120 protein-coding genes, 3 tRNA genes, 1 CRISPR repeat array and 1 riboswitch (1 of these 125 only partly in view) are annotated in these 114056 nt (G+C 46.2%); of the genes, 66 read left to right on the top strand and 57 right to left on the bottom strand.

Going from position 1 to position 114056, the window contains the following annotated elements:
* A complete protein-coding gene (locus tag T2812B_RS05710) occupies positions 1 to 576 on the bottom strand; it encodes a YigZ family protein (protein WP_008194594.1) in 576 nt (191 codons plus the stop codon).
* On the bottom strand, positions 555 to 1457 hold the full coding sequence (murB, locus tag T2812B_RS05705; RefSeq protein ID WP_008194592.1) for a UDP-N-acetylmuramate dehydrogenase: 903 nt from the start codon (positions 1455 to 1457) through the stop codon (positions 555 to 557). Before murB ends, T2812B_RS05710 begins: the two co-directional genes overlap by 22 nt.
* Before the next feature lie 52 nt (positions 1458 to 1509).
* Here murB and rlmN point away from each other — a divergent pair, with 52 nt between their 5' ends.
* The 4 genes from rlmN to rpe are packed head-to-tail and all read left to right on the top strand — an operon-like array spanning position 1510 to position 4698.
* Positions 1510 to 2541, top strand: a complete 1032-nt coding sequence (gene rlmN, locus T2812B_RS05700; RefSeq protein WP_004082231.1) for a 23S rRNA (adenine(2503)-C(2))-methyltransferase RlmN — start codon at positions 1510 to 1512, stop codon at positions 2539 to 2541.
* The gene (locus tag T2812B_RS05695) at positions 2538 to 3152 is read left to right on the top strand and encodes a PASTA domain-containing protein (protein WP_008194588.1); all 615 of its coding nucleotides are present in this window, start codon (positions 2538 to 2540) and stop codon (positions 3150 to 3152) included. Before rlmN ends, T2812B_RS05695 begins: the two co-directional genes overlap by 4 nt.
* On the top strand, positions 3149 to 4036 hold the full coding sequence (gene rsgA / locus T2812B_RS05690) for a ribosome small subunit-dependent GTPase A (RefSeq protein WP_081501968.1): 888 nt from the start codon (positions 3149 to 3151) through the stop codon (positions 4034 to 4036). Before T2812B_RS05695 ends, rsgA begins: the two co-directional genes overlap by 4 nt.
* A complete protein-coding gene (gene rpe / locus T2812B_RS05685; RefSeq protein ID WP_008194585.1) occupies positions 4036 to 4698 on the top strand; it encodes a ribulose-phosphate 3-epimerase in 663 nt (220 codons plus the stop codon). The genes rsgA and rpe overlap by 1 nt, the downstream gene beginning before the upstream one ends.
* On the opposite strand, the gene mutS is transcribed toward rpe, so the two are convergent.
* Both mutS and T2812B_RS05675 read right to left on the bottom strand, forming a co-directional pair.
* Complete coding sequence (gene mutS, locus T2812B_RS05680) at positions 4667 to 7048, bottom strand: DNA mismatch repair protein MutS (protein ID WP_008194583.1); 2382 nt, start codon at positions 7046 to 7048, stop codon at positions 4667 to 4669. The two genes, rpe and mutS, sit on opposite strands and share 32 nt — an antisense overlap.
* Positions 7045 to 7479, bottom strand: a complete 435-nt coding sequence (locus T2812B_RS05675) for a GNAT family N-acetyltransferase (protein WP_008194580.1) — start codon at positions 7477 to 7479, stop codon at positions 7045 to 7047. Before T2812B_RS05675 ends, mutS begins: the two co-directional genes overlap by 4 nt.
* 64 nt (positions 7480 to 7543) lie before the next feature.
* On the opposite strand from T2812B_RS05675, the gene T2812B_RS05670 reads away from it, so the two are divergent.
* The 3 genes from T2812B_RS05670 to T2812B_RS05660 are packed head-to-tail and all read left to right on the top strand — an operon-like array spanning position 7544 to position 10730.
* A complete protein-coding gene (locus T2812B_RS05670) occupies positions 7544 to 8722 on the top strand; it encodes a hypothetical protein (protein ID WP_008194578.1) in 1179 nt (392 codons plus the stop codon).
* A 3-nt stretch (positions 8723 to 8725) separates the two neighbouring features.
* Positions 8726 to 9592, top strand: coding sequence for a DMT family transporter (locus T2812B_RS05665; RefSeq protein ID WP_008194577.1), 867 nt, complete (start codon positions 8726 to 8728; stop codon positions 9590 to 9592).
* Positions 9570 to 10730, top strand: a complete 1161-nt coding sequence (locus T2812B_RS05660; protein ID WP_038050976.1) for an amidohydrolase — start codon at positions 9570 to 9572, stop codon at positions 10728 to 10730. Before T2812B_RS05665 ends, T2812B_RS05660 begins: the two co-directional genes overlap by 23 nt.
* Before the next feature lie 5 nt (positions 10731 to 10735).
* On the opposite strand, the gene fabG is transcribed toward T2812B_RS05660, so the two are convergent.
* Positions 10736 to 11476 (bottom strand): 3-oxoacyl-[acyl-carrier-protein] reductase, encoded by a 741-nt coding sequence (gene fabG / locus T2812B_RS05655; protein WP_008194573.1) that lies wholly within the window; start codon positions 11474 to 11476, stop codon positions 10736 to 10738.
* Between the two features lie 304 nt (positions 11477 to 11780).
* Between fabG and T2812B_RS05650 the strand changes: the two genes are divergently transcribed.
* The 18 genes from T2812B_RS05650 to T2812B_RS05565 all read left to right on the top strand — a co-directional run bounded on the left by T2812B_RS05650 (position 11781) and on the right by T2812B_RS05565 (position 28345).
* Positions 11781 to 11933 carry a V-type ATP synthase subunit D gene (locus T2812B_RS05650; protein ID WP_008194569.1) on the top strand — a complete coding sequence of 51 codons (153 nt, stop codon included), beginning with the start codon at positions 11781 to 11783 and terminating at the stop codon, positions 11931 to 11933.
* Complete coding sequence (locus tag T2812B_RS05645) at positions 11930 to 13051, top strand: alanyl-tRNA editing protein (protein ID WP_008194567.1); 1122 nt, start codon at positions 11930 to 11932, stop codon at positions 13049 to 13051. Before T2812B_RS05650 ends, T2812B_RS05645 begins: the two co-directional genes overlap by 4 nt.
* The gene (locus tag T2812B_RS05640; RefSeq protein ID WP_008194565.1) at positions 13042 to 13836 is read left to right on the top strand and encodes a Rossmann-like and DUF2520 domain-containing protein; all 795 of its coding nucleotides are present in this window, start codon (positions 13042 to 13044) and stop codon (positions 13834 to 13836) included. Before T2812B_RS05645 ends, T2812B_RS05640 begins: the two co-directional genes overlap by 10 nt.
* Positions 13802 to 14614 carry a 3-methyl-2-oxobutanoate hydroxymethyltransferase gene (gene panB, locus T2812B_RS05635; protein ID WP_008194563.1) on the top strand — a complete coding sequence of 271 codons (813 nt, stop codon included), beginning with the start codon at positions 13802 to 13804 and terminating at the stop codon, positions 14612 to 14614. Before T2812B_RS05640 ends, panB begins: the two co-directional genes overlap by 35 nt.
* Positions 14611 to 15822 (top strand): S-layer homology domain-containing protein, encoded by a 1212-nt coding sequence (locus T2812B_RS05630; protein ID WP_008194561.1) that lies wholly within the window; start codon positions 14611 to 14613, stop codon positions 15820 to 15822. The genes panB and T2812B_RS05630 overlap by 4 nt, the downstream gene beginning before the upstream one ends.
* Positions 15823 to 15919: 97 nt before the next feature.
* Positions 15920 to 16924 carry a Holliday junction branch migration DNA helicase RuvB gene (ruvB, locus tag T2812B_RS05625; RefSeq protein ID WP_008194559.1) on the top strand — a complete coding sequence of 335 codons (1005 nt, stop codon included), beginning with the start codon at positions 15920 to 15922 and terminating at the stop codon, positions 16922 to 16924.
* Between the two features lie 11 nt (positions 16925 to 16935).
* Entirely contained in the window at positions 16936 to 17625 is a 690-nt protein-coding gene (locus T2812B_RS05620) for a YggS family pyridoxal phosphate-dependent enzyme (RefSeq protein WP_008194556.1), read from the top strand.
* Entirely contained in the window at positions 17626 to 17922 is a 297-nt protein-coding gene (locus tag T2812B_RS05615; protein WP_008194555.1) for a YggT family protein, read from the top strand. It begins immediately after the preceding gene.
* Positions 17919 to 18695, top strand: a complete 777-nt coding sequence (locus tag T2812B_RS05610) for an NAD(+) kinase (protein ID WP_008194553.1) — start codon at positions 17919 to 17921, stop codon at positions 18693 to 18695. Before T2812B_RS05615 ends, T2812B_RS05610 begins: the two co-directional genes overlap by 4 nt.
* Positions 18692 to 19399 (top strand): phosphate signaling complex protein PhoU, encoded by a 708-nt coding sequence (gene phoU / locus T2812B_RS05605; protein WP_008194551.1) that lies wholly within the window; start codon positions 18692 to 18694, stop codon positions 19397 to 19399. The genes T2812B_RS05610 and phoU overlap by 4 nt, the downstream gene beginning before the upstream one ends.
* Positions 19383 to 22568: an LptF/LptG family permease gene (locus tag T2812B_RS05600; RefSeq protein WP_008194549.1), complete on the top strand. Its 3186-nt coding sequence runs from the start codon at positions 19383 to 19385 to the stop codon at positions 22566 to 22568. The genes phoU and T2812B_RS05600 overlap by 17 nt, the downstream gene beginning before the upstream one ends.
* Positions 22569 to 22579: 11 nt before the next feature.
* Complete coding sequence (gene dnaB / locus T2812B_RS05595; protein WP_008194547.1) at positions 22580 to 23935, top strand: replicative DNA helicase; 1356 nt, start codon at positions 22580 to 22582, stop codon at positions 23933 to 23935.
* A 37-nt stretch (positions 23936 to 23972) separates the two neighbouring features.
* Positions 23973 to 24809 carry a purine-nucleoside phosphorylase gene (locus tag T2812B_RS05590; protein WP_008194545.1) on the top strand — a complete coding sequence of 279 codons (837 nt, stop codon included), beginning with the start codon at positions 23973 to 23975 and terminating at the stop codon, positions 24807 to 24809.
* Between the two features lie 9 nt (positions 24810 to 24818).
* Entirely contained in the window at positions 24819 to 25556 is a 738-nt protein-coding gene (locus T2812B_RS05585; protein WP_008194543.1) for a ZIP family metal transporter, read from the top strand.
* Positions 25556 to 26467, top strand: coding sequence for a DNA double-strand break repair nuclease NurA (locus T2812B_RS05580; protein WP_038050973.1), 912 nt, complete (start codon positions 25556 to 25558; stop codon positions 26465 to 26467). The genes T2812B_RS05585 and T2812B_RS05580 overlap by 1 nt, the downstream gene beginning before the upstream one ends.
* A gap of 4 nt (positions 26468 to 26471) precedes the next feature.
* On the top strand, positions 26472 to 26894 hold the full coding sequence (locus T2812B_RS05575; RefSeq protein WP_008194539.1) for a Mini-ribonuclease 3: 423 nt from the start codon (positions 26472 to 26474) through the stop codon (positions 26892 to 26894).
* Complete coding sequence (gene rlmB, locus T2812B_RS05570; protein WP_008194537.1) at positions 26848 to 27576, top strand: 23S rRNA (guanosine(2251)-2'-O)-methyltransferase RlmB; 729 nt, start codon at positions 26848 to 26850, stop codon at positions 27574 to 27576. The genes T2812B_RS05575 and rlmB overlap by 47 nt, the downstream gene beginning before the upstream one ends.
* Complete coding sequence (locus T2812B_RS05565) at positions 27566 to 28345, top strand: HAD-IIA family hydrolase (protein ID WP_008194535.1); 780 nt, start codon at positions 27566 to 27568, stop codon at positions 28343 to 28345. The genes rlmB and T2812B_RS05565 overlap by 11 nt, the downstream gene beginning before the upstream one ends.
* Here the strand turns inward: T2812B_RS05565 and T2812B_RS05560 are convergent.
* From T2812B_RS05560 to T2812B_RS09820, 3 genes are all read right to left on the bottom strand, one after another.
* Entirely contained in the window at positions 28325 to 29149 is an 825-nt protein-coding gene (locus T2812B_RS05560; protein WP_008194533.1) for an aldo/keto reductase, read from the bottom strand. The two genes, T2812B_RS05565 and T2812B_RS05560, sit on opposite strands and share 21 nt — an antisense overlap.
* A gap of 85 nt (positions 29150 to 29234) precedes the next feature.
* Positions 29235 to 30020: a transposase gene (locus tag T2812B_RS09825; RefSeq protein ID WP_231556566.1), complete on the bottom strand. Its 786-nt coding sequence runs from the start codon at positions 30018 to 30020 to the stop codon at positions 29235 to 29237.
* On the bottom strand, positions 30007 to 30444 hold the full coding sequence (locus T2812B_RS09820) for a helix-turn-helix domain-containing protein (RefSeq protein WP_231556565.1): 438 nt from the start codon (positions 30442 to 30444) through the stop codon (positions 30007 to 30009). The genes T2812B_RS09825 and T2812B_RS09820 overlap by 14 nt, the downstream gene beginning before the upstream one ends.
* 204 nt (positions 30445 to 30648) lie before the next feature.
* On the opposite strand from T2812B_RS09820, the gene ltaE reads away from it, so the two are divergent.
* The 11 genes from ltaE to T2812B_RS05500 all read left to right on the top strand — a co-directional run bounded on the left by ltaE (position 30649) and on the right by T2812B_RS05500 (position 38967).
* Positions 30649 to 31680, top strand: coding sequence for a low-specificity L-threonine aldolase (ltaE, locus tag T2812B_RS05550; RefSeq protein WP_008194516.1), 1032 nt, complete (start codon positions 30649 to 30651; stop codon positions 31678 to 31680).
* Between the two features lie 78 nt (positions 31681 to 31758).
* A complete protein-coding gene (locus T2812B_RS05545; RefSeq protein ID WP_008194514.1) occupies positions 31759 to 32382 on the top strand; it encodes a hypothetical protein in 624 nt (207 codons plus the stop codon).
* Positions 32383 to 32542: 160 nt separating this feature from the next.
* Entirely contained in the window at positions 32543 to 33616 is a 1074-nt protein-coding gene (buk, locus tag T2812B_RS05540) for a butyrate kinase (RefSeq protein ID WP_008194512.1), read from the top strand.
* Positions 33613 to 34494: a phosphate acyltransferase gene (locus T2812B_RS05535; RefSeq protein ID WP_008194510.1), complete on the top strand. Its 882-nt coding sequence runs from the start codon at positions 33613 to 33615 to the stop codon at positions 34492 to 34494. Before buk (T2812B_RS05540) ends, T2812B_RS05535 begins: the two co-directional genes overlap by 4 nt.
* 4 nt (positions 34495 to 34498) lie before the next feature.
* Positions 34499 to 35626, top strand: a complete 1128-nt coding sequence (buk, locus tag T2812B_RS05530; protein ID WP_008194509.1) for a butyrate kinase — start codon at positions 34499 to 34501, stop codon at positions 35624 to 35626.
* Complete coding sequence (locus tag T2812B_RS05525; protein WP_038050964.1) at positions 35595 to 36251, top strand: hypothetical protein; 657 nt, start codon at positions 35595 to 35597, stop codon at positions 36249 to 36251. The genes buk (T2812B_RS05530) and T2812B_RS05525 overlap by 32 nt, the downstream gene beginning before the upstream one ends.
* Entirely contained in the window at positions 36248 to 36481 is a 234-nt protein-coding gene (locus tag T2812B_RS05520) for a ferredoxin family protein (RefSeq protein WP_008194505.1), read from the top strand. Before T2812B_RS05525 ends, T2812B_RS05520 begins: the two co-directional genes overlap by 4 nt.
* A 12-nt stretch (positions 36482 to 36493) precedes the next feature.
* A complete protein-coding gene (locus tag T2812B_RS05515) occupies positions 36494 to 37555 on the top strand; it encodes a 3-methyl-2-oxobutanoate dehydrogenase subunit VorB (RefSeq protein WP_008194503.1) in 1062 nt (353 codons plus the stop codon).
* Positions 37546 to 38289 (top strand): thiamine pyrophosphate-dependent enzyme, encoded by a 744-nt coding sequence (locus tag T2812B_RS05510; RefSeq protein ID WP_008194501.1) that lies wholly within the window; start codon positions 37546 to 37548, stop codon positions 38287 to 38289. Before T2812B_RS05515 ends, T2812B_RS05510 begins: the two co-directional genes overlap by 10 nt.
* A 1-nt stretch (position 38290) precedes the next feature.
* The gene (locus T2812B_RS05505) at positions 38291 to 38851 is read left to right on the top strand and encodes a 2-oxoacid:acceptor oxidoreductase family protein (protein ID WP_008194500.1); all 561 of its coding nucleotides are present in this window, start codon (positions 38291 to 38293) and stop codon (positions 38849 to 38851) included.
* Positions 38852 to 38889: 38 nt separating this feature from the next.
* A tRNA-Asp gene (locus tag T2812B_RS05500) sits at positions 38890 to 38967 on the top strand.
* 16 nt (positions 38968 to 38983) lie between these two features.
* Here the strand turns inward: T2812B_RS05500 and uvrB are convergent.
* The gene (gene uvrB, locus T2812B_RS05495; protein WP_008194498.1) at positions 38984 to 40978 is read right to left on the bottom strand and encodes an excinuclease ABC subunit UvrB; all 1995 of its coding nucleotides are present in this window, start codon (positions 40976 to 40978) and stop codon (positions 38984 to 38986) included.
* A gap of 116 nt (positions 40979 to 41094) precedes the next feature.
* Between uvrB and T2812B_RS05490 the strand changes: the two genes are divergently transcribed.
* The 14 genes from T2812B_RS05490 to T2812B_RS05425 all read left to right on the top strand — a co-directional run bounded on the left by T2812B_RS05490 (position 41095) and on the right by T2812B_RS05425 (position 56047).
* Entirely contained in the window at positions 41095 to 43002 is a 1908-nt protein-coding gene (locus tag T2812B_RS05490; RefSeq protein WP_008194496.1) for a transketolase, read from the top strand.
* 72 nt (positions 43003 to 43074) lie between these two features.
* Positions 43075 to 43632: an elongation factor P gene (efp, locus tag T2812B_RS05485; protein ID WP_008194492.1), complete on the top strand. Its 558-nt coding sequence runs from the start codon at positions 43075 to 43077 to the stop codon at positions 43630 to 43632.
* A gap of 14 nt (positions 43633 to 43646) precedes the next feature.
* The gene (locus tag T2812B_RS05480; protein ID WP_004082310.1) at positions 43647 to 44012 is read left to right on the top strand and encodes an Asp23/Gls24 family envelope stress response protein; all 366 of its coding nucleotides are present in this window, start codon (positions 43647 to 43649) and stop codon (positions 44010 to 44012) included.
* Positions 44013 to 44033: 21 nt separating this feature from the next.
* Positions 44034 to 44462 carry a transcription antitermination factor NusB gene (gene nusB / locus T2812B_RS05475; RefSeq protein WP_004082311.1) on the top strand — a complete coding sequence of 143 codons (429 nt, stop codon included), beginning with the start codon at positions 44034 to 44036 and terminating at the stop codon, positions 44460 to 44462.
* An 11-nt stretch (positions 44463 to 44473) separates the two neighbouring features.
* The gene (locus T2812B_RS05470) at positions 44474 to 46102 is read left to right on the top strand and encodes a formate--tetrahydrofolate ligase (RefSeq protein WP_008194486.1); all 1629 of its coding nucleotides are present in this window, start codon (positions 44474 to 44476) and stop codon (positions 46100 to 46102) included.
* Positions 46103 to 46115: 13 nt separating this feature from the next.
* Positions 46116 to 46931, top strand: a complete 816-nt coding sequence (locus tag T2812B_RS05465; protein WP_039454557.1) for a bifunctional 5,10-methylenetetrahydrofolate dehydrogenase/5,10-methenyltetrahydrofolate cyclohydrolase — start codon at positions 46116 to 46118, stop codon at positions 46929 to 46931.
* Positions 46928 to 48112 carry an exodeoxyribonuclease VII large subunit gene (gene xseA, locus T2812B_RS05460; RefSeq protein WP_008194464.1) on the top strand — a complete coding sequence of 395 codons (1185 nt, stop codon included), beginning with the start codon at positions 46928 to 46930 and terminating at the stop codon, positions 48110 to 48112. Before T2812B_RS05465 ends, xseA begins: the two co-directional genes overlap by 4 nt.
* Positions 48109 to 48336 (top strand): exodeoxyribonuclease VII small subunit, encoded by a 228-nt coding sequence (locus T2812B_RS05455; protein ID WP_008194462.1) that lies wholly within the window; start codon positions 48109 to 48111, stop codon positions 48334 to 48336. The genes xseA and T2812B_RS05455 overlap by 4 nt, the downstream gene beginning before the upstream one ends.
* Entirely contained in the window at positions 48299 to 50125 is a 1827-nt protein-coding gene (dxs, locus tag T2812B_RS05450; protein ID WP_039454554.1) for a 1-deoxy-D-xylulose-5-phosphate synthase, read from the top strand. Before T2812B_RS05455 ends, dxs begins: the two co-directional genes overlap by 38 nt.
* Positions 50122 to 50451, top strand: coding sequence for an Asp23/Gls24 family envelope stress response protein (locus T2812B_RS05445; protein WP_004082317.1), 330 nt, complete (start codon positions 50122 to 50124; stop codon positions 50449 to 50451). The genes dxs and T2812B_RS05445 overlap by 4 nt, the downstream gene beginning before the upstream one ends.
* A gap of 16 nt (positions 50452 to 50467) precedes the next feature.
* Positions 50468 to 52054 carry a DAK2 domain-containing protein gene (locus tag T2812B_RS05440; RefSeq protein WP_008194455.1) on the top strand — a complete coding sequence of 529 codons (1587 nt, stop codon included), beginning with the start codon at positions 50468 to 50470 and terminating at the stop codon, positions 52052 to 52054.
* Positions 52051 to 53667, top strand: a complete 1617-nt coding sequence (locus T2812B_RS05435; protein WP_008194452.1) for a tetratricopeptide repeat protein — start codon at positions 52051 to 52053, stop codon at positions 53665 to 53667. The genes T2812B_RS05440 and T2812B_RS05435 overlap by 4 nt, the downstream gene beginning before the upstream one ends.
* 2 nt (positions 53668 to 53669) lie before the next feature.
* Positions 53670 to 54875 carry a 2,3-bisphosphoglycerate-independent phosphoglycerate mutase gene (locus T2812B_RS05430; protein ID WP_008194451.1) on the top strand — a complete coding sequence of 402 codons (1206 nt, stop codon included), beginning with the start codon at positions 53670 to 53672 and terminating at the stop codon, positions 54873 to 54875.
* Positions 54872 to 56047, top strand: a complete 1176-nt coding sequence (locus T2812B_RS05425; protein WP_008194449.1) for a ComEC/Rec2 family competence protein — start codon at positions 54872 to 54874, stop codon at positions 56045 to 56047. The genes T2812B_RS05430 and T2812B_RS05425 overlap by 4 nt, the downstream gene beginning before the upstream one ends.
* On the opposite strand, the gene T2812B_RS05420 is transcribed toward T2812B_RS05425, so the two are convergent.
* The 4 genes from T2812B_RS05420 to T2812B_RS05405 form a co-directional block, all read right to left on the bottom strand.
* Positions 55962 to 56420 carry a Fur family transcriptional regulator gene (locus tag T2812B_RS05420; protein WP_008194447.1) on the bottom strand — a complete coding sequence of 153 codons (459 nt, stop codon included), beginning with the start codon at positions 56418 to 56420 and terminating at the stop codon, positions 55962 to 55964. The two genes, T2812B_RS05425 and T2812B_RS05420, sit on opposite strands and share 86 nt — an antisense overlap.
* A gap of 19 nt (positions 56421 to 56439) precedes the next feature.
* Entirely contained in the window at positions 56440 to 57474 is a 1035-nt protein-coding gene (gene nusA, locus T2812B_RS05415) for a transcription termination factor NusA (RefSeq protein WP_008194445.1), read from the bottom strand.
* A gap of 12 nt (positions 57475 to 57486) precedes the next feature.
* Positions 57487 to 57939 (bottom strand): ribosome maturation factor RimP, encoded by a 453-nt coding sequence (gene rimP, locus T2812B_RS05410; protein WP_008194443.1) that lies wholly within the window; start codon positions 57937 to 57939, stop codon positions 57487 to 57489.
* A gap of 61 nt (positions 57940 to 58000) precedes the next feature.
* A tRNA-Ser gene (locus tag T2812B_RS05405) sits at positions 58001 to 58091 on the bottom strand.
* A gap of 362 nt (positions 58092 to 58453) precedes the next feature.
* On the opposite strand from T2812B_RS05405, the gene T2812B_RS05400 reads away from it, so the two are divergent.
* From T2812B_RS05400 to T2812B_RS05375, 6 genes are read left to right on the top strand one after another with little or no spacing between them, the layout of a single operon-like run.
* On the top strand, positions 58454 to 59683 hold the full coding sequence (locus T2812B_RS05400; protein ID WP_008194441.1) for an argininosuccinate synthase: 1230 nt from the start codon (positions 58454 to 58456) through the stop codon (positions 59681 to 59683).
* Positions 59680 to 60876 (top strand): argininosuccinate lyase, encoded by a 1197-nt coding sequence (argH, locus tag T2812B_RS05395; RefSeq protein ID WP_004082327.1) that lies wholly within the window; start codon positions 59680 to 59682, stop codon positions 60874 to 60876. The genes T2812B_RS05400 and argH overlap by 4 nt, the downstream gene beginning before the upstream one ends.
* On the top strand, positions 60873 to 61892 hold the full coding sequence (gene argC / locus T2812B_RS05390) for an N-acetyl-gamma-glutamyl-phosphate reductase (RefSeq protein WP_004082328.1): 1020 nt from the start codon (positions 60873 to 60875) through the stop codon (positions 61890 to 61892). Before argH ends, argC begins: the two co-directional genes overlap by 4 nt.
* A 16-nt stretch (positions 61893 to 61908) precedes the next feature.
* Positions 61909 to 63102: a bifunctional glutamate N-acetyltransferase/amino-acid acetyltransferase ArgJ gene (gene argJ, locus T2812B_RS05385; protein ID WP_004082329.1), complete on the top strand. Its 1194-nt coding sequence runs from the start codon at positions 61909 to 61911 to the stop codon at positions 63100 to 63102.
* Positions 63099 to 63947 carry an acetylglutamate kinase gene (gene argB, locus T2812B_RS05380; RefSeq protein WP_004082330.1) on the top strand — a complete coding sequence of 283 codons (849 nt, stop codon included), beginning with the start codon at positions 63099 to 63101 and terminating at the stop codon, positions 63945 to 63947. The genes argJ and argB overlap by 4 nt, the downstream gene beginning before the upstream one ends.
* A 2-nt stretch (positions 63948 to 63949) precedes the next feature.
* Positions 63950 to 65107, top strand: a complete 1158-nt coding sequence (locus tag T2812B_RS05375) for an acetylornithine transaminase (RefSeq protein ID WP_004082331.1) — start codon at positions 63950 to 63952, stop codon at positions 65105 to 65107.
* A gap of 19 nt (positions 65108 to 65126) precedes the next feature.
* Here T2812B_RS05375 and T2812B_RS05370 read toward each other — a convergent pair whose 3' ends face one another.
* The gene (locus T2812B_RS05370; protein ID WP_004082332.1) at positions 65127 to 65306 is read right to left on the bottom strand and encodes a hypothetical protein; all 180 of its coding nucleotides are present in this window, start codon (positions 65304 to 65306) and stop codon (positions 65127 to 65129) included.
* Between the two features lie 86 nt (positions 65307 to 65392).
* The gene (locus tag T2812B_RS05365; protein WP_227738404.1) at positions 65393 to 66223 is read right to left on the bottom strand and encodes a DMT family transporter; all 831 of its coding nucleotides are present in this window, start codon (positions 66221 to 66223) and stop codon (positions 65393 to 65395) included.
* Positions 66224 to 66443: 220 nt separating this feature from the next.
* Here T2812B_RS05365 and T2812B_RS05360 point away from each other — a divergent pair.
* A tRNA-Glu gene (locus tag T2812B_RS05360) sits at positions 66444 to 66519 on the top strand.
* A gap of 48 nt (positions 66520 to 66567) precedes the next feature.
* Here the strand turns inward: T2812B_RS05360 and T2812B_RS05355 are convergent.
* The 18 genes from T2812B_RS05355 to T2812B_RS05275 all read right to left on the bottom strand — a co-directional run bounded on the left by T2812B_RS05355 (position 66568) and on the right by T2812B_RS05275 (position 82681).
* Complete coding sequence (locus tag T2812B_RS05355) at positions 66568 to 67113, bottom strand: YkgJ family cysteine cluster protein (RefSeq protein ID WP_012896304.1); 546 nt, start codon at positions 67111 to 67113, stop codon at positions 66568 to 66570.
* A gap of 77 nt (positions 67114 to 67190) precedes the next feature.
* A complete protein-coding gene (locus T2812B_RS05350; protein WP_008194432.1) occupies positions 67191 to 68042 on the bottom strand; it encodes a GGDEF domain-containing protein in 852 nt (283 codons plus the stop codon).
* Positions 68043 to 68162: 120 nt separating this feature from the next.
* Complete coding sequence (locus T2812B_RS05345) at positions 68163 to 68435, bottom strand: hypothetical protein (RefSeq protein WP_008194431.1); 273 nt, start codon at positions 68433 to 68435, stop codon at positions 68163 to 68165.
* Between the two features lie 16 nt (positions 68436 to 68451).
* Positions 68452 to 68877, bottom strand: a complete 426-nt coding sequence (locus tag T2812B_RS05340) for a hypothetical protein (protein ID WP_227738406.1) — start codon at positions 68875 to 68877, stop codon at positions 68452 to 68454.
* Between the two features lie 94 nt (positions 68878 to 68971).
* Complete coding sequence (gene cmr6, locus T2812B_RS05335) at positions 68972 to 69694, bottom strand: type III-B CRISPR module RAMP protein Cmr6 (protein WP_004082337.1); 723 nt, start codon at positions 69692 to 69694, stop codon at positions 68972 to 68974.
* Complete coding sequence (gene cmr5, locus T2812B_RS05330; protein ID WP_004082338.1) at positions 69681 to 70043, bottom strand: type III-B CRISPR module-associated protein Cmr5; 363 nt, start codon at positions 70041 to 70043, stop codon at positions 69681 to 69683. Before cmr5 ends, cmr6 begins: the two co-directional genes overlap by 14 nt.
* 5 nt (positions 70044 to 70048) lie before the next feature.
* A complete protein-coding gene (gene cmr4, locus T2812B_RS05325) occupies positions 70049 to 70915 on the bottom strand; it encodes a type III-B CRISPR module RAMP protein Cmr4 (RefSeq protein ID WP_004082339.1) in 867 nt (288 codons plus the stop codon).
* 14 nt (positions 70916 to 70929) lie between these two features.
* Entirely contained in the window at positions 70930 to 71922 is a 993-nt protein-coding gene (cmr3, locus tag T2812B_RS05320; protein WP_004082340.1) for a type III-B CRISPR module-associated protein Cmr3, read from the bottom strand.
* Positions 71919 to 74321, bottom strand: coding sequence for a type III-B CRISPR-associated protein Cas10/Cmr2 (cas10, locus tag T2812B_RS05315; RefSeq protein ID WP_004082341.1), 2403 nt, complete (start codon positions 74319 to 74321; stop codon positions 71919 to 71921). Before cas10 (T2812B_RS05315) ends, cmr3 begins: the two co-directional genes overlap by 4 nt.
* A gap of 2 nt (positions 74322 to 74323) precedes the next feature.
* Positions 74324 to 75652: a type III-B CRISPR module RAMP protein Cmr1 gene (cmr1, locus tag T2812B_RS05310; protein ID WP_004082342.1), complete on the bottom strand. Its 1329-nt coding sequence runs from the start codon at positions 75650 to 75652 to the stop codon at positions 74324 to 74326.
* Entirely contained in the window at positions 75636 to 75899 is a 264-nt protein-coding gene (gene cas2, locus T2812B_RS05305; RefSeq protein ID WP_004082343.1) for a CRISPR-associated endonuclease Cas2, read from the bottom strand. Before cas2 ends, cmr1 begins: the two co-directional genes overlap by 17 nt.
* Before the next feature lie 5 nt (positions 75900 to 75904).
* Positions 75905 to 76864: a type I-B CRISPR-associated endonuclease Cas1b gene (gene cas1b / locus T2812B_RS05300; protein WP_004082344.1), complete on the bottom strand. Its 960-nt coding sequence runs from the start codon at positions 76862 to 76864 to the stop codon at positions 75905 to 75907.
* 9 nt (positions 76865 to 76873) lie between these two features.
* The gene (cas4, locus tag T2812B_RS05295; protein ID WP_004082345.1) at positions 76874 to 77353 is read right to left on the bottom strand and encodes a CRISPR-associated protein Cas4; all 480 of its coding nucleotides are present in this window, start codon (positions 77351 to 77353) and stop codon (positions 76874 to 76876) included.
* Positions 77350 to 78810: a CRISPR-associated helicase Cas3' gene (gene cas3 / locus T2812B_RS05290; protein ID WP_231556564.1), complete on the bottom strand. Its 1461-nt coding sequence runs from the start codon at positions 78808 to 78810 to the stop codon at positions 77350 to 77352. The genes cas4 and cas3 overlap by 4 nt, the downstream gene beginning before the upstream one ends.
* A gap of 23 nt (positions 78811 to 78833) precedes the next feature.
* The gene (locus T2812B_RS09815; RefSeq protein WP_231556563.1) at positions 78834 to 79538 is read right to left on the bottom strand and encodes a CRISPR-associated endonuclease Cas3''; all 705 of its coding nucleotides are present in this window, start codon (positions 79536 to 79538) and stop codon (positions 78834 to 78836) included.
* On the bottom strand, positions 79502 to 80164 hold the full coding sequence (gene cas5b / locus T2812B_RS05285) for a type I-B CRISPR-associated protein Cas5b (RefSeq protein ID WP_004082347.1): 663 nt from the start codon (positions 80162 to 80164) through the stop codon (positions 79502 to 79504). The genes T2812B_RS09815 and cas5b overlap by 37 nt, the downstream gene beginning before the upstream one ends.
* Before the next feature lie 2 nt (positions 80165 to 80166).
* Positions 80167 to 81066: a type I-B CRISPR-associated protein Cas7/Csh2 gene (cas7b, locus tag T2812B_RS05280; protein ID WP_004082348.1), complete on the bottom strand. Its 900-nt coding sequence runs from the start codon at positions 81064 to 81066 to the stop codon at positions 80167 to 80169.
* A complete protein-coding gene (locus tag T2812B_RS05275) occupies positions 81041 to 82681 on the bottom strand; it encodes a TIGR02556 family CRISPR-associated protein (protein WP_004082349.1) in 1641 nt (546 codons plus the stop codon). Before T2812B_RS05275 ends, cas7b begins: the two co-directional genes overlap by 26 nt.
* A 134-nt stretch (positions 82682 to 82815) precedes the next feature.
* A CRISPR array of direct repeats spans positions 82816 to 83709; the repeat unit is 30 nt; unit sequence GTTTCCATACCTCTAAGGAATTATTGAAAC.
* Positions 83710 to 84343: 634 nt separating this feature from the next.
* On the opposite strand from T2812B_RS05275, the gene T2812B_RS05270 reads away from it, so the two are divergent.
* From T2812B_RS05270 to T2812B_RS05260, 3 genes are read left to right on the top strand one after another with little or no spacing between them, the layout of a single operon-like run.
* Positions 84344 to 84694 carry a J domain-containing protein gene (locus T2812B_RS05270; RefSeq protein ID WP_004082350.1) on the top strand — a complete coding sequence of 117 codons (351 nt, stop codon included), beginning with the start codon at positions 84344 to 84346 and terminating at the stop codon, positions 84692 to 84694.
* The gene (locus tag T2812B_RS05265) at positions 84691 to 85155 is read left to right on the top strand and encodes a hypothetical protein (protein ID WP_004082351.1); all 465 of its coding nucleotides are present in this window, start codon (positions 84691 to 84693) and stop codon (positions 85153 to 85155) included. The genes T2812B_RS05270 and T2812B_RS05265 overlap by 4 nt, the downstream gene beginning before the upstream one ends.
* Positions 85155 to 85946, top strand: a complete 792-nt coding sequence (locus tag T2812B_RS05260; protein ID WP_008194416.1) for a DUF5685 family protein — start codon at positions 85155 to 85157, stop codon at positions 85944 to 85946. The genes T2812B_RS05265 and T2812B_RS05260 overlap by 1 nt, the downstream gene beginning before the upstream one ends.
* 36 nt (positions 85947 to 85982) lie before the next feature.
* On the opposite strand, the gene T2812B_RS05255 is transcribed toward T2812B_RS05260, so the two are convergent.
* From T2812B_RS05255 to cas6, 9 genes are all read right to left on the bottom strand, one after another.
* Entirely contained in the window at positions 85983 to 86405 is a 423-nt protein-coding gene (locus T2812B_RS05255; protein WP_038050942.1) for a hypothetical protein, read from the bottom strand.
* A 104-nt stretch (positions 86406 to 86509) separates the two neighbouring features.
* Positions 86510 to 87085 carry a hypothetical protein gene (locus T2812B_RS05250; RefSeq protein WP_004082353.1) on the bottom strand — a complete coding sequence of 192 codons (576 nt, stop codon included), beginning with the start codon at positions 87083 to 87085 and terminating at the stop codon, positions 86510 to 86512.
* A complete protein-coding gene (gene csm5 / locus T2812B_RS05245) occupies positions 87058 to 88197 on the bottom strand; it encodes a type III-A CRISPR-associated RAMP protein Csm5 (RefSeq protein ID WP_004082354.1) in 1140 nt (379 codons plus the stop codon). The genes T2812B_RS05250 and csm5 overlap by 28 nt, the downstream gene beginning before the upstream one ends.
* Complete coding sequence (gene csm4, locus T2812B_RS05240; RefSeq protein ID WP_029683077.1) at positions 88194 to 89045, bottom strand: type III-A CRISPR-associated RAMP protein Csm4; 852 nt, start codon at positions 89043 to 89045, stop codon at positions 88194 to 88196. The genes csm5 and csm4 overlap by 4 nt, the downstream gene beginning before the upstream one ends.
* Positions 89046 to 89068: 23 nt before the next feature.
* The gene (gene csm3, locus T2812B_RS05235; protein WP_008194400.1) at positions 89069 to 89818 is read right to left on the bottom strand and encodes a type III-A CRISPR-associated RAMP protein Csm3; all 750 of its coding nucleotides are present in this window, start codon (positions 89816 to 89818) and stop codon (positions 89069 to 89071) included.
* 13 nt (positions 89819 to 89831) lie between these two features.
* Positions 89832 to 90254 (bottom strand): type III-A CRISPR-associated protein Csm2, encoded by a 423-nt coding sequence (csm2, locus tag T2812B_RS05230; protein WP_008194398.1) that lies wholly within the window; start codon positions 90252 to 90254, stop codon positions 89832 to 89834.
* A gap of 14 nt (positions 90255 to 90268) precedes the next feature.
* Positions 90269 to 92422, bottom strand: coding sequence for a type III-A CRISPR-associated protein Cas10/Csm1 (cas10, locus tag T2812B_RS05225; RefSeq protein ID WP_008194396.1), 2154 nt, complete (start codon positions 92420 to 92422; stop codon positions 90269 to 90271).
* 20 nt (positions 92423 to 92442) lie between these two features.
* Positions 92443 to 94056 carry a TM1812 family CRISPR-associated protein gene (locus tag T2812B_RS05220; RefSeq protein ID WP_008194394.1) on the bottom strand — a complete coding sequence of 538 codons (1614 nt, stop codon included), beginning with the start codon at positions 94054 to 94056 and terminating at the stop codon, positions 92443 to 92445.
* Positions 94057 to 94067: 11 nt separating this feature from the next.
* On the bottom strand, positions 94068 to 94817 hold the full coding sequence (gene cas6, locus T2812B_RS05215; protein ID WP_008194392.1) for a CRISPR-associated endoribonuclease Cas6: 750 nt from the start codon (positions 94815 to 94817) through the stop codon (positions 94068 to 94070).
* Positions 94818 to 95099: 282 nt separating this feature from the next.
* On the opposite strand from cas6, the gene T2812B_RS05210 reads away from it, so the two are divergent.
* A complete protein-coding gene (locus tag T2812B_RS05210; protein ID WP_008194389.1) occupies positions 95100 to 95519 on the top strand; it encodes a ferredoxin family protein in 420 nt (139 codons plus the stop codon).
* A 14-nt stretch (positions 95520 to 95533) separates the two neighbouring features.
* On the top strand, positions 95534 to 95908 hold the full coding sequence (locus tag T2812B_RS05205) for a NifB/NifX family molybdenum-iron cluster-binding protein (protein ID WP_008194387.1): 375 nt from the start codon (positions 95534 to 95536) through the stop codon (positions 95906 to 95908).
* A gap of 30 nt (positions 95909 to 95938) precedes the next feature.
* On the opposite strand, the gene T2812B_RS05200 is transcribed toward T2812B_RS05205, so the two are convergent.
* The 3 genes from T2812B_RS05200 to T2812B_RS05190 are packed head-to-tail and all read right to left on the bottom strand — an operon-like array spanning position 95939 to position 99587.
* Positions 95939 to 98536, bottom strand: a complete 2598-nt coding sequence (locus tag T2812B_RS05200) for a valine--tRNA ligase (protein WP_008194385.1) — start codon at positions 98534 to 98536, stop codon at positions 95939 to 95941.
* Positions 98537 to 98567: 31 nt separating this feature from the next.
* The gene (locus T2812B_RS05195; protein WP_008194383.1) at positions 98568 to 99068 is read right to left on the bottom strand and encodes a chromate transporter; all 501 of its coding nucleotides are present in this window, start codon (positions 99066 to 99068) and stop codon (positions 98568 to 98570) included.
* Positions 99069 to 99071: 3 nt separating this feature from the next.
* A complete protein-coding gene (locus tag T2812B_RS05190) occupies positions 99072 to 99587 on the bottom strand; it encodes a chromate transporter (protein ID WP_008194381.1) in 516 nt (171 codons plus the stop codon).
* A gap of 112 nt (positions 99588 to 99699) precedes the next feature.
* Here T2812B_RS05190 and guaA point away from each other — a divergent pair, with 112 nt between their 5' ends.
* From guaA to hflC, 4 genes are read left to right on the top strand one after another with little or no spacing between them, the layout of a single operon-like run.
* On the top strand, positions 99700 to 101205 hold the full coding sequence (gene guaA / locus T2812B_RS05185) for a glutamine-hydrolyzing GMP synthase (protein WP_008194380.1): 1506 nt from the start codon (positions 99700 to 99702) through the stop codon (positions 101203 to 101205).
* 4 nt (positions 101206 to 101209) lie between these two features.
* Positions 101210 to 101833 carry an N-glycosylase/DNA lyase gene (locus T2812B_RS05180; RefSeq protein WP_008194378.1) on the top strand — a complete coding sequence of 208 codons (624 nt, stop codon included), beginning with the start codon at positions 101210 to 101212 and terminating at the stop codon, positions 101831 to 101833.
* Positions 101834 to 101844: 11 nt separating this feature from the next.
* The gene (gene hflK / locus T2812B_RS05175) at positions 101845 to 102771 is read left to right on the top strand and encodes an FtsH protease activity modulator HflK (RefSeq protein WP_008194376.1); all 927 of its coding nucleotides are present in this window, start codon (positions 101845 to 101847) and stop codon (positions 102769 to 102771) included.
* Positions 102768 to 103619 carry a protease modulator HflC gene (hflC, locus tag T2812B_RS05170; RefSeq protein WP_008194373.1) on the top strand — a complete coding sequence of 284 codons (852 nt, stop codon included), beginning with the start codon at positions 102768 to 102770 and terminating at the stop codon, positions 103617 to 103619. Before hflK ends, hflC begins: the two co-directional genes overlap by 4 nt.
* A gap of 12 nt (positions 103620 to 103631) precedes the next feature.
* On the opposite strand, the gene T2812B_RS05165 is transcribed toward hflC, so the two are convergent.
* From T2812B_RS05165 to T2812B_RS05110, 12 genes are all read right to left on the bottom strand, one after another.
* Positions 103632 to 104447: a glycosyltransferase gene (locus T2812B_RS05165; RefSeq protein WP_081501958.1), complete on the bottom strand. Its 816-nt coding sequence runs from the start codon at positions 104445 to 104447 to the stop codon at positions 103632 to 103634.
* Positions 104416 to 104913 carry a 6,7-dimethyl-8-ribityllumazine synthase gene (gene ribH / locus T2812B_RS05160; protein ID WP_008194369.1) on the bottom strand — a complete coding sequence of 166 codons (498 nt, stop codon included), beginning with the start codon at positions 104911 to 104913 and terminating at the stop codon, positions 104416 to 104418. Before ribH ends, T2812B_RS05165 begins: the two co-directional genes overlap by 32 nt.
* The gene (locus T2812B_RS05155) at positions 104910 to 106076 is read right to left on the bottom strand and encodes a bifunctional 3,4-dihydroxy-2-butanone-4-phosphate synthase/GTP cyclohydrolase II (protein ID WP_008194367.1); all 1167 of its coding nucleotides are present in this window, start codon (positions 106074 to 106076) and stop codon (positions 104910 to 104912) included. Before T2812B_RS05155 ends, ribH begins: the two co-directional genes overlap by 4 nt.
* Positions 106051 to 106623, bottom strand: coding sequence for a riboflavin synthase (locus tag T2812B_RS05150; RefSeq protein ID WP_008194366.1), 573 nt, complete (start codon positions 106621 to 106623; stop codon positions 106051 to 106053). Before T2812B_RS05150 ends, T2812B_RS05155 begins: the two co-directional genes overlap by 26 nt.
* Positions 106608 to 107654: a bifunctional diaminohydroxyphosphoribosylaminopyrimidine deaminase/5-amino-6-(5-phosphoribosylamino)uracil reductase RibD gene (gene ribD, locus T2812B_RS05145; protein WP_008194364.1), complete on the bottom strand. Its 1047-nt coding sequence runs from the start codon at positions 107652 to 107654 to the stop codon at positions 106608 to 106610. Before ribD ends, T2812B_RS05150 begins: the two co-directional genes overlap by 16 nt.
* A 59-nt stretch (positions 107655 to 107713) precedes the next feature.
* Positions 107714 to 107835, bottom strand: a riboswitch (FMN riboswitch).
* A gap of 67 nt (positions 107836 to 107902) precedes the next feature.
* The gene (locus tag T2812B_RS05140; protein WP_231556562.1) at positions 107903 to 108157 is read right to left on the bottom strand and encodes a GGDEF domain-containing protein; all 255 of its coding nucleotides are present in this window, start codon (positions 108155 to 108157) and stop codon (positions 107903 to 107905) included.
* Between the two features lie 47 nt (positions 108158 to 108204).
* Positions 108205 to 109413, bottom strand: a complete 1209-nt coding sequence (locus tag T2812B_RS05135) for an RNA-guided endonuclease TnpB family protein (RefSeq protein WP_008194360.1) — start codon at positions 109411 to 109413, stop codon at positions 108205 to 108207.
* Complete coding sequence (tnpA, locus tag T2812B_RS05130) at positions 109398 to 109787, bottom strand: IS200/IS605 family transposase (RefSeq protein ID WP_008194358.1); 390 nt, start codon at positions 109785 to 109787, stop codon at positions 109398 to 109400. The genes T2812B_RS05135 and tnpA overlap by 16 nt, the downstream gene beginning before the upstream one ends.
* Before the next feature lie 34 nt (positions 109788 to 109821).
* On the bottom strand, positions 109822 to 110475 hold the full coding sequence (locus T2812B_RS05125; protein ID WP_231556561.1) for a cache domain-containing protein: 654 nt from the start codon (positions 110473 to 110475) through the stop codon (positions 109822 to 109824).
* Positions 110476 to 110557: 82 nt separating this feature from the next.
* Entirely contained in the window at positions 110558 to 112000 is a 1443-nt protein-coding gene (gene aglA / locus T2812B_RS05120) for an alpha-glucosidase AglA (protein ID WP_008194353.1), read from the bottom strand.
* Between the two features lie 134 nt (positions 112001 to 112134).
* Positions 112135 to 113556 (bottom strand): cyclomaltodextrinase, encoded by a 1422-nt coding sequence (gene aglB, locus T2812B_RS05115; RefSeq protein WP_008194351.1) that lies wholly within the window; start codon positions 113554 to 113556, stop codon positions 112135 to 112137.
* Positions 113553 to 114056 carry the 3' end of an ABC transporter permease subunit gene (locus tag T2812B_RS05110; RefSeq protein WP_038050932.1) on the bottom strand. 1998 nt of this gene lie beyond the right edge of the window, so the window shows 504 of its 2502 coding nt (coding positions 1999-2502); its start codon lies beyond the right edge, outside the window — the gene reads right to left on this strand; its stop codon occupies positions 113553 to 113555. The genes aglB and T2812B_RS05110 overlap by 4 nt, the downstream gene beginning before the upstream one ends.

Below are 114056 nucleotides of genomic sequence, written 5' to 3'. Positions count from 1 at the left end.
TTATATTAACACATCACGAATCGTTTTTATAACCAGGTTTTCAGGTACTTCAAGACCACGAAGCAGGATTTTTGCACCCCTCTCTGTGTAGTCCATCTCAACGAGCTCCAGCCCCATCATCTCCACAACTCTGAACACATTGTTCAGTTCCTGATAATCTACCTCCACTTCGAACTCTTTCATGAGCCTCAACTTTCTCAATTCTGCTCCCTTGACCGCCATCTCAGCGGCCGAAGAGTAAGCTTCTATGAGTCCACGAACACCCAGTTTCATACCACCAAAATATCTTGTGACAACGATCGCCGTGTTCATAAGATCGTATTTTTTTAGAACCCCGAGAATGGGTCTGCCCGCCGTTCCACCCGGCTCGCCATCGTCTGAACTGTGTTCAAGGATACCGTTTGGAGAGAAGATCCTGTAAGCCCAGCAGTTGTGAGTAGCATCCCTTTTCGAAACTTCCTTCAACTTCTCACGAAAGTCTTTTTCATCCTTTACTGGAAAGATCGTGGCATAGAACTCCGATCTTTTAACGTTGATTCTTTCTGTATGGGGTTTCACCACTGTCTTCCATTCCACCAGATTTCAACCTCCGTTTCCAGCTCCACACCGTATTTCTCCTTCACCTTTTTTCTCACAAAATCAATGAGTTTCATCACGTCATCAAAAGTAGCACTTCCTGCGTTCACAATGAATCCCGCATGTTTTTCCGATATCTGAGCCCCTCCAATTCTGTAACCTTTCAGACCCAGGGATTCTATGGCCTTTCCCACGTAGAAATCCTCTCTTGGCCTTTTGAAAACACTACCCGCACTCGGAAGGTCAAGGGGTTGTTTTTCCAGACGCCTCCTCATGTAATCGTCCATCTTCGCTTTTATGGTTTCCTTCTTTTCTTTTTTGAAACTCATCATCACACGTGTTATGATCAATTTCTCCCTTTTAAACGTACTGTCTCTGTAGCCGAAAAAAATCTCGTTCTTCGAAAGCCAGGTCTTTTTTCCATCTCTTAGAACCTCGACCGCTTCGACGAACTCTCCGATCTCTCCTCCGTACGCTCCCGCGTTCATATAGATGGCTCCCCCCACGCTCCCCGGTATCCCGTATGCGAACTCCAGTCCCCCGAGTTCCGCTTCCATCAAAAATAGACAGAGCCTCTTCAGGGGAGTTCCACTTTCTACCAGTACTTTTTCTCCCTTTATTTCAATTTGATTCAACCTTTCTGTTTTCAACACTGCGATATCCAGATCTTCATCTTGAACCAGAAGGTTCGTGCCGAGTCCCATTATTTGAAACGGAAGATCCTTCAGAACAGTGATGGCTCGTTCCAGAGAAAAAACATCGTTTGGAAGAACAAGATATTTCACTCTTCCACCTATTTTTATGCTGGTGTGACAGGAAAGTTTTTCGAACATTCGCACGTCACAGCCTGCTTTGTGAAGAGATCCAAAAATTTTGTCCAAAGATATCCCTCCTTAAACTCTATAGTATAATTTCAAACTGGGAGGTGTTGACTTGAAGAATCTACTCGATCTTTCTTACGAAGAACTGGTAACCGAGATCACTAACCTGGGTCTCGAGCGCTACAGGGCAGATCAGATTCTGGACTGGGTGTTCGATAAAAAGGTGAACAACTTCGACGAGATGACAAACCTTTCGAAAAAGCACCGTGCTCTTTTGAAAGAGCACTTCTCCATTTCTTTCTTGAAACTCCTCGACAAGAAGGTTTCCAGAATAGATGGTACCACCAAATTCCTCTGGGAACTCGAGGATGGAAACACAATAGAATCTGTGATGCTTTTCCATCCGGACAGAATAACGGCCTGCATTTCAACCCAGGTTGGATGTCCTGTGAAATGCATCTTCTGTGCCACAGGAATGAGCGGATTTGTCAGAAATCTGACCACAGGAGAAATCGTAGCACAGATCCTTTCCATGGAAAAAGAAGAGAAGAAAAAAATAGGAAACGTTGTGTACATGGGAATGGGAGAACCTCTTTTGAACTACGAAAACACGATAAAAAGCATAAGAATACTGAACCACAAAAAGATGGGAAACATAGGTATCAGGAGGATCACAATCTCAACAGTTGGAATCCCGGACAGAATAATTCAACTGGCTGAAGAAGGGCTCGATGTGAAGCTCGCTCTTTCACTCCACGCTCCAACGAACTTCAAGAGAGATCAGCTCGTTCCTTTGAACAAAAAGTACTCCATCGAAGAGATCCTGAATGCAGTGAAGATCTATCAGAGGAAGACAGGAAATCGTGTAACGATAGAGTACGTGCTCATAAGGGGTATAAACGATGAAATAAGCGACGCAAAGAAACTGGCCGAAATTTTGAGAAACATGAAGGTCTTCGTGAATCTGATCCCTGTTAATCCAACGGTGGAAGGCTTGAGAAGACCGTCGAGGGAACGGCTTTTGACCTTCAAGAGGATACTACTGGAAAACGGAATCGAAGCAGAAATCAGACGAGAAAAGGGTACCGACATCGAAGCGGCCTGTGGTCAGCTGAGGCTGAAGAGAATAAAATCAAGATCATGAGGGTGTTTCTCGGAATAATAATCGGCATCGTGGTTGGTGGCCTTTTCTTTTTGTTCACAATGAAGTTTTATCAGAGTCAGTACAGCACGGTACCGGACGTTGTCGGGCTTTCTGGAACAGAAGCGTGTGAAAGACTGAAAACGTCTGGTCTGTTTTGTGACAAGTCTTCTTCCGAAACGGTGGTGGACACTTATCCACGAGCCGGTTCAAGGGTGAAAAAGGGAAGAACGGTGAATCTCTACTACGAAAACCCCCAGAAAAAAATTGTGCCTCGTCTTTCACAGCTGAATTTCCCAGTCGCAGAAGAGATCCTGAAAAGGCTCGGGTGGAATTACGAAACCGTTTATTTTCCTTTTGGCACTGAAAAAGACAGGGTTCTCGCAACCTATCCGGAAGAGGGGCAGATCTACAATGGGAAATTAATTCTTCTTATTGATACAGGAGAAAAAGAAAGCTATTTTCTGGTAGAAAATTTTGTGGGCAAAAAAGTGGACGAACTGAAGGACGATCCCCGTGTTTTGCTACTTGGAACAGGTGATACGGTGGTGGCACAGTATCCCCCGGAAGGTTCTATAGCAACGAAAGTTATCCTCATCCTTGGGGAGGAATGAACTTGAGAAGAAGAGGAATAGTGGTGAGTTTTCACTCGAACATGGTCACGGTCGAAGACGAGGAAACTGGTGAAAGAATCCTCTGCAAACTGAGGGGGAAATTTCGCCTGCAGAATCTCAAGATATACGTTGGAGACAGGGTGGAGTACACACCGGACGGGACGGGCTCCGGTGTCATAGAGAACGTGCTACACAGGAAAAATCTACTCACCAAACCTCACGTTGCAAATGTGGACCAGGTGATTCTCGTGGTAACGGTGAAAATGCCGGAAACTTCGACCTACATAATCGATAAATTTCTTGTCCTCGCTGAAAAGAACGAACTGGAAACGGTGATGGTCATCAACAAGATGGACCTCTACGATGAAGACGATCTGAGGAAGGTAAGAGAGCTGGAAGAGATCTATTCTGGACTCTATCCAATCGTGAAAACCAGTGCGAAAACCGGAATGGGAATCGAAGAGCTCAAGGAATATCTGAAGGGAAAGATCAGCACGATGGCCGGACTCTCCGGAGTTGGAAAAAGTAGCTTGCTCAACGCCATAAATCCAGGCTTGAAGCTTCGTGTGAGCGAAGTTTCAGAGAAACTCCAGAGAGGAAGGCATACTACAACAACTGCCCAGCTCTTGAAATTCGATTTCGGAGGTTATGTGGTCGATACTCCAGGTTTCGCAAATCTGGAGATCAACGACATAGAACCCGAGGAACTGAAACACTACTTCAAGGAATTTGGAGACAAACAGTGTTTCTTCTCGGACTGTAACCACGTGGATGAACCGGAGTGTGGAGTGAAAGAAGCCGTGGAGAACGGAGAAATCGCAGAAAGTCGATACGAAAATTATGTGAAGATGTTTTACGAGCTTCTGGGAAGGAGGAAAAAGTAATGGTGAAAATAGCAGCTTCAATTCTCGCGTGTGACCTTGCAAGACTGGCCGATGAGGTGAAAAGGGTGGAAGAGCACGTGGATATGATACATTTCGATGTCATGGATGGTCATTTTGTTCCAAACATTTCCTTTGGACTTCCCGTTCTGAAAGCCCTCAGGAAAGAAACAAAACTTCCCATAAGTGTACACCTGATGATCACCAATCCCGAAGATTACATCGACCGCTTCATAGAAGAAGGAGCAGATATGGTCGCCATCCATTACGAATCGACCTTTCATCTCCACAGGTTGGTCCATCGTGTTAAAGACCTTGGAGCACGGGCCTTTGTGGCCATAAACCCGCATACCCCCATCAATCTTCTTTCAGAGATCATAACCGACGTCGACGGTGTACTTGTGATGAGCGTCAATCCCGGTTTCTCTGGTCAGAGGTTCGTAGCAAGGAGTCTTGAGAAAATAAGAAATCTGAGAAAGATGGTGAAGGAACTGGGACTGGAAACAGAAATCATGGTCGACGGCGGCGTGAACGAAGAGAACGCATCGATACTGGTTAAAAACGGTGCGACGATCCTTGTGATGGGATACGGTATCTTCAGAAACGACAATTACGTTGAACTGATAAAGAGCATCAAACAGGAAAGAGAGGAATTTGCTGACTGAATCTGTTCGATTTTCCGTTTTTCTTCGTGTTGTTTTTGAAATTCCTCTCCAGAATTTCATAAGCTCTGTTTATGACCCTCTCAGGAATACCCGCTATCTTTGCGACCTCTATTCCGTAACTTCTGTCTGCCACACCGTCCACCACCTTGTGGGTGAATATCACGTTTTTGCCTTCTTCTTTTACCAGAATGGTTTTGTTCTGAACCTGCGGAAAGTGTTTTTCGAGTTCGGTGAGTTCTGTGAAGTGAGTGGCAAACAGCACCTTACATCCTCTCTTTATGAGTTCCTCTGAGATTGCCCAGGCTATGCTGACGCCGTCCTGGGTACTCGTACCTCTTCCCACCTCGTCCAAGAGGACCAGACTCTTCTTTGTTGATTTCAGCAGGATGAGTGCCATCTCGTTCATCTCGACAAGGAACGTACTTCTACCACCAGCGAGGTCGTCTCTGGCACCCATTCGCGTGAAGATCCTGTCGAACACGGGAAGAACCGCCTTCTGCGCCGGTACAAACGATCCCATCTGCGCCATGAGGGATATGAGACCCACCTGTCTGATGAAAGTGGACTTCCCACTCATGTTGGGACCCGTTATTACCACAAATCTCTTCTCGTTGTCCATGTAAATATCGTTTTCAACAAAATTCTGTGTGAACCTTTCAACGACCGGGTGTCTTCCACCTTTGATCTCCAGTCTGTCTTCTGAAAAGACGGGTTTTGTGTAATTGTACAGAATGGCGTCGTATGCTAATGTCGAAAGCACATCTATCTTTGCCAGTTCCTCCGAGATCTTGAGGAGAACCTCCTTGTGCTTTTTCATCTCTTCGCACACGTTTTTGAAGAGTTCCTTTTCCAGCTCTTCTATTCTTTCTTTAGCGGCCATTATCTTTGTCTCGAACTCCTTCAATTCGGGTGTGATGAATCTTTCAGAATTGACGAGTGTTTGTTTTCTTTCGTAATCGTCGGGAATCTTATCCAGATTCGCCTTCGTCACCTCTATGTAGTAACCGAAAACCTGGTTGTATCCAACCCTCAGCTTTTGGATACCCGTTCTTTTTCTCTCTTTCTCCTCGAACTCTTTGAGCCTCTCTTCGGCATGTTCCAGAAGATCCCTGTATTCGTCGAGTTCAGGTGAGAATCCTCTCTTTATAACCTTTCCCTCGCCGGGGTTTCCCACCGGATCATCTTCAATGGCTTTTCGAAGCAGATCAACCAGTCCTTCCGGGAAAGCGAGTTTCTTGAACACACCGAAGGTTGAAAGAACTTCGTTCAGTTTCGGGATGATCTCCAGCGTCTCTCTGAGTGCCACTAAGTCTCTGGGAACGGATCTGTTGTATTCCACCCGAGAAACGATCCGCTCCACATCCCTCACGTTCGAAAGAAGGTTCCTCATCTCCTCCAGACTCACCCTGTCGTTCACCAGTCTTTCCACAGCCTCGAGCCTTTCTTCGATCTGTTTTCTGTCGACCAGAGGATGGAGAATCCACTTTTTCAAAAGGCGAGCCCCCATAGAAGTTTCCGTGTTGTTCAGCACATCGAAGAGGTTCTTTCCTCTGTCACCAGGGATCAAAGAAAGATTTTCCACCGTTGCGGAATCGAGTATCATGTAATCTCTCTGGGAGATGAGAAGAGGGGGTTTCAGATTCAACTCTTCCGTGATCATCGTGTACTTGACATACTTTATCAGTGCTGCAAGGGCCTTCAGCGCAAGGGGTGAAAGCTCGAAATGATGAATGTCCTTCAGATTGTAGGCTTTTTCCACTTCTTCCAGATCTGAGAAATACCACTCGCTTATGGACTCTGTGTAAACACCTGGAAAGCGTTCCCTCAAAGAAGATTTCAGGTGCTCTGGACAGATGATCTGGGAAATGGAGTAATTTTTCAGCAGGTCCATCGTTTCCTGTTCGTCTGAACTTTCATGAACCAGGACCTCACCTGTCGAGATATCACAGAAAACCGTACAGTACCGTCCTTTCTCTTCTGAGACAACGGCCATGTAGTTGTTCGTTTCGCTGAGAAACTCATCTTCTACGATGGATCCAGGAGTGACAACACGCGTGACTTCCCTTCTGATCAGTTTCTTCGACTTCGAAGGCTCCTCCATCTGATCACAAATTGCCACCTTGTAGCCCGCTTCGACGAGCTTTTTCAGGTAGGTGTTCAGCGCGTGGTACGGGATGCCCGCCATGGGAGCGTCCTGCCTTCTTGTGAGAACTATGTTCAGAACCTTCGAAACGATCTTCGCGTCTTCGAAAAACGCCTCGTAAAAATCTCCCAGTCGAAACAGCAGAATGGAATCTTTGTACTGTTCTTTTATTCTCAGGTACTGTTCCATGAGAGGGGTTAACTTCACCGTTTCACCACCTTCACCATCCTCACGTGCGGAATGTTCGCTTCGTAGAAGACCTCCCCTTCCGCCCTGTAACCGAGTCTCTCGTAGAACTCTCTCACCTGGATTTGAGCGTTCAAAACGATCTTTTGAACTCCTTTAGAGGAAAGCTCTCTTTCTATACTCTCCATGAGGAACCTTCCGTGGCCCTTCCTTCTTTCTTCTTTCAGAATCGCCACACGTTCTATCTTGAACGTTCCATCATCGATCTTTCTTATCCTTGCGGTTCCTATGAACTTTCCTTCCTTTTCGAGAAGCACGTGAACACTCTCAGGATCTTTCCCATCGAGTTCTTCTTCCTCGGGAACTCCCTGCTCTTCTATGAAAACCTTCCTTCTGATTTTCAAAGCTTCTCTCAGGAGTTCTTCGTCGTTCTCAAAAAAGATCACCTGCATCTCGAATCACCTCTCAGGATATTTTAACCCCGGGTGATAGAATTTTCAGGAGGGGGTGAAAATTATGAGAAGCTTGTTTTTTCTTTTATTCGCATCGACAACGATCTTTGCAGCACCCGTTCTCATTCTTTTTCAGGACAGCGCGGTTCTCATGGAAAGTTTATCCGTGAGCGGCACAGAAACCGTCTCCGTTCCTCAGGGCTGGAACGTGATGGATGTAATCGGAGCAAAAAGCTGGTACGTGGTTTCGGAAAAAGAACCTTCCTGGGAAGAAATTATAAAAGGAAAAACCGTCGAAGCGGTGGACGAACCTCCCTCTCAGTTCGAAGTGATAAGTACTTCTCCTCTCGTTTTGAAAAAAGACACGAAGTACTACATCTACAACTCCACGTTGAAAAAGTGGCTTGTCCTGGAATACGAAGAACCTCAGAGTGATCGGAAACTCGTGATGAACGGGCAGGGAAAGGTAACTTTGCTTCTGCGTTCCTCAGGAAGCTGGAACGTCAGGTACTATCTCTTCGAAGATACTCTCACGGGAAACGCCTTTCTATCGGTCTCTGGTGTGGAAAGCGCGGATGTTTTCTTAATTTCCAGGCCCGCTGAGGAAGCTTCCATTCGGAAAGTGATGTACCTCAGCGCTTCACCCTCAAGAGAAATGCCCGAAGAACACGAGTCCGAGGAAGTCAAGGTGTATCACCTCGGCAAAGTAAAAGATCTGGACAAATCTCCTGTTGTGAATCTCATAGAAACGAATTTGCCCAGCACTAACGAGTACTACTCATACTCTTTTGCAGTGAACGATTCAATTTTCAACTATCAGAAAACCACCTTCACGAGAAGTTTCAAGACTCCTGTGGATCTTCCGGGAGGCACGGTGAGCATATTCTCTAACATTTCCGGTGTGGATATAATGATCGGGGAAACGAGCATCCCCGACACTCCGAAAAACTCCCTTCTGGAGCTTCCCGTAACGGATTCCTGGGACGTTCGCGTGAGAGGAGAGATTCTGGACGAGAGGAACTACAAAGACACATACGAATACGAAAGGACCTGGAAAGTGACCGTTCAGAACCTGAACGAAACGGAATCGAAGGTGAGAATCAACGTCTACGGGAATATGATGAGACTGCTCAGATTTTCCATCAAACCGTTGAAAGAAACTTCGGACCAGATCGTTTTCGAATTGATCGTTCCGCCCAATTCAGAGAAAGAATTCGAATTCAAAGTGAGAAGCGGGTGGTGAAGATTGGTAAAGGCACTTTTCAGCTTACTCTTCGTTGCGTTCATCTGGGGATCGACATTTCCTATACAGAAGATCGTACTGGTGGGAGTCTCTCCCACCTTTTATATCGCCGTTAGATTCTTCATCGCAGCGCTTTTTTCTTATTTTCTGTTTGGAAAGGGAAACATCAAATACGGAGCGATCCTCGGAACACTCCTGGGAATTGCCTACACCACTCAAACGTGGGGACTCACGATCACCACCTCCACGAAGAGCGGTTTCATCACATCGATGTACATCGTTTTCGTTCCGGTCTTTGCGTATCTTCTGGAGAGAGAAATCCCCACGATATTCCAGATCGTTTCCTTTTTTGTCGCAAGCCTGGGGCTTTACATGATCTCCGGTGGAATCAAAGATTTCAACTTCGGGGACTTTCTCACCCTGATCTGTGCGGTGAGCTTTGCTTTGCATGTTGTTCTGATAACGATGTTTTCAAAACGAGTCAAAGAAGTGGATCTCCTCTTTCCACAGTTTCTGGTGGTGGGGATTTTGAACCTGATACTGAACTTTTTCTGGAAGAACTGGAACTTCACACTCCCGGCTTTTGGGAGTGCGGTATTCACCGCTCTTGCGGCCACCATTCTGGCCATCTACCTTCAGGCAAAGTACCAGAAAGCGCTTGGAAACAACGTGTCTGCGATTGTTTTCCTGGGAGAACCAGTTTTCGCAGCAGTTGTTTCTTATTTCATGCTGGGTGAAACGATGACAAGAGAACAGCTTTTAGGGGCAGCACTCCTTTTGATCTCCATGGTGTTTTCCAGTCTGGAACGTGTTAAAATAGTTCGTGATGCGAACCAAAAGGGGAGGGATGAGTGTGAAGATTCTCTTTAAAAACGCCACGGTCTTTCCCATAACTTCCAGACCCTTCAAAGGAGATGTGCTTGTCTCGAACGGAAAAGTGGAAAAGGTGGGAGAAAACATAGAAGATCCCGACGCGGAAATCGTTGATCTAACGGGAAAATTCCTGTTTCCCGGTTTCGTAGATGCGCACTCCCACATCGGACTCTTCGAGGAAGGAGTAGGGTACTACTACAGCGATGGAAACGAAGCCACGGATCCCGTCACACCGCATGTGAAAGCACTCGACGGTTTCAATCCGCAGGATCCGGCCATAGAACGAGCCCTTGCCGGTGGAGTCACGTCCGTGATGATCGTTCCTGGAAGCGCCAACCCGGTGGGTGGACAGGGAAGCGTGATAAAGTTCAGATCCATAATTGTGGAAGAGTGCGTTGTGAAGGATCCCGCAGGTTTGAAGATGGCGTTCGGAGAAAATCCAAAGAGGGTCTACGGTGAGAGGAAACAAACTCCTTCAACGAGAATGGGAACAGCGGGAGTGATCAGAGACTACTTCACTAAAGTGAAGAATTACATGAAGAAAAAGGAACTCGCCCAGAAAGAAGGGAAAGAATTCACCGAAACGGACTTGAAAATGGAAGTCGGTGAGATGGTCCTCAGAAAGAAGATTCCCGCCAGGATGCACGCCCACCGAGCGGACGACATTCTCACCGCCATCAGAATAGCGGAGGAGTTTGGTTTCAACCTCGTCATAGAACACGGAACGGAAGCTTACAAAATTTCTAAGGTGCTAGCGGAGAAGAAGATACCCGTCGTTGTGGGACCTCTCCTCACCTTCAGAACAAAGCTGGAACTGAAAGATTTGACGATGGAAACTATCGCAAAACTCTTGAAAGATGGGGTTCTTATAGCCTTGATGTGTGATCACCCGGTGATTCCTCTCGAGTTTGCAACCGTTCAGGCGGCAACTGCCATGAGGTACGGTGCGATGGAAGAAGATCTGCTGAAGATCCTGACGGTGAATCCTGCTAAGATCCTCGGACTCGAAGATAGAATCGGTTCCATCGAACCCGGAAAGGACGCGGATCTTGTGGTCTGGAGCGGACATCCGTTCGATATGAAATCCGTGGTGGAGAGGGTCTACATAGACGGAGTGGAAGTCTTCAGAAGATGAGGGCCTCAGATCACGAGGCCCCCATCTATTCCTATCACCTGTCCGGTGACGTAACTTGACTCGTCCGATGCGAGGAAGAGTATAACCTGCGCCACCTCTTCTGGTTTCCCAAACCTTCCCAGCGGTATTCTGGAAAGGGCCGCTTCACGTGCTTTTTCTGGAAGTTTTTCGGTCATGGGGGTTTCTATGAATCCGGGTGCCACAGCGTTCACTCTGATGTTTCTTCCAGCGAGTTCCTTCGCCCACGTCTTGGTCATCCCTATGACTCCCGCCTTCGACGCCGCGTAATTCGTCTGACCAGGATTTCCGTATATTCCAACGACAGAGGAGACGTTCACGATCGAACCGTTCCTCTGTTTGATCATGTATGGCACCACCATCTGAGTCACGTTGAAAACACCCTTCAGATTCACGTTTATTACCGCATCCCAGTCTTCTTCTTTCATCCTCACAAGAAGCGCATCCTTTGTTATTCCCGCGTTGTTCACCAGAACGTCGATTCGACCGTACTTTTGAACGACTTTTTCCACAACTTCCTTTATCTGATCCCTGTCGGTCACGTTCAGGACATAGGGATCGACCTTTCCTGGAAGTCCTTCTGCCTCTTTCACAAGAGAATCGAGATTTTCTTTCGAGATATCGCCAGCGATCACCGTTGCTCCTTCCTGTGCAAAAAGAAGCGTGGTGGCTTTCCCTATCCCGCTTCCAGCCCCTGTGATCAGACACACCTTCCCTTCAAGCCTCATGAACACACCTCCTTGCGTTTTTTTAAATTGTATCACGTGTTCTATTTAAGAAACCATTAAAGTTGCCCCGAAAGGGGTATAATCCTCTCATAAGGAGGTGGAACAACGCGCTCCTTTTTGATAGGAATAGCAATTACCATGATCGGACTGTCCGTTTTGAAAGTTCTGGATACTTACCTGTTCGTTTTACCGGAGAAAGATCTGGTGTGCTAGAGCAACCAGAAGATCTATCGCTTCTATCGTAGGTAAAAGGAACTTGCCAAGAACCGACAGACTGTATCTCAGATTGAGATGAAAATAGAAAGTGAAGAAAAGGGTCAATGCTCTGGAGAACGTGGTGATCCCCCAGCTCAAAGAAACGATAAAATACATTCAGGATACCCTCGAAGAACAAGAAAGAGAAGAGTTCTTCAAGATCGAGCGATTGAAAGAAAGGGTGCAGGTTGGAAAAAGATGACTGCGGGTAGAATAAGAATAGACGAGGTTATAAAAGATGGTGAGAAAATCATCGCCGTTTCGAGAACAAGCCCTTTCTATCCAGACGGAAAGGGTGGACAGCTCGGAGATAGAGGAAAGATCGGTCCTGCAAACGTTCTGAAGGTGAAGGAAAAGAATGGATACACCCTCCATTATCTGGATGCTCATCTCGAACCGGGTGAGTACGAGTACGAAATAGACCTTGCCAGGAGAAAAGACATCGCCTGTCAGCACACCGCTCAGCACATCCTCTCAGCCGCTTTTCTGAAGGTGGCCGATCTTGAAACGGTGAGTTTCCACATGGGAGAGAGGGTCTCCACCATAGATCTGAACGCTCCGTTCGTTCTCGAAGATGTCCTGGAAGAAGCTGAGGATCTGGCCAACGAAGTAGTGAGAAGCTGTGAGAGAGTTGAAATTCTCGAGATAGAAAAAGAAGAAGCAGAGAAAATGAACCTCAGAAAACTGCCCAATGTGGAAGGAAAAGTCAGAGTGGTAAAGATAGGAGATTTCGATGTCACCGCCTGCGGAGGGTTTCATGTAGAAAACACTGGAGAAATCGGTTTGATAAAGATCGTAGAAACAGAGAAGGTGAAGAAGGTACTAACAAGGATCTCTTTCGTTGCAGGCGATCGAGCTTTGAAAGATTACAGAGAAAAAGATAAACTCCTGAAGTCGCTCTCCAGAGTGCTGACCACATCCACAAAGGAACTCCTGAAGAGAGCAGAGAACCTTCTCGAAGAAGTCAAAGAAAAGAGTGCAAAGCTCGACAAACTGTCGGAAAAGTACGCCGAGATTCTCTCAAAAGTAGCAGAACCAGAAAAGATCGGAAAGTACTATCTGTATCACTTCTCTGGAACTCCAGAGGAAATGAAATACCTGCCCAAGTTCCTCGCAGATCGCAAAGACACAATCGTTCTCTTGGAGCATCCTGACCGGGTAGAGATCGTTTCGAACTGGATAGATTGCAGAAAGATCTTCGAGAAATTGAAAGACCAGTTGAACGTAGAGGGCGGATCGGGCCAGAAGAGGGCTGTGATAACAGCGAACTCCGCTTCGAGAATCGTTGAAAAATTGAGGGAGATATTGAAATGGTTCTGAACTTTGTGGGTACCGGAACCCTCACGAGGTTTTTTCTTGAGTGTTTGAAAGATCGGTATGAAATAGGATACATCCTGTCCCGCAGTATAGATAGGGCTCGAACCCTTGCTGAAGTTTACGGGGGAAAAGCCGCTACACTGGAAAAGCACCCTGAGTTGAACGGCGTGGTCTTTGTTATCGTCCCGGACAGACACATAGAAACGGTGGCGAACCACTTGAATCTCGGAGACGCTGTTTTGGTACATTGTTCTGGATTTCTCTCGTCGGAGATTTTCAAAAAGAGTGGAAGAGCATCGATTCACCCGAACTTTTCTTTTTCCAGCCTCGAGAAAGCCCTTGAAATGAAAGACCAGATCGTCTTTGGATTGGAAGGAGACGAAAGAGGACTTCCGATTGTGAAAAAAATCGCAGAAGAGATCTCCGGAAAGTATTTCGTGATCCCTTCGGAAAAAAAGAAAGCCTACCATCTCGCCGCGGTCATTGCTTCAAACTTTCCGGTGGCACTTGCCTATCTTTCAAAGAGGATATACACTCTTCTTGGTCTGGATGAACCGGAACTCCTCATTCACACCCTGATGAAAGGTGTGGTGGACAACATAAAGAAGATGGGAGTGGAACGTTCTCTGACAGGTCCTGTGAAAAGAGGAGACTGGCAGGTGGTAGAGGAAGAGCGCAGGGAGTACGAAAAGATCTTCGGAAACACCGTGCTCTACGATGAGATTGTGAAGCTGCTCAGGGAGGTGGCAGAAAGTGAACGTCGAGAAGCTCAAGAAGATGAAAGGTAAGGAAAAGATCGTGATGGTCACCGCGTACGATGCTCCCAGCGCCAGAATCGCGAGAGATGCCGGCATAGATGTCATTCTCGTTGGAGACTCCCTTGGAAACAACGTTCTCGGGTACGAAAACACGATTCCCGTAACTATGGAAGAAATGCTGATACACGTGGCAGCCGTGAAAAGGGGAGCCCCAGACGCTTTCATAGTGGCAGACATGCCTTTCCTTTCCTACCAGACTTCCGTGGAAAAAGCCGTGGAGAACGCTGGGAAGTTCTTGAAGGTCGGTGCGAATGCCGTGAAAATAGAGGGTGGAGAGGAATTCGGTGAACTCGTTCAAAAACTGGTCGAAAGCGGTATTCCGGTGATGGGCCACATAGGCCTCACACCTCAGTTCGTGAACCGTTTCGGTGGTTACAGAGTCCAAGGAAAGACGGAAAAAAACAGAGAATACCTCTTGAGAAGCGCCAGGGAGCTTGAAAAGAGGGGGGCTTTTGCTATCGTTCTGGAGCTCGTTGTTGAGGAAGTCGCTAAGGAGATCACCGAGAGCGTCTCCATTCCAACCATTGGCATCGGTTCAGGCCGCTTCTGTGATGGTCAGGTTCTCGTCTGGCACGACCTTCTCGGTCTGAATCCGGACTTTGCACCTCGCTTTTCCAAGAAATACGCGAATCTGTACGAAGTCATATTGAAAGCTCTGCAAGAGTTCAGAAGAGAGGTAAAAGAGGGTCTGTTCCCCACCGAAGAACATTCATTCACAGATAAACCTAAAGGAGGTGTGTCTTCATGAAGAAGCTTCTGGTGTTCGTTCTGATGCTTGGAGCATTCATCGGAATTTCACAACAGTTCAAAGACGTTCCCGTCAACCACTGGGCCTACGAAGCGGTAATGGAGATGTCGAAACTCGGTGTTCTCACTGGAATGCCGGATGGAACGTTCCAGGGTAACTCCTACCTCACCAGGTATCAGGCAGCGGTGGCGTTCTACAGACTCTACAACATACTCAAACAACCTTCCACAGACGTTTCCGGACTGATAAACAAAGTCTCTACTCTCGAGGATCTCGTCAGCACTGCCTTGATGAAGGTTCAGAACCTCTCTGACAATTTTGGGGGAGTAACGTCCGATCTTGAAACTCTCAAGAACGATGTGGCGAACTTGAAAGCCACTCTCGTTGACCTCAAAAACCTCAGAGTAGAAGTCATGAGTCAGGTTCAGAGTCAGTCAGATGAACTCCAGAGCCTGGACGCTAAAGTGAACGAGGCACTTTCGAAAATCGCCGCTCTCGAATCCAAACTTTCGGGGGACTTCGTGAACAAAGACTACGTCGACAGCAAGATCGCCCAGACCGTCTCGAAACTGAGCGATCTCGAAGGAAGGCTGTCCGCCGTTGAGACGAAAACGGCGAACCTTGAGGCACTCGTGAGAAATTCCGAAGCCTCTCTCAAAGATTACGTGGAAAAAACTCTCAAATCCTACACAGATACTCTCGATCAGAAACTCTCCGAACTCTCTGCCAGTGTCGAGAAAAACAACACCGCCCTGTCTGGAGAGATAGGAAACCTCAAGGTGCTCGTCTCCAAACTCCAGACTGACCTTGAAACCCAGCAGAAGACGGCAAAAGCTCTCGATGCTCGTGTGAGTGTTCTCGAAGGTCAGATCACGACCGTGAACAGCCGTGTTGAGAGTCTGGAAAAGAGAGTTTCTCAGGTGGAGTCGGCAGTTGACAAGGTGAACTCACTCGAAAGAAGCATGGGAGCAGTCACAGCAAGAGTCACCAAAGTCGAAGAAGAAGTTAAGAATCTCAATCAGAGTAACGCAGAACTCTCCCAGAAAGTTGACGAGGTCGTCTCTTCGAAACCATGGATGGAAGATGTAAACAGCGTGAGCGCCACCCTCAGCAAGAAGATCTCCGATGTTCAGACCATGGCCCTTGCGGGTGTCGCCATCGGAATCGTCGGTGTGATAATCGGTTTTGTGATGGGAAGCGGCAAATGATCTCCTTTTTCAGAGAAGAAAAGGGGGCGAAAGCCCCCTTTTTTGTTCGAGTGGTATAATTTTTTTCGAGAAAAAGGAAAACAGAAGAGGTGGAAAGGTGAGTGAATTTCTCACACCTGAAAGAACCGTTTACGACACCGGTGTACAGTTTCTAAGGCCCAAAAGCCTCGATGAATTCATTGGTCAAGAAAACGTGAAAAAGAAACTCTCCCTCGCTCTCGAAGCAGCGAAGATGAGGGGAGAAGTACTCGATCATGTCCTCCTCGCAGGACCACCGGGACTCGGAAAGACGACCCTTGCACATATAATCGCCAGCGAACTCCAGACGAACATCCACGTTACGAGCGGACCGGTTCTTGTGAAACAGGGAGATATGGCTGCTATCCTCACAAGTCTGGAACGGGGAGACGTTCTTTTCATAGACGAAATACACCGATTGAACAAAGCAGTGGAGGAGCTTCTTTACTCTGCCATCGAAGACTTCCAGATAGACATCATGATCGGAAAGGGTCCGAGTGCGAAGTCCATCAGGATAGACATCCAGCCTTTCACACTCGTTGGAGCCACGACGAGAAGTGGTCTTTTGAGTTCTCCTCTCAGAAGCAGGTTCGGTATCATCCTCGAACTGGACTTCTACACTGTGAGAGAGCTGAAAGAAATCATAAAAAGAGCGGCCAGCTTGATGGACGTTGAGATAGAAGACGCAGCAGCAGAGATGATCGCGAAAAGATCAAGAGGCACACCGAGGATTGCTATAAGACTCACGAAGAGAGTGAGGGACATGCTCACGGTGGTAAAGGCAGACAGAATCAATACCGATATCGTTTTGAAGACCATGGAAGTTCTGAACATAGACGACGAGGGACTGGATGAGTTCGACAGGAAGATTCTGAAGACGATCATAGAAATTTACAGGGGAGGACCCGTCGGATTGAACGCCCTCGCCGCTTCACTCGGTGTAGAAGCGGACACCCTGAGCGAAGTTTATGAACCTTACCTCCTCCAGGCAGGATTCCTCGCCAGAACTCCAAGAGGAAGGGTCGTCACTGAAAAGGCTTACAAACACCTGAAGTACGAAGTCCCGGAAAACCGTCTCTTCTGAGGTGATCTCCCGTGGGATTGAAAGAAAACCTCGAAAGGGTTCTCAACAGAATGAAAAACGCTGCTCTTCGAGCAAACAGGGATCCCTCCGAAGTGAGGCTCGTAGTCGCTTCAAAATACGCCAGCGTCCAGCAAATGGAAGAACTCGTGTTCCTTGGTATCAGAGAGTTCGGAGAAAACAGAGCGCAGGATCTTGTCAAAAAGAGCGAATATTTCAAGGGCAAACCCATCATCTGGCACTTCATTGGAAGAATACAGACGAACAAGGCGAAGTACATCGTACCGAGATGCGAACTGATCCACTCCGTCTGGAGGGAAGAAGAGCTGAAAGAAATAGAAAAAAGGGCAGAAAAACTTGGGAAAATCCAGAAGATCCTCCTTGAGGTGAACGTTTTCAAAGAAGAAACGAAGGCCGGACTTCTGGTCGAAGAAGTGGAAGGGTTCTTGAAGCTCTGTCAGGAATTCCCACATGTCGAAGTTCTCGGCTTTATGACCATGGCTCCCTACGTTGGAGATCCCGAAGAAGTTCGGTGGGGTTTCAGAACTCTCAGAGAGCTGAGGGACGAGCTCGCCAGCAGGTTCAGCGGAAACGTGAAACTCAAGGAGCTCTCCATGGGCATGAGCAACGATTTCGAAGTAGCGATAGAAGAAGGAGCAACCATGGTGAGGATTGGAAGCGCCATATTCGAAGGAGGGAAGTGAATGTTCGTGATAGCCAATCTGCTCAGATCGATCGCGGTGGTTCTGAGAACGTTCATATACGTGGAGATTGTGTCCATCGTTGTCTCTGCGATCTTCAGCTGGACTATGCCTTATTATTACCACCCTGCAAGAAGGTTCTTTGATGCTTTATCTTCGATCGTTTTGAATCCCATTCGACGCGTTGTGCCTCCAATAGGTTCTGTTGACATATCTCCTATGATTGCCATCTTCATTCTCATGTTCCTGGACGGTTTCCTCGTACAGACCCTCTTCGATCTGGCGGTGAGACTTTCATGAAAATCGCCATTCTTTACAGAGAAGAGCGGGAAAAAGAGGGAGAGTTCTTGAAAGAAAAGATTTCAAAAGAACACGAAGTAATCGAGTTCGGTGAAGCGAACGCTCCAGGAAGGGTTACGGCAGATTTGATAGTGGTGGTTGGAGGAGACGGAACCGTGCTCAAGGCAGCGAAAAAAGCGGCCGATGGAACACCAATGGTGGGCTTCAAGGCAGGCAGACTGGGGTTCCTCACATCCTACACCCTCGATGAGATAGATCGATTTCTTGAGGATCTCAGAAACTGGAACTTCCGGGAAGAAACAAGATGGTTCATACAGATCGAAAGTGAACTCGGAAACCATCTCGCCTTGAACGACGTCACCCTCGAACGTGACCTGAGTGGAAAGATGGTCGAAATAGAGGTTGAGGTGGAGCACCACTCCTCCATGTGGTTCTTTGCGGACGGTGTGGTGATTTCCACACCAACGGGTTCCACGGCTTATTCTCTTTCCATAGGAGGTCCCATAATATTCCCGGAATGCGAGGTGCTGGAGATCTCTCCCATTGCACCACAATTCTTTCTCACCCGAAGCGTTGTGATACCCTCGAATTTCAAAGTGGTTGTTGAATCCCAGAGAGATATAAACATGCTGGTGGATGGTGTCCTGACGGGAAAAACAAAACGAATCGAAGTAAGAAAATCCAGAAGATACGTTAGAATCCTGAGGCCTCCTGAGTACGATTACGTGACGGTGATAAGAGACAAACTCGGTTACGGGAGGCGTATCGAGTGAATAGACTCTTAAACGAAAAGGTGGAAGAATTCAAGAAAGGTGTTCTCAAAGCGGGATGGTTCATAGAAAAGATGTTCAGAAACTCCATATCCTCACTCGTTGAGAGAAACGAGTCCCTCGCCAGGGAAGTGATCGCAGATGAAGAGGTTGTCGATCAGATGGAAGTGGAGATTCAGGAAAAAGCAATGGAGGTGCTCGGCCTCTTTTCTCCCATAGGAAAGCCCCTTCTCACAGTAACAGCGGGTATAAGGGTGGCAGAGCTCATTGAAAATATAGCCGACAAATGCCATGACATCGCAAAGAACGTCCTTGAACTCATGGAAGAACCACCTTTGAAACCTCTCGAGGACATTCCAGCCATGGCGGACCAAACATCAGAGATGCTGAAGTTCGCTCTCAGGATGTTCGCCGATGTGAACGTAGAAAAGTCTTTCGAAGTTTGCAGGATGGATTCGAAAGTTGATGACCTGTACGAAAAGGTGCGCGAAGAACTCTTGCTCTACATGATGGAGTCACCCAAATATGTGAAAAGGGCCCTTCTCCTCTTAGAAATAGCCGGCAACATAGAGATCATAGCCGATTACGCCACCAACATCGTGGAAGTCTCCGTTTACATGGTTCAGGGAGAGGCCTACAAGTGTTACCACGACGAACTCCTTCTCTTCAAAAAGTCCGGAGGGGTGCTCTTTGAAAGTTCTGATTAAATATCTCTTGAAACTCTCTGTTGTCCCATTCCTGATCGGTCTTGGTGGTTTCATCGTCTTCGTCAGTCTTGAGATTCTCTACCAGCTCTCCGATCTGATAGTGAGGCACAGGGTGGGAATCGAAAAACTCTTTCTCATGCTGTACTACTACCTTCCTTACTTCGTCGCAATGGGTGTTCCCGTTGGAGTGCTCCTCGCCATCTTCTGGACGTTCTCACGACTCTCCGAAGAAAGAGAGCTCATGGCCATCCAGGTTCACGGAATCTCCCAAAAAAATCTGATCGTTCCCTTTCTGATTCTTGGAGCCTTTCTCTCCATAGCTGTCTTCTTTCTCAGCGATCAAATCGTTCCCGAGTACCAATCAAAAGCAGAAGAAGCAATGTCGAAGTACGTTCTGAAAAAACCCGAGGTTTTTGTCGTTGAAAACGTCATCTCAAAGATAGGAGACGACCAGTATTTTTACGTGGAAAAATACGACGAAAGAACGAGCACGATGTGGAACGTGGTTATTTTCAGATACGGGCGTGAAGAGACGATAGTCACCGCAAAAAGGGTGCAGAAAAAAGGTAACGACTGGTACCTCTTCGACGGAAATTATTACACCGTCGATAAAGATGGCTTCTTAAAACTCGACGTGCACTTTTCTGAGATGAAACTGGATATTACAGAGGACATAGAAAAACTCCTTCGTGTGGGAAAGACACCGAAAGAGATGACGGGAAAAGAACTCAAGGAAAAGATAGAATTCTTCAAAAAAGTGGGAGTGAAACCTTCTCCCTGGGTTGTAGAACTTCACAGCAGATACGCGAACTCTCTGACGCCGATAGTAATAGTGCTCGTTGGAGTGCCGCTCTCTCTTCTCTTTCAGCTGAGAAGCAAATCCTGGGGTGTGATCTTCACCTTCGTGCTCGTTGTCCTTTATCAGGGAAGCGGGGCATGGCTCAGCGCCATGGGAAAGGAAAATCTCCTCAATCCTGTACTCGCACCGTGGATTCCAAACATCGTGTTCACGATCGTTGGAACGCTCCTGTTTATCCTTCTCGACACCTTTTTTGCCTACAGAATCACGGAATTTCTCTCGAGACTGTTTTTCGTTGCCTTCATCTTCACCGTCTCTTCTCTTTTTTCATCACAGGTTGTCATAGTGTCCGATCGAATGGAGAAGTTTCCGGAGGAAATGGTCTTTCATGGAAGCGTTGAAATAGCGTACAAAGATATGACCGTCCAGGCGAGCGAAGCCACAATTCAGCTCACTGAAGAAGGAAAAGCGAAAAAACTCGAAGCTTCGGGTGGAGTGATATACAGAAAGGCCGACACGATCCTGATGGGTGAACATTTGATCTTCTATCTGGAAAATGAAAAAAGCGTTCTTACTCACATTCGGGGAAGCACTGTCCTCGAAATAGAAAAAGAAAAGAAAAAAATTTACCTGTCCGGTGAAGATCTCACCTCTGAAGGCTCGAGAACGATCGTGGACATGGGTTCCATCTCCACCTGCTCGGAAACTCCGCCCCATTACAAGCTCAAGGCCAGGTACATAGAAATAAAAGAGAACGACTACCTCCTGGCAAAGGATGTGGTTTTCTATCTTCTGGAGATACCGCTGTTTTATCAACCTATCTTTTTCACTTCACTATCCGATAAACCGCAACCGTTCTCCGTTGAAGTGGGTGTGGGAAATAACCCGCATCTGAAAACCTCCTACAACGTGTCTTACCCCTCTGGGCTCCTGTATTTCTCAACCAAAAGTGTACTGAGTGGAGGCCTATCTAAGGAACTCAACTGGAACCACAAGATGGGAAGCTGGTCCCTCAATCTAGACTACAAAGAATCGACATCCCACAGCGTTCTGGTGAAGATCTTCGACAGCAAAAATACCTTCCTTTTCTCACAGAAAAACGAAGAGAGAATCCATCAGTTCGAAAGAAAGGAGAAGATTCTGAACGGAAGCCTGAACGTGGTTCTCAGAAAAGAATCGGACGGCGAAGACAGTTACATACTCCCACGAGTAACTGTGAAAAAAGTGAGTGTCAAAACGAGTGCGGGAACTTTTTCTGTGGAGAGTTTCAATCACGAAACCCGCATAGAAGATCAAGAAAAGAGGGACTTCGGGTCGGTGAGCCTTTCTTTTCGTTCTGTTCCCTTTTTCCTTCTTCAGTCTGTGAGGGTTAACACCACCGGAAAGTACTTGTTTGAAAATCAAAACTTCGACGAACGAACGAGCTACCTCAAAACAGATTCTATATGGGATTTTCAGAATCTTTCCCTCGGGAAGTTTCTCGTACTGGATGATAAAATATACGCTGGCGTGTACAGATCAAATGAAGATGGTTACCGCGTTGGAAATCTGTTCACAACCACACTCAGAGTGCCTCTGGGGCCTTTCTCCTTCGAGAGTTACTACAAACTCTTCACGGTTTCAGGAGAAAACCTCAGAAAGTTTTCCCAGAATGAAGCAAAAAACGAGGTGGATCTGAAAGCATCATTCTCTTATGGGAATTTCAAATCTTCTCTGGAGACAACCTACGATTTCCTCGAAAAGGAGTTCTCGGATCCGTATCTCAAAACCTCTTACTCGTTCAAAACAGGAGAGATCACTCACACCGTGAACTCCACTACCCGGTTCGTTCTGGACGAGATCAGCAGAAGTTACACCAGTTGGAATTTCCAGCAGAGAATGGGAGCTTTTCTGAACAGATTCTACTTCACCTACTACTACAGAGAACCACACGTTAAGTACGTCGAGGATCAGATGAGGATATACGGAAAGAGCTTCCTTTTCATGGAAAACCCGCGAATAACCGCGTACACAAAACTGAACGTTGATCCCTTTGAACTGGACAAATTCTGGATACGTGGGACGTTTAAAAAAGGAGAGTCCACTCACTCTTTGAAAATGAGTTATTCCAGTGACAACCTGGAGTTTTCTTATCAGACAAAGAACGGTGATCCGGTGCTGGGAATATCCTTTTCATTGAAAGACTGGAATATGGAGAAGTTTTCTCTGTCCGTTGAAAAGGCTTTGCACTGTCTTGGAACGAAGATTTCAACTTCATTCGGCAAGAATTTCACTCTTGAGAGCTTCTCCATTCTTTTCTTCATAAGAGATTTCCCGAACAGCGGTATCGGTTTTGACACGGAAGAAGGAATGGGGCTCAACGTTTTTTGAGAGGTGAGAACATGCGTGTTCCTCCGCACAACTTAGAGGCCGAAGTTGCCGTGCTTGGAAGCATATTGATAGATCCGTCGGTAATAAACGATGTTCTTGAAATTCTGAGTCACGAAGATTTCTATCTGAAAAAACACCAGTACATTTTCAGAGCGATGGAAGAGCTTTACGACGAAGGAAAACCGGTGGACGTGGTTTCCGTCTGTGACAAGCTTCAAAGCATGGGAAAACTCGAGGAAGTTGGAGGAGATCTAGAAGTGGCCCAGCTCGCTGAGGCTGTGCCCAGTTCTGCACACGCACTTCACTACGCGGAGATCGTCAAGGAAAAATCCATTCTGAGGAAACTCATAGAAGTCTCCAGAAAAATCTCAGAAAGTGCCTACATGGAAGAAGATGTGGAGATCCTACTCGACAACGCAGAAAAGATGATCTTCGAGATCTCAGAGATGAAAACGACAAAATCCTACGATCATCTGAGAGGCATCATGCACCGGGTTTTTGAAAACCTAGAGAATTTCAGAGAAAGAGCCAACCTCATAGAACCCGGTGTGCTCGTAACGGGACTCCCAACGGGATTCAAGAGTCTGGACAAACAGACTACAGGGTTTCATAATTCCGATCTGGTGATAATAGCAGCGAGACCCTCCATGGGAAAAACCTCCTTCGCACTCTCAATAGCGAGAAACATGGCTGTCAATTTCGAAATCCCCGTTGGAATATTCAGTCTCGAGATGTCCAAGGAACAGCTCGCTCAAAGACTCCTCAGTATGGAGTCCGGTGTGGATCTTTACAGCATCAGAACGGGGTACCTGGATCAGGAGAAGTGGGAAAGACTCACAATAGCGGCTTCCAAGCTCTACAAAGCACCCATAGTGGTGGACGATGAATCACTCCTCGATCCACGATCGTTGAGGGCGAAAGCGAGAAGAATGAAAAAAGAATACGATGTAAAGGCCATTTTTGTCGATTACCTTCAGCTCATGCACCTGAAAGGAAGAAAAGAGAGCAGACAGCAGGAGATATCCGAGATCTCGAGATCTCTGAAGCTCCTCGCGAGGGAACTCGATATAGTGGTGATAGCGCTTTCACAGCTTTCAAGGGCCGTAGAACAGAGAGAAGACAAAAGACCGAGACTGAGTGACCTCAGAGAATCCGGTGCAATAGAACAGGACGCAGACACAGTCATCTTCATCTACAGGGAGGAATATTACAGGAGCAAAAAATCCAAAGAGGAAAGCAAGCTTCACGAACCCCACGAAGCTGAAATCATAATAGGTAAACAGAGAAACGGTCCCGTTGGAACGATCACCCTGATCTTCGACCCCAGAACGGTTACGTTCCATGAAGTCGATGTGGTGCATTCATGATAGAATTTTCTTGAAAAAGACCAGGGAGGTGTTCGACGTGGACATAAAGGCCTACAAAGAAAGAGTGGAAAAAGCGGATGAATATCTGAGAGGTCAGATCGATGAAACACCCGAAATAGCGATAATACTCGGTTCTGGTCTCTCTGTCATAGCGGATGAGGTGGAAAAGGAGGGAACCTCCAAGAAGATACCCTACAGCGAGATACCGGGATTTCCCATTTCCACAGCTCCGGGTCACAAGGGTGAGCTGATCTTCGGAAAACTCTTTGGAAAGAACGTCATGCTGATGAACGGAAGGTTTCACTACTACGAGGGGTATTCAATGAAGGAAGTCACATTCCCCATCAGGGTGATGCAGCTTCTCGGTGTGGAAATTCTGATCGTTACCAACGCCGCTGGTGGGCTGAACCCGGATTTCGAAGTGGGAAGACCCATGATCATAACCGATCACATCAACTTCATGGGCGACAATCCCCTCATAGGCCCCAACGTGGATGAATGGGGTCCCAGGTTTCCGGACATGTCGGAGCCCTACGACAAGGAACTCATAGAACTCGCCTACAACAGTGCCAGAGAACTGGGAATTCCCGTCTATCAGGGTGTCTATGTGGCCGTTACGGGTCCATGCTTCGAAACGCCCGCTGAGCTCAGGATGCTCAGAAAATTCGGAGCCGATGCAGTTGGAATGTCAACCGTTCCGGAAGTCATAGTGGCAAGGCACGGTCAGATAAGGGTCCTTGGAATCTCCGCCATCACCGACAGGGCCGTTCCTGAAGACCTCAAGCCGCTCACCGCAGAGGAGGTCCTGGAAGTCGCTGAAAAGACGGGAAGAAAGATCGCACAGATCATCTTCGAGGTCGTCAGAAAACTCTGAGGTGAAAGGATGGTTCTCAAGGGAATCCTCTACAGCACGATCGCGGGAATGGCAACCTCGCTCGGTGCGTTGCCGTTCCTTTTTTTAAAACCGCACCACACGAGTGACAAGGTGATCGACTCTTTCTTGGGGTTCGCCGCCGGTGTCATGCTGGCTGCGAGTGCTTTCAGCTTGGTCGCTCCCTCCCTCGAAATGGGAGGGATCGTCAGATTCCTGATAGGCTTCGTCCTGGGTGGTCTTTTCGTCAACCTCGCAGACAAACTCATCCCACACGAACATCTGCTCAAAGGTCACGAAGGACCTGACACCAAAAGACTGAAAGGTGTGTGGCTCTTCATCATTGCCATCACAATACACAACTTCCCTGAAGGAATGGCAGTGGGAATTTCCGCCTTCACACCTCAGGCCCTCGCAATCGCCATCGCAATTGGGGTTCAGAACATTCCCGAAGGTGCCGCCGTGATGGCCTCTCTGATACCCATGAAGTACAAAAAAGGCAAAGCCTTTTTGATAACTTTCCTCACAGGACTCGTTGAAGCGATAGGTGGTCTTCTCGGTGCGGGAATCGTTTCGATCTCCCAACGACTTCTTCCCTACATGATGGCCTTCGCTGCCGGTGCAATGATATACGTCGTCAGCGACGAAGTGATTCCAGAAACCCATTCGAAGGGGAACGAACTGCTTTCCACGTGGTGGATCATGGTGGGATTCCTGGTGATGGCTTCCCTCGACGTGGCACTGGGGTGATGCAGGTGCGTATCGAAAGAGCGGAAAGAATTGAAAGCGAACTGGAAGAACACGTAGGAGATCAGACTTTTGTGGAAGAATCGAGATTCCTGGAGGAAGACGAGCAGAGAGAGGGAGAAATTCTCGATCAGATCATCTTCGTCGATGGCAAAAGAAGAAGCTTTGTGCGGATAACAACAGACGAAGGGATCACCGGTATATTCGCGGAACTCTGTGTTGGGGCAGTCATCTGGGATAGAGAAGATGGTACAAAAACGCTCTTCTTTCCAGACAAACCACCAGTCAAAGAAAGAGTCCTTGGATTTTCCCAGAGCTTTCAGGAAGAAGGATACGAAGAAGTCGGAGGCATTCTCTTCAAAGTTGTAAAAGAAGGCAAAGACGCCATGCAATCGATAGATCTGTACATGAGGTCCTTGGAGATAGAAGAAGTGAGAAAGCACATGGACAAAAACATTCTCATCGTGAAGGATGGACCAGCTGCCCGGGAACTTCCGTTCGAGGAAAACGTGGGACCCATCGGTCTTGTGAAGAACATCGGTGTCACCGAGTTGAGCAAAGAGGACTTCAAGAAACTGCGCTTTCTCAAAAAGGGAGAGCGAAGCAAGATGTTCGTTTCATCGAGGGAAACACCTCTGAAAAAAGTGGGAGCGTACGTAAAACTGATCGATGGAGAAGGTATAAGGGGTCTTGTCAGGTTAGAAACCTACGTGAAAGACGATAATCAGATACCGTACATCAGAAAAGTGTTCGACGATCTGGCAAAGACGTTACCACATCTCACGGCAGACCTTCCCATTCCAAGACTTCCGGAAAATATTCTTCCGATACAGTTTCTGGAAGAGAACCTCTCGTACTATCTCACCGACAAGAACTACATGAACACGAGGCTGTTTGCCTACATCGGGAGATGAAAGAGTGGAAAAACTCTTCAGATTCGAAGCAGAACCGGAGAAACTACCACCGGCCGTTCTCGCGTACCTGGGGGATGCCGTTCTGGAGCTCATCTTCAGATCGAGATTCACAGGAGATTACAGAATGTCCGTCATACACGAGAGGGTCAAGGAACACACCTCGAAACATGGTCAGGCATGGATGCTGGAGAATATATGGAATCTCCTCGACGAAAAAGAGCAAGAAATAGTGAAAAGAGCGATGAATTCAAAGGCAGCGAAAAGACATGGGAACGACCCGGCTTACAGAAAGAGCACTGGCTTTGAAGCTTTGATCGGGTATCTCTTCTTGAAAAGAGACTTCGACAGAATTGAGGAACTGCTCCGGGTGGTGATGGATCTTGAGAGTCTACGGAAGAAAAATTCTGGAGGAAGCGCTCAGGAATAACGTTCCGATAAAGAAAGTATTCTTCCAAAAAATGAAAAATCCTGGCAGTTACTTTCTCTCCCTTGTGGAAGAAGTCGAAAAGAGAGGGATCAGGTACTCTTTCGAATCGGAAGAAAGGTTGAAGAACCTCTCGGGAACGAAGAAGCATCAGGGAGTTGTTTTCGATATAGAAGAGTACCGGTACAGTTCTGTGGAGGAAATTCTCGAAGCGAAGACACCGCCCCTGATAGTTCTTCTCGATCAGATTCAGGATCCACACAATCTCGGTGCGATTGTGAGAACGTCCGTGGGTGCGGGAGCGAACGGAATCATCATTCCAAAGGACAAGTCAGTGAAGGTAACAGAAACCGTCGTTAAGGTTTCGGCTGGAACGGTTTTCAGAGCCAGAATCGCCGTTGTGACCAATCTGGCAAGAACGATAGAAGAGTTGAAGGAAAAGGGTGTCTGGACTTACGCCTCAGATATAGACGGAACACCCATCTACGAGGAAGATTTCACCTTCCCCACCGCCTTCGTCTTTGGTAACGAAGGGGAAGGTATCAGGAGACTCGTGAGAGAAAAGTGCGACAGGGTGGTCACCATTCCGATGGAAAACGACATAGATTCTCTGAACGTTTCGGTGAGCGTGGGAGTGGTTCTTTTCGAAGCTGTGAGACAGAGGAGGATGAAAGATGCTGGATAAAATAGAACTCTTCATTTTAGATATGGACGGGACTTTCTATCTGGACGATTCGCTTCTTCCTGGATCTCTGGAATTTCTGGAGACTTTGAAAGAGAAAAACAAAAGATTCGTCTTTTTCACCAACAACTCCTCGCTCGGTCCACAGGACTACGTGAGGAAGCTGAGAAACATGGGAGTGAACGTGCCAGACGACGCCGTTGTAACCTCTGGAGAAATCACCGCGGAGCACATGCTGAAGCGGTTCGGAAGGTGCCGTATCTTTCTTCTGGGAACCCCACAGCTGAAGAAGGTCTTCGAATCTTACGGACACGTCATCGATGAGGAAAATCCGGATTTTGTGGTCCTGGGTTTCGATAAAACACTGACGTATGAGAGACTGAAAAAGGCCTGTATTTTACTTAGAAAGGGAAAATTCTACATAGCCACCCATCCGGACATCAACTGTCCCTCGAAAGAAGGACCCATCCCGGACGCAGGAAGCATCATGGTAGCGATAGAAGCCTCGACGGGAAGAAAGCCAGACCTGATCGCCGGGAAACCCAATCCGCTGGTTGTGGATGTGATATCCGAGAAGTTCGGTGTTTCAAAAGAAAGAATGGCAATGGTGGGAGACAGGCTGTACACGGATGTGAAACTGGGAAAGAACGCCGGGATAGTCTCCATTCTCGTTCTCACCGGTGAGACTACCCCGGAAGACCTCGAAAGGGCCGAAACAAAACCGGACTTCGTCTTCAAAAACCTTGGAGAATTAGCCAAGGCTGTCCAGTAGCTTCATTTCCTCTTCGGAAAGTTTGATCTCTGTTGCTTTCAGATTCTCCCTGAGATGTTCTACTCTTCCGGCCTTCGGAATGGCAACCACGTTTGGTTTTGCGAGAAGCCACGCGAGCATGATCTGATAGATAGTTGCTCCATGATTCTTCGCCACTTCTTCGAGTGTTCTCTTCGTTTTTTCTGAAAGAAGAGTTCTTCTCAGTGGAGAGTAGGCCACCAGGGTCACTCCGTTCTTCTGGCAGAACTCGAGAAGTCCATCTCTTTCTGGATCTCTGTCTTCTATGTTGTATTTGACCTGATCGCAGACTATGGGTTCTTGAGACTTGACGATGGCCTCCTCGAGGAGTCTTCTGTCGAAATTCGAAACTCCTATGTACCTGATGAGCCCCTGCCTGACGCCCTCTGCCATTGCGGAAAGGGTCTCTTCGAGGGGAATCTCTGGATTCGGCCAGTGGATCAGGTAAAGATCCACGTAGTCCGTGTCGAGTCGTTTCAGTGTGTTCTCGAGGGAGCGCAAAAGATCGTCTCTTCTCAGATGTGTCGGCCACACCTTGGACACTATGAAAAGATCCTCACGCCTGAAATCCTTTATCGCCCTGCCGATGAGTTCCTCTGTGTGCCCTCCACCGTAGTACTCCGCCGTGTCTATGTGTGTGTATCCCATTTTGATCGCTGTCTTCAAAAGCTCAACCATTTCTTCGTCTCTGGAGTAATCGGGCGTCTCAAAACCACCGATACCCCAGGTGCCCAGACCCAGAGCTGGAATCTTCTCTCCTGTTCTTCCAAGTTCTTTGTATATCATTCCGACCACCTCCTGAATTAGTCCGATATTATTATAACTCGAAATGGTGAACTACCATGACTTATAGAAGTCATGGCTTCCCGCTTCAACCCGTGGTGGCTCGTAGACCCCTTTCGGGTTCCGCCGCCAGAGCACGGTCCACGGGCATGAACTCGGACGGTTCCCGCCCTACTGAAAGCATCAAGCCGTACCTGACCAAATTCTTTGCAGCGTTCACGTCTCTATCGTGATGCGCTCCACATACAGGACACGTCCATTCTCTAACGCTCAGGTCTTTGACTTCTTTGTTTATGTACCCGCATTCACTGCACATCTGACTCGAGGGATAGTATCTGTTTGTTTTTATCACTTCGATCCCACAGCGCTTTGCCTTGTACTCGAGAAGTTCTAAGAATCTCCTCCACGACTGCATGTGGATGTGCCTGGCAAGTCTGTGGTTCTGAACCATACCTTTGATGTTGAGGTCTTCCACCACGATCTTTCCAGTTTGGCTTTCGCTGACAAGATCGTGGGTGATCTTGTGAAGCCAGTCGCTTTTTATGTTGACTATCTTCTCGTACAGCTTTGCAAGACGCAAACGTGCTTTCTCCCAGTTCTTTGAACCTCTCTGCTTCCTGGATAATCGTCTGTGAAGTCTTTTGATCTGTCTCTCGTATTTTGAAAGGTCTGGCATGCTGTATTTTCTTCCGTCGCTCAATGTGATCGTGTCCTTGATTCCAAGGTCTATTCCCAAAGCATCTGTTGACTTGTTCTCCACTTCAACGTCTTGGACTTCAAAGACTATCGCAGCGTAATATTTGTTCGTCGCTGTTTTGATGAACGTTGCTTGCTTTACCTTACCGTCTTCTGGTAACTTTCTATGCACCCGCACTTTTCATGCCTTCTTTGAACTTGGGAACGAATATACAGCCGTATTTTGGATTGTCTTCTTTGATATACAGCTGAATGTGCTGTGGAATACGAAAGGTTTGGCGGAAGAATTTCTTTTTCTTGAACTTTGGATAGCCAGCTTGCTTTTTGAAAAAAATCTTGAATGCACGTTCTAAATCTTTCAGCGACTGCTGGAGCGCTTGAGAGTTCACTTCGTTGAGCCATGAATATTTGTTTGTCTTTTTGAGTTTTACCAAAACAGATGCCCATTCGTTGTAGTATGTAGGACGTTCCATTACTCTGTAGATGATGTTGGCGTAGTTCAGAAAGAAGTTGTACACGAATCTGGTGTGACCGAAATGTTTGGCCAGTTTTTCTTCTTGTTCCTTCGTAGGGTAAATACGAAATTTGTAGGTTATGAGCATGCTTATCCTTCCCTTGAGATTACTCCTTAAAAACCTCTAAAGACGCTCCACCTACTGTCAAAAGGCAATCTTTTTCACTTCTCTATGATATATTAACACTTTGGCGCAAATTAAATTGCAAATTCATCTCCACCTTATAGAAGGTGGTGTCTTCTTTGCACTTTATTCGATAAAATTCAATCAAATCGCGTGGGAGGTGGCAGGATGATCGATCTCAGGTCTGACACTGTCACAAAACCAACAGAAGAGATGAGAAAAGCCATGGCACAGGCTGAGGTGGGAGACGACGTCTACGGAGAAGATCCAACTATCAACGAACTCGAAAGACTCGCCGCAGAGGTCTTTGGAAAGGAAGCGGCTCTCTTTGTACCCTCCGGCACCATGGGAAATCAAGTGAGCATAATGGCTCACACCCAGAGGGGCGATGAAGTGATACTGGAGGCAGACAGCCACATCTTCTGGTACGAGGTCGGAGCCATGGCGGTTCTCTCCGGAGTTATGCCCCATCCTGTGCCTGGAAAAAATGGAGCCATGGACCCCGATGATGTGAGAAAAGCAATAAGACCCAGAAACATACACTTCCCCAGAACTTCGCTCATCGCCATCGAAAACACACACAACCGTTCCGGTGGAAGAGTGGTCCCGCTTGAAAACATAAAAGAGATTTACACGATAGCCAAAGAACACGGCATAAACGTTCACATAGATGGTGCGAGGATCTTCAACGCCTCAATCGCTTCAGGTGTTCCCGTGAAGGAGTACGCCAGGTACGCCGATTCCGTGATGTTCTGTCTTTCAAAAGGTCTCTGCGCACCCGTCGGTTCGATAGTTGTAGGAGACAGAGACTTCATAGAAAGAGCGAGAAAGGCAAGAAAGATGCTCGGTGGAGGGATGAGACAGGCAGGTGTTCTCGCTGCCGCTGGAATAATCGCCTTGACAAAGATGGTAGATCGATTGAAAGAAGATCATGAGAACGCCAAATTTCTCGCCCTGAAGTTGAAAGAAATAGGGTACTCCGTGAATCCCGAAGATGTGGAAACCAACATGGTGATTCTGAGGACCAACAACCTGAAGGTGAACGCGCACGAGTTCATAGAAGCGCTCAGAAACAGCGGGGTACTCGCGAACGCCGTATCCGACACGGAGATCAGACTGGTAACCCACAAAGACGTTTCGAGAAACGACATAGAAGAGGCTCTGAACATCTTCGAAAAACTCTTCAGAAAATTCTCCTGAACCAGGAAAAAATTTCACGTTTTTTTCACGGTCGAAGCATTAAGATGAAGCTGGAGACTTTGAAGAGGAGGTGGAAGTATGAAAAGGTTTTTTGTGGTGATGCTCGTACTGACAGTGGCACTGGGTGTGTTCGCGGCGGGCTACAGAGGTTTCGCAGAACGGCCAGCTTTTGAAAGACAGCCCATGGGTTACGCTCAGCAGTTCCCGGGTTGCGGAGGAGGTCTCGGCTACGGTCCCAACGCTCCCATGTATGAAAGGCCTCAGATGAGAGCCGAAAGAGGTTTTGGCTACGGTCTCAAGCTCCAGATCAGAAACGAAGAACAGCTGAAACTCGCTCTCAAGACGAGGATTGCAGAAGCACTGAACAATCTGAATCTGAACGACGATCAGTTGAAAGAACTCTACAACGTCGCGAAAGAAACAAAAGAACAACTCGATTCTTTGAAAGAAAAGTTCATTCAGCTCCATGAGGAGTACTACAACGCTCTCGTAAAAAGAGACACAAAGACAGCGGAAGACCTGAAAGACCAGATAGACAACCTGAAAGATGAAGTGCAGGATATCTACAAAGATTTCGCTGACAAAGTTGACGACATCATCACCGTGGATCAGTACAGAAAATTCAGAGGCGACAAAAGAATGCTCTTTGTTCTCCTCACCGACGAAGGCTTTGAAGTGCTGGAAGAAATGGTTCAGGAATAACCCTCTTTCCCCACACCCCGGCGGGCCCGCAATGGGCCCGTTTTTCTTATTCTCCCAAAATGTTGACAAATTTTGATATTGATGTTTCTATATGGTAATATTCTTATGGAACATTTCATAAAACTTTGTGTAATCTTTTGTCAACATAAGAGGTGATCGGATGTACAGAATCCTCGTGATAAATCCAGGTTCCTCCTCCACAAAGGTAGCAGTTTTCGAAGATGAAAAAAAGATCGCTGAAAAGAACGTCTCCCACAGCGTTGAAGAGCTGAAGAAATTCAAAAGGTCTATAGATCAGGAACCTTTGAGAAGAAAAGCGGTGGAAGACTTCATAGACGAGGTCGGCTACAGGATAGAAGACTTCAGCGCGATCGCTGCCAGAGGTGGTGTACTCGAGCCGGTTCCGGGGGGAACTTATGTTGTAAATGAATACATGGTGGATTACCTCATCAATCGTTCTCCCGTTGATCATGTATCCAATCTGGCAGCCGTAATCGGCTACAAACTGGGAAAACCCCACGGGATACCCTGTTTTGTGGTAGATCCGGTTTCAGTGGATGAGATGTGTGATGAGGCGCGTTTCTCTGGCATCCCTGAAATCGAAAGAAAAAGCTATTCTCACGCTCTGAACATCAAAGCGGTATTGAGAAAGGTTTCCAGAGAGATGGGCAAAACACCAGAAGAAGTGAAGATCGTAGTGGCACATCTTGGAAGCGGAATCTCTGTTTGTGCCTGTAAAAACGGAAAGATAATAGACGTGAACAACGCCAACGACGAAGGACCCTTCAGTATAGAGCGAACGGGAGAGCTTCCCGTTGGAGACGTTGTGAAGACGGCCTACTCCAGTAAACACTCAGCCGCCGAACTGAAAGAAGAATTCACCAGAAAAGGAGGGCTCCTGGCGTACCTTGGAACAAAGAACCTCAAGAAAGCCCTCGATAGTATGGAAACCTCGAGGAAAGCGAAACTGGTCGTTGAAGCCATGGCCTATCAGATCGCTAAAGAAATCGGTGGAATGTGCGCTGTCCTTGGAGAAAAACCCGACGCCATAGTGATAACGGGTGGTATGGCCCACGAAATCAGATTCGTCCGGATGATCACAGATTACATCGAAAAGTTCGGAAAAGTAGAGGTGATTCCAGGAGAGCTGGAAATGGAAGCCCTCGCGCTCGGTGTTTTGAGGGTGCTCAGAGGAGAGGAAAAAGCGATGGACTATCGGAGTGTGGTCGAATGAAGAATCTTCTGGAGATGGTTGAACTGGTTCGGGGAAAAAGAATGAAGATCGCCGTTGGGGCAGCAGAGGATGAAGAGGTTTTGAAAGCCGTTGCAAGAGCTAAGGAGGAAGAAATCGTAGATCCGGTGCTCTTTGGAAAGAGAAAAGATATAGAGACACTCGTGGAACGAATGAACCTCGAACTGGAAGCAGAAATCGTTCACGTTGAGGATCCTTTCGAAGCGGTCAGGAAAGCTGTCGAAAGCGTATCAAGGAATGAAACGCAGATACTGATGAAAGGCAAAATCAAAACAGATGATCTGTTCTCCGTGTTTCTCAAGAAAGAGTACGGTCTCAGAACAGGTAGAACTCTTTCCGCTGTCAGCGTCCATGAAGTCCCTGGATACCACAAAATTCTGATCATCTCGGATGGTGGACTCGTCATCTCACCGGATCTTCGGCAGAGAATGGACATTGTGGAAAACTCGATCCTGGTCGCCCGAGCCCTCGGCATAGAGAAACCAAAGATCGCACTCCTGGGAACGGGTGATTTGAGAAATCCGTCAACTCTCGAGATTGCCGCACTGTCGAAAATCTTCCAGCAAAGGAACGACTGCATCGTTGACGGACCTTTAACACTCGATCTGGCTATCAGTGAAGAGTTGGCTTCGAAAGCAGGGAACAGTCCAGTAGCGGGAGATGCCGATATACTGATAGTTCCCAGCATAGAAGCAGGAAACATCCTCAGCAAATCGCTCATATACATGGCTCGCGGGAGAGCGGCGATCGTTGTTGTCGGTGGCAGAGTACCGGTTGTCCTCACCTCCAGGGCAGACGACGAGGAAACGAGATTCCTTTCCATCGCTTTGAGCGTACTGGTCGCACAGAAAAAGGGGTGATCGCGTGTTCAGAATCCTCACCATAAATCCCGGTTCTACATCCACAAAGTTGTCCATATTCGAAGACGAAAGAATGGTGAAGATGCAAAATTTCAGTCATTCGCCGGATGAACTCGGCAGATTCCAGAAAATCCTGGATCAGCTCGAATTCAGGGAAAAGATAGCGAGACAGTTCGTCGAAGAAACTGGATACAGTCTGAGTTCTTTTTCCGCTTTTGTCAGCCGAGGAGGACTCCTCGATCCCATACCCGGAGGAGTGTACCTGGTGGACGACCGGATGATAGAAACCCTGAAATCAGGAAAAAACGGAGAGCATGCTTCGAACCTGGGAGCGATCATAGCCCACAGATTCTCGTCTGAAACGGGTGTTCCAGCCTACGTGGTGGATCCCGTCGTTGTCGATGAAATGGAAGATGTTGCACGTGTCAGCGGACATCCAAACTATCAGAGAAAATCCATATTTCACGCTTTGAACCAGAAGGCCGTCGCAAAAGAAGTTGCCAGGATGATAAATAAAAGATACGAAGAGATGAACCTCGTTGTGGCTCACATGGGTGGAGGTATTTCAATCGCCGCACACAGAAAGGGAAGAGTGATCGACGTGAACAACGCTCTGGACGGGGACGGACCGTTCACACCGGAAAGAAGCGGAACGCTACCTCTGACACAGCTTGTTGACCTTTGCTTCAGCGGGAAATTCACTTACGAAGAGATGAAGAAGCGTATCGTGGGAAACGGCGGACTCGTGGCGTATCTTGGAACCAGCGATGCCAGAGAGGTGGTCAGAAGAATCAAACAGGGTGATGAGTGGGCGAAGAGGGTTTACAGAGCGATGGCCTATCAGATAGCCAAGTGGATAGGTAAGATGGCAGCCGTTTTGAAAGGTGAGGTTGATTTCATAGTTCTCACAGGTGGTCTGGCTCATGAAAAAGAGTTTCTGGTTCCATGGATCACCGAAAGGGTGAGTTTCATAGCACCGGTGCTTGTCTTTCCGGGAAGCAACGAGGAAAAAGCGCTTGCCCTTTCGGCACTGCGGATTCTGAGAGGTGAAGAAAAGCCAAAAAATTATTCTGAAGAATCTCGAAGGTGGAGAGAAAGGTATGATTCGTATCTTGATGGGATCTTACGGTAGCGGAAAAACAGAAATATCGATCAATCTGGCCTTAAAACTGAAGAGCTCGGGGAAGGACGTATCACTGGTCGATCTGGATGTGGTAACACCTTATTTCAGATTGAGAGACCTGAAGAAAGAGTTAGAAGAACTCGGAATCCACGTTGTGACAGTGGGAGACAACCTCAGATACAGCGACTTGCCGATCATACCAAAGAACACAGACTGGCTGTCCAGTGAAGAAGCCGTCATCGACACGGGAGGAGAAGACGGAGCAAAAGCGGTAGGAGCCCTAAGACATCTCATGAATGGAAAAAACACTCACACTTATTTTGTCGTAAATGCCTTCAGACCGTTCTGTGAACGTCCGGAAGATATCATCGAAAACTTGAAGAAGATATCCACTCTTTCCAAGATGAAGATCGATTTCCTGATAAACAATTCCAATCTTGGAGACATGACCACAGCGGAAGTTGTTCTTGAGGGAGAACGAATAGTTTCAGAAGTTTCCAGGAAAACAGGGATAAAGGTTCTTTTCACCGTGGTTCCAGAAGAGCTGATCGATCCTCCTGAGACTGAATATACTCTTTTCATCATCAGAAGGTTCATGAAAAGAAAACTGGGAATCGGGGGGATGAGAACATGAGAGGCTACATAACGATCGATTCAGAAAGGTGCAAGGGTTGCGGTCTGTGCATCTCCGTGTGCCCTGCAAAGGTGATCGAGTTCTCCCACAGATACAACTCGAAAGGCTATCACCCCGCGGTGTACAGGGGAGATGGCTGCATAGCCTGCGGGTTCTGTTATCTCACGTGTCCGGATGTTTGTATAACCGTGTTCAGAGAGGTTCAGAAGAAAGCCAACGTGAAGGTTTGAGGAGTGGTGCTTATGAAAAAACTCATGATGAAAGGAAACGAAGCGATAGCAGAATCTGCGATAAGAGCGGGTTGCAGATTGTACTTTGCTTATCCAATCACTCCCCAGAGCGAAATAGCAGAATACATGGCGAGAAGACTTCCTGAAGTAAGAGGTGTTTTCCTTCAGACCGAAAGTGAAATAGCAACGGTCAACATGGTTTATGGAGCCGCTTGCACCGGAAAACGTGTTATGACATCGACATCGTCTCCTGGTTTCAGCCTGATGCAGGAGGGGATCTCCTACATTGCAGGCGCAGAGCTTCCCTGCGTTTTCGTCGACGTGGTGCGTGGAGGTCCCGGACTTGGAAACATCCAGCCTTCTCAGGGTGATTATTTTCAAGCGGTGAAAGGAGGAGGCCACGGGGATTACAGATTGATCATTCTCGCACCATCAACGCTTCAGGAAGCCGTGGATCTGACCCAGCTGGCTTTTGATCTCGCTGACAGATACAGAAATCCCGTTCTCATACTGGCGGATGGAATGATCGGCCAGATGATGGAACCTGTTGAGCTGCCGGAGATGAGAGATTTGTCCACCCTTCCAGATCATTCGGATTGGGCACTTCGAGGTACCAGAAACAGAGAGCCGCACAGAATAGCCGCTTTCAACATAGATCCTGTCGGTCTTGAGAAAATGAACAAGCACTTACAGGAAAAGTACAAGATGATAGAAGCGTCAGAGCAGCGATGGGAAGAGTACAGAGTGGATGGTGCAGAGTATCTGATGGTTGGCTACGGTACAATGGGAAGAATCCTCAAGAGCGTTGTGGACTCTCTGAGAGAAGAAGGGATACCGGCTGGCCTGTTCAGACCTGTGACACTCTGGCCCTTCCCAAAAAGAAGGCTCAAAGAACTGGCCGAAAAAGTAAAACTCATCTTCGTTGTGGAGATGAGTTCCGGGCAGATGGTCGAAGACGTTCAGATTTCGGTGGAGGGAAAGGTACCGGTACACTTCTATGGACGCATGGGAGGAGTTGTTCCAACACCCGAAGAAATACTGTCTGCCTTCAAGGAGGTGAGAAAATGGAAGTGATATTCAAAAGACCGAGAGCCTTGAGCGATAGAGAATTCACTTACTGTCCAGGATGCCATCACGGAGTAATACACAGACTGATAGCAGAAGTGATAGATGAGCTGGACATTCAGGAAAAAACCATAATGGTTGCCCCTGTTGGCTGCTCTGTTTTCGCTTACGAGTTTTTCGATGTGGATGGGACGGTGGCTCCGCACGGTAGAGCACTCGCAGTGGCAACCGGTATAAAAAGAGCACTCCCGGACATGATAGTCTTCACCTATCAGGGGGATGGAGATCTCGCGGCCATCGGGATTGCGGAGACAATCCACGCGGCGAACCGCGGGGAAAAGCTGACAACGATATTTGTCAACAACGCGGTGTACGGTATGACGGGTGGACAGATGGCACCCACCACCCTTTTGGGGCAGAAAACCACCACGACCCCATACGGCAGAACCGCAGCGAACGACGGATATCCTCTTCACGTTTCCGAAGCTCTGAGTACGATCTATGGAGTCGCTTACCTTGAACGTACAACGGTGAGTACCACAAAGGATATTCTGAACACAAAAAAAGCCATAAAGAAAGCTTTCCTCGCACAGATAAAGGGATTGGGATTCGGAATGGTGGAAGTGCTCAGCACCTGTCCCACAAACTGGGGGATGAGTCCAGTGGAAGCTCAGAACTGGCTTCTGGAGAACATGGTAAAGGAATTTCCTCCGAAAGTTTTTGTTGACAAGGTGGGCGATTGATATGGCGTATCACGCGATAATAATAGCCGGCTTTGGTGGTCAGGGAATCATGCTCACAGGACAGATAATTGCCGCAGCTGCTGTTAAAGAAGGGAAAAACGCCACCTGGCTTCCTTCGTACGGTCCCGAAATGAGAGGAGGCACCGCCAACTGCACCGTGATCGTGGATGAAAAACCGATCACTTCCCCCGTTGTCGATCATCCCACGGAAGTGATAGCGATGAACTTTCCCTCCATGATGAAATTTGGAGCAAAACTCAGATCCGGTGGTCTGCTCTTGGTCAATTCTTCTGTTGTTGAACAGATCATAGACAGGGACGATATAGAAACGATCGAAATACCAGCGAACGAGATAGCGGAAGAAGCGGGAAACGTGAAAGCTGCAAACATGGTGATGCTCGGAGCCTTTCTGGAACTAACAAGAACAGTGAGCTTTGAAGCTGTAGAAGAAGTACTCAGAGAGCAACTTTCAAAAACCAAGGAAGATCTTCTCAAAATCGATCTGATCGCTATAAAAAAAGGCAGGGAGTTCATCGGTAGTTTGTACCACAAATCCTCTTGACAACCCGTGACTTTTCTGAGAAAATAGTATTCGGTTCAGGGGACGTGGTGCAGCCTGGTTAGCATGCCGGTCTGTCACACCGGTGGTCGCGGGTTCAAATCCCGTCGTCCCCGCCAGAAAGAAGAAAGGGGCTCAGAGCCCCTTTTTCTTTTTTATCTCTTCCCTGATTCTGAACAGCTCATCCCTCAAGGCCGCTGCATCTTCGTACCTGAGCTCACTTGCAGCCCGATACATTTCCTCTTCGAGAATGGCCATGTACTCCTCTGGAGAGAGCGTTTTCTTCATCTCAAAGATGTTTTTCACAGTGTCTCCGTACCTCTCAGGCTCTTCTTTTACCATGAACTGTTCGAACACTTCTATCTCCAGAGGCTTTATCACGGAACGTGGAGTGATACCGTGTTTTCTATTGTACTCGAGCTGAATTCTCCTTCTTCTGTTCGTTTCTTCGATGGCTCTCTTCATCGCGTTTGTTATCCTGTCGGCGTACATGATGACCTTCCCGTTGACGTTCCTTGCGGTTCTCCCTATGATCTGGATGAGCGTTGTTTCAGATCGAAGGAAGCCTTCCACGTCCGCGTCCATGATCGCTACCAGTGACACCTCGGGAAGATCGAGACCCTCCCTCAGAAGGTTCACACCAACGACCACGTCTACGTCTCCTCGCCTCAGTTTCTTCAGGACCTCAACCCTTTCTATGGCGTCCAGTTCGGAGTGAAGATAGAGCGATCTTATTCCAAGTTCCGTCAGATGTTCACTCAAAAGCTCTGCCGTTTTTTTGGTGAGCACCGTAACGAGGGCCCTCTCCCCTCTTTCTTTCACTTTCACGATCTCGTTCACAAGATCATCCACTTGCCCCGCGGTGGGACGTACCTCCACCTCCGGATCCACGAGTCCGGTGGGTCTAATGATCTGCTCAACAACCTGTTCAGAGATTGAGAGTTCGAAGTCTCCCGGCGTAGCGGAAACGAAGATGATCTGGCCTGTTTTTTTCAAAAATTCTTCGAAAGTCAGCGGTCTGTTGTCGTAAGCAGAAGGCAGACGAAAACCGTATTCAACCAGATTTTTCTTTCTGGATCTGTCTCCGTTGTACATGGCCCTGAGTTGAGGAACCGTGATGTGTGACTCGTCTATGAAAACGATGAAATCTTCATCGAAATAATCGAGAAGCGTGTACGGAGGCTCTCCCGGCTTTCTTCCATCGAAGTGTCTGGAGTAGTTCTCTATCCCCGGACAGTATCCCATGGTTTCCAGCAGCTCTATGTCGTTCAGAGTTCTCTGCTTCAAACGTTCGTACTCGAGGATCTTTCCCTGTTTTTTGAGCTCCGAGAGTCTTTCGTTAAGCTCCTCTTTTATTGATTCGACGGCTCTTTTGAGTTTCTCCTCCGTTGTGACAAATTCAACGGCAGGATAGATGATGATCTTGTCGAGACGCTCCAGTGTGGTGCGATTGAATCTATCTATCAACGTTATCGAGTCCACTTCGTCTCCGAAGAACTCGATCCTGATTCCCTCATCCTGATACGTCGGGTAGATCTCCACTGTGTCTCCTTTCAGCCTGAAACATCCAGAGAGAGACACATCCTCCGTTCTCTGATAACCTATCCTTGCCAGTCTTTCCGCGAGTTCCAGAACTTCTATTCTATCTCCAACGGCGAGATTTATGTTCATCCTGTCGAAATCGTTCGGGTCTCCCGTGGCGTAAATACACGAAACGCTCGCGACTACCACCACATCACGGCGAGTTCTCACAGATTTCAACGTGGACATTCTCATTCGCACGATCACATCGTTGATGTCAGCGTTCTTCTCTATGTAAAGATCCTTCGTTGGAATATAGGCCTCCGGTTGATAGTAATCGTAGTAACTTATGAAGAACTCCACTCGATTTTCCGGGAAGAACGTTTTGAACTCCTGATAAAGCTGGGCGGCAAGCGTCTTGTTCGGTGAGATCACAAGGGCGGGTCTGTTCACACGCGCTATCACGTTGGCCATGGTGAAAGTCTTTCCGCTCCCCGTAACACCGAGGAGCGTTTGAAATCTCATTCCCCTGTTCAAACCTTCTACAAGTTTTTCTATGGCCTGTGGCTGGTCACCCGTTGGCTCAAATTCACTCACCAGCTTGAACACAATTTTTTCCTCCTGGAAAACTTTTTAACATATCTATAATGGTAGAATCTCAAAGGACAGATACAACTATCTCTTGATCAATATTATGACCCAGTTGTGGGAGGTGAGGTTTAACGATGGAAAGGTTTCCCTATGAAAAACTTCCAGAAAGCGAACTCAAAGAGTTGAAAGAACTCGGAAGGCTCTGCCGTGGCGACATACTGAAAATGACCTACATAGCTAACTCAGGCCATCCTGGAGGATCCATGTCTTCGATCGATCTTTATCTTACCGTCTTCAAGTACGCAAAACTCAGACCCGTCGATGATCCTGCAAGAGACAGAATCGTGATCAGCCATGGACACACTTCTCCGGGTGTCTACGCAGCTATGGCTCGTTTGGGGTTTGTCGATCTCGATGAAGTCCTCGCAGGATTCAGACACCCCGCTTCCGTTTTTGAAGGACACGTGACCCGAGGTGTTGGGATCATCGACTGGACAACCGGAAACCTCGGTCAGGGTCTTTCAGCCGGACTCGGTTTTGCCCTCGCATCCAGGTTCACAGGAAAAGATTACCACGTCTTTGTTCTCATGAGTGACGCAGAACAGGCAAAAGGACAGGTGGCGGAGGCAAGAAGAGTGGCGAAAAAGTACGGTGTCACGAATCTCACAGTGATCATCGACTACAACGACGCCCAGATCAGTGGCCGTGCCAGAGACGTCATGCCCGTGAACATAAAGGAAAACTACTTAGCGGACGGCTGGAGGGTCATCGAGATCGATGGGCACGACTACGAACAGATCTATCTCGCACTGAAAGAAGCGGTAGAAGACGAACTGAATCCCGTTGCCATAATCGCCAAAACGGTCATGGGAAAAGGCGTATCTTTCATGGAAAACGAGGTGAAATACCACGGAAAGCCTTTGAACAGAGAAGAACTCGAAAAAGCCCTCGCGGAACTCGGAATTGAAAACGATGTTGATGTGTACATCGAAAAAAGAAAACAACTTCCAGTGGAAAAACACAAGAAAGTCTACAAAACTTACCCGATCAAGATCGACACGGGAGAGCCCATCACCTACACCTCACCCACTGACAACAGAAGCGCATTCGGAAAAGCTATTCTGGATCTGGTGAAGAAGAACGCGAACAATCCAGAAGCCACTCCCATCGTCGCTGTGGACTGCGACCTGAAGGGATCGGTCAAACTCGATCTGCTCGACAAAGAGTTCCCTGAGAGACTCTTGGAAGTGGGCGTTCAGGAACACAACGCTGCCGCTATGGCGGGGGCACTCTCCGCAGAGGGTGTGATCACGTTCTTCGCTGATTTTGGTGTTTTTGGAATTTCTGAAACCTACAACCAGCACAGGCTGAACGCCATCAATGGAACGAACCTCAAAGTCGTTGTCACACACTGCGGACTCAACGTGGGAGAGGACGGAAAAACTCACCACGGACTCGACTACGTTTCCGGGCCGATGAACTGGTACGGTTTCAAAGTGATCGTCCCTGGTGATCCCAACCAGACGGATAGAGTTGTCAGATACGCCGCGAAGGAATACGGGAACTTCGTAATCGCCATGGGAAGATCTAAGCTTCCCATCATCCTCGATGAAAACGGGAAACCTTTCTTCGGAGAGGGTTACACCTTCGAATATGGGAAGATCGATGTCGTTAGAAAAGGTGACGACGCGGTGATCATAACTTACGGTTCTACACTCTGTGAAGCCGTAAATGCCGCAGACGAACTCAAGAAAGAAGGAGTAAACGTAGCCGTTCTGAATGTCTCCTGTCCGGTGGATCTCGATATAGAGACCTTGAAGATGGTCGATGGAAAACCCGTTCTCGTTGTGGAGGATCACAACGTTTTCACAGGACTTGGAAGCTTCCTTGGAACCACCCTTCTTGAAAACGGCATCATCCCGAAGAAATACGTGAGAGTAGGTGTTCCAGAATTCGCCGTGTCCGGCAGTTATACGATGCTCTACAAACTCTACGGCCTGGATAAAGATGGAATAATTTCCAGACTCAGAGAGATGCTCTAAAAAATCGTTCATGATAAAATTCTACGAGGGGAGGAAATCCCCTCGTAGATTTTGTTGTGAGGAGGTGCTCAGATGATCGAAGTAGGTGATCTGAAGAAGGGTATGTTCATCATCTACGATGGAGAAATATACAGAGTCCTCGAGGCGAGCAAACACTTCATGGGAAGAGGAAGCGGACTCATCAGAACAAAACTCAAGAATGTAAAAACAGGATTCGTCAGGGAAGTGAATTTCCCAAGCGGTGAAAAGGTACAGGAAGCAGAGCTCTCTTTCAAAAAGGCCCAGTACCTTTACAGAGATGGAGATCACTATTATTTCATGACGCTCGATGATTATGAGCAACACGCCCTGAGCGAAGAGGAAATAGGTGATGCAAAATACTACCTGGTCGAAAATATGGAAGTGGATCTTGTGTTTCACGAAGGAACACCTATAGGAATCGAGCTTCCAACCACTGTCGAACTGACAGTGGTAGAGACAGAACCATCCTTTAAAGGCGACACCGTTTCCGGGGGAGGAAAACCAGCGGTCCTTGAAACTGGGCTGAAGATCACTGTGCCATACTTTATCGAAGTTGGTGATAAAATAAAAGTTGATACGAGAACAGGGGAGTACGTTGGAAGAGCATAAAAGGGGGGATCTTTATGGCGGAAGAATACAAGAACATCGAAATATCCGACGGAGTGATAAAAGAAATCGCAATCAGAAGCATCGAAGAGTTTTTGGGAGATGTGAGCTCAAAGGTTATCAAGAAGATCAGAAAGAGCCTCGATGTTACCAGAAACCCCGATGACAGCCTTGTGATCGAGTTCAAAATCGATGTGCCCTACGGCGAACCGATTCCGGAATACGTTTCCAAACTCACTGAAAAAGTCAAACACGACGTTGAAATGATGACATCCATGAAAGTGGAATCCATCAACGTCACGGTGGAGAACGTTTTTGAGAAAGAAGAGGAGCTGGAAGAAGAACCAGAAGAAATCAAGGAGGATGAAGAAAAGAAAGAATAAATCTGGAAAGGAGATCCAGACATGAAAACACCGAGGCGAAGAATGAGGCTTGCTGTCTTCAAAGCCCTGTTTCAGCATGAATTCAGAAGAGACGAAGATCTTGAACAAATTCTCGAGGAAATTCTGGACGAAACCTACGATAAAAAGGCAAAGGAAGACGCCCGGCGCTACATAAGAGGTATAAAAGAGAACCTTTCCATGATAGACGATCTCATTTCCCGATACCTAGAAAAGTGGTCTCTGAACCGATTATCCGTTGTGGACAGAAACGTTCTGAGACTCGCCACTTATGAACTTCTCTTCGAAAAGGACATCCCCATAGAAGTGACCATCGATGAAGCCATAGAAATAGCCAAGAGATACGGCACGGAAAACAGTGGAAAATTCGTCAACGGAATACTGGACAGAATCGCCAAAGAACACGCTCCAAAAGAAAAATTCGAACTTTGAAGGTGATAATTTTGAAACCGATCAAAGAGATCGCCGATCAGTTGGAATTGAAAGATGACATTCTCTATCCTTACGGCCACTACATAGCGAAGATCGACCACAGATTCTTGAAAAGCCTTGAAAATCATGAAGATGGGAAACTGATCCTCGTAACGGCAGTTACCCCCACCCCTGCAGGTGAAGGAAAAACTACCACCAGCATAGGACTTTCCATGTCTCTGAACAGAATCGGTAAGAAATCGATAGTTACTCTGAGAGAGCCTTCCCTCGGCCCCACCCTTGGATTGAAAGGCGGTGCAACAGGAGGTGGCAGGTCGAGGGTTCTTCCTTCTGATGAGATAAACCTTCATTTCACCGGAGATATGCACGCCGTGGCCTCCGCCCACAATCTGCTGGCGGCCGTTCTGGATTCGCACATAAAACACGGCAACGAACTCAAAATAGACATAACAAGAGTATTCTGGAAGCGAACCATGGACATGAACGACCGCGCTTTAAGAAACATAGTAGTCGGTCTTGGAGGCTCAGCGAACGGATTTCCAAGAGAGGACAGTTTCATCATCACGGCCGCTTCCGAAGTGATGGCCATTCTTGCTCTGTCCGAGAACATGAAGGACCTGAAAGAAAGACTTGGGAAAATAATCGTGGCGCTCGACGCTGACAGAAAAATCGTCAGGGTCTCTGATCTTGGAATCCAGGGTGCCATGGCCGTTCTTTTGAAAGATGCCATAAATCCCAACCTCGTTCAGACAACCGAAGGAACTCCAGCGCTCATACACTGCGGACCTTTCGCCAACATCGCGCACGGCACCAATTCCATCATAGCGACGAAGATGGCCATGAAGCTCTCCGAATACACGGTCACGGAGGCGGGTTTTGGAGCAGACCTCGGTGCTGAGAAATTCATCGACTTTGTTTCCCGTGTTGGTGGTTTTTATCCGAACGCAGCCGTTCTGGTGGCCACAGTGCGAGCTTTGAAGTACCATGGTGGTGCAAACCTCAAAAACATCCACGAGGAAAACCTGGAAGCCCTCAAAGAAGGATTCAAAAATCTCAGGGTACACGTGGAAAACCTGAGGAAATTCAATCTGCCCGTCGTGGTAGCGCTGAACAGATTCAGCACGGACACAGAAAAGGAAATAACCTACGTGGTGAAAGAGTGCGAAAAACTCGGTGTGAGGGTAGCAGTCAGTGAGGTTTTTGAAAAGGGCAGCGAAGGCGGTGTCGAACTCGCAAAAGCCGTAGCAGAAGCTGCGAAGGACGTAGAACCGGCTTACCTCTACGAGATGAACGATCCTGTGGAAAAGAAGATAGAGATTCTCGCAAAAGAAATCTACAGAGCGGGAAGAGTGGAGTTTTCCGATACTGCAAAAAATGCCCTCAAATTCATTAAAAAACACGGTTTTGATGAGCTTCCCGTGATCGTTGCCAAAACTCCAAAGTCCATTTCCCACGATCCGTCTCTCAGAGGTGCACCTGAAGGATACACATTCGTTGTCAGCGACCTCTTCGTTTCCGCCGGGGCAGGCTTTGTTGTTGCGCTTTCAGGAGACATAAATCTGATGCCTGGTCTTCCAAAAAAACCAAATGCTTTGAACATGGACGTAGACGACAGCGGTAACATAGTAGGTGTTTCGTGAAGGAGGTCACACCGTGTGGATCGACTGTAAGACAATAGCTCGAAGTATCGAGGAAAGAACGAAAGAGAGAGTAGAAAAGCTCGGTTTCACTCCCAAACTGGTCAGCGTTGCGTGTACAGACGATCCATCGGCCCTTTCTTATCTGAAATCTCAGAGAAAAAAAGCTGAGAAACTCGGAATAGCCTTTGAAATAATGAACGTTTCTCCAGAGGAGATAGTTTCCACGCTGAAGAAACTCGGATCGGATGAAAGTGTGAACGGAGTTTTCGTTGCAAGGCCTTTTCCTCTGGGGCTCGACGAGAAAGAAATCCTTTCCTCAGTTCCCGTTGAAAAAGACGTCGAAGGTGTGAATCCTGTAAACCTCGGACTTCTTCTTTACGACGAAGAGATCTTTCCTCCATGCACGGCCGAAGCCGCTGTGAGAATACTCGAAAGAGAAACAAACCTCTCTGGAAAAAGAGTCACCGTTGTTGGAAGAAGTGTCACCGTGGGAAAGCCGCTCGCTCTGATGCTCTTGAAGAAAGGAAGGGACGCGACCGTCACGGTTTGTCACTCCAGAACGGTGAACCTCGAAGAAATAACGAAAAACAGCGACATCGTGGTGGTAGCCGTCGGTAGAGCACACTTTTTGAAGAAGAACATGGTAAAAGAAGGAGCGATCGTGATAGACGTGGGGATAAATTACGTGGACGGAAAACTCCAGGGAGATGTCGATCCATCGGTTGAAGAAATCGCCAGAGTGACTCCCGTTCCAGGGGGTGTGGGACAGGTAACGACCGCACTCCTGTTCGAACACGTTGTTAGAGCGGCGGAGAGACAAAGGAAATGAAAGATTACACCTATTCCGTTACAGAGATAAACGAGTACATAAAGAACTTGATAGAAGGAGATCCTTATCTCACCAACGTGAGTGTTTACGGTGAGATCTCTGGTGTTCGCCCCAGGAAGGGGCATATTTTTTTCTCCTTAGTTGAGGAAAACGCCAGGCTGGAGTGTGTGATATTCGGCGGAGACAACATGGGAATTCGCCTTCAGGAGGGCAGAATGGCCCTTGTTGAGGGAAGTGTCAGCGTTTACATTCCTCATGGAACCTACAGATTCATCTGCTCGAACGTTCGATATCTGGATCAAGCTGGCATGTATCAGATAAAGTTCGAAACCACCCTGAAGAAGCTCCTTGAGGAAGGTCTCCTCTCCAGACCAAAGAAAACCGTTCCCAGATTCCCCAGGAAAATCGGTATCATCACCTCTCGAGACTCCGCCGCCCTGCAGGATGTGATAAGAACCGCCAGAGAAAGAAAGGCCCCAATCGAAATTTACGTCTTCCACACCTCCGTTCAAGGTGACTCTGCAAGAGAAGAGCTTATAAAAGCTTTGCGAAAAGCGAACGAATACGATCTCGATCTTGTTATGATTGTGAGAGGCGGTGGTTCCAAGGAGGACCTCTGGGTTTTCAACGAAGAAGACGTGATCCGTGAGATCCTCAGGCTTCGACATCCCGTTGTAACGGGGATAGGACACGAGATAGACCGTGTGATAGCGGATTTCGTGGCAGATGTATCGATGCACACCCCAACAGGAGCCGCCGAGTATGTGATACCGGATGCGAGTGAAATACACGAAGACCTTGATTCATTCTTCGAAAAGTTGATAACTTCCCTGTCAAACAGATTCGATATGGAAGAGAGAAGATTGGAAACTCTTTATTTTCGCCTCAGAATGATCGGCCGGAGAAAACTCGAGCTAAACGAATTTAAAATAGAAAGGGTCAAAGAATTGGCCACAAAGTTGAAAAAGAAACTCATGGATTATTTTGAACACAATCAAAAGAAACTCGACAGTCTCGGCAGAATGCTCGAAAGTTTGAACCCGTTGAGACCTCTCGAAAGAGGGTTCGTCCTGGTGAAAAAAGAAGGAGAGATCGTCAAAGAATCTTCCGATCTGAAACAAGGAGATGTAGTGTCGCTCGTTTTCAAGGATGGAACGAAGAAAGCGCAGGTGATAGGGTGAATTTCGAGGAAATGATGAAAGAACTGGAGGAAATCGTAAACAGACTGGAAAACGAGGATCTTCCTCTCGAAGAATCCATCAAACTCTTCGAACGCGGAGTGGAACTTTACAGAAAGTGCAAAGAGATTCTTCAGCAAAACAGACTGAAGATCATAGACGTGATGAAAGAGCTGGAAGGTGAGATAGATGCTTCTGGACGAGATCAAGAGAATGAGCTACGATGAGCTGAAAAAACTGGCAGAAGACATCCGAAAAAGGATCACAGAAGTTGTCTTGAAGAACGGGGGGCACCTCGCATCGAATCTCGGAACAATAGAATTGACACTTGCCCTCTACAGGGTCTTCGACCCGAGGGAAGATGCTATTATCTGGGACACTGGCCACCAGGCTTACACACACAAAATTCTCACCGGTCGTGACGATCTGTTTCACACGATAAGAACCTTCGGCGGTCTCAGCGGTTTTGTGACGAGAAGAGAATCTCCACTCGACTGGTTTGGAACGGGCCACGCCGGAACCTCCATAGCCGCGGGCCTTGGTTTCGAAAAAGCATTCGAGCTGCTCGGAGAGAAAAGGCACGTTGTGGTCGTCATCGGTGATGGTGCACTCACCTCCGGCATGGCACTCGAGGCACTGAACCAGCTGAAGAATATCAACTCGAAGATGAAGATCATACTGAACGACAACGGCATGTCCATCTCGCCAAACGTAGGTGGGCTCGCCTATCACCTCTCAAAATTGAGAACCAGTCCAATCTACCTGAAAGGAAAAAAAGTCCTGAAGAAGGTCCTCGAAAAAACAGAGATCGGATTCGAAGTCGAGGAAGAGATGAAGTATCTGAGAGACAGTCTCAAAGGAATGATACAGGGAACCAACTTCTTTGAATCCCTCGGTTTGAAATACTTCGGTCCCTTCGACGGTCACAACATAGAGCTACTGGAGAAAGTTTTCAAGCGGATCAGAGACTACGATTATTCATCGGTCGTCCACGTGGTAACCAAAAAAGGAAAAGGGTTCACCGCCGCGGAAGAAAATCCCACGAAGTACCACAGCGCTTCACCATCTGGAAAACCGAAAATGCTCTCCTACAGTGAGCTGCTGGGACACACCCTCTCAAGAGTAGCGAGAGAAGACAAAAAAATCGTCGCCATAACAGCTGCGATGGCCGACGGAACAGGACTTTCCATATTCCAGAAAGAACATCCCGATCGCTTCTTCGATCTCGGGATAACGGAACAGACCTGCGTAACCTTTGGAGCCGCTCTCGGTCTTCACGGAATGAAGCCTGTGGTCGCCATATACTCTACCTTCTTACAGAGAGCGTACGATCAGATTATTCACGATGTAGCTTTGCAGAACGCTCCCGTTCTCTTTGCGATTGACAGATCCGGTGTGGTGGGAGAAGACGGTCCCACCCATCACGGCCTGTTCGACATAAATTATCTGCTTCCTGTCCCGAACATGAAGATCATCTCTCCGTCTTCTCCTGAGGAGTTCGTGAATTCACTGTACACCCTTCTAAAGCACCTCGATGGCCCTGTTGCCATTCGATACCCCAAAGAATCCTTCTACGGTGAAGTCGAATCCCTCCTGGAGAACATGAAAGAGATCGACCTTGGCTGGAAGATATTGAAGAGAGGAAGGGAAGCCGCGATAATAGCGACCGGTACCATTTTGAACGAAGTTTTGAAGATACCGCTGGATGTAACTGTGGTTAATGCTCTCACGGTGAAACCGCTGGACACAGCTGTTCTGAAAGAAATCGCCAGGGATCACGATCTCATTATCACCGTTGAAGAGGCCATGAAAATCAGTGGTTTTGGATCTTTCGTTGCTCAGAGACTTCAGGAAATGGGATGGCAGGGAAAGATCGTTAATTTAGGTGTCGAAGATCTTTTCGTTCCTCATGGGGGTAGAAAAGAACTTCTCAGCATGCTGGGGCTGGATTCGGAGGGGCTCACCAAAACTGTGCTAACATATATTAAGGCCAGAAGTAGGGAGGGGAAAGTATGAGGATCATGCTGGAAAATGGGGAACTCGAAATTACACTCAACGCACTGAAAAAAATCGTGTACTTTGCGACTCTGGAGAGCTACGGAACGGTAGGGCTGGGAGATTCTCGTTCCTTCTTTGAGAGAATCTTTGGAGGGGACAGAGGCATTAAGATCGAAGAACTGGAAGATTCTTCCCTCAACGTTGATGTGTACATCGAGGTGGAATACGGAGTGAACATCAGAGAAGTCGCCAAGAACATTGCGGACAACGTTGCTCACAAGCTGAAAACCCTCGCTGGGTGCGAAAAACTGAACATAACAGTCCATGTGGTAGGTATCAGGTGAAACGGAGGTAGAGACCTTGAAAAAGATCACAGGCAGATTTCTCAAGATCATCATAAAGAAGGCAACTGAAAATCTATTAAAACACAGAGATGAAATAAACGCCCTGAACGTGTTTCCCGTTCCAGACGGAGACACGGGGTCCAACATGTGTTCCACCATGCTGGAGGCGTGCAAGTACATAGACAACGTTAAAAGCGATGATCTCGTTGAGGTGTGGAAAGCCGTAAAAGAAGGCGCACTGATGGGAGCCCGGGGAAACTCCGGGGTGATACTGTCCCAGATTCTGAGGGGAATGGCAGACGCTTCTCCTAGAGAGTACATCACACCAGCGGATTTCGTAAAAATGATCTCAAACGCCAGAAAAGTCGCTTACAGCGCCGTCATGAGACCCGTTGAAGGAACGATGTTAACGGTCGTGAGGGTTCTGGATGAACGGCTACAAGGCAAGAATTTTGAAACTTTCGAGGAACTCTTCGACTGGATTGTCGAAACAGCGAGAGACACTGTGAACAGAACTCCACACATGCTTCAAAAACTCAGAGAAGCCGGTGTAGTGGATGCCGGTGCAAAGGGCCTCTATTACATATTCGAAGGCATGAGGGACGCCGTAAAGGGAAACATACAGGTTAATCTGGAAGAGGTGGAACAGGCTTCCGTTGAAGAGCTCCAGAGAATGGCTTTTGAAGAGATAACGAACCGCTACTGCACGGAAGTGGCCGTCAGGAGGAACCAGGTGGTTGAAAAAAGCGAACTCGAAGCTTTCCTCAACGAGATCGGTGACTCTGTTGTCCTCGTCGAGCAGGATGACCTGATAAAACTGCACGTTCACACGAATCATCCGGGTCAAGTACTGGAAAAAGTCATCGAATTCGGAGAAATAGTAAAGGTGAAAATAGACAATATGAAGCTTCAACACGAACATGTGATTTCTACACAGCCCACAAAGGAAATCGGGGTTGTTGCTGTTTCGCCTGGAAAGGGTATCTCAGATATACTGAAGAGCCTCGGAGTGGACGTGATAGTACCCGGCGGTCAGACCATGAATCCCAGCTTTGCCGATCTGAAAGCAGCCGTGGAACAGACACACGCCAGGAATGTCTTTTTGTTCCCAAACAACGCAAACGTCCTTCTCACAGCAAAGCAAGTAGCGGAAGCTTTCGACGATAGAAGAGTGATCGTTGTTCCAACTTCCTTCGTTCAAGAGTGTGTGGCTGCCATGGTGGAGTACGATCCCGACGCGGAACCTGAAGAACTTCTAAAGAGATTTGAAGAAGCCATCTCCCAGTGTGTTCCCATCTCCGTTACAAGGGCAGTGAGAGATTCCAGGTACGGAAACAGACGAATAAGGAAAGGTGAGTATCTGCTGTTTGTCAGAAAGGAGCTCGTGTCCCACGGGTTCAGCCTCGTGAAGGTCTTGAAAGAAGCCCTGGAAAAGGAAAACGCACACGAAAAAGAGATACTGACGGTTTTTCTGGGAGACAACTACAGAAAACCAGAACTTGAAAAGATTCAAAAACTCATAGGAGAAGAATTCCCAAATCTCGATCTTGAAATCTACGAAGGAGGACAGCCTCACTATCCTTATTTGATGCTTCTACAATGAGAGGTGGAAATATAAAGGCAATCGTTTATCTCCCGCTGGATCCAGAAAAAGCGAAACAGAATAATCTTCCAGTGAAACTCCCTGTCCTCGCTGAAGATCTCCCGAAGGTACTGGAAGAAGATAGGATACCCCTCGATGTCATATTGAGGGGTCTGGAAGCCCAGTACGAGATCACAAAGGATGAATACTACAGATCCTATTATGTGTTCTTCCTCTACGAGAAATTCAAACAGCTCCTGCGCGAAGGAAAGCTCGACGAAGCCGAGAAAATTCTGGAAAAAGCCAAGGAAGTTCAGTACGACTACCGCTATCATTTCTACCGTGGACTTCTCCTGAAACACAGAGGAGAGCTTGGAGAAGCAGAAATCGAAATGAGGCTCGCCATTTCGATGAACGACCGTTTCGCACCAGCATATTTTGAACTTGCCGGTATACTCAAAGAGAAAAACGAGATCGAAGACAGTCTTCTCTTCTACGAAAAAGCCTACGAAGTCAACAAAGAGTTTCTCTTACCACTCCTCAAGAAAGGAGATCTCCTTCTGGAAGAAGGAAGGCTCGAAGAAGCGATCGAAGAATACAGGAGAATCCTCGAGAAAGACCCCAATTTTGTCGAAGTCTACGAAAGACTGGGAGTTATTTACAATCAGCTCCAACGATTCAAAGAAGCAGAGAAGTTCTTCAAAAAGGCTCTGGAAATAGAACGAAAAGATCATGTGGAGTACAATCTCTCTTACACTCTCATAAAACTCGGAAAACTCTTCGAAGCTCTCGAAATCCTAAAGAGACTTTATGAAAAAAACCCCGATGATCCCATGGTAGCCAACGAATACGGACTCCTTCTCAAGACACTCGGGCTGTACGAAGAAGCCCTCGAGGTCTTTGAGGATGCTTACCGCAGGCATAAAGAAGAGGAGATTCTGAAGTACAACTACGGAACGATCCTGCTTCACTTTGAGAAGGAGAAAGCCATATCCATCCTCTCGGAAATCTCTGGTGAGCTGAAAGATAGAGCCGAGTTTATGATCTCACTCGCAGAAAAAGATGTGATGATCCCCTCTTACGAGGAATTCGAATGGCTGAAAGATTACTTTTTCGAGGGCACCATCGATGTTGTTGCTCTTTCGGAAGAAATCGATTCAGAAGACGAGTATGCGAAAAGACGAATAGAGAGACTCAGAGAAGGGGAATTTCCGTTTTACGATACAACACTGGACTCTTCAGAAATGCTCGAAGTGATCCTCGGTATCATGTTCGAATCCCCCGATATCTTCAAAATGGAAGAAAACGCCGTGAAATTCGTCTCCGCGTTCTACGGTAGCTCTGTGATGATCGCCTCCACAATCGTTTTGACGAGAACTTTCCAGTATTTTCTCGCTGAAGAAGAACCTACCATGGAGGAACTTTTGAGAGAACTGGTCGCGGAGACCCAGGATGTGAACTGGAAATTTTCTCTGAGGCTCGCCAGATTCAGGCACGCAGACAGGTTTGATTTCAACAGACTCTCGGATCTTGTTATCGCGTTTCTACAATCCATAGAGCAGGGAACACCTGTATCAGATGACGAAAGGTTAAAATATCTACTGGAGAAACTGACTTTTCAGAAGGAGGGATAGAGATGTTCGATAAACAGGAGTTCGTATCGAAACTTGTCACAGAAGAAAAAGCAAAGATTGTTCTCCTCGTAATGGATGGTCTTGGGGACATTCCCGTGAACGGAAAAACACCTCTTCAGGCTGCGAACACTCCGAATTTGGATAACCTAGCAAAGGAAAGTGATCTCGGACAGACGATACCCGTTCTTCCCGGAATCACCCCGGGAAGCGGACCAGGACACCTTTCGCTCTTCGGATACGATCCCATAAAGTACCAGATTGGAAGAGGAATCCTCGAAGCTCTCGGTATAGGTGTTGAAGTGGGAGAAAAAGACGTCGTTGCAAGGGCGAATTTCGCCACCTGGGATGGAAAAGTGGTCCTCGACAGAAGAGCCGGAAGGCCTGCCACAGAAGAATCCGCCAAGGTGGTTCAGCTGCTCTCGGAAAAGATAAAGAAAATCGAAGACGTTGAGATCACTTTTTATCCTGGAAAAGAACACAGGTTCGTCGTGAAATTCACGGGGGAAGGACTCGGAGATAAAGTGACGGACGCAGATCCCCAAAAAGAAGGACATCCCATGGTTTGGGCTGAAGGTCTGGACGAACCTTCGAAAAAAACGGCAAGGATCGCCAACGAATTGATCAAAAAGATAGCGGAAGTTCTGAAAGACAACCCGAAGATAAACTTCGCCCTCATCAGAGGCTTCTCCAAATACCCGGATCTTCCGAAATTCCCTCAAGTTTACAAGATGAAAGCGGGAGCTATAGCAACATACCCGATGTACAGGGGACTTGCGAAACTCGTGGGAATGGAAATAATAGAAACGGGCCAAACTGTAGCAGATGAGATAAAAACGCTGAAGGAAAAATGGAACGACTACGACTTCTTCTACGTCCACGTGAAGAAAACCGACTCTTACGGTGAAGATGGAAAATTCGAAGAAAAGGTGAAGGTGATAGAAGAAGTCGATGCAATCATTCCAGAGATAGTTTCACTGAATCCCGACGTTCTTGTGATCACGGGTGATCACTCCACTCCCGTTCCGCTGAAAGCACACAGCTGGCATCCCGTACCTCTTCTCATCTGGTCCAAATATACAAGAAGAGGTCTCTCTCAGGCTTTCAACGAGTTCGAATGTGCGAGGGGCACACTCGGAACGATCCATGCGAGCGACGTCATGACCCTGGCGCTCGCGTACGCCGGAAGGCTGGAAAAATTCGGAGCATGATACTCGTTTTCTTCTCCCTGTGTCTCGGGGCGCTGATCGGCGCCCTTTTTCGTTTTCCGTGGTACGTGCTTTTTCTACTGGCAGCTATCTTCTGGAAAAGAAACAAAGATATCTCTGTGGTGATACTCTTCACTCTTCTGAGCGCTTCCCTCTACCAGATTGGAACCCTTCCCGCTGGAAACTACGAACTGGTAGGATATGCGGAAAGGGGAAGGTTGAAACAGGTGAAAGTGTTTCAAGAAAAGTGGAAGAGGATACACCCTGTGAGAATAGAAACCTCAGAAGAGGGATACGTCTACGCAATCGGATACTTCGATGGAAAGGCCTTCCATCCTTCGTACATAAAAAAGGTCGAAAAGCCTTCCCTCAAGACCCTGAAAGAGTCTTTCTCCGGAATGGCGAACGGAACAGTTCTTTCCGTACTTTTCGGAGAGAAAAACGGAGATATTTACAGAAGTGGTCTGGGACACTTCTTTGCAGTTTCAGGACTGCACGTGGGAATAGCTTTCTCACTCTACACAACGCTGTTGTCTTTCCTGACATGGAGAAGAACTTACCAGGAACTTGCCGCGCTTTTGTTACTTGTTCCCTACGTGATCGCAGTGGGCACGCCTTCTGTGATCAGGGCTTACCTGACTATTTTTCTATGGGTAGCGTTCAAAATCTTCGGTTTCAGGACGACTCCCCTTCATACAACGGCAACGGTGGGATCCTTTATGATGATCGTGGATCCCACCGTTGTTTTCACTCCCTCTTTCCTGTTGTCCTTCTTTGTCACCCTTTGCATACTGGAGTCAAAAAATATTTTTGAACTGACAGCGAGGGCTTATCTGTCAGCTCTACCGTTTCTCTGTCTTTTCTTTGGAGGAACCAACGTGTCAGCTCTGCTTCTCTCTATTCCAGTGTCCCTTCTCATGATACCAGTAACGTGGCTCGCTCACCTTTCGTTTCTTCTATTCCTCCTGGGACTCAAAACATCCGCTTTGATCACAGCAAAGATAACAAACATCGTCTCGCTTCCTCTGAACTGGTTCATAAAACTGGCGAATCTGTTCCCTGAAGTTCCTCTTCCACAGTATCTTTACTTCATTTTGATCTTTTTCCCTCTTCTTTTTCTTTCGCCTGACATTCGGGACATATTCCGTAAAATTTCAGGTCGTGCCATTTTATAACGTAACCTGTTTTTTCAGAAACGTCTGATATTATTTTATTCACCTGTTCTGAGTTTATCTCCACGATCCTCCCACACTTCTGACAAATCACGTGCTGATGCGATTCCCTGTTAGATCGATCGGCCAGCTCGTACCTGTAAAGTCCTTCTCCGAAATTCAGTTTTCTCAAAAATCCAAGCTCTACAAGAAGTTCCACCGACCTATAAACCGTGGCTTTGCTTATTCGAACGTTCCTGTTCAAAAGTTCTCGGTAAACTTCTTCTACTCCCAGATGCCTTCCTCGAGACTCCAGGAAGATCTTGAGAATCATTTCCCTCTGTGCCGTGATTCTGTATTTTCTCTTCTTCAATTCGTTTCGAAGTTCTTCGTACATCTGAGCACCTCCTTCTGCTTCACAGGTTCATGATCGGTTTTATGTCTATTTTCCATCCTGTGAGCTTTGCAGCGAGTCTCGCGTTCTGCCCTCCTTTTCCTATGGCGAGGGAAAGCTGTGTCGGAGGAACTAGAACGCGTGCTGCCTTGTTCTCTTTGTCGAGTATCTCCACTTCTATGACGGTAGCCGGCGCGAGGGCGTTCGCTATGAGCTGTTTGGGATCGTCCGACCACTTCAGAACGTCGAGTTTTTCACCCTTAAGCTCCTTCAGTATGGCGGCTATCCTTGATCCTCCTTCACCGATGCAGGCACCTATGGGATCCACGTTCGGATCGTTCGATGCAACTGCCACCTTTGTTCGAACACCGGGTTCTCTGGCGATAGCCTTTATTTCCACGATTCCATTCTCCACTTCCGGAATTTCGAGTTTCATCAAGCCAATTACGAACTCCGGTACTCTCCTGCTCACGAGTATCTTCGGCCCCTTGGTTGTTTTAACCACATCGATGATGTAGACCTTCACCAGATCACCGGCTTTAATTTCTTCATCAGGGATCCACTCTTTCTTTGGAAGCCTTGTCTCGAGTTTTCCTATTCTGATATCCGCCCACTCGCCCATGACTCTTATGACTTCAGCGGTTGTAACCGTTCCTTTGAGTTCGGAATACTTCTCGAACTGTTTCTCCTTCTCGAGTTCTCTGATTCTCTGGATGAGAACCTGCTTTGCTGTCTGCGCGGCTATTCTTCCAAAATTCTTAACGTTCAGTTCCTTCTTAACAATAGACCCTACTTCCGCGAGGGGATCGATCTTTTTCGCCTCATCGAGGGATATCTGTGTTGCAGGATCTTCCACTTCTTCCACAACTTCGAGGAGCTGATACACTTTTATGTTTCCCGTGTTCCTATCTATAACAACCTCCACGTTCTTGGAATTTCCAAAGTTCTTCCTGTAAGCACTCACCAGTGCTTTTTCAAGGATAGGAATGACCTCTTCTTTGGAAATTCCTTTTTCTTCCTCCAGCTGGTCGAGGGCTTCCAGCAAGCCTATGTTCATAATGCCACCTCCTTAAAATTCCACTTCCAGATTCGCTCTCTTCACATCATCGATGTTTATTTCGTATTTCTTCTTCCCGTCCGAGATCGTGATAGTTCCATCGACAAAGGATTCGATTCTGCCTACGAAGGTCTTTCCATCCTTTGTTACTATTTTCGCGAGCTTTCCGGTGAAACGAACGTAATCTCTCGGACCCCTCAACGGTCTGTCGAGTCCCGGCGAAGAGACTTCGAGTGTGTAGGAGTGTTCTATGAAGTCTTCACGATCGAGGAATCGTTCCATCTCCCTCGAAAAGAGCTCACAGTCCCTCACACTCACATAACCCACGGGATTGTCTATGATGATTCTGAGGACCCATCCTCTGCTCTCACGTCTGTATTGAACATCAAATATTTCCAGCCCTTGCTCTTCTGCTATCCTTTCCGCTTCTTTTCTTACCTTCTCGAGGATCATTTCTTCAAACATGCTCTCACCCACCCCGTATGATGAATGAAAAACCGGGACCTGAAAAGTCCCGGTCTTTCTCTGGCGGAGAGGGTGGGATTTGAACCCACGGGTGGCTTTTGGCCACCACACGCTCTCCAGGCGTGCGCCTTAGACCCCTCGGCCACCTCTCCTCTCCACACCAGAAAAATATTATACACTCAATCGTTTCCTTGTTCAAGTTTTCATTTTTCTTCCTTCTTTTTCATTCTGAAGTATCTCCATACTCCCACGGCGAAAACGAAAAGCGCAAAGATGGAGAGGATCTTTGTTATCATTGATTTCTCACCTCACATTTATTATTTTACTATCTCACGGAAAGGACTTTCAATATTGACGGAGATTGTCTTTTCCGTAATTGATATTCATAAACACGAAAATAATATGTGGATCGTATCCTTTACAAAACTGAAAATAACAGTGAAAAAACACTTCATACAAATTATTTCAAATAATCCTATAATTATGCTATCAAGAACAAAGAGGAGGGTTCATCATGAAAGAGAAAGTCGTTCTTGCATACAGTGGTGGTCTCGATACTTCCGTCATTTTGAAGTGGCTCTGCGAAAAGGGCTTCGACGTGATAGCTTACGTTGCAAACGTTGGACAGAAGGACGATTTCGTTGCAATAAAAGAAAAGGCCTTGAAAACAGGCGCTTCAAAAGTCTACGTGGAAGACCTCAGAAGGGAATTCGTCACAGATTACATATTCACCGCACTCCTTGGAAACGCCATGTACGAAGGAAGGTACCTTCTTGGAACCGCTATCGCAAGACCTCTTATAGCCAAAAGACAGGTGGAAATAGCCGAGAAAGAAGGAGCACAGTACGTTGCGCACGGTGCGACCGGGAAAGGAAACGACCAGGTGAGGTTCGAGCTCACCTACGCCGCTTTGAATCCAAATCTCAAAGTTATCTCACCCTGGAAAGACCCTGAATTTCTCGCCAAATTCAAGGGCAGAACAGATCTCATAAACTACGCTATGGAGAAAGGGATTCCAATCAAAGTCTCCAAAAAAAGACCCTACAGCGAAGACGAAAACCTCATGCACATTTCCCACGAAGCGGGCAAACTGGAGGATCCCGCACACATACCTGACGAAGACGTGTTCACATGGACAGTCTCCCCAAAGGACGCTCCGGATGAAGAAACCTTGCTCGAAATCCATTTCGAAAACGGCATTCCGGTGAAAGTTGTGAACCTCAAAGATGGAACAGAAAAGACAGATCCCCTCGAACTCTTCGAATATCTGAACGAAGTAGGTGCGAAAAATGGAGTGGGAAGACTCGACATGGTCGAAAACAGATTCATAGGTATAAAATCAAGAGGGGTGTACGAAACTCCGGGCGCGACGATCCTGTGGATCGCACACAGAGATCTCGAAGGAATCACCATGGACAAAGAAGTCATGCACCTGAGAGACATACTCGCTCCGAAGTTCGCGGAGCTCATATACAACGGTTTCTGGTTTTCTCCAGAAATGGAGTTCCTCCTCGCAGCGTTCAGAAAAGCACAGGAGAACGTGACCGGAAAGGTGACGGTATCCATATACAAAGGAAACGTCATGCCCGTTGCGAGGTATTCACCGTATTCACTGTACAATCCGGAACTTTCGAGCATGGACGTCGAAGGAGGATTCGATGCCACTGACTCGAAGGGCTTCATCAACATTCACGCCCTGAGGTTGAAGGTCCACCAGCTCGTGAAAAAGGGGTATCAGAGATGAGTGAAAAACTCTGGGAGAAAGGCTACAAAGTCAACGAAGAAGTAGAAAAATTCACTGTCGGAGACGATTACATAACGGACATGAAGATCATAGAATACGACATAAAGGCCTCCATAGTACACTCCAGGATGCTACACAAAATAGGCCTTCTGAGCGCGGAAGAACAAAAGAAAATAGAAGAAGCGCTCAGTGAACTCCTCAATCTTGTAAAAGAGGGAAAGTTCCAGATAAAACCGGAGGAGGAAGACTGCCACACCGCCATCGAGAACTTTCTCGTGAAAAAACTTGGAGAGATCGGAAAAAAGATCCACACCGCTCGCTCAAGGAACGATCAGGTCTTAACCGCGCTGAGACTCATGTACAAGGAAGAATTGAAAGAGATAGAAAACCTCATTAGAGAACTTCAAAAAAGCCTGGAAAGATTCATAGAAAAGTTCGGTGACGTGAAATTTCCAGGATACACCCACACCAGAAAAGCAATGCCAACCGATTTTGCAACGTGGGCAGGAGCGCTGAAAGACGCCCTCGAAGACGATCTGAAACTTCTCAAAACGGCTTACGAAATCGTAGATCAATCGCCTCTGGGGACGGGAGCTGGCTACGGTGTTCCCATCGACATAGACAGAGAGTTTACAGCGAAGGAACTCGGATTCTCGAAGGTCCAGTGGAATCCCATCTACACCCAGAACAGCAGGGGAAAGTTCGAATATCTGATTCTTCACACGCTCTCTCAGATATCTTACGATCTGAACCGGTTCGCCTCCGATATCATATTCTTTTCTCTTCCAGAGATAGGTTATCTCAAACTGCCAAAAGAGCTCTGCACGGGAAGTTCCATCATGCCACACAAGATAAATCCGGATCCACTGGAACTCGTAAGGGCCCATCACCACACGATAGTTTCGAAGATGCTGATGGCAGTCACTCTGCCGTCAAATCTCATCTTCGGTTACCACAGAGACTTCCAGCTTTTGAAGAAGCCGGTGATAGAGGCTTTCGAAGTTGTTAAGAATATCGTAAGAATAATGAAAATAATTTTTGACCATCTTGAAGTTGATAAAGAAAGATCTGAGTCTAGTATTACTGAGGAAGTACTGGCCACACACAGAGTCTATGAACTGGTGAAACAAGGAGTACCGTTCCGCGACGCTTACAGGATGGTAGCGGAAAAGTACGGGAGGGAAAAAGATTGATCAGAGCTGGAATAATAGGTGCGACAGGTTACACAGGACTGGAGCTCGTCAGACTTTTGAAAAACCACCCCGAAGCGAAGATAACCTATCTGTCCTCGAGGACCTACGCCGGAAAGAAACTTGAAGAAATCTTCCCTTCGACACTGGAGAACAGTATTCTCAGCGAGTTCGATCCAGAGAAGGTCTCAAAAAACTGCGATGTTCTTTTCACGGCGCTTCCAGCCGGTGCGAGTTACGATCTCGTCAGGGAGCTCAAAGGTGTGAAGATAATAGATCTTGGCGCGGATTTTCGTTTCGACGACCCGGGAGTGTACAGAGAGTGGTACGGAAAAGAGTTGTCGGGATACGAGAACATAAAAAGAGTTTACGGACTTCCAGAACTCCATCGTGAGGAGATAAAGAATGCTCAGGTGGTGGGAAATCCCGGATGTTATCCAACGAGCGTCATCCTCGCTCTCGCTCCCGCACTGAAACACAATCTTGTGGATCCGGAAACGATACTGGTCGACGCGAAATCTGGAGTTTCCGGGGCGGGAAGAAAAGAGAAGGTAGATTATCTCTTCTCCGAGGTGAACGAAAGTCTCAGACCGTACAACGTGGCAAAACACAGACACGTTCCTGAAATGGAGCAGGAACTCGGGAAGATCTCGGGGAAGAAAGTGAACGTGGTGTTCACACCTCATCTCGTTCCTATGACGCGTGGAATCCTCTCGACGATATACGTAAAAACAGACAAATCCCTCGAAGAGATACACGAAGCGTACCTCGAATTCTACAAGAATGAACCGTTCGTTCATGTTCTTCCCATGGGAATTTATCCTTCGACGAAGTGGTGCTATGGATCCAACCACGTCTTCATCGGTATGCAGATGGAAGAAAGAACAAACACGCTCATACTGATGAGCGCAATAGACAACCTCGTGAAGGGGGCGTCGGGACAGGCAGTTCAGAACATGAACATCATGTTCGGTCTGGACGAGACGAAGGGACTCGAATTCACTCCAATATATCCGTGAAAGGGGTTGGAAAAGAGTGTTCACTCCCAGGGGTTTCAAGTTCGCAGGAGTACACTGCAAGATAAAGAGAAAAAGAAAAGACCTAGGAATCATTTTCTCTGAAGTTCCGTGCGTTGCCGCGGGAGTCTTCACCACCAACGTTGTCAAAGCAGCACCGGTGATTTACGACATGGAGATCCTGAAAAAGAATCCAAACGGTATCAAAGCGGTCGTTGTGAACAGCGGTGTGGCCAACGCATGTACCGGTGAACAGGGAATGATCAACGCAAGGAGGATGGCAGAAAAAACGGCTGAAGAGCTCGGTGTTCCCGTTGAAAGTGTCCTCGTTTCCTCCACAGGGGTAATAGGGGTTCAGCTTCCCATGGATAAGGTGGAAAACGGCATAGAAGAAGCGGCGAGGGTGCTTTCAAACGATCCTCTTCCGTTTGCCGAGGCGATCATGACAACCGACACAAAGGTGAAGATGCACAGCACCAAGGTGATGATCGATGGAAAAGAAATCACCGTTCTGGGAATCGCCAAGGGATCCGGCATGATCCACCCCAACATGGCAACCATGCTCTCGTTCATAACGACAGACGCAAAAATTTCTGAAGAAGCCCTGAAAAAACTCTTAAAGCTCTCAGTCGATGATTCCTACAACATGATAGACGTCGATGGAGACACGAGCACGAACGACATGGTGATCGTTCTCGCAAACGGTCTTGCGGGCAACACAACGATCCAGCCCGAAACGGATGGTTTCTGGAAACTCTACGAAGCCGTTCACGAGGTGAATCAGGTTCTCGCGGAGAAGATAGTGGAAGACGGTGAGGGAGCAACGAAAGTCATGGAAGTCCATGTAATCAACGCCCCCGATATAAAGTCAGCGAGACTGATCGCCAGATCGATCGTTTCCTCAAACCTTGTGAAGACAGCCATATATGGGGAGGACGCGAACTGGGGAAGGGTCATCGCCGCGGCGGGGTACTCCGGTGCAACCTTTGATCCTGAGAAACTCGACCTGTTCTTCGAAAGCGAGGCGGGAAGGATAAAGGTGGCGGAAAACGGGCAGGGAGTATCTTTCGACGAGGAAGAAGCGAAGAAGATTCTCAGCGAAAAGAAGATAAGAATAATCCTCGACATGAAACAGGGAAAAGAGACCGCAAAAGCGTGGGGATGTGATCTCACGGAGAAGTACGTTGAGATAAACGGGAGGTACAGAACATGAGGATCGACACGGTCAACGTTCTCCTCGAAGCCCTTCCATACATAAAGGAATTCTATGGGAAAACCTTCGTCATAAAGTTCGGCGGCAGTGCGATGAAGCAGGAGAACGCAAAGAAAGCCTTCATCCAGGATATAATTCTCCTGAAGTACACTGGAATAAAACCGATCATCGTTCACGGTGGAGGGCCTGCCATCTCCCAGATGATGAAGGACCTCGGTATAGAACCTGTTTTCAAGAACGGGCACAGGGTGACCGACGAGAAAACCATGGAGATCGTTGAGATGGTCCTCGTTGGAAAGATCAACAAAGAAATCGTGATGAACCTGAACCTGCACGGTGGACGGGCCGTTGGAATCTGCGGAAAAGATTCAAAACTCATAGTGGCAGAAAAGGAGACGAAACACGGAGACATAGGTTACGTTGGAAAAGTGAAGAAGGTCAATCCAGAAATTCTTCATGCACTGATAGAAAACGATTATATCCCGGTGATTGCCCCTGTGGGAATAGGAGAAGACGGTCACTCCTACAACATAAACGCCGATACCGCAGCTGCAGAGATAGCGAAAAGCCTGATGGCAGAGAAGCTCATCCTCCTCACGGACGTGGACGGTGTTCTGAAGGATGGCAAACTCATCTCCACTTTGACACCGGACGAGGCAGAGGAACTGATCAGAGACGGCACAGTGACGGGGGGAATGATTCCGAAGGTTGAATGCGCCGTGTCTGCAGTGAGGGGGGGAGTGGGAGCCGTTCACATCATAAACGGGGGATTGGAACACGCGATCCTGCTGGAGATATTCAGCAGGAAGGGTATCGGAACCATGATAAAAGAACTGGAGGGGTAAAGATGTATCTGATGAACACTTACAGCAGGTTTCCAGCAACGTTTGTCTACGGTAAAGGCTCCTGGATCTACGACGAAAAAGGAAACGCGTATCTCGATTTCACTTCAGGAATAGCGGTGAACGTCCTCGGACACTCTCATCCTCGACTGGTGGAGGCCATAAAGGATCAGGCAGAGAAGCTCATTCACTGTTCAAATCTTTTCTGGAACCGACCGCAGATGGAACTGGCAGAGCTTCTGTCGAAGAACACGTTCGGTGGCAAGGTTTTCTTCGCGAACACGGGAACCGAAGCGAACGAAGCCGCCATAAAGATAGCGAGAAAATACGGAAAGAAAAAGAGCGAAAAAAAATACAGAATCCTCTCCGCCCACAATTCTTTCCACGGAAGAACTCTGGGCTCCCTCACAGCGACGGGACAGCCGAAATATCAGAAACCTTTCGAACCACTCGTTCCCGGTTTTGAATACTTCGAGTTCAACAACGTAGAAGATCTGAGAAGAAAGATGTCAGAAGACGTGTGTGCTGTGTTCCTCGAACCGATTCAGGGAGAAAGCGGAATAGTACCAGCCACCAAAGAATTCCTTGAAGAGGCTAGAAAACTATGCGACGAGTACGATGCACTTCTTGTGTTCGATGAGGTTCAGTGTGGAATGGGAAGGACAGGAAAACTCTTCGCGTATCAAAAGTACGGAGTCGTTCCGGACGTTCTCACAACCGCCAAGGGACTCGGTGGGGGAGTCCCCATTGGAGCTGTCATCGTGAACGAAAGAGCAAATGTTCTGGAGCCGGGAGATCACGGCACCACGTTCGGAGGAAACCCGCTCGCCTGCAGGGCCGGGGTGACCGTGATCAAAGAGTTGACGAAGGAAGGCTTCCTCGAAGAAGTGGAAGAGAAGGGAAACTACCTCATGAAAAAGCTCCAGGAAATGAAAGAAGAATACGACGTGGTAGCCGACGTGAGGGGAATGGGACTCATGATAGGGATTCAGTTTAGAGAGGAAGTGAGCAACAGAGAGGTCGCCACGAAATGCTTTGAAAATAAACTGCTCGTCGTTCCAGCAGGTAACAACACAATCAGATTCTTACCACCGCTCACGGTAGAGTACGGAGAGATCGATCTGGCAGTTGAAACGCTCAAAAAAGTCCTGCAAGGAATTTAAAAGGGAGGCTTTGCCTCCCTTATTCTTTCTTCTTTTTCTCGCTTTTTTTCTCCTCTTCTTTTTCCATCACTTCTCCTTCTTCACCCAGCTGTTCGAGCTCCCCGCCGCATTTTTCGCAGTACTTGTTCAGCTGATATTCGATAGACGTTGCGGAGTAGTAGATTGCTCCACATTTTTTGCATCTGTATATGTAAGGCATGAAAACACCCCCTTGTGAGTATTACCGCGTCTTATGAGCCTTCGCTTCGCTCCTGTGATATATTCTAATACTTTATTTGGTCAGTTTCAAGTTTTTAGAATGAATAATACGAGTCCTATCATTGCAACTATAAAACCGATGATTTCAAAAAATGTTACAGTTTCACCCAAAAGAAGAAAAGACCACAGAATAGAAAGAACCGGCTCTCCAACCAGAACAACACCCACTACACTTGAAGGTAAATATTTGAGCGAGAGATTGATGAGGAGATACCCCAGAAACGAACATCCCACCCCCAGACCGATGAGAATGAACCACTCCCTCGCTTCAACGACCCTGAACGATGGCACGAGGAAAGCCAGAACAGTCGAAGCTAAGGCGTGTGTTTTCAGGCTGAAGTTCATACTTCCCATGGCCCTGTTCAGGTATCTTCCAAGAACAAGGTATCCACAAAAGAACACCACACCGATAACTGCGAGCAAATCACCCCTCGAAATACCTGAAAAACCCTCTTTTCCAGCAAGAGCCAGTACCACCCCCGCAACGACCATGCTTCCCGTGACGATTCTGAAAGGACTGAGCCTCTCACCGTAGACCAGCCACGAGAGCAATCCCGTTAAAACAGGCTGAAGCGTCAAAGGTATAACGGCTCCGGCAACGGTGGTGTGGTTGAAGGCAGAAACCCAGAAGAAAAAGTGCATCGCAAGGAAAAATCCAGTAGCCAAAGAGAGAACTTCCTTCTTCAAAGAAAAAAGCTCAACTCTTCTCTTTACCAGAAAGAAAAACAGTGAAGCGATGAAAACCCTGTAGAAAGCGATGGTCGCAGGTGGAAGAGAAGAAAGTTTTATGAGTATCCCCGAAAAGGACGCCACTAAAACACTGAGTAAAGGATAGAAAACGGGTTTCAAGTGCTTCACATCCCCTGGAAGTGTTTTGGATGAACACCAGAAGTTATTAAATCGTACTGGTAAACCGGTTGCTACACTGAACAAATGAACTACGAGTGCGATTCTGGGATCAAAAGGATAGAAGACAGTAATTCAAATGAAGCATTATCTCGTAACGATTTATTTACATCCTCGACCACTTGAACAATTCCGTATTTTATAGTATATTTCTTTCTGGTGCACACTTCATGCCCCCATCGTCTAGCGGCCTAGGACACTGGCCTTTCAAGCCAGAGGCAGGGGTTCGAATCCCCTTGGGGGCGCCAGAGATCGAAGGGATGCCAGAGGAGCATCCCTTTTGTTTTTTTATTCATTCATGCACTCCTATGTTTGAACGCCGGGAAAATCCGATAGTAAACGTATTCCAAAGCTTTTTTCAGTGCGATATTTATGGGATATCTTTCCTGTGCGAGGAAGAAATCTATAGCGAGCAGTTTTGAGTACATTTCGCTGCAGTTTGGAAGGGTTTCAATGAAACTGGAAAGCGCAGGTTTCAGATATTTACATCCCCACACTTCTGGTTTTTCCTTTCTAAGAACGTAACTTCCCGAGAAGAGACGACACACCATAGGTCTGAAAGAGTGATACAAACAACCACCACGCTCAGAATGTGGATCGAAGAGTACACATCGATCCATTTCATCAACATTTTCAAGGATCTCTAACCACTTCTCTATCGAATCGTTTTGCAAGAGATGAATTGCGAGGGGAACAAATTCAAGAATGGTAACCTCAATATTAACAGAGGGAGTATTACAACACTCCCTGCATCCATTGCAGGAAGGAAAATTTTTCTGGATACTATCCAGTTCCTCGTAAAGCTTTATAACCTGTAGAGAAAGCTCTATTAGTCTTTCCACGAAGGATATTTATAACTCGCTGAAGTTAAAAAAACAGATAAGAGTTTTGAAAAAAAGAAGGAATAAAAATTGAAAAATCATGAGCGAAGCAAATAAGGTGTTCTCATTTCCTTTGCTCTATACATTCGCATATCTGCTACTTTCAGAAGTTCTTCAAGATTTTCTCCGTCTTCAGGAAATCTGGCAACTCCTATGTTCGATGCAACAGTTAAAGTTGTGTTCCCCACTCTGATGGGTTCTCTGAAGGTGGAAAGAATCCTTTCCAGGAAGAATTTCAGATACTCTTCTTTCATATCGTAGAGGAGAATGGTAAACTCATCGCCACCGTATCGAGCCACCACATCGCTCCTTCTTACCCTGTCCAAAATCCTTCTCGAAACTGTCTTTAACACCTCATCACCTGTCAGGTGACCGTATGTATCATTTATTGCCTTAAATCCAGCAAGATCCAAGAAAAGAACGAATGCCTTCTTTCCTTCACGCTTTGCCAAGTCCAGATATTTGTTTCCCAACTCGAAGAGATAGCGTCTGTTTGGAAGTCCTGTCAGTGGATCGTGATAAGCCATGTATTTCAGCTCTTTCATGCCAAGCGAGAGTCCCTCACTTTCAACAGCCACCAGTAGAGTCTGAATCAAAAGAACAGCATCTTCACTCAGAGACCCTTTCAGATATAGAACCAGAGATCTCCTACATTCACCATCTTTCAACACTGAAATAATCGCAGTTTTGCTGTTTTTCATTCTGAGAAGATGTCTCAGTTCTTCCAGTGTGAAGAAAAATCCCTCCTTGAAAAAGGGAGGAACTTTTCCCTCAGAAACTTTCACAGAAAGCTTCCCACTTTCACCGTCGTTTTCCAGGAAAACAAAACCGATTACAAGCTGTGAGGAACGCAACACTTTTTTCAACAATTCAAAATGATCGTTATTCACAGCTGTCACCCTTTGAGATTCAACTTTTTATTGTCTGAATTATATCACATTATTCTTTCGAAAACGATCAAATAATTTTCGATATTGTGTTATCATCATTGTTACTGTGGTGTGCGAGGTTCAGTTCTTTTCTCCCTCAATATGGAAAACGAGCCATCTGTTCTCTGCCAAAACCCAGAGATCAGATGGTGTTTTGAGTTCAGTTTTGACCCTTTTTGCCGCGGGTACTGCCAAACCTGCTATAGTCGCTGGTACCTCGTACAGGTACCACCATCTTAGCTTCTGAAGACGTTGCAATCCCTCGTTCTTGGTCAGGACATCTTTGAGCTTAATTTCTCCTGCATGGTCACGCCTGCACATATCCAGCGTGCTGACATCTCCCACAAAAATCATCGTACCAAACACCTCCTTAAAGAACTCTCAAAAACGCATCTCGAAGGGTCATAGAAGGTTCAGCTGTTCTTTTTATGATTTTGAAACTTTTCGGATTTTCAACGCCGTAGTTGTAGCGCGGGTGAAGGATGTCGTCTTTCGTTTTGAAGTCGGGAAGTAGTTTGTATTTAACTACATCAGCTTCGAAAGATACAACGTCTCCTACAGCAATATCCATATTTTCAGGGATCCTTTTGATCGCAACCCACAGATGATCCACCTTGACCTTCTTATCCAAATACCTCACAGTAACGTTTGTTATGAGAATTGTTGGCTTTTTCGAGAAAGGACTTCTTGTGGTACCAAACGCTTTGATTTTCCCCCTGACAGAAACTCTCTTTCCAACAAAAGGCAAAAGTTCGTTTCTAATTCTTCTCCTTGTCTTGTTTGATATCACATCCATCCCCCCTTGAATACAAATTTCATAAAATGTATAAGAAAAAGCCCCGCTTGATGCGGGGCTCACTGATATCTTTTGAATTTCAAGACTCTACAGCTCAGCTGGGCTCTTCGAAACGACCGTAACCATAACTTGTTTTTGCGCCTAAGCCATAAGCTTTTAGCATCTCCACGAATCTCTGTTTTATTAGTTCCTTTTCCGAATTTCCAATAACTCCGGAACGACTCTCAAGAACGGTAAACCAGAACACACCACTGCTCACCACCAAGTATTTTATTGGAACAGGGTCGTACCAATCATTCGGAGGAAGTTTTTCTTTCATATAATACGGCTGGAAGTGTGGATTGACGATATCCAGCGAAAATTTCAAATCCGAAACAGGTATTGCATCAAGAAAAATGAGGTCACCCTCTCTTTCGGTGTCTCCAAAAATATGAGCGAGTGATTCGTATTTATCCCTTTCGAATTCGAATAAAAAACTGGCAAACGCCCCCTTGACAGCGGTGCCAGGAATTATGGGAAGTCCGTAATTTCTGGAAAGAGTTATGCCCACCTCGATAGAAGAAGGATTCCCAGCCCCAAGCAAGAGTTTTCCTTTCACTCTCATCTTCAAGTTGATAAACGGTTTTCTTTTCTTGATCAGCTGTTCCCTTCTTTCTTTGAGAATACTGCTGATCTTTCCAAAATCGGATTGCAATTTCTCAACGGTCTGGAAGATTTTGCTTACTATCTCTTTATCTTTTGAGTTTGAACCCTCAAGCAAAAGAAAGCTGTACTTTTCCCAGTAAAGACTGAGATTTTTGCTTTCAGGTAGTTTCATTCTCTTCACCACCCAGGAGAACCTCTCCGCATCTTTTGAGCCATTTTGCACACTCAAGAGCAGCGATCTGTGCTTTCAAGTATGTCCTGGCATCCAAAAACTCGTTTTCCATCAGTCTTTCGACGATACCATCTTCCAGTGTCAGGTGTTCGATCATCTTTCCAAGGTGATCCACCACCTTGTTTTTTCCTTTCTTTTTCAGAAAGAGAATTGTTCCCATCAAACCGTTTTGAACGATCATACTTCCAAGACCCTTCACATCCCTGAGGTAATCATCTCTTTTGTCTTTCTCAACTTCCTCAACCAAATTCATCGCCAGTTTTGCCAGTTCAAGGCTGAGCGTCTTCATCTTCATCACCTCCAGGCATGTACCCACATCATGCCTTTTCCAACAGTTTCTTTTCCTCCGATGTTGATCAATTCTCCATTTACTTCGTTTTCGAAAACTTCCATCAAAGAATCTTTCCCGGAATCTTCTTTGTTACCGTAGTACGTCTTCCTCACCACAAAGTACATCACCGTATCCTGAGGCAGATATTCCTCGTACCACAAACCACCTTCTTCAACGGTTTTCTTCTCTCTGTTTATTCTCACTCTCGGTACAACTTCTGTCATAGCCTGAACGATTTCTGAGAAGAGAACATCATTCACAACAACCACATCGCTTTCCATTTTCTTTTTCAGGTAGTCAACTGGAGCACAATTGGAAATCTTCGATATCAATTCCCTTGTCCTTGGAAGTTCACCAACAAATGGTTCTAATTTTACTTCCTCAAGGAACACCTCACCAGATCCATAGAAGGAGACTGCCTTTCCATAATCAATATTCGCCTCTTCTAGTTCTTTAACAACATCGTTATCCCCTACAGATTTCGCAAATTTTATCAGTACAAGAGGACACGTAACCCACACAAAAAGCCTATCCGGGTTTCTCACAGGGAAAAGGAGAATTCTCGCTTCAGAAAAGCTCAAACTACCAGGAACCGTTCCTTTGTCGCTTTTCGGTTCACTTCCAAATATCTCTTCTATCTTTTTTTCATCTATCTTGTCCTCTTTGATGAGAGACCTGAAGTAGGCCCTCAAAGCACCTTTTATACCATGTATAATGGGAAATTTTGTGGTTCTCTCCCTCTGAATAGGCAGGTCAACAACTCCTATTTCGAAACCAGTTCCAGCATGAACCTGAGTTTCCGCGTAAAGAAGGAAGACTCTTCCTTCCATCTTCCTATCCCTCCTCAAAGTTTTTCGTACTTCATGAAGATACATCTTCCAAAACCAAAATCCGTGAATTTACTTTCATTCAGCACATGTCCATTGACCTTACCTTCCAGATAGTAAACAGCTCCCGGAGAGACAGCATGATAGATCTTCTTTGGTTTATTTTCGCGTAGGTCCCATCCGGAAACAACCTGCTTTCTAATCCCTGCGGTTGTGAGAACTCTCTTTCCAAGAATAGTTTTATCCTTCGGCATCCCTCCTCCATCGAAAACAGCCGGTGTTATGAGAGCAACCGCTACATTCTTATAGTCTGGAGGATCAAAAGCGGTGGTGTTCAGTTCTTCAACCTCGACCGCCGACCATTTGCTCTTCATTCCGAGAAACACACCGTCGAGTTTTGAAACAAGCTCGACCGTTCTTTCATCGTCTGTGAACATGAAAAATCCTCCATCGTAAAATCTGTAGTAGGAGATCGAATATATCATTCTTTCTTTCACTTTTTTTCTGTTTTCTTCAAAAGCTACTCCTATGTGGGTTTCCTTCTTAAAGATTTTTTCCGCGGAAACAAGATCGAATTTACACACACCCTGAGTGTTACTCCTGAGAAGTTCGAGATCACTCAGTTCTATGAGCCCTCCAGACGTAGATTCTTTACTATCCATTTTGTACTCAGGTTTCCAGGGAAGGTAAACTCCATCAATCTCGACAATGGGGGTGACTCTGTAGCCAGAATCCGTTTTATATATGTTTCTTGGAAGTGGAAAGTAGTGCTTCCTTCCTTCAGGGGTATTTTCAAAAACAAAAGGGCCGAACATCCTTACGTCTCCTGCTCTTTCAACATCTCCGGGATCGAATTTCTGATTTTTCATCAAAAGAGCCGTTCTCACAGCACCGTAAAAAGGAAAAGAAGATGGAAAAACACTCTCCACCCTATCAGAAAAAGAAAATCTTCTAGTCTCTCTGAAACCAACCCAGTCTTCAGGCTCAAAGTATATCGCCCACAGCTTCATTGAGACTCACCTCTCTTCATCGAGTACACCATTATGAGAAGTTCCAGTGCTTCTCTCATTGCTTCATCGAAGGAGGACTTCTTCGTGTTTTTGTAGTAAGCTAACAGTCGACTAAGAAAATTCTTGAAATTTCCAATAAACTCATTCTTCGATTTCTCTGAATGGATCGATCTTCTCAAAGTGAACTCTACAAACTTTTCCATTTTGTCCTCGTAGAGCGAGAAGTCCGGAGAGAGAAGTTTGTAAAGACTGCGGTGTGAAACATTGTAATTTTTCATCTCCTCAAGGATTTTCAACGATCTCTTGACAACGTCTTCTTCTTCAATTTCCCATGTTGATCCAGCAAAAATCATTTGCCCTGATCTCTTCACCTGCGTCACACAGAACGCGTTTCTTCCGTAAACGTTCTTTGCTCTCTTCTCTGCTTCCCTTGCTATCTTCAGAGCTACCTGAAGAGGAAACTTGTGATGGACAATAGCGATTCCAGCGCTCATAGTAGCGGCTCTTCCCATCAGAGGAGCGAAAGGCTTGTCGTTGTGGTACAGAACACCGTTTTCTGATCTGAATCTTTCCACATCAGAGCCGCTTTCAATCTCTATTTCGTACTCCAAGTGCCCCGAAAAGAATTTTCTGATGTCGTTTGCACATTCCAGTACGCTGTCTGCTGGAAGAAGTGCCAGAACATCGTCTCCACCGCTGTAAACGAGCATCCCGTTGTGTCTATCAACAATTTTCCCGACAAGTTGAGAGAAGATACCGAGTGTCCTCGAAACACCCCTGTGATAGGCTGGCTGAATGGTTTTGAATTCCTTCAGTTTTTCCCATGCATATTTGAGATCATCTGTTTCTTGAAACATCTCAATCACTTTCGGATTTATTACTTTTTCCAGGAAAGGTGCGTTCTCTCCAAGCATCCAATCACCCATTCGATCTCCATCCATGAGGAGAACAGCTATGTATCCATTCTTGAATTTTTCGGGATCCTCGATTTCCTTATTTGCCTGATTGTTTCTTGCAACATCCGTTGTTGAGTCGAATTTTATCCTGATATTGAGGATTTCCGGAAGAAATCTCTTCACAGTGTTCAGAGTTCCGAGCCTGTCCTCTTTTTCTATGTCTTTTTCTATATCTTTATCTTTGAACACAGCACAGGCTCTGACTCCAGCCCCAAAATCGTCCGCGTCAGTGAAGTGGTCGGGATAAACATCCTCTTCGTATCCCGGAAAGAGTCTGGCCATCTTTCTCGCAGCGAGTTTTGAGGTCAGAAGACGATGGAGGTACCTGTAAAACGTCCCAGGATTCTCTTTGTAACCAGCGTGTTCCGATACTTTCTTCAGAACTTCCTTGAAATCTTCAATTCCCGATCCCGTGAACAAGTTTCTCACCGTTTCAACTATCCTTTCAGGTTCATCGAAAGACACCTTTGATGTCTGAATGTCCGGAAAGAGAGACGATTGGTAATCGAACGAATGCTCGTTGAAAAGAAATTCGCTTTTACTGAGCTTTTCTTTTGTTTCATCAACTATTGTTTTCCATCTGTTTCTTATCGCTTCCTCACATTCTTTGAGTATTTCTTCGTCCGAGGATGGAACTATCGCAACAAAGAGATTTGGAAGAGAAGCGACTTCCCTCCGAGGAGGAACAGGACAGAGGTCTTCAAGATCTACGCCCATTGATTCGAGTGTTTCCTTGACGAAATAGTTTCCTCTCAAATACGGTGAGATGATGGAATCGAAGCCGTACTTTTTGCCAACAACTTCTATGGCACCGTAGATGAGATAAGAAAGAAGATAACTTCCAGCCCAAAGGTCTTTCACTTTTCTTGCCTGGGCTATCACTTCTTGAACAGGACCTATCGCTACCGCTACTAGAGATGCCTTCACCTGTTTCCCCTCTACACATCCCTTGAGAGCCGATGTTACGTCGAGATGGTCTATGATCGAGTGATTGGCTATTCTGGTATCAGCAGGAAGAAACTGACTTCCTTCCAGAATGTAAGGCAGATTCCACCAGATGGAATGAAAGAGCTTTTCATACGTGTCGTTTTTCTCTTTCAGCTTTGTCAATGCGTTTATCAGACGGCTCTTCATTTCTTCAACTTTTTGATTTTGAAAGAAACTCTTCACTTCCGGTAACCCTTCACCAGAAAATGGATGAACAAAGAGAGTCTCATCGAACGAAACATGAATTTGTTTTTTTGCATCCTTTTCGTAGGGGATTGGAAACCTGTCCATTGCGCTTGCAAGACGGTCTTCTTCACCTCTTGTTTTTTTGATGCCAAGGGTCTTTAGAATCTCGCCAGCTATGTTTTCATGATTTTTCACATCGAATGCCTTCACCAGCGGATCATGAAGAAGAGCGGTTATCTTAGATTTCCAGAATTCTTCTCTTTTGCTCACGATTATCCCCCCTGGATTTCTTTTCCGCCGAGTTTTTTGATCCATTCGAGGAGATTCTTGTAGTCTTTTTCTTCTTTCACTATCGTTTTGATGCCACTGGAAGGTGTTTTTCCACCTTTGACTTCTGTTATCAACTCACCATCATTAGTTACCCTGCTTCTCATCAGCAAAACAACTAATTTCCATTTTCCTCTCTCACCTTCGTGAACTGAAAGGAAAAGCGGAGAAGCTTTTCTCCCATCGATATCATCAATGCCCAATCCTCTCAGAGAAGAAGAGACAATGACTTTCAGTCTTCTTATCTCTCCTCTTCCTAAGTTCTGATATTGAATGGGAAGGCCGACGACAGCAGTTGGAATCTCGATCTTTTTCTCTGTTTTTCTACCTTTCAACAATCCTTCTAAAGCCTCAACCAAATCTTTAACACAATCGCCCTCAGAAAATCTCATTTTTTGTTTTAAAGATGGATACCACCCCTTGAAATTTCTCCCTACTTTGAAAACCTCTCTTAGGACTTCTAAAGGAGAATTCCCGCTAAATTTTGTTATTTCAAAAATTTTGTAATCGCAAAAACAGGGAAAATCCGGTATGCCGTTGAAATTGGTTCTTCCCAACTTGATTTTTACTTTTGATGACGAATTGTGATGATTCACAAATTCTCTGATGTGCTCTTGACACTCACTGATCACCAGATTGTAGTCATTTCTAGTAAGTTTTGGATCCACAATCTCGAATTCTCCAAAACCTTTCCTCGTCTTCGCTCCAAAACCGGAAAAAGTGGAAACGAGTTTGAGCAAACTCAGAATTATTCCTTTAATACTATCGTTTGCCGTCTGGAGAATTATGATAAAATTTTTTCCTTCTTGGAGATATTCATAAATTCCACTTTTGTCGTACAAACCGTACAAAGCATATTTTGTATCTTTTAAGCGGTCATCGGTAAAAGAAAACCTGTTATTCATGTATTTTCCCAAAGCTTGCGATTCTCCTTCCACCTTAACCTCCAAACTAAAAGAAGATTTTCTTTCCTGAGATCCGAAGATCAATCCCTCAAGATATTTCAAGCCCTTGTATTTCTCTTTTTCCCATCTCTCTTTCTCTTTCTTACTGAGATTTTCTAAACCTTCGAGTGAGTATATGTCTATCACCGTTGGAGCGATGGCACGAAACCAGAATCTGAGGACCCCTTTGATGCTTTGCGGCCTCAGCTCGAAGGGATATACTCTGTTTCCGTTCTCCCACTTCGGCTCAGCTGCGCCTCTTGAAAACATAGGAGTTACAACCTTACATTCGATCTCCAAAACACTCACCCCCTCAGAAGATGAAGCCATCTTCTCCTTTCTCCACTCCCAGAGTTTCCAGGTTGAACACCTTTTGAGAGTCCATAACGTAAAATCTAACTGAGTCTTCTTTCTCGTCTATCAGTCTTGAAACCTCCAATTTCAGCTTTTCATATTTTCCGGGGGAAAGTTCCCCCTCCAGAACGGAGTTTTGAACCCATTTGAGGTATTTTCTGGCTATTTTCAAAATTTTTGCTACTCTTTTTTCGTTCACGTCGTAAACCATTATGACGTACATTCCAATCATTCCTCGGATCCGAAAACCTGTTCACCTATGAGGTGCTTCTCCAGTTTATGAAGTTCCATCTTTATCAGAGATCTCATGGAAACGTACCGGTTCAACTTTTTGTGGAAAACTGTTTCCCTCAAAGCCTGTTCGTAATTTTTGACAAACAGACTTTTTCCCTCGTCGTTGAGCATTAGACCCTCTGAAATTTCATCGAAATGTTTTTCGTTTATCTGACGAGTGTTGACGAGATTCAAAAACAACCTGTCCACTACAGCTGGTTTGAATAGCTCTGCTATATCGAGATTGAGTGAGAACCTTCTGAAGTTCGTCTCATGGAGATAACCTATCCTCGGGTCCAGATGTGTCTGATAGATGAGGCTCAAAACAGTCGTATAAAGGAGCGAATTTCCGAAACTGATAAGCGTGTTGGCAAAATTCTTGGGAGGTCTTCGTGTTCTCTTCTCTATACGGAATCTTTCATCTGACACGAGACTGTCTATCATCGAGTAGTACTCTTCTCTCGCGTTTCCTTCTATTCCCATCAACTCTGATACATTGCTCGCCTCTTCTGCTTTCTTTTTATATCTCGTTAGTGAATCAGCCCGAACTTTTCGTTTTTTCAAAAAGTCGACCATGTTTTGAAACGATCTTGAAACTATTTCTCTTGCTATGAGCATTCTCTTTTCTTGGTTAATGTAGTGTTCAGCCTGTTTCAGTATCAGAAAACCGCTGTTTAAATACTCTCTGGGATAAAAAGTGCCTACATAATACCCCTCTCTGTTGAAAAAGTGAATAGGAATTCTTTTCTGAGAAAGAAACTCGAGGAATCTTTTGTTGAGATCTACCTCCCCAAAAACCTTTATATCCATCACGTTTTCAACGGGTATGTACTTTCGGCCCGATTCTGTTTCGAGGCAAATGGTATTCGCTTTTCTTTTCAACGTTCCGCTTGAAAAGAGATAGACGCTCTCCATCCTTCCACCTCACGAAAAACAGAAAAGTTCATAACCACACTTTCGGCAAATTCCTTTTCTCTTGGGTGGTGGAGGAGTTTCTTCTTCAAGGAGGGAAGATACTTCCTCGAGGACCTTTTTGATTTTCTCTCTGTTTTCTTCTGTGAGCTCAACCGGTATTCTTTTGTTCTCTTTTGGTACTATGATCTCTCCCCTCGCTTTCACACCTTTTTCCTCGAGCCTGTAAAGATAGTAAAGGAGCTGGTACTCAGCTCCCCTTTTTGAAGCGGATGATTTTTTCACTTCGCCAACCACTCTCACTCCTTCTCTTTCAAACATGGTATCGATCTTCATACCAGGAAGCATGACAGAATCGCTGTAGTCTTCGTGGATGAACCTTCCTATCTCTATGTGCATGTTTCCCTGATCTGGAAGAACCCCATGCGCCATCAGCCATGCTTCCCTTTTGCAGTTTATATAGCTCAAAACAACAGATCCAGAAATCATCATATGATGATCACCTCATCGGATCCTTCCACTCTCAAACCTTTCACGGGGTGGTACCATTTGTCGAGAACGTTCCTGTGAATAACCATCATGCCGGCAATCGTGTGTGGGAATGGAAGATCCCTCTTTATCCTCGCGCTCACGATGTAGGGGGAAAGTTCCCTGAACAAACTTTTCACGAGAGAGAAGTTTTCTCTTGATCTTTTCCCACTGAAGATCTCTGCAAATTCTTCGAATACTCTTTGAGCCTCTTCATCAACAAGAACGATGAACGGCACCGTTGGCTCTGGTTCAATGAGACTGAATTCTCCTATTTTTTTGAAATTCAAATTCTCGAGCGCCTTGCCGATTCCTTTCTTGTCCGGATTGCCGTACGTTTTCACGTAGCTGAAGAAATCCTCCACGAGCATGAAAAACTCGCTTTCCTCCAGAAATTTGTGGTTTTTCAACACGTTCATGGAAGTTTCTGTGAGAAAGCTCCCGTAAACATATGAGGAAAAGAGGGTGTTTTTTCTCTCATCCCTGACGGGTACGACTATCACTTCTCCCTTTTCCAACTCGAAGTGCCTGTTGCACCTCCCCGCTGCCTGAACAATACTGTCAACAGGTGCTATGTCTCTTATCACCCTCTCGAATGAGATATCAACACCTGCTTCCACCACCTGAGTGGAGACACACAGATCGTACTCATTTATCTTCGAAACGATCTCCAGTCTGTGCTTTGGTATCACCCTGGAGGAAAGGAAACAGGTTTTTCCCATGCCTTCAACAACGTCGTATATCTCCTCGGCTTCTCTTATCGTGTTTGTTATGATGAGCGTTCTTTTTCCATCCTTCAAGGTCTCTCTTACGAATTCCTTGTATTCTTCAAAGCTCATTTCTTTTTCTACTTTCAGAACAGTTCTGTTCAAGGCTGTGAAATAAACATTCTTGTTAGACACCACTTCCAGAGCCTCTTTCAAAAGAGCGGGCTTTGTCGCTGTGGAGAGCAAAACGGTGGTGCCCATTTTCGAGAGGAATTCAACGGTTTTTTCAACAGGGGTCCAGTATTCGTGAGGTATTGCCTGGACCTCATCAAGTATGAGAACAGCTTTTGGGAATTTGTAGAAGAACGGAATCTTTCTGAAAGTGATGAGAGACTCCAGAAGCGACACGAATGTTGTGACTACCACCCTGGAGTGCCAGAGGTTCATCAGGAGATCTTCGTATTTATCAGGTTCCTCATAAGCTGGATTTGCAAGGTGATGAAAGGGAAGGACGAAGAATGGGCTTTCTGTTTCAAATATTTCCTTTATCTTATCGACGGTCTGCTCAATTATGTTTATGAAGGGAAGAGCGTATATTACGATCGTGTCTTCATCAGCGAGATGGCTGGCAAAAAGGAGATTTGCAATAGTTTTTCCTATTCCCGTCGGTGCGGTTATGGAGTATATCTTTCCTCTTTCGGGTTTGAAGCTCAAGATTTCCTCCTGAAATTTCCACCTCAGAGAATCGATCTGGTTTTTTCTGCCAAGCTTTTCTCTGTAGGAGAGAATCTTCTCCTTTTCATAAGAAGGAAGGGAAGCGGTTCGCTCTTGAAAACCACATCCTCCCTATCCGAAGAAACGAGTATGGACATAAAAAGGTGGATCAAAAAGTAGTCAGATAGGTCTTTTTTTCCAAGGATAGAGAACTTACTGATCGATCTTTTTATCCTTTCTATTGTTTCTGATAGCTTAAGATCATGAAGATCATATCTTCTCAGGAAATCCTCTGGAATGGCTGAGAACTGCTTTTCCAGGACTTTCTCATCTATTTCTATATCCAGAAAGTTCCTGAAATCTCCGTGGTGTCTTCTTATTATTTCGAAGCCGAATATTCTGAGTTTGTCCGGCAAGTTTTTTGACCTGTGAAAGAAAGCAACCGCGGAGAAAAGAGCGTGCGCACTCAAAGATCTTTCGACTCTTTCACCGCTCAAATGCTTCTGAAAGTAGATTGTACTCTTTCCAACATCGTGCGATTCAGAGAGCAGGGAAACGAATTCTTCCAGAACATTTTCATCGTATCCGAAAAGTTCTTCCCAGGAAAGATCAAGCGACCTGAATTTTTCCAGAGAGCGTCTTTTAACACCCTCAAGATGATCAATCAGTCTTCTGTCAGGATGAGATTTCATCACATCCACACTATGTTCTGCTCTCCCACCCTCCACACTTCTCCCCCTTCCACCTTCACAGGAGATAAGTCCCTCTTGAAAATGTAAACCGCAGATTCAAGCATGTTTCGCTCTTTGTCCATTTTTCTTGTGACCCTCTCGAATATGAGATAGTGTGAAGGCTCCGGCAAAAGCTTTACTGTGTTCGGAACAACCGTGTGGACCTCGCAGGGAAAATCTGCTACACGGGTTGCTTCGTACTTTCCCACGTAATTCAGTCTGGCAATAAAGCTTGCCACACCAAGGTAAGGTGTGAAGATGGTTTCGCTGTGTTCGAGAAGGTTCTTCAACCTCTCAAAATCTTCGTCTTCCCAGCTGAAAAACACCCTGTAAGCAGGATTCTTCAGAAGTTGAAGACTTATTCTTGTTCTTTTTGAAGCTTTTTTGTCTTTCTTTGTTTCCACAAAGTTCGTTCCCGTTCGCAGAAACTTCAAAGGATTTTTTATCTGAACCGCCACTTTTGCACTGTCGAGTCTTTCGGGTGTGGAATATCCCAGAACACACCCCACAAGCCCCAAAAGAGTGGTTCTTGGTGGAAAGGGAAGGGTGTACGATGATGTCGTTGTGTAAGGTCTTCTGAAGAGAGCGTAGGGAGCAGAAACATCAAAGACCAGAACTTTCATTCTCACCACTCCAGTTTTACAAGCTGGAAACCTCCGAATATCTCCTCAAAAGGCTTCTCTTCTCCGTTCTCCGCGAGTTTTAAGCGGTTGTCAACAGAGTATTCTATTCTTTCGATCTTGTCCTTAAGGGATTCCAGAACCTGCTTGAGTTCGGTAACGTCGAGTTTCAACTCGGAGATGTCTCTTATTTCTTCATCTTCTTTCTCGGACACGACCTTCACAAGGTAATCGAGTTCTCCGGAGTGGTAGTTCACACCTTCCTTGTAAACAACTCTCATCAGGAGTCTGGGATTGTGCTCCATTTTCGATCTTGTGATGAGGTTCTTCGTACCCATCCAGATTCCTTCAAGAAGCTTGGAAACATCTTCTTCGGTGAGTCCTGTAAACTTTGCAGAATTCTGATTTATCACACCGTAGAATGCTATGAGGGCATAGGGTACAACCTGATCCTCACGAAAACTCCTCTGTTTTGAATTCTCGGTTGCGAACGCAGCAGTTCCCTGGATAGTCATGAGTTTGACTCTGTGAAGACTCGTTCCGTATCTGAACTGAACAGGACCAGTTATGGAAGATTCCATAGCTCCTTTTTTCGACTGAGGAATAACGGCACCGAAGAGTCTGATATCGATGCACTTCTGGCATGCGTCGTTTACGTCCTTGATTCCAAGCTCTTTGACTCTGTCTTCCGGTACCACCGCTTCACCGGTCACCCAGAGCGTTTCGTCGTAGCACTCCGCAAGATAATCCCTCACAGTTCTTTTGAGTCTCACGTCTGTGACAAAGAGTCTGGATGTTTCTTCATCAAAGCGCGGTCTGTTCTCATCGAGTGGATCACCGTTCGGATTTGCCCACTTCACATCGTAGATGAAAAGCACTTCACTCCTGTTCTTCACTGGATTCATCGACCCCTACCTCCCTGAAGAAAGTTTTCCCGAGAGAAAGTCCCGAGACGAAGACAAAACTGATCTCGTCGGGTGATGCTGACCAGTTCCCAGCTTCGAGGAAAGCTTCAGCAGTCTCCCTGAAAAGCTCTGCCACACTTTCACTCATTCCACCGTAGGCTTCGATCTTGGCTCTGATTTCCGGAAGAAGCCCCTCCACATCTCTCTTTGTCAGTCTGAGTCCTTTCAGTTTCTTCGTGAAAGCCTTCGAGTTTCTTTTAACGTACTGCAGATAAAGAAGGTAATTTGCCAGAACTCCTTCTAAAAAGACTGCTTTCTTCCACGGTTCATCGAAAAACTCCGGATACCTGGAGAAGAAATCTTCACCCTTCAAAACGGAAGCACCCCCCTTTAAGACGTTCAAGCGTCTCAGATAAACATACGTGGCAAAAGCTTCACGTGCAGAAAGTAAAGTATCATTTCCAAAGAAATCGCTTCTTATTTTCGAAAGAAAGAGAGTCAGCAGCAGTTTTTTATCAAACGTTCCCTCAGAGAATACAGCACTAAACAGGGAGTTGAAGTATCTGTCCAGATCCTCGAAGAATTTGTGAATCACTGAGAAGTTCACAGAAACTTTGAAACCGTCTTCTTTGAGTTGAGATTCTATCTTCTTTGATTCTTCAAGGATCCGTCTTACTCTGGTAGGCGAGACTTCCTCAACGTGAAGAACTATTCTTTCTGCCTGTTGTTCTTTTTCTATCAGTACAAAATCGTAAACAGCTCTTTCGTTTTCCGAAAGAACTTTTTCAATCTCTTCTTCGAGCCTAGCGAAACTGCGAAACTTTGAGTTTTTGTCGGTGTCTTTTATTTCATATATTTTTTCAATCACTGATTCCAGAATATCCTGATCGGGTACGGAGGGGATTATCCAGAGAATTCTGTTGTTGCTGAAGAAGGAAAAAGAAAGCTTTTCATCAATTGCTCTTCTGGCTTTTTCCAGAACACTCCTGCAATCATCACAAATCTGGATCGGATGTTTCTTGGAAAGAAAAGGTGTGAAGCCAGGCTTGTCAAAGGTGGCAAATTTGAACACATCACTCAGTCTGGAATTTGCTTCTTTTCCACACAGAAAACATTTTGCCTCTCCCTTAGTTTTCTTCTGTGTGACTTTATCTTCAAACGCCTGGAGAATTTCTGGAACTTCTGCGGGAAATTTTCCATCGATGGATATCGTGAGGAATCTGTTTTTTACATCGTAATTTCTTAGCTTGTCAATAATCTCTTCTTTATTTCTCTCGAGGACATCTTTGATGTGAGATATCTTCGGATGGTCGAAAAAGCCTAAGAAGACATCAAAGGTCCTTTCCAGAGGGTCTCTTGAACCACTAGATTTGTCGAGAAATTTCATGGTGGGGGAAACAGAAGAGGAGAAATTCCCGCGCTGTTTTCTGTAGAGGAAGATTTTCGAGTTCTTACCCCCTGGTTTTTTCTCGATAGAAACAACATCCTTGAAAACCAAACCCTCTGAATTACTCTCAAGAAAGATAGCTATTCCTTCATCAGAAGGAACTTCTTCAGCGAAGTTTGAAAAAGAATCACCACCAATTTTCCCAAGATTGTATATCTTTTCAAGCACCCCTATCCCCCCTGCGGTGTTATCATTCACATTTTAACGTACACTTTCTGACAACAATCTAAATCCATAGTCATTGCACCTGAAAGGAAGTATTGAAACAGTATCGAAGATGAAGAAATCATACGGTTTGTGGGCTTTTCATACCTCTAAGGAAGGATTGAATCTCTTCTTGATAGCCTTGTAGTTGTCTGTGGTCATGGTTTCCATACCTCTAAGGAAGTATTGAAACTTGTTTTTGGCATGCTGGCGCTGGCGCTGGCGGGCGCGTTTCCATACCTCTAAGGAAGTATTGAAACCAAGCCGAATTGGAAATGGAACGATGAAACAGAAGCTGTTTCCATACCTCTAAGGAATTATTGAAACGTTCTCTCAATGTCACGTCTCATCACCTCTTCTTCGGTTTCCATACCTCTAAGGAATTATTGAAACGCTGCTCCCAGTGAAAAGCTGCATGTCAATGGTAAAAGTTTCCATACCTCTAAGGAATTATTGAAACTCTTTGCCGAGAAGTGGCGGTTTCTTCTCGAGTGCTGTTTCCATACCTCTAAGGAATTATTGAAACGTTGAAGTACCGCTTGAAGAACCCCGCAGAAAAAGGGTTTCCATACCTCTAAGGAATTATTGAAACTGGATTCCCGTTAGGCGCACAGATCATCAAAACAGAAGTTTCCATACCTCTAAGGAATTATTGAAACAAATCGAAGAGCGGGAAGACTATGTTTACTATCTCTTGTTTCCATACCTCTAAGGAATTATTGAAACGTTTTGAATCTTGCGCTTAACAAGATTACTGGAGATGTTTCCATACCTCTAAGGAATTATTGAAACACCTTTTGTGATCTTCTGAAGCCGTGACATATACATAGTTTCCATACCTCTAAGGAATTATTGAAACGAGTACGAGTTGTTGGGGATCTCGACGTCGTCGGCTAGTTTCCATACCTCTAAGGAATTATTGAAACGTCATCATCGATTTCAACGATGCAATCGAAAACGGGGTTTCCATACCTCTAAGGAATTATTGAAACCCGTTGAGTTCAAGAGAAATTATATCACAAACACACTCTGAAAGCAAGATGTTTTTTGAACTTCCATATTCTCTTTCTCCATAAACCATTCTAACACACAAGAGAGCACCTTCAAGTACTGTTTGGAAAAATGGAATAATTGCATAGTCCAACAACGAAAGAACACAAGCAAAAAACAGAAGATAAATTATATCAACCTACGTCAGGGCATTTTGGGGTGTTTTTGGTAAAAATCGATTAGTTCCATGTTTCACAAATAGATGAAAGAAGGTATTCCTCAGTGTGTTAGAAGTTAACTGTTAACTTCTCGAATTCAAAGCACTTACACGTCATCGATTACCACAAATTCTCTTCATATTGTCTCTTCATATCATCCATTATTCCCTTTTTAACGCATAGCTTCCGGTACCACAAACCCGCATGAAATTTTTCGTTACCGGTAATTGCATACTCTGTATCGATCTTCCAGTGCCATGTACACGCATCACCCACTTTGTGAATGATTGGAACTAACCTGGTTTGTATGAATAAAACATATTAAGATTTAGTTAATAAAGATTTTTCTAACATCACCTTCGTAAATACTTCCAGATGTTAAAATATCAGAGAAGCTTTCGCCGTGGAGGTGATCTTTGTGAATCCCTACGAAGTCCTTGGTGTTCCACCTGGTGCTTCAAAGGAAGAGATAGAGAAAGCTTACAGAGAGCTGGTGAAAAAGTACCATCCGGACCGATACAAGGATCATCCTCTCAAAGATCTTGCGGAAGAAAAAATGAAGCAGATCAACGAAGCGTACGCTGTATTGATGAGTGGTGAGTTTTCAGAAACACCCGGACAGGAAAATGTACATAACACGTTCTATTCCATGGGATACAGATACAGGGGGAACGACGGCTGTCGCGATATTCTCGCCTGCCTTGGATGTGCATGGTGCACAGATACCTGTTGTGAAGCATGCGGGGGTGACTGCATTCCTTGCATGTGAAGAAAGTCACTTATGGAGGGCTCGTTTCCGCTCTCGTTGTCCTTCTACTCTACATTGGGAACTTCACGAAGAGCAAGATATTTTTCGCCGCTTTGAGCAGTGTTTTCACAGGGGTTCTTGTGGAACTCTTCGGGATCGGATCTGTTCCAATCATAATCGCTGTGAATGTTCTTGTGTTTCTTCTTGTTCCTAATCCAGGCTATGTTTTGCTCTTTTTCGTGCTTTCTTTTTACGGTTTTCTCAGAAAGAAACCGATTCTCATCAGGTTTCTCTACTTGAACGCTTCTACTCTGCTTTTGGTGTTTGTGGCTTCAAAATTCTTCAATGCTGAACTGCCTGATGTTTCCTTTTCTCTCTACGTGCTCGGCTTTCTTGGTGTTCAGGTTGCGTTCTTTGTCTACGACTACCTGTACAACAGGATCCTTCAAGAACTTCTCAGAATCATCAGGAGGAAAAATTGATGTTTGGATATATCAAACCCTTGAAGTGCGAACTGAAAGTGAAGGAGTACGAAGAATTCAGAGGGTACTACTGCGGTGTCTGCAAAGCTTTGAAAAAGTATTCAATCATTCCGCGTTTCCTCCTCACCTACGAAGCCGCATCACTTGGACTTCTTCTTTCAAGTCTGAACAACAGCGATTTGAAAAGAAAAAAAGAACTCTGTATCTTCACCCTCAAAAAGGTGGATTTTTACTCCTCAAGCGAAATAGACGAGGTGGCTCGTGTTTTCACTGCCCTTCTTCGTGAAAAGCTGAAAGACAACTACATAGACAGAAAAAATCCCGTTTACCTATTTGCGAGCGCTTTTTTGAAGAAAGATCCCGAAATATCCAGTCTTTTTGAGAACTTCTACGAAATGGAAAAAAAGGAACAAGATTTCAAAATCCTCGCAGAAGAACAGGGCAAAATAGTTGGAACAATCCTCAGCAAAATGGTTAAAGAAGAAACCCAGAGAAAAATTCTTTACTACCTTGGTTTGTCTCTTGGAAAATGGCTCTATATCGTAGATGCGCTGGATGACTTTGAAAAGGATAAGAGAAAAAACGTGTTCAACCCGCTCGTCAAGAAATACAACGGTGACCTTGAAAAGGCACGATCCGAACTGAGACGCCACCTGAAGAAATGTATTGATGAGATATGGAAAGCCTACGACCTTCTCGATATAAAGAGGAACAAGACAATACTTGATAATGTGATCTTTCTCGGAATTCCGACCACAACGGAAAAAATCCTCAAAAGGAGCCAAACTTGAAAATGACAGCAAAGGAGAGGGACGCCTTTGTGAGAACTATGAAGCTCTGTACAAAATTACTTCACCATACTGGGGTTCCTGAAGCTTTATCCTTCCTTCCTCGTACTTCCCGACTGTTGGAGGTTCATTCTCAAGTCCAACGATTCTGATCGTTATGTATCCATACTGGTCTATCGTGCCGGTTATGTTGAAATAGACTTCTGTCTCCAAGTCGTATCCCTGCGGGCTACCAATCGCTCCGGTTTTCCCGGTGAAGCTGGAACCATTCTGGTCTTCTACTATCAACACAACTCTGAAAGATTCCACAATTCCATCACCGTTAAAATCGCCTACGAAAGTGCCGCTTTCCCATCTGCCCTTTATCACAGGAACAGAAGGTCCAGAGCTGGACGATACAAAAGAAGTAACAAAAAGCAGAATAACCACAACGAAACTGAGAAAGATGAAACCCTTTTTCACGCTACCCCTCCTCATAGCGCCCCTCTCCTTTATTCTTTCTTTTTGCATTCACAGGAAAAACAGCTCTTCGGTGGTGATAGAACTCAATAAAGAACAAACTGACTTTACTCAACAATCCTGTAGATCTCTACATCTCCATGTCCGTACTTTCTGCTCTCACCGGTGCCACAAAGCCTCGAGAGTTTCACCAGAGCGGTCGTTTCAGGGGTGAGGGTTTTCAAGGTCACGATAACACCGTTCTTTGTGTTTCTCAGAGAAACCGGCTGGAAGGCGGGTTCAACCTCGACACCGAGGAAGAGTTTCATGTCTTCTTTCAACTGCTTCAGTGAGAAACCCTTTGCTCCTTTCACCTTCAAAGTGAACACCCCGGGTGAATCGAAAAGATCTCTCTTTTCGTATATTTCGACGTAGGCTCTTCCGGGTTTCACGACTGCGTTCAAAACACGGGGAACGTTGAGAACCAAGAAATGAAAGAGCGAAGAAAGAGGCGAGGAGATAACAAGAGCGTAACCACTCCTCGCCCGAAACGGACCGATCACTCTCATTGTTCCATCCGGTGCTTCTTCCACGAAGGAAGCCACTGCCGGATCGATGGACTCGATTTTCGAGAGGACAAACTCCCACTTCTTTTCATCCGATGTGAACTCCTCTTCTACGTAGATTGGGAATCTTCCAACCACAACGCACACCATCCTATCGGAGATATCACTCTGTAACTGTTGTTTTCACTCTGAACGAGGTATCTCCTCGTGAGAGGAGCTTCGTCATCTTTATGGTACTTTATAATGTTTCTCACCTGTTTTCTTGTCTCTTCGTCAAGGAGAATGAAGAGCGAATTTGCCATGAGTCCTCCACCGTATCCTATGTGTATGAGTACGTACTTCTTGCTTTGAAGCACTTTCTCTATCTTTTGGAATCTTTCTTCGATTTTACTGGTGTCGAGCTTTTCAAAATTCTCCTTTGCTTTTTTAAAGCGTTCTCTTTCGAATTTGAAGACTTCGGAGTAGAACTCGTTCACGATCGAAAAGATCTCTTCAATGCTTCCAGGAAGTTCTACTCCGTAGCGTTTTCTCACGTGTGTGAGAAAGTAATCGTATTCTTCTTTCACAAACCTCACATCAAAGACGAAATCTCTGTTGATAGGAACAAACTCCAGAGGGAAAGTTCTGGGGTGAGTGTTGGGACGAGCTACGTAGAAAATCCCGACATCGTGCACAACCAGCTGGGTCCTCAGTGTTTGAGAATCAGAAACTCTTAGGAAGCGGAAGTAATCGGTGTTGATCTCTTTTGGAGCAAATCTGAACAATCCATTCAGGAATTCATTGGTCTGATAGAATGCCCTTTTGTGATTTTGAAGATCCTTTTGTACATTCCTGCGGAATTCTTCAAGAAGATTCCTGTTGTTCCTCAAAACGTGCCAGGTGAGTGCAAGTCTTACAGCGCCTTTCAGCGAACTTCCCGGGACATAAACGCTTCCGTCGGGATGGTGAACAACTTCAGGAATCTCCGGATTTTTCTTCCCACTGGAGAAATCTGAGTAGAGGCTCACCTCATAGAAAACACCATCTTCCACGTTTTCTACTTCTTTAAAACTGAGGGGTTTAGAGATATTTTCAGAGATGTTTTGCTTGATTTCAGGGTGTTTCCTCAAAACTTCAAGAAATTTTCTTGTGATAAGCCTCACAGCTGTTTTTTTGTTTTCTTCCTCTTTCAGAACAACGAGGTTGCAAGGAGGATACTTTTCGCCGCTTCCTATGTGAAGGGGAGTCAGTGTTTTGAGAGTCACCTTCATTTCCCATCACCACCGAAAGCCACGCAGAGTGGAGACGTCTGGACAAAATAGTCTTCTATCTTCAACACCCCACGGCCCTCTGGCTTGAAAGGAAACACAGAACCTTCCTGAACATAAGAAATCTCCTTCTTTACCTTCATTTCATCCCTTTTTACTCCGCGCCTTTTTACTACCCTGTAGTATCCTTCGTTCATCTTTGATCTCTCTTCTGCAGAAGGTACAAAAAGCGACAGGGTGAGATAGTACTCACCCTCTTCCGGGAAATCTGGAGCAGATTCGAACTCGGCATTGAAAAGTCCGTATCCGTAAGTTGAGTCAGCGCCTATTCCACTATCTCCAAGAGACTTGACAGCTGTTTTGAAAAGCCCCTCGTATTCATCGGGAAATTCTGCCAGAAATGCCGGAGTGAACCCCTCTTTTACGAAAGCAACTTCCACAAAGTAGAGATTGGAGGAACTCGTTATCCTGTCGAGGGAATTTCTTGGAATCCTCACTATCTCCACCGGATTTTCCTTGCAGACAGCACCGCTTGCTTCCTTTATCGACCGATAGTCAGCGAGCTTGTCCAGGAAAACATAACTTGCTTTCTTCAGCTCCTTTGGACTTTCCTCATCATCTTCTTCCAACGAATAGGTGTTGTAAAGAAAAGGTTTTGGAACAAGAAGGCGATCACCGCGAACGAACAGAAGAGAAGAGACCTTCAACTTCTTTGCGAAGTCTTCGGCTTTCTCAGACCACTTGAAAGCGTGATACACGACAGCACCGTAGATGGTATCGGAATGGATGGTGGGGAGGGTGGAATCGGTCTCGTTCCCCCTACCCACCTTGAAACCACTTCTGAAACTCATCTTCACCAGAAGGCGCACTCCTATCACCCTTTCACGATTTCGGGAATGGCTTTCTTAAAGCCCTCAACACCACCTTTGACTTCTTTTTCTACTGGTGTTCCTTCTCCTTTGTAGTAATCGGCACTCTTGAAGATCACTTTTTCTATACTGAACTTCACTTTTCCGTATCCTCTGCTGCCGTTTCCACCGAGATAGTCGTCTTCGAGAAGCTCCAGAGCTGTGGCTATATTTTCGAGGTCTTCCTTTATGTGCTTTTCGTTCTCTGCCGTGTAGATGATCTCAAATTCAAACTCCGCACCTGCAGGAATTCTTTCAAAGCTTCTCGGATCGGCTTTACAGGTGACTCTGTCCAGTGCGTTCTCTGTTTTCCATTCCGTGTATGGAAGGTCGGTCTCCATGCTGAGGAGTTTTGTTTTTGAATCTTCTGTGAGGAACGCGTCTCTGACAAGAAGGCGTGAAGGGATGTTGTTTCCATTTTTCGAAGTCGAAGTCGAACCGAACACCCTGCAGACTTTACATTCCTTATCTTCGCATTCGTGTCTTCTTACCTTGTTCCCAGATATATCCAGATTCAACAACCTTTCCATCAGGCTTCTCATCTTTCCTTTCACAGAGCTTCCGGGGATGTAGGGTTCTCCCGTGAGAGGATTTCTGATAACGGGATTGTCTATACCACCGATGTTCACGCCGAGCTCCTGACCTCCGATTCTAAGACCTGTTTCCAGAATGATCTTTCCCTTTATGATGTACTTTCCGAGTATCGGCCTTTCCACCGCTCATCCCTCCTTATCTTCTGGCTGCCCTTCTGTTGCTTTTTTCGGATTCAGAATGGAATTTGTGATACGCAAGGATTGCATCGTAGAACTTTTTGAATTTCTCAAACTCATCAGGAGTCTTTATCTCGTTTATGAGAGGTTCAAGTATTTCCTTCAATTCTTTGATACCTTCGATATCCCTTCCAACCTGATATGCGAGAAATATTTTCATGAAGTGAAGCTCGTTAAGGATCTCTTCGTTGAACTTCTCCGGGTTATCCCTGTAGTCCTTCTTTTTGTAGATGTAGTTGCTCCAGATTTTGGTTAAGTGACCATGAAACTTTCTAAGCTGGTTTGTCTTCAGCTTTCCAGAAAGTTCCCTTCCGATTTCCTCTGCCTTTCTCACAAGGTCCTTCAAATCTTCTTTGAGAGAAACGCTCTGAGAAACTGCCACCGCTCATCCCTCCTTCAGCTTTTTCTTGCATGAAGATCCACAAACTGGAGGATTACATTCAAGGCGTTTTCACCGAGGTGATCTATGTTCTCTCTCATGAGATTTGCCACTCTTTTGTCTTCGTCTTTGTTCTCCCTTGCCTCTATGTAGGCGAGGAAGGCTTTGTTCAGAGGAGACTCTTCCCTTGTGAGATTCAAAGCCTTTCTGATGACACTTCTGTCCACTTTATCTGCTATTTCCTTCAGCTCTTGATAAAAGTTGTACATTTCGAAGAAGGTGTTCCACTTCACTGCATAGTAGCTTCTGTTCGAAAATGCTATGCTGTTCTTCCCGGATTTCTTGGCAGCGCTTTCGGCTCTTTCAGACATTTCTCTTATGAGGCTCATGCTTGTCTTTTCATCGGTGATCACGTATCCCGCAGAGAACGTCATGAAATCGTTCGTTGTGAATCTTCCAAACGCCTCTCTCAACTCTTTTGCCACATCCAGAACATCGTTCCATCCGCCAACCAAATAGAGATCGTCTCCACCGGAATAGATCACCATAACGTTCTTTCTTTCAACAATACTCTCTACTCTTTCTTTGAAGAAAAAGCTCATGAGCCTTGAGAGGGTGCTGTATCTGGAGAGGGTCTTTTTCTTTAAGCCTTTGAGAAAGATCTTTCCAAGGTTGTCAACGTCAACAAGGAGGCTCGCTATTTTTTTGCCAGGTGCTTTTTCTGCGATTTTCTCGAACTCCTGTTCTTTGAAATACGTCACCACCTGTATTCTTCTGACGTTCTTTTCCTTCTCTGAGAATTCGTATATCCTTCTCAACTTGTAGCTGAAACCCTCTCCCGGTTCTCTCGAGAAATCGAATTTTCTCTTAAAAATCTCGAACTTTCCATTCTTTCTTTCAGCAAGATACACGTGAGACTCTTCAAGAAGTTCTCTTCCAAGATCGTACATTTCCTTGCAGAAGTCACATGCAATTTCCTCTTCCCCTTCTCGAATGGAAAAGAGCCTGTCTACTCTGTTTCCACAGATTTTGCAGGTGTGGTTTCCCTTCTCCTGGATCAGATTCAAATCATCGGGGAAGATCGCTTCAAGGTCTTTTTCCGTGTACATTCTGTATTTTCTTTCGTTCAACTTTTCACCGATCTTCTTGAAAACCTTGGACATGTCTTCCACGTCTTTCACCGAAAATTCAACAGATTCGATCACAAGGTGGAGTGAAAGACCCCTATTTCTGAACCATTCGTTCAACTCGTTTCTGATCTCTTCGAGGGCTTTCTTCACCTTCTCCGTGTTGGAAAGGACGAGGTAGAAATGCCCTCCTCCTATGAAGTGAACGTTTGTCCTGTAAAAGCCTGTTTTATCAAGAATCTCATCCACAACGACTTCCTGGAGAATTTCTATGAAGAAACTCCTTCCTCTGTAGGATCTGAGAGCGCCTTTTGAAGAGACGTTGGCAATGAAGTTCTGTATCCCGGAGACATCTCCCCCAACAAGGAGGAAAGGTTTCACGTCGGAATTCTCAAAGTATGATTTCATCTCCTGGTAGGATTCGAATTTGAGGTCGTTTTCCTTTGCGTAGTCATAGAGCGAGAGAGCGAGCATAGCCGTGACCTTCAGATGGTCGTAGAGCGATATATCCATGTCTCCTTCCACTCTTGTTTCCTGAGGAATGAACGAGAAGTACTTGTAAGTGAGAAAATTCACATCATCTGGTGTGGGAGAAATCTTCTGAGCGTCTTCGACAAATCTCCTGTAGAGATCCTCGTAGGTTTTCTGATCTTCTTTCATATCCTTTACCGCTTCCACCACTTCGTTGGCTGGTTTTGCAGGAAAGTAAGTGACGTTTCTGGAAGATTCCCCCTCCGGGATCTTTGAGAGGAGGTTGTCCATTCTTCGAAGTTCTTCAAACTTCTGACCTTCAGTCATTCTTTCTTTGCTCGAGAGGTTGTCTGCGAAGCACACATACCAAACCTTTTCGTTTTCCAAACTTTTTTTCAGAAGATCCTTTTCATGATGGTAGTGAATGTAGTCCTGAATTACAGCGAATTTCTTCACTTTGTTTGTAAAATCGTATCCGGCAATCTGATGTCTTCTGTCATCCCCCGCCCTTCTTACGATCTTTCCTATGTCGTGCAGGAGAGCCCCAACGACAAGCTCTTCTCTGTCTTTCAAGGAAGATTCACCTCCTTTTCTCAATCAAGCTCCAGAATTTCACCCACCACAAAAGGATTTTGCTTTTGTTCTTCGTAAGTTCTCTTGTCCACAGCCAGGATAGTTTTTACTTTTCTTCCGTATCTAATTTGATTTTTGGTACGCTCGATAACGTACGTAAGAAAAGTGGTTCCACCTGTGAGATTGACGATCACTTCATCCACGTCAGAAAGATGTTCTTTGATTTCGGATACTACTCGATCTATTTCACTTACACCCATAAAAGGGTCTTCGAGAAGGATTACCCTAAATTCACCCTTGAATTCAGCTTTCTCCAGAATTTCTGAAAGAATAGCTTTTCCCTGTTTTGAAGTTATAACCAGGAGTAGATCAGGTGAAATTTTTTTCAGAACGGTGTATAAAGCACCTTTTGTCGTACCGAGAGGAGTGAGAAGAGCTCTTTTTCTGTTTCGCTGAGTTTTTCTCGCAGACTCCAGAAGTTGTTCCGGTGGGGTTTGAACAAGCACTTTCAGGTGATCTTCTATCTTTTTCAAGGAGGGAAGCTGGAGTTTGTTGAATCCGAAATGAGCAACATGATTTCTTGCCTGAAGGATGGTATCATAGCCAAACGTTGAAATGTTCACAGACTCTCTAACATTTCTATCCAAGAAGTCACTCTTCTCCCCTCCAGACATCAAATAGACATTTATAAGATATTCTCTTGCCAAACGAAGAGCCATACCTAAATCTCCTGTTTGAAGATAGAAATCCAGTAACTCTTTTTCAGATTCCAATTCTTTTTCGCTCAGTTCAAAATTCTCCGATTTAACATGTATAGCCCTGTATCTTTTTTCGATCCCATCTAAGAGAGCCGCAATCTCTGGAACAAAAACCTCCGTCTCCTCTCTTATTCTTGCCTTATTTCTATCAATAAAATTGAAGAAATTGGTTAAATTCTTCCTTATGGCTACTATGGATCCAAGACGTATAGAAGACGAAAGATCCTGAAGTTTTTGAGACATAGAACCAAGTAGCTTTGGTTTTTTCGAACTTTGACTTCTCCTGTATATTTCTTCATTTCTCTTTTTTATCAAATCAGCGAGTTCTTTCGCATATCCATACTCTTTGAACAATCGAACAGCATATATCCATGATGTAGCTTCAGTTAGTGGGGTCAAATCTTCGCACTCTGTTACTTTTGTTTCTTTATTGTACTTGCCGTAAACTACGCTCACATTAACATCTTTGGCCTCTTTAAGGTACAGGGCTACTACACTTGCCATCAATGGAATACTTCTGAACGAATGAGTAACATCCAGTATAACTCTGTCCCCTTCTTCCAGATTCTCTATAAGATTCTTTACTAGAAAGTTCATTAGGTCACCTGGGGGTAGCTCTTCTAATATTTCAAAATCTTTGTAAGGTACCTTTCTTGCCTCCAAAAATTTTATGCACTCGCTCCATTTTTCTTTCTCTTTTACCACTTTTGTCAGAAAGAATAACACTTCAACATGCTTCCCGATATGATTCAGATACTCAACTATTGCCAGAGGAAAGATTCTTTGTTGAACACAAAAACCCTCTTCAAAAACTACACAACTTTTTTCGTATTCACCTAAACCAAGAAAAGTAACCAGCTTGACTGTTTCACACATTTCATCACCCCTTATATATCTTTCTTCAACGCTACCATTCCGAATCCCATGCTGTTTTTCTCTCCAAAACCCGCTTCATAGCCGATCTCTACAAGCTTTTTCTCGCCCCTGATTTTGAACGGGAAAACCACGGCTCTGACGAACGCGTTTTTCAATTTGATCCTCTTGGTTATCCGCTGACGTGATTTGATGTAATCCCAATCGGGGATGACTTCAACAGTGCCTTCTGGATCTTTTCCGTAAAAAGCTCTGTACTTCTTCATAAGATTTTTTCTGAAAACTTCGTAGAACTCTTCCTCTCCCGGATGAAGATACCTGTGGTAAAGCTTTCCGTTGTTTTCTTCAGGTACACTGACCACAAGCGGTGACAGCATGATAAAGTGGTATTCCGACTGGTCAGGAAGAGAATTTTCGATGTCTATGGATCTCACGATGAACTCTGTTTTCCCTACCCTGATCACGGGATCTTCGGAGAGAGAAGAAAACAGGTACCTGACGAATTCAACTACTGGGGATGAGATGTACCACCATCCTTTTCCTGGAAATATGAAGATTTTCTCACCGCTGACTCTGGAATTTTCAAAGAAAAGCTGTGAAAAAGTGAAAAACTTGAACCTCTTCCCATAACCCTTCTCGTGAAGGAATCTGGCAAAGTTTTCATTCTGTGAAGCCAATCTCTTGTAGATGAAAGAAGAAAGAAAATAGTTGTAATTCAACGGAACAGTGCTTTCCATCGCCTGAAAAGAAACTTTCAATCTCATACTGTTTCCCCCTTGAATGTCTTTGTGATAATTTTATCATTAAAATTTTCTTTGCATACTATTCTTTTTTCTTTGAGTAGTCATTATCGATGATTTTTTTCTGATGTAATAGTCAAGAAAAATTCTCCAAACTCTGCGATTTTTTGTTTGACCAAATATATGCAAAAAGTATATAATTTCCCTGAGGTGAGAGTCGTGAGAAAGGTCTGTCAGTGCTGGTGGTGCGGGTATTGATACTCCCTCCCCTTACCACGAAGAAAAACAAAACTGGGAGGGAAGACTATGGCAGAGGCAAAGAACACTCCGTTGATTGGAAAGGATGCCCTTGGTCGAGAAGTTCGTGATCTTTCTAAAGTCCCATGGTGGGGCGTGGACAGGAAAGAAATAGAGTGGTACCCGACCATCGATTACGATAAATGTGTGACATGTGGAATCTGCTTTGTAACCTGCGGAAGACGAGTGTTCGACTTCGACAAAAAAGAGGGAAAAGTGATAGTGGCGCGTCCTTACAACTGTATGGTCGCGTGTCAGACGTGCATGAACCTTTGTCCGACAGGAGCGATAAGTTTCCCCGATGCTTCCTATATAAAAAAGCTGGTTGCGCAGAACAAAATTGTGAAGAAAGCCTTTGAGATAATAAAGCCTCTCCTGGCCGAAGATCATCTGTCACCAAAAGAAACGGAAACCAAACCCGAACCCTGAGAGGAGGTGAAACAATGATCATAGCCATTCCTGTCTCCGAAAACAGAGGAAAAGATTCTCCCATATCGGAACACTTCGGTAGAGCGCCGTATTTCGCATTCGTGAAGGTGGAGAACAACACAATAGCGGATATCAGTGTTGAAGAAAACCCTCTTGCACAGGATCATGTTCACGGTGCTGTCCCAAATTTTGTGAAAGAAAAAGGAGCAGAGCTGGTGATAGTGAGAGGTATCGGAAGAAGAGCCATCTCTACCTTCGAAGCCCTGGGTATAAAAGTGATAAGGGGTGCATCTGGAACGGTGGAAGAAGTGGTGAACCAGTATCTCTCAGGACAACTGGAAGATTCAGACTACGAAGTTCATGACCATCACCATCACGAACACCACTGAAAAACAAAGAGGGGCTTTGGCCCCTCTTTTTCATTCTAGATCTCTGAGGATGGATTCGAGCCTTGCGAGACGTTCCCTGTTGGCGTTGAGTTTTTCTTTCGTCTCTTCGACCACTTCCTCAGGTGCCTTTTCGACAAAGTCTTTGTTTGCGAGTTTCTTCTCCAGACGATCTATTTCTTTCTGGATCTTCTCCATGATCTGTTTCAATCTCTCTTTTTCCTTTTCGAAATCTATGAGCCCTCCGAGGTCCACGTAGGCCTCTATTTCCTCTTCAACGTAGGCTGTTGCAGTCTTCGGCGGTTTTTCGTTCACGAAACTGACTTCTTCTATGTTTCCGAGAGTCTTGAGAAGGAGCTCTTCTTCTTCCGTGATCTCATAGCCCTTGATGTACACCTTCACCCTCTGAGACTGCGGCAGATTCATCTCGGCTCTCACGTTCCTGACGCCGCGCACCATGTTCATGAGCCTGGTGAATTCCTTCTCCGCGGTTTCATCGATGAGTTCTCTTTCAACCTCTGTCCACTTCGCTATCGTTATGGATTCACCGGCCACGGGAAGTTTCTGCCAGAGCTCTTCTGTGAGGAACGGCATGAACGGGTGAAGGAGTCTCAAGGACGCATCCAGCACCTTCACAAGAACCGTCTGAACAAGGTTCCTCTCTTCGGTCTTCAACCTCGGCTTTGAAGCCTCTATGTACCAATCACAGAAATCATCCCAGAAGAAGTTGTAAATGGTCCTTGCTGCGATGTTGAAATCGTAGTTCTCGAGAGCGTTTGTGACCTCTTCCACCGTTTTGTTGAGTCTCGTGAGAATCCATTTGTCAACCGTCTTGAGGTTTTCGAGAGGTACCTCTTTGTAATCTTCAAGGTTCATCAAAACAAACCTCGTGGCGTTCCATATCTTGTTCGCGAACTTCTTGTAGGCATCGAAGTACCTCGGATCGAGTTTTATGTCCCTTCCCTGAGCGGCGAGTATTGCGAGGGTGAACCTCATCGGATCGGCACCGTACTCGTCTATCACCTCGAGAGGATCGATGCCGTTTCCGAGGGATTTGCTCATCTTCCTTCCGTATTTGTCCCTGACGAGCTGGTGAATGTAGACATGGCTGAAAGGCTTGTCGTTCATGAACTCGTATCCCATCATGATCATTCTCGCAACCCAGAAGAAGATGATGTCAAAGCCCGTGACGAGAAGGTCAGTTGGGTAGTACCTCTTAAGGTCTTCGGTTTCTTCGGGCCAGCCGAGGGTCGAGAACGGCCAGAGGGCAGAGGAGAACCAGGTGTCGAGCACGTCTTCGTCCTGTTTCAGATTCGTGGAGCCGCACTTTTCACACTTTTCCACGTCTTCTTCGGAGACGTTCAGATGGCCGCAGTCCTGACAGTACCAGACGGGAATCCTGTGGCCCCACCAGAGCTGTCTGGAGATACACCAGTCCCTGATTTCGTACATCCAGTTCAGATAGACCTTCGTCCATCTCTCCGGGAAGAACCTTATCTCTCCATTTTCTACGGCCTCAATAGCTCTTTTGGCAAGTGGTTTTGTAGAAACGAACCACTGGTCAGAAAGCTTCGGTTCTATCACCGTGTCACATCTGTAGCAGTGCCCAACAGAATGAGTGTAGTCCTCTATCTTGACGAGAAAGCCCTGTTCTTCAAGATCTTTCACTATTCTTTCTCTCGCTTCATACCTGTCCAGTCCCTTGTATTTTCCACCGTTTTCGTTTATCCTCGCGTTGTCATCGAAGATTTCTATCATTGGAAGATTGTGTCTTTGAGCTATGAGATAGTCGTTCGGGTCGTGCGCGGGGGTTACCTTCACCGCACCCGTTCCGAACTTCGGGTCAACGTACTTGTCCGCAACAACGGGTATTTCTCTTCCAACTAGCGGAAGAATGAGCGTCTTACCGACGAAGTCTTTGTATCTTTCATCCTCCGGGTGAACGGCGACAGCCGTGTCACCGAGCATCGTCTCGGGTCTTGTGGTTGCCACAACGATGTACTCATCGGAGTCTTTGACGGGGTATTTCACGTAGTAGAGTTTGGACTTGTGTTCCTTGTGTTCGACTTCCTCGTCTGAGAGCACCGTTTTACACCTTGGACACCAGTTCACTATGTACTTTCCTCTGTATATCAGACCCTTCCTGTAGAGCTCAACGAACACCTTCCTTACGGCTCTGCTGAGCCCCTCGTCCAGTGTGAACCTCTCCCTTGTCCAGTCCACCGAAGCTCCAAGAGCCTTTATCTGTTCTCTTATTTCCCTCCTGTATTTGTTAGCCCACTCCCAGGTGATCTCGAGGAACTTTTCTCTTCCGATTTCTTCCCTCGTCTTTCCCTGTGTTTGAAGGAGGAACTTTTCCACCGCGTTCTGCGTAGCGATACCCGCGTGGTCTTCTCCGGGTACCCAGAGGACATCGTACCCTTTCATTCTCTTGTATCTGACCACGATATCCTGGAGAGTTATGTTCAGAGCGTGCCCCATGTGGATCCTTCCGGTGATGTTTGGAGGCGGTATCACAATGGAGAATTTCTCTCCGACACCTTTCGGTGTGAAGTAGCCCTTTTCTTCCCAGTATCTGTACCATTTGGTCTCTATCTCAGCTGGATTGTATCTCGTCGAGAGTTCTGCCACTCTCAGCACCTCCTTTTCCTGTGATATTTTATCAGAAACCGAGGATCGCTCCGATCACTCCACACCCAAAAATGATGAAAAGAGGGTGCACCTTGAAGAAAGAACACACAAAAGCGGCAGCAGAAAGCAGGATCAACATAGGATTCTGAACGGAACTGAGAAGCGAAAGAAGAGTCACGATCAAAAGGGTTGTGGTAACCCCTTCGAGCGCTTTCATCAACCTCACTCTCTGAAGCTTCACGTATTTTCTGAGGAAAATAGCAGCGGTGATAACCAGAATGGGAGCCCCAAGGAAGGCGAGCGTGTTCAACACAGCACCTATCAGACCAAAAAATTTGTATCCCGTGTAAGTTGCCAGGTTTATCGCAACGGGACCTGGAGTCATCTGAGCAATCGAAACCGCCTGAGAGAACTCCTCAGGAGAGAGAAAGCCACCGGTGACGAGTTCGTTTTTGAGTATTCCAACGATCGCCCATCCACCGCCAAAAGAAAGAAAACCGATCTTCAGAAAGATGAAGGCGAGTTTCAGCAAGGTTCATACCTCCTTCAGGTACAGAAGCAGAACGAGCAAAATGACCACCGGAATCACGAGGGATCCATTGAGAAGCAGAACAAAAACCGCTACTCCTATCATGACGGCTCTGTAGAGATTCCAGCGCTGGTTTCTCACGAGCCGGTACAGAACACTCCCTACAAGTCCGATTATGGAAGCGTAAGCACCTCTCAGAAAACTTCGAACGTAACTGATCCCTGAGAGAGTGCGTATCACTTCTGCAACCGCAACTATGGCAAAAAACGGTGGTAGCACAACGGCCACGCCAGAGGCGATCGCACCGTAGATACCTCCGATTCTCCTTCCCACAAGCACCGCAGTGTTGAAGGCGATAGGACCCGGTACCACCTGAGCTGTGCTCACGATACGAAAGAATTCTTTCTCCGTCAAAAGGCCGGATCTTTCCAGCTCCCATTTCATCACGGGAATCATGGCGTATCCTCCACCTATGGTGAGGGCGGAGATCCTCAAGAAAAGGAAGAACAGTCTTCCAATCAAATTCGATCCCTCCTGAACTTCGATTTTAGAACTTTTTCCTTCAACTCAAATTTCCATTGAGTTAAATCTGAATATGATTTAATAGTATCAAAAGAAACCGGGAGGGATCGAGTTGGTACTCGTCGTGGATTATGGCTCTCAGTACTCCAGACTCATAACAAGAAGGATCAGAGAAAACGAGGTCTATTCCGAAGTGGTCTTCCCCGATGATAAGGTGGATCTTTCGAAAGTAGACACCGTGATCCTCTCCGGTGGTCCAAGAAGCGTTTATGAAGAGGACGCCCCAAAGCTTCCAGAGTGGTTCCACGAATACAAAGGTCCAGTACTCGCTATTTGTTATGGAATGCAGCTGATCGTGAAAGAACTAGGAGGAGAGGTCAAGAGAGGACGAGGGGAGTACGGAAGAACTCTCGTGGAGCTCTCGAAGGACCCAATATTCGAAGGAATTCCGGAGAAGGTTCACGTCTGGATGAGCCACGGTGATGAGGTGGTGAGGCTTCCGGAAGGGTTCCACCCGATCGCCGTGTCCGAAACGGGTGTGATCGCCGCTGCCACAGATGGAAAAAGGTTCTGGCTGCTCCAGTTCCACCCGGAAGTGCACCACACCGAATACGGTGATCGTATGATTTCCAATTTCCTCTTCAATGTGTGTAAACTCGAGAAAAACTGGAAGATAGGAGACCTCGTGGAAGAGAAAATAAGACACATCAAAGAGACAATAGGGAACAAAAAAGCGATCCTCGCGCTTTCTGGAGGAGTAGATTCTTCCGTTGCAGCGGTCCTCGTGCACAGAGCGATAGGAAAGAACCTCGTGTGTGTCTTCGTGGACCACGGCCTTCTCAGAAAGAACGAGCGAGAAGAAGTGGAGAGGGTCTTCAAGGAGCACTTCGACATGAATCTGGTGGTTGTGGATGCCAGGAAGAGATTTCTCGAAAAACTCAGAGGAGTCACGGATCCGGAGAAGAAGAGGAAGATCATAGGAGAAGAATTCATACGAGTGTTCGAAGAGGAAGCGAAAAAACACGATGTGGAATTTCTTGTTCAGGGAACGATCTATTCAGACGTCATAGAAAGCGCCGCATCCGGAAAGACGACTGCGAAGATAAAGAGCCACCACAACGTGGGTGGTCTTCCAGAGAAGATGAACCTGAAACTGGTAGAACCCCTCAGAGACCTCTTCAAAGACGAGGTGAGAAAAGTAGGAAAGTATCTCGGCATACCGGACAGGATCATAAACAGGCATCCGTTCCCCGGTCCTGGACTCGCCGTGAGGGTGCTGGGAGAGGTCACGGAAGAAAAGCTCGAAATCCTGAGAGAAGCGGACTACATATTCATAGAAACTCTCAGAAAGCATGATTACTACGATAAAGTGTGGCAGGCGTTTGCAGTTCTTCTTCCTATAAAAAGCGTAGGTGTGAAGGGTGACGCGAGGGCGTATGAGTACGTGGTGGCGCTTCGAGCCGTGAACAGCGTGGAGGGGATGACCGCAGACTGGTCCAGAATTCCGCATGATATACTGGACGAGGCAGCAAGAAGGATCACAAGAGAAGTGAAAGGTGTCGGCAGAGTGGTCTACGATATAACTTCAAAACCGCCTGCAACTATAGAGTGGGAGTGAAAACTTGGAAAAACTGCTGAAAGAACTCGAAAGGATACGAGAGGAAGCAAAACCGCTCGTTGAACATCGGTTCGAAGAGTTCAAAAGATTGGGCGAAGAAGGAACAGAAGAGGATCTCTTCTGTGAACTCTCTTTCTGTGTTCTCACAGCCAACTGGAGTGCAGAAGGTGGAATTAGAGCGCAGAAAGAAATCGGAAAGGGCTTTGTGCATCTTCCGCTTGAGGAACTCGCGGAGAAACTGAGAGAGGTTGGACACAGGTATCCTCAAAAGAGAGCCGAGTTCATAGTAGAAAACAGAAAACTGCTGGGAAAGTTGAAGAACCTTGTGAAGGGTGATCCTTTTCAATCCAGAGAGTTTCTCGTAAGAAACGCAAAGGGAATCGGCTGGAAAGAGGCGAGCCACTTTCTCAGAAACACCGGTGTGGAAGACCTCGCTATTTTGGATAAACACGTTCTGAGACTCATGAAAAGACACGGCCTGATTCAGGAGATACCAAAAGGATGGAGTAAGAAAAGATATCTCTACGTGGAAGAGATCCTCAGAAAAGTCGCCGAAGCGTTTGGAGAATCTCCCGGGAAGTTCGATCTCTACCTGTGGTACCTTGTGAAGGGGAAGGTAGATAAATAGGGGGTGATGGAGTGCGAAAATACGTGTGGATAGTCGTTTTCATCGTGCTGGGAATCTACTTTCTCATCGGTGTGTATCAGGTAGGACCCTCCGAAGTCGCTCTTCTCAAGACTTTTGGAAGATTCACCTCGGTCGTTCCTTCAGGAATCCATTACCACCTGCCGTATCCGATTCAGTCTCATGTGACCGTCGACGTCACAACTGTGAGAAAGATCGAAATAGGATTCAGAAGCATTCAGCGAGGGGAGAGGATCTCTTACCAATCGGTTCCTCAAGAAGCCATAATGATCACAGGAGACAACAACCTCGTGAGTGTGGAAGCGGTGGTTCAGTACAGAGTGAAAGATCCCGTCGCTTACGCCTTCAACATCACAGAAGCGGATTCTATCGTGAGATTCACAACAGAATCTGTTCTTCGTGAGAAGGTGGCGATGAGAAGCATCGACGATGTTCTCACCACAGGAAGAGATGAAATAGGATTCGAAACTGCCCGGATGCTCCAGGAGATTCTCGATTCCTACAACTGCGGTATAAAGGTGGAAAACGTTTATCTCCAGGAAGTGGTCCCGCCAGATCCCGTTGTTGACGCCTTCGACGATGTGAACAACGCTCGTCAGGACAAAGAACGTCTCATAAACGAGGCAAGAAAATACGCCAACGACGTTGTTCCAAAAGCCCAGGGACAGGCACAAGAGATACTGAGACAGGCAGAGGCCTACGCTCAGGAAGTTTATCTGAAAGCGCTCGGCGAAGCGAAAAGATTCGAAGAGGTGCTGGAAGAATACTCAAAGGCTCCTGATATCACGAGAAAACGAATGCTCCTCGACGCTCTCCAATCTTTGCTTGAAAAATCCGAAAACAAGGTTTTCTTTGTGGGAAACGGTGATTCTCTGAACATCCTCAACATTTCCGACCTTTTGAAGGGGATGGGAAAATGAAAATCTGGATGCTTTCTCTTCTGATCATTCTGATCGTGGTGGGTGCGATCCTTCTTTTCTCTTCTTTTTACGTCCTGGATCAGACACAGCAAGCGGTGGTTCTGAGGTTCGGAAAGATCGTTGCAGTAGAAACGGAACCTGGGCTTCACTTCAAACAGCCGTTCGTTGATAATGTGGTGAGATTCGATAAAAGAATCCTCCTCTACGATATAGAACCAGAAAAGATCATAGCCGCCGACAAGAAAACACTCGTGATAGACACGTACGTTCTCTGGAGGATAAAAGATGCGGAAGCGTTCATAAAATCACTGAAGAGCGTGAAGCTCGCTCTTCCAAGAATCGACGATGTGGTTTACTCACACGTGAGGAACATCTTCGCAAAAGCGAACTTCGACGAGATCATCTCCGAGAAGAGAGAAGACCTTTTGAGGGAAGTCACGGCTCTTTCAAGAGAAGATCTGAAGGACTTCGGCATAGAAGTGGTCGATGTGAGGGTGAAGCACGCCGACCTCCCCGCTGAGAACGAAAAGGCCGTGTACGAAAGAATGAAAGCGGAAAGATACAGCATCGCTGCACAGATCAGGGCTGAAGGTGAGAAAGAGGCAAGAAAGATACGTGCGGAAGCCGACAAAACAGCGAAGGTTCTGATCGCGGAAGCTCAAAGCAAAGCAGAGCAAATCAAGGGAACCGGAGAAGCAAGCGCGGTGAAGATCTACGCGGAGGTGTTTTCAAAAGACAAGGACTTCTACGAATTCTGGAGAACGATGGAGGTTTACAGATCCATCGAGAAAGGAATTCTCATAATTGGAGACGAACTCGATGCACTGAAATACCTCAAAACGAAGTGAGGGAGAGTTCCCTCACTTCATTTTCAGAAAGTTACTCACGCTGAAGAGCATTCTGAACATCCATATGTTGAACTTGTTTACCCTGTTCTTTCCGGGGCCGTAACCGAAATCTTTCACCGGTCTGAGAAATCTGTATCTCCCAGCGTTGTGAATGATGGGAATGAGCTCACCATTTTCGAGATAGAACTTCGAATCTTTCACGTAGAATTTTTCTCGGGCCGTTGAAGGGATGAAGTTGTACTTCGAAGGAAGTTCCACGTGAGGGCTCTTGTAGATCACGTAGTTTCCAATGACGGTATCTCCACCCCAGACGTTTATGTTTTTCAGACGTCTCTCCATTGTTCTTGCGAACTCGAGGAAACCTTCCCTTGGTGCTATTATCACACCCACGTTGAAGAGCTTTTTGTTTGAAAGAAAAGACTTTATCTCCTTTCCATTCACAAGGTCTTCTTCCTTCACCACGAGATCAATGGGTGGACTCAACTGCTCCACAACCGCTCGAAAAGCATCTCTGTGTTCCTCGAATAGGTGCGAGATGTCACTCTGGAAGATGATGTCTCCGCCATCACAAAACAGGATCTGATCGTACTCAGGATGATTCTCAAGAAAAATGGCAAGATTGATGAAACGCGTGTTGTTTATGAGTCCAGAACGCTCCACCGCTGGAAAGTTGATGATCTCTTCAGGAAGTCCTGTGAGACCGTAGTTTATGACGAGAACGTCCGTTTTGCTCAGATCCACATTTTCCTTCAGAGATCTGTACCAGTCGTTCACCAGAAAGTCCCTTATTCTGTCGTTACCTGCCGTTGCTATCAGATTCAAAAACATCCCTCCTAAGTCTCTTTCTGAGATTTGCCATTTCGATTGCTACCATCGCTGCTTCAAAACCTTTGTTTCCACTCTTTGCTCCGGCTCTGTTGAGGGCCTGCTCAAGAGTGTCCGTGGTGAGAACGCCGAAAATAATAGGAATATCAGAGGTCATGTTGAACTGCGCCACTGATTTACCTATCTCGTTCGCCACCACGTTGAAGTGGTACGTCTCTCCCCTTATCACAGCACCGAGAACGATTATAGCATCATGCACACCGAGATCGAGGAGTCTCTTGAGCGTGTATATCGCTTCCATACTTCCCGGAATTCTCACAACCGTTATGTTCTCGTCTGAGACACCGTGTCTTTTCAGCCCATCGAGCGCTCCCTCGAGGAGTTTCGAAGTGACAAGGTCGTTGAACCTCGGAACGACTACGGCTATCTTCAAACCTTCTCCTCTGTAGTCTCCCTGAACAACCTTCATGAATTCACCTCCCTGAAGATTTCTTCGAGTTCGTGTCCGAGTTTTTTCATTTTTGTCGAAAGATAGAACCTGTTGTGAGGTGTTACTCTTCCGTACAGTCTCTTCGTTTCGACAACTTCGATCCCGTATTTTTCAAGACCAACCGTCTTTCTTTGGTTGTTGGTGAAGAGAAGAACCCTTTCGATGCCAAGGGCTTTCAAGATCTGCACCGCCGGTGCGTAATCTCTTTCGTCTTCAGAAAAACCAAGAACTCTGTTTGCCTCCACCGTGTCTAAACCTTCGTCCTGAAGGGAATAGGCTGCAATTTTGTTCGAAAGACCGATTCCTCTCCCTTCCTGTCTCAAATAGATCAGGATACCTCCGTGAGCTGACATGTATCTGAGAAAATTCGCCAGCTGTGAACCGCAGTCACACCTCAAAGAAGAGAGAACATCCCCGGTCACGCATTCGGAGTGTATTCTCACAGCAACGGGTTCTTCGAGAGGTTCCTTAACGATTGCGAAGTGTTCTTTGCCATCGAGGTGGTTTTCGAAAGAAACAACCTTGAAGACACCGAAATCCGTTGGAAGTGCCGCCTCGGCTTTTTTCTTCATGAGAAGCTTTCTCTTCACAAATTCACGCCAGACATCGTCCATCTCCAGAACGGGGAGGGAAAATTTTTCTGAGAGCTTCAAAACATAATCCAAATTGTGAGAATTTCCCTTCTCATCCAGAATTTCCACGATCACCGCGTGACGGCTGAAACCTGCGAGCTCAGAAATTTCCAGAGATGCCTCCGTGTGGCCTTTTCGTCTCTGAAAACCGACTCCTCCTATCACCGTGACGTGACCCGGGTATCTGAACTCATGAAAATACCTGCCTTCTGCCAACTTTCTGCACGTTTCTGCCCTCTCCAACGCTGAAATCCCCGTGCCAGTGCCCCAGTCCACCGGCAAGAAGTAGTTCGCTCCGTAGTTTGAGGAAAGTTTTACGAACCCTCTCTTCAAAAGATCTTCCTCGTCGGCTGTAACACAGAAGAGTCCCTTTCCATATGTAACGAAAAAGCTCACAACGTCTTCGGTGATCAGTTGAGCGGGAAAAACGAAATCCGCTTCGTTCTCTCTGTTTCTATCGATCAAAATGACGGGCTTCCCTTTCTCAAAAACCTCTCTCAGTTCTTCCACGGTCTATCACCCCTTTCAGGTAGCGAGCGATGATATCGATCTCGTAGTTAACGGGATCTCCGGGCACCAGATACTGGAGATTTGTGTTCTCGAACGTGTGTGGAATCACCTGAACACTGAACGTATCCAGAGAAGTTTCAACGACGGTGAGGCTGATACCGTTCAATGCGATAGAACCCTTCGGAACGATCGCCCATCTTTCCGCCGGCATCGAAAAGAACATGAAATAGCTGTTTCCGCGCCTTTCCATTCCGACAAACCTGACGGTACCGTCCACATGGCCTGTTACCAGGTGTCCTTCAACTCTGCCGCCGAGAACCAGAGATTTTTCAAGATTGTAAAAACGAGAAACGAAAAGATTGGTTCTACTCCTCGTTTCCTCACCCACATCGAACCAGTATTCTTCTTCTGAAAGCCCAGAGACAGTCAGACACACACCGTTCACCGCTATACTCTCTCCCAGTTTCACTTCCCACGTTCTTTTGAAGAAGATCCTCTCTCCTCTGATGTACCCTCTTTCCACCTTCTGAACTATTCCCGTGAACACGGTCTCATCTCCACCAAAAATTCCGAATCGGAAAACTCCACATCCACCACTTTGAACTTCGGAGGAACCGAAACATCTGACAGATAACAGGAGAAGACATCAAGCCCCTTTCCGAAAATCTTCGTCGAATAAAAACCAAAAACCACGTCTGCGTGATCTAAAAATTCGCTGAACACCTTCGATCCACCCTCCACCAAGACAGAATCGATACCCCTTTCGTACAGATTTCTCAATATACTCTCCACAGAACAATCGTTCAGAACCTTTTCCACATGTGGTGGATATTCCGCCTCTTCACTTTCTGTGAAAACGATCACCCGAGCGTTTTCTTCGAACACTCTGAACACTTTCCCACTCAAAACACCCTTTCTGTCGAGGATCACCCTCACAGGATTTCTGCCTTCTTTCAGTCTGCAGGTTAGCTGAGGATTGTCTTTCAAAACCGTTCCAGCACCGACGAGAACAGCGGAGTAGATGTTTCTCATCTCGTGAACCTTGAATCTGAACTTGCTTGTGATCCACTTGGAATCTCCCCTGTGATCAGCTATTTTCCCATCTAAGGTGGACGCGTACTTCAGCGCAACGAACGGCCTTTTCTTTGTCACATAAGTGATGAAAAACTCACACAGCTTTTTCACCTCTTCTTCCAAAACACCTTCTATCACTTCGATTCCGTGATTTCTGAGTTTTTCCACACCGTTTCCCGAAATTGGATTCGGATCCCTTGTTCCGATCACAACTGTTTTTATTCCACTTTCTATGATCAGATCCGTACATGGAGGTGTCTTTCCATGATGATCACAGGGTTCAAGGGTAACTATGAGAGTTGCACCCCGTAAATCTTCTCCTTTCTTTCTTGCACTTTCTATTGCCATCCTTTCAGCGTGCGGACCTCCAAAATAGGGATGAAACCCCTCCGCGATTATCCTGCCGTCTTTCACAACGACCGCACCAACTGGTGGGTTGGGATTCACCCTTCCAAGTCCTTTCTTTGCAAGCTCTATTGCCCTTCTCATGAAAGTTTCATACATACAACACCCTCCTTGTGTAAAAGAAAAGGGACCCTCTCGGGTCCCATATAATCTCCACATCACGCTCTCTCCCATCCGGACTTTCACCGTCGGCCCCGGAATTCCACCGGGTCAACCCTCCTGAGAGGGCTCGCGGGCTTTCACCGCCGGTCGGGAATTCCACCCTGCCCCGAGAGCGTTTCTTTTGTATTCAGTTTTCTCCATTCTATCAAGGATTTATTTCCAGAAGGTGAACAGATCTTTTAACTTCATCTGCCGATCACTCTGTTTTTTCCACGCTGTTTTGCCAGATAGAGGTTGTCGTCTGCTTCTTTGAGAAGATCGTCTATTGTCTCATGATCTTTCATTTCGCAAACACCGATACTCACGGTTACATTCAAGCCGTTTTCAAAGACTTCTTTCTCGATCTTCGTCCTGATTCTCTCAGCGAGGCTCACCACTTCGTTCAACTTCGTTTCAGGACAGAGGATCAAAAACTCTTCTCCACCCCACCTCGCAATCACTTGACCTCCTCCCAATCCCCTGAAGGGGATGGGATTCTTGGTGGCTCTCAGGCCACCTTCCATGGAGCCAAAGATGCTCCATGGCCACAGAGGTGTGGATGAAACCTCACACCTCTGGCGGGGGCCAAGCCCGCTACTACCTGGCCTGTGCCAGGATACCTTTTCCAGATGTTGATTGCTCCAACTCCGTCCCTGTGATACTCAAAACCGCAGGCTTTGCAGTGGTATCTTCTTCCGTTCGGATTGTTCTTTGCACCACAGACAGGGCACGTCTTGCTCGTGTTCGCTTCTGAGATGAGCTTTACTTTGATTCCGAACTGCTCTGCTTTGTACCTTATCATCTCGATGAGTTTTCTGAACTGCCACTGGTGGATCTTCTGGTTCGCGTTGTCGCTGTAGTCCGCTCTTTCTCTGATCCCTGTGACGTCTCCTATCACGATGGTTCTGATTTGCTTTCTGAGGCACAGTCCGATGAAGTTACTTGTGATCTTGTGCATGATGTCGTTGATCTGGTTTCTGAGCCGTCTCAGGACTCTTTTCTTTGCACGAACAAGCTTGTTGTACCTTCTTGATCCCTTCTTGCACTCTGCTATGGCAGACTGAAAACTTGCAAGGCGTTTGTTTCGATAGCGAAGAACACTGCTGAGGACTCCTCCGTGGTAGCTGATGACTTCTTTTCCATCAAAGCACGTAATGGGACGGAGCACTCCAAGGTCGACCGCCATAACACCAGAGCCAGCATTCTTCTCTTCAATCTCCACCTCTATCGCAAGGTGGAGATAGTATCCATCTTCAAAGACAAGTCTTGTCTGTTTGATGCGAAGGGGAGGTTTGAGAGGTGTTTGTACAACAAATGGTTCTCGTTCTTTGCCCAAAGACAATCTCAGGGTGCCGTCTGGCAGAAGTTTTACAGCGCTTTCTTTCCATATGAACGGCAGATAGCGTTTTTTCTTGTAGGGAGGTTTTGCATCTGGATTCTTTTTGGTTGCTTTGAAGTACCCTTTGAGGGCTTGAAAGTAGAGCTGAACAAATGCCTGCTTTGAGTGGACGTGGATTTTGATGTTTTCTGCCCAGCGGAGGATGTATTTGTCTGCGGTGGGCCAGGACAGCCAGAAGCCTTTCTTTTGGTGTATCTTTTGCACGAGAGACATCGTTTTGTTGTAGATTCTTGCTGCTGTGCGGTTGAGTTCTTCGCATATTTGATTCAAATGTCCTGGTACAGCGAGTTTGTAGGTTCGTATCACACGTCTTGACATTCCTCGATGTACCTCCTGATAGTTTCTTCAGAAACATTACCGGCTGTTCCAACGTAGTAACTTCGAGCCCAAAGGCCCTCTTTGGTTCTAAGCTCTGGAAATTTCTCCAGCAGTTTCCTCGCTGAAACACCCTTGAATAGGTTTGCTATCTCAGCCGGTGAAAATCTTGGAGGCGCCGATACAAACAAATGAACATGATCAGGCTGAATAGAGAGGGCCAGTATTTCTATTCCGTGTTGTTTTGCTGTGTTGCGGAGTATTCGTTCAAGTTCTTCAGCTATGGAGCCGACCAGGATTTTTCTGCGGTATTTAGGTATCCACGCAAAATGATAGTTCAGATTATAATGACTCCACCTTGTCTTCTTGATATGCATACCTATCACCCCATTCAATTATATCATAAGATAATTAACACCACAACAAACCTATCCCCCTGAAGGGGAATAGCTTGCGTGGTTGGGGTTCTGTCACAGTTTCATGGTTATCAAAAGAATGAGGAAAATTACTCAAAAGTCTCTCCAGGAGTGTTTCAACAGATATCACACCGGTCACGTTTCCCTCGTCGTCCGTGATCACCTTGCTCACGGAAAACAAAAGCTCTTTTGTTTTGAACTCCCTGTAGGGAATCCCACCGGTGGGTTTAGGTCGGGATTCGAGGGCGGCTCTGTACCAGGGTCTTACTCTTGGATCGTATCCTTCTGCGGGTTCGTAATCGTTGATCAGAAGAAGTCCATTCTCGTATCCCGAGTACAGATAGTATATATCTCTGTCTGCCTCCTGGAAAATTCTGTAGATTTCCAACACTTTTCGTCTTTCCTCATCGGTCAGATAAGGTGCATATCGTACTTCAGGAATGCGGCTCAAAACATCAACAACATAGAATTTTCTGAAATATCCGTTTATGAAGGACGTCACAGTATTGTTCACGTTTCTTATGAAATCACGGGCAGTTTTTATTCCGGAAAAGTAAAGCTGAAAGATACTCAGAACACATATCACAACAAATGCAACGATAAGAGCTATTGTTATCTTCCAGAAAAGTTCTTTTTTAAGAGAACTCATCTTTTCCCCCACTATCTTCTTTGGATTTTCCAACACATTATATTATACATAAAGGGGCCTTTCAGGCCCCTTTCAGATCCTTTCATCTCTTCAGATAATGTTTCCGCATCTCTTCGTTTTCTGGAAGTGCGAGGATCTCCTCGATCACCTTTTCTACCTGTTCATCGCTCTTTGTCCTTGGATCTCTGTAGAGAAGTTCTTTTATGATCCTTATGTCACCCGTTAGAAACGCCTCCAGAGCCATTTCCATCCTCATGATTCTGGGTCTCAGGTAGTACTTGACCACGCGATCTGGAAGCGGTGGTTCGATCTTCTCGGGATGGATTCCGTTCTTGTCCACAAGGGCTGGGACTTCAACAACCACGTCATCGTCTATTCCGTGAATGATACCTTTATTTGGTATGTTCACCACGAATCTTGCCTTGTTATCGTTCAGCAGCGCATCGATGAATGGGATGTGCTGCTCTCCACTCTTTCTTTCTGGATCGAGAATTTTCTCCACTTCGAGCACAAACTGCTTTTCTGAGAGGTCTTTCCCCAGAACACTTCCAAGGTCGGAGAGCCTCACGGACGGATTTTCTTTGATGAACTTTGCCACCTTCTTTGTGATCTCCGTGACCTTTCCAAGCGTGTCTTGGTACCATTTCCAGCCTATTTCAGAATCTGCTCCTCCCCAGGGTTCACCGTACCACTTCTTCTTGGTTTCAAGATCCCTGTGGTACCTCCACGAAGAGTTTCTCACGGTGTCACCGATGGGCATCACACCGTAGAATCTGTACATGTCTATCGCGGCGGGAGAGAGCTGGTCGTTGAAGGGGTTCTCTGGTTTCCAATCTTTTGATTTTTCCTCGATCCACTTGTCAAGGAGGGGATACGCGTTCCCCCCGTTGTATCTGAACCTATTCAGCCAGATACCGTGGTTCACTCCTGCGACCTGCCAATCTACTTTTTCTTCTTCCAGCCCCAGTTTCTCTACGATCTCCATCACGCCGTAGTGTCCATGGCAGAATCCCACTGCCTTTATGGGAACCGTTCTTGTCACAAGGGTTGTTCCCTCGAAAACGGGGTTCGCTGCCTGCAAGTACCAGGCTTTTGGGGAGAGCTTCTCTATCTTCCTTGCTATGTCAACGAAGTACTTGAGCTGGTTGTAGTTGGAGAAGGTGTAGTAGTCGGAGACCATGTTAAACTCCTGAGCGTCTATTCCTCTGTAGTAGCCGTATTTCTCACCGATCTGTCTGACCTTCTCCAAGTAGGTATGGCCACCCACCATCGCTGTGTTTATCACAAAATCCGCGTCGATGATGACGTCATCTAAATTCATGGTTTTTTCGAATTTCAGATCCGCTCCCACTTCTTCAACGTATTTTTTCGCGATGGTCAGAATAGCGTCGAGTCTTTCTTCGTCGATATCCATGAGGGTGACCGTGCTGCCAGAGAGTCCCGGCGTTTTGCAAAGATCACTCACAAGCCTCAGAGAAAACACCGCGCTCCCCGCACCGATGATACCGATCTTCACAGATGGCATAAAAACACCTCCCTGTATTTCGTATCCACCAGTTACAACTATATACTTTCCGAACGTTTTTTCCATGAATTCAAACGCTTCTTAAAAAATTAAAAGGCTGGCCGGAAGCCAGCCGGAATCTTCAATGAATTTTTTCAAACTCTCTTGTACAATCTGTACTTACCCACTCTCAGATCCTCGGGCTTGAGAATTCTGAAAGATCTCGCTGGAAGGGGAAGCTTCACAACCCCGCCGTCAACGTGGAATCTTTCTCCGCTGAACACATCGACAAGGGGAGTGGTGTTCATGATTTTCCCGTCGGGAATGGAGAGAACCAGCACCTTCTCTTCTCCTGAATTCACCACCACGATGGTGTTTTGAAGAGGATGAGGAGCCTTTCTGAGAAACGCGAGAGGTGAGTCGTTCAGCAAGACAAACTCTCCAAAGCGCAAACCTGGATCCGTCCTTCTCAGTCTGATCATCTTCTTGTAGAACTCGAACAGATCAACATCCCATTTCTCTCTGTTCCATTCCATGGTGGCACGACACTCTGGATCTTCTCCACCTGTGAGACCTATCTCTGTTCCATAATAAACAAGTGGAACACCGGGATAGGTGAACTGAAGAACTACAGCGAGCTTTCTCAGGTCTCTGTCGGGAACCATTGTGGCGAGTCTCGGGGTGTCGTGACTGTCAAGCATATTCCAGCAACCGAATATGTTCTTCGTCTCCCTGTAAGCTCTTTCCAGGTGAAAACCTATGGAATCCGTCTCGCCGTTCACATAGCTCAGCACGAGGTTTCTGAAGTTGTAGTTCATCAGACCATCAACCATATCCCATCCTGCCGGGTAAGTCCATATCTCACTCACGAGGTACTTTTCCGCTGAGAACTCTTTCACTTTCATGTTGATCCACAGGTTGACGGTAGGTCCAAGATCGTGGCCACAATCCAACCTCCAACCGTCTATCCCCAGTTTCAGGTAGTGCTCGACAACTTTCAAGATGTATTCCTTCACTTCCTCAACTTCCACGTTCAGTTCAGGAAGGCTTCCAACGTCGAACCACGATCTGTGCCTATCTTTGTAAAGGAAAAATCTGTTCACGTACTCTGGATCGTTTCTCTTCGCTTTTTTGAACCACGGATGCTGACTCCCAACGTGGTTGAAAACACCATCGAGTATGAGTTTCATATTCCTCTCATGGAAAACCCTCAAAAGATGGAGAAAAGCCCTCTTCCCACCGAACTGTGGATCCACTCTGAAGTAATCGATTGTGTCGTATTTGTGATTGGTATCAGACAAAAAGATAGGAGTGAGGTACAGAACGTTGATTCCGAGTTCTTCAAGATAATCGACTTTCTCGGCTATTCCCCACAGATCTCCTCCGTAGAAGACCTTCACATGCTGAGCACCGGGAAGTTTGCGGGGAGGAACTCCCCACTTCTCTATGATTCCTCCCCGCTTCAGGTACAGATCCTTTTTGTCTTCCACCGTTTTTCCCTTTCCGATGAAAAATCTATCTGGAAAGATCTGATACACGACACTGTCGTAAACCCAAGACGGCATCGGGTACATCATCCTTTCACCGATCCTTTCGTGAGTCCACCCACTATGTACTTCTGGAGAGACAGGAAGAGTATCACCATTGGCGTCATACCAAGAAGAGCTGCGGCCGTGAAGAGGCCCCACTCTGTTTCATAAGCACCCGTTGAGAACGTCCAGAGACCGAGAGCGTAAGTGTAGTTTTTCACGTCCTGAAGGATGATCCTCGCAAGGACGAACTCGTTGAACGTCCCGATAAAGGTGAGTATCACTATGACTGTGAGGATAGGAAGCGCGAGTGGAACAACTATCTTGTAGAAGGTCTGGAATCTGGTTGCACCGTCGATCATAGCGGCCTCTTCGAGAGACGAAGGAATGGTGTCGTAGAATCCCTTTATGAGGTACATGTTGTAAGCTATGTTGCCGAGATAAGCAAATATCAATCCTCCGAGAGAATCCAGTCCCAAGAATGGAAGGAACTGACCGATGAGCTTCAAAAGACCGTATATTGCAACCATGTACATGATGGCTGGGAA

Origin of the sequence: Thermotoga sp. 2812B (genome assembly GCF_000789335.1) — a bacterium.
In the GTDB taxonomy this organism is placed as follows: domain Bacteria; phylum Thermotogota; class Thermotogae; order Thermotogales; family Thermotogaceae; genus Thermotoga; species Thermotoga maritima.
Note: the sequence above shows the minus strand (reverse complement) of the source record. Positions and strands in the feature narration are given on the sequence as shown.

What these genes read in the sequence shown, in the direction of transcription:
- aglB (WP_008194351.1), bottom strand. Translation starts at nt 113,556, where the DNA reads ATGATGTACCCGATGCCGTCTTGGGTTTACGACAGTGTCGTGTATCAG.
- rimP (WP_008194443.1), bottom strand. Translation starts at nt 57,939, where the DNA reads ATGTTTGAAGAAATGATCCTCGAGAAGGTAAGAAAAGAAGCGGAAAGG.
- xseA (WP_008194464.1), top strand. Translation starts at nt 46,928, where the DNA reads ATGAAAGATTACACCTATTCCGTTACAGAGATAAACGAGTACATAAAG.
- T2812B_RS05210 (WP_008194389.1), top strand. Translation starts at nt 95,100, where the DNA reads ATGGCAGAGGCAAAGAACACTCCGTTGATTGGAAAGGATGCCCTTGGT.
- T2812B_RS05560 (WP_008194533.1), bottom strand. Translation starts at nt 29,149, where the DNA reads ATGATATACAAAGAACTTGGAAGAACAGGAGAGAAGATTCCAGCTCTG.
- T2812B_RS05640 (WP_008194565.1), top strand. Translation starts at nt 13,042, where the DNA reads ATGGTTCTGAACTTTGTGGGTACCGGAACCCTCACGAGGTTTTTTCTT.
- tnpA (WP_008194358.1), bottom strand. Translation starts at nt 109,787, where the DNA reads ATGCATATCAAGAAGACAAGGTGGAGTCATTATAATCTGAACTATCAT.
- cas1b (WP_004082344.1), bottom strand. Translation starts at nt 76,864, where the DNA reads ATGGAGAGCGTCTATCTCTTTTCAAGCGGAACGTTGAAAAGAAAAGCG.
- T2812B_RS05615 (WP_008194555.1), top strand. Translation starts at nt 17,626, where the DNA reads ATGTTCGTGATAGCCAATCTGCTCAGATCGATCGCGGTGGTTCTGAGA.
- ltaE (WP_008194516.1), top strand. Translation starts at nt 30,649, where the DNA reads ATGATCGATCTCAGGTCTGACACTGTCACAAAACCAACAGAAGAGATG.
- dnaB (WP_008194547.1), top strand. Translation starts at nt 22,580, where the DNA reads ATGCGTGTTCCTCCGCACAACTTAGAGGCCGAAGTTGCCGTGCTTGGA.
- T2812B_RS05430 (WP_008194451.1), top strand. Translation starts at nt 53,670, where the DNA reads ATGTTCGATAAACAGGAGTTCGTATCGAAACTTGTCACAGAAGAAAAA.
- T2812B_RS05370 (WP_004082332.1), bottom strand. Translation starts at nt 65,306, where the DNA reads ATGCCTTACATATACAGATGCAAAAAATGTGGAGCAATCTACTACTCC.
- T2812B_RS05220 (WP_008194394.1), bottom strand. Translation starts at nt 94,056, where the DNA reads ATGTGTGAAACAGTCAAGCTGGTTACTTTTCTTGGTTTAGGTGAATAC.
- T2812B_RS05125 (WP_231556561.1), bottom strand. Translation starts at nt 110,475, where the DNA reads ATGAGTTCTCTTAAAAAAGAACTTTTCTGGAAGATAACAATAGCTCTT.
- argH (WP_004082327.1), top strand. Translation starts at nt 59,680, where the DNA reads ATGAGTGAAAAACTCTGGGAGAAAGGCTACAAAGTCAACGAAGAAGTA.
- T2812B_RS05645 (WP_008194567.1), top strand. Translation starts at nt 11,930, where the DNA reads ATGACTGCGGGTAGAATAAGAATAGACGAGGTTATAAAAGATGGTGAG.
- nusB (WP_004082311.1), top strand. Translation starts at nt 44,034, where the DNA reads ATGAAAACACCGAGGCGAAGAATGAGGCTTGCTGTCTTCAAAGCCCTG.
- efp (WP_008194492.1), top strand. Translation starts at nt 43,075, where the DNA reads ATGATCGAAGTAGGTGATCTGAAGAAGGGTATGTTCATCATCTACGAT.
- csm4 (WP_029683077.1), bottom strand. Translation starts at nt 89,045, where the DNA reads ATGAGTTTCAGAAGTGGTTTCAAGGTGGGTAGGGGGAACGAGACCGAT.
- buk (WP_008194512.1), top strand. Translation starts at nt 32,543, where the DNA reads ATGTACAGAATCCTCGTGATAAATCCAGGTTCCTCCTCCACAAAGGTA.
- cmr6 (WP_004082337.1), bottom strand. Translation starts at nt 69,694, where the DNA reads ATGAAACTACCTGAAAGCAAAAATCTCAGTCTTTACTGGGAAAAGTAC.
- T2812B_RS05510 (WP_008194501.1), top strand. Translation starts at nt 37,546, where the DNA reads ATGGAAGTGATATTCAAAAGACCGAGAGCCTTGAGCGATAGAGAATTC.
- T2812B_RS05260 (WP_008194416.1), top strand. Translation starts at nt 85,155, where the DNA reads ATGTTTGGATATATCAAACCCTTGAAGTGCGAACTGAAAGTGAAGGAG.
- aglA (WP_008194353.1), bottom strand. Translation starts at nt 112,000, where the DNA reads ATGCCATCTGTGAAGATCGGTATCATCGGTGCGGGGAGCGCGGTGTTT.
- T2812B_RS05525 (WP_038050964.1), top strand. Translation starts at nt 35,595, where the DNA reads ATGATTCGTATCTTGATGGGATCTTACGGTAGCGGAAAAACAGAAATA.
- T2812B_RS05435 (WP_008194452.1), top strand. Translation starts at nt 52,051, where the DNA reads ATGAGAGGTGGAAATATAAAGGCAATCGTTTATCTCCCGCTGGATCCA.
- T2812B_RS05205 (WP_008194387.1), top strand. Translation starts at nt 95,534, where the DNA reads ATGATCATAGCCATTCCTGTCTCCGAAAACAGAGGAAAAGATTCTCCC.
- dxs (WP_039454554.1), top strand. Translation starts at nt 48,299, where the DNA reads ATGCTTCTGGACGAGATCAAGAGAATGAGCTACGATGAGCTGAAAAAA.
- rpe (WP_008194585.1), top strand. Translation starts at nt 4,036, where the DNA reads ATGGTGAAAATAGCAGCTTCAATTCTCGCGTGTGACCTTGCAAGACTG.
- T2812B_RS05675 (WP_008194580.1), bottom strand. Translation starts at nt 7,479, where the DNA reads ATGCAGGTGATCTTTTTTGAGAACGACGAAGAACTCCTGAGAGAAGCT.
- argB (WP_004082330.1), top strand. Translation starts at nt 63,099, where the DNA reads ATGAGGATCGACACGGTCAACGTTCTCCTCGAAGCCCTTCCATACATA.
- T2812B_RS05375 (WP_004082331.1), top strand. Translation starts at nt 63,950, where the DNA reads ATGTATCTGATGAACACTTACAGCAGGTTTCCAGCAACGTTTGTCTAC.
- T2812B_RS05630 (WP_008194561.1), top strand. Translation starts at nt 14,611, where the DNA reads ATGAAGAAGCTTCTGGTGTTCGTTCTGATGCTTGGAGCATTCATCGGA.
- cmr4 (WP_004082339.1), bottom strand. Translation starts at nt 70,915, where the DNA reads ATGGAAGGAAGAGTCTTCCTTCTTTACGCGGAAACTCAGGTTCATGCT.
- cas2 (WP_004082343.1), bottom strand. Translation starts at nt 75,899, where the DNA reads ATGTACGTCATAATGGTTTACGACGTGAACGAAAAAAGAGTAGCAAAA.
- cas6 (WP_008194392.1), bottom strand. Translation starts at nt 94,817, where the DNA reads ATGAGATTGAAAGTTTCTTTTCAGGCGATGGAAAGCACTGTTCCGTTG.
- T2812B_RS05565 (WP_008194535.1), top strand. Translation starts at nt 27,566, where the DNA reads ATGCTGGATAAAATAGAACTCTTCATTTTAGATATGGACGGGACTTTC.
- T2812B_RS05670 (WP_008194578.1), top strand. Translation starts at nt 7,544, where the DNA reads ATGAGAAGCTTGTTTTTTCTTTTATTCGCATCGACAACGATCTTTGCA.
- cmr3 (WP_004082340.1), bottom strand. Translation starts at nt 71,922, where the DNA reads ATGAAGCTGTGGGCGATATACTTTGAGCCTGAAGACTGGGTTGGTTTC.
- T2812B_RS05445 (WP_004082317.1), top strand. Translation starts at nt 50,122, where the DNA reads ATGAGGATCATGCTGGAAAATGGGGAACTCGAAATTACACTCAACGCA.
- T2812B_RS05535 (WP_008194510.1), top strand. Translation starts at nt 33,613, where the DNA reads ATGAAGAATCTTCTGGAGATGGTTGAACTGGTTCGGGGAAAAAGAATG.
- T2812B_RS05505 (WP_008194500.1), top strand. Translation starts at nt 38,291, where the DNA reads ATGGCGTATCACGCGATAATAATAGCCGGCTTTGGTGGTCAGGGAATC.
- nusA (WP_008194445.1), bottom strand. Translation starts at nt 57,474, where the DNA reads ATGAACATAGGCTTGCTGGAAGCCCTCGACCAGCTGGAGGAAGAAAAA.
- T2812B_RS05660 (WP_038050976.1), top strand. Translation starts at nt 9,570, where the DNA reads ATGAGTGTGAAGATTCTCTTTAAAAACGCCACGGTCTTTCCCATAACT.
- hflC (WP_008194373.1), top strand. Translation starts at nt 102,768, where the DNA reads ATGAAAATCTGGATGCTTTCTCTTCTGATCATTCTGATCGTGGTGGGT.
- fabG (WP_008194573.1), bottom strand. Translation starts at nt 11,476, where the DNA reads ATGAGGCTTGAAGGGAAGGTGTGTCTGATCACAGGGGCTGGAAGCGGG.
- T2812B_RS05345 (WP_008194431.1), bottom strand. Translation starts at nt 68,435, where the DNA reads ATGATTTTTGTGGGAGATGTCAGCACGCTGGATATGTGCAGGCGTGAC.
- cas5b (WP_004082347.1), bottom strand. Translation starts at nt 80,164, where the DNA reads ATGAAAGTTCTGGTCTTTGATGTTTCTGCTCCCTACGCTCTCTTCAGA.
- cmr5 (WP_004082338.1), bottom strand. Translation starts at nt 70,043, where the DNA reads ATGAAGACGCTCAGCCTTGAACTGGCAAAACTGGCGATGAATTTGGTT.
- T2812B_RS05695 (WP_008194588.1), top strand. Translation starts at nt 2,538, where the DNA reads ATGAGGGTGTTTCTCGGAATAATAATCGGCATCGTGGTTGGTGGCCTT.
- cas4 (WP_004082345.1), bottom strand. Translation starts at nt 77,353, where the DNA reads ATGATGATTTCTGGATCTGTTGTTTTGAGCTATATAAACTGCAAAAGG.
- ribD (WP_008194364.1), bottom strand. Translation starts at nt 107,654, where the DNA reads ATGTATGAAACTTTCATGAGAAGGGCAATAGAGCTTGCAAAGAAAGGA.
- T2812B_RS05165 (WP_081501958.1), bottom strand. Translation starts at nt 104,447, where the DNA reads ATGTTTTTGAATCTGATAGCAACGGCAGGTAACGACAGAATAAGGGAC.
- T2812B_RS05610 (WP_008194553.1), top strand. Translation starts at nt 17,919, where the DNA reads ATGAAAATCGCCATTCTTTACAGAGAAGAGCGGGAAAAAGAGGGAGAG.
- cas7b (WP_004082348.1), bottom strand. Translation starts at nt 81,066, where the DNA reads ATGAATCCAGTGAAGAACAGGAGTGAAGTGCTTTTCATCTACGATGTG.
- T2812B_RS05580 (WP_038050973.1), top strand. Translation starts at nt 25,556, where the DNA reads ATGCAGGTGCGTATCGAAAGAGCGGAAAGAATTGAAAGCGAACTGGAA.
- T2812B_RS05545 (WP_008194514.1), top strand. Translation starts at nt 31,759, where the DNA reads ATGAAAAGGTTTTTTGTGGTGATGCTCGTACTGACAGTGGCACTGGGT.
- T2812B_RS05480 (WP_004082310.1), top strand. Translation starts at nt 43,647, where the DNA reads ATGGCGGAAGAATACAAGAACATCGAAATATCCGACGGAGTGATAAAA.
- T2812B_RS05585 (WP_008194543.1), top strand. Translation starts at nt 24,819, where the DNA reads ATGGTTCTCAAGGGAATCCTCTACAGCACGATCGCGGGAATGGCAACC.
- T2812B_RS05490 (WP_008194496.1), top strand. Translation starts at nt 41,095, where the DNA reads ATGGAAAGGTTTCCCTATGAAAAACTTCCAGAAAGCGAACTCAAAGAG.
- ribH (WP_008194369.1), bottom strand. Translation starts at nt 104,913, where the DNA reads ATGAAGGTTGTTCAGGGAGACTACAGAGGAGAAGGTTTGAAGATAGCC.
- T2812B_RS05400 (WP_008194441.1), top strand. Translation starts at nt 58,454, where the DNA reads ATGAAAGAGAAAGTCGTTCTTGCATACAGTGGTGGTCTCGATACTTCC.
- T2812B_RS05520 (WP_008194505.1), top strand. Translation starts at nt 36,248, where the DNA reads ATGAGAGGCTACATAACGATCGATTCAGAAAGGTGCAAGGGTTGCGGT.
- T2812B_RS05135 (WP_008194360.1), bottom strand. Translation starts at nt 109,413, where the DNA reads ATGTCAAGACGTGTGATACGAACCTACAAACTCGCTGTACCAGGACAT.
- cmr1 (WP_004082342.1), bottom strand. Translation starts at nt 75,652, where the DNA reads ATGGCTTCATCTTCTGAGGGGGTGAGTGTTTTGGAGATCGAATGTAAG.
- T2812B_RS05515 (WP_008194503.1), top strand. Translation starts at nt 36,494, where the DNA reads ATGAAAAAACTCATGATGAAAGGAAACGAAGCGATAGCAGAATCTGCG.
- T2812B_RS05340 (WP_227738406.1), bottom strand. Translation starts at nt 68,877, where the DNA reads ATGGATGTGATATCAAACAAGACAAGGAGAAGAATTAGAAACGAACTT.
- T2812B_RS09820 (WP_231556565.1), bottom strand. Translation starts at nt 30,444, where the DNA reads ATGCTCATAACCTACAAATTTCGTATTTACCCTACGAAGGAACAAGAA.
- T2812B_RS05425 (WP_008194449.1), top strand. Translation starts at nt 54,872, where the DNA reads ATGATACTCGTTTTCTTCTCCCTGTGTCTCGGGGCGCTGATCGGCGCC.
- rsgA (WP_081501968.1), top strand. Translation starts at nt 3,149, where the DNA reads ATGAACTTGAGAAGAAGAGGAATAGTGGTGAGTTTTCACTCGAACATG.
- T2812B_RS05420 (WP_008194447.1), bottom strand. Translation starts at nt 56,420, where the DNA reads ATGTACGAAGAACTTCGAAACGAATTGAAGAAGAGAAAATACAGAATC.
- csm5 (WP_004082354.1), bottom strand. Translation starts at nt 88,197, where the DNA reads ATGAAGGTGACTCTCAAAACACTGACTCCCCTTCACATAGGAAGCGGC.